Below are 94091 nucleotides of genomic sequence, written 5' to 3'. Positions count from 1 at the left end.
GGTTGATGAAGAGCACGGCGCGCTCGATGGCGCCGGTGCGGCGGAAGTCGGCCTGGAAGAACTCGGACTCCTCGAAGGTGATGCCCATGGCGGCGAAGATCACGGCGAACTTCTCGCCGCCCTTGCGCGTCTGGGCCTGGCGGGCCACCTGCGCCGCGAGGCGGGAGTGGGGCAGGCCGGAGGCGGAGAAGATGGGGAGCTTCTGGCCGCGCACGAGGGTGTTGAGCAGGTCAATGGTCGAGATGCCGGTCTGGATGAACTCGTTGGGGTAGTCGCGGGCGTAGGGGTTCATCGGGTTGCCGTTGATGTTCACCCACTTCTCGGGGATGATCTCCGGCCCCTTGTCAATGGGGCGTCCGGACCCGTCGAAGACGCGGCCGAGCATGTCCTCGGACACGCCGATCTCCTGCGGCTTGCCGAGGAACTTGACGGTCATCTCCTCGGGCGCCAGGCCGCTCGTGCCCTCGAAGACCTGGACCACGGCCTTGTCGCCGTTCACTTCAAGCACGCGGCCGCGGCGCAGTTCCCCGTTGTCCAGTTTGATGTCCGTGAGCTCGCCGTAGGTGATGCCCTCGACGCCGTCCACCATGGCCAGCGGCCCGATGATCTGTCTTGCTGTGCGGTATTCTCTGGTGACCATGCTTCTTGCTCTCTGCGGTTGGGTTGCGTCCAGTGTCCAGCGTTTCTAGTAGCGGGGAAGGGCCGCGACGGCCTCCGAAACCTGCGCATTCAGCGCGTCAAACTCCTCCAGCCTTTCCTCGGCGATGAGCCGCGCCTTGGAGATGTCCTCCAGCACGGGCAGGGTAAGCAGCGTGTTCAACTCCGCGCCCTGCTCCAGGGCGGCCCGGGCCTCGTCCTCGTAGTGCTGGATGAGCGACAGGAGGCGGTACTGCTTGGGCAGCGACGTGTAGGTGTCGCGGTCGTCGAAGGCGTTCTGGTGGAGGAAGTCCTCGCGCACCATTTTGGCGGCCTGCATGAGCAGGCGGTCGCCGGCGGCCAGGGCGTCCATGCCCACGAGGCGGACCAGCTCCTCCAGTTCGGCCTCGCGCTGCAGCAGGCCCATGGCCCGCTTGCGGGCGGCCTCCCAGCCCGGGGCGACGTTCGCGTTCGCGTAGGCGTCCACCGTCTCCTGGTAGAGGGAGTAGGAGGTGAGCCAGTTGATGGCCGGGAAGTGGCGGGCAAAGGCCAGCTTGTCATCGAGCCCCCAAAAGACCTTCACGACACGGAGCGTGGCCTGGGTCACGGGCTCGGAGAAGTCGCCGCCGGCGGGGGACACCGCGCCGATGAGGGACAGGGTGCCCGCGCGCTTGTCGGACCCGAGGCAGGTGACGCTGCCGGAGCGCTCGTAGAAGGCGGCGATGCGGGAGCCGAGGTAGGCCGGGTAGCCCTCCTCGCCGGGCATCTCCTCGAGGCGTCCGGACATCTCGCGCATGGCCTCGGCCCAGCGGCTGGTGGAGTCGGCCATCAGGGCCACGGAGTAGCCCATGTCGCGGAAATACTCGGCGATGGTGATGCCGGTGAACACGGAGGCCTCCCGGGCGGCCACGGGCATGTTGGACGTGTTGGCCACGAGGACGGTGCGCTCCATGAGGGACTCGCCCGACTTGGGGTCCTTCAGGTGCGGGAACTCCATGAGCACGTCGGTCATCTCGTTGCCGCGCTCGCCGCAGCCCACGTAGACCACGATGTCCACGTCGGACCACTTGGCGAGCTGGTGCTGCACGACGGTCTTGCCGGAGCCGAAGGGGCCGGGCACGCAGGCCGTGCCGCCCTTGGTCAGGGGGAAGAACATGTCCACGACGCGCTGGCCCGTGACCATGGGCACGGACGGCTGCATCTTGCCCGTGACGGGGCGCGGCTTGCGCACGGGCCACCGGTGGACCATGGTGACGGGGACGGGGCCCGCCGCGGTCTCCAGCACGGCGACCTCGGTGTCCACGTTGCCGGTGACGGGGCCGATCTTGGCCACCTTCGCCTCCCCCTTCACATCGGGGGAAACCATGATCTTATGGACGACCAGGATGCTCTCCTTGACCGTGCCGAGCACGTCGCCGGCCACGACGGTGTCCCCAACCTTGGCGGCGGGCACAAAGTCCCACTGGGCCTTGCGGTCCAGCGACGGGCTCTCCGCGCCGCGCACGATGAAGTCGCCGAAGCCCCGGTAGAGCGCGTCCAGCGGCCGCTGCACGCCGTCGTAGATGGACCGGATGAGCCCCGGCCCGAGCTCGACGCTCAGGGGCACCCCCGTCCGGACCACGGGCTGGCCGGGGCCGATGCCCTCGGTCTCCTCGTAGACCTGGATCGAGTAGAGATCGTTCCGGATCTCGATGATCTCGCCGAAGAGCCTGTCGTTGCCGACGCGCACCATGTCGTACATGCGCGCGCCGCGCAGGCCGCTCGCCTGGACGAGGGGTCCGGAAACCTTCACCACCTTGCCGTGCTCATTGCTCATGTTCTTCAGTCCTTGCCTAGCATGTCAACGCCGATGGAGCGCTCGACAGCGCCCCGCATTTCCTGGAAACTAAAATGGGTGCTGCCCTGGTGCGTCGGGATGGTTGTCAGGATGGCCGCGCTCAGCGCGCGGAAATCCTTGAGGGCCTCGGGGTCCAGCGCGGCGGCCGACTCCGTCACCAGCACCAGCGCCACCTCCGGGTCGCGGGCGGCGTGCATCAGCTCCCTCTTGAACGCCTCCGCGCCCTCGATGGGGACCACGGTGACGCCGACGCCCTTGAAGCCCAGGATCAGGCCCCGCTCTCCTATCGCAACCGCCTTAGACATAGCATTCCCGCAACCGCCGCCGCAGCATATCGGGGTCTATCCCGTTGAAGCGGCCGCTGATGACCAGTTTGAGGTTGAAGACCTGGGCCTTCAGCCCGACAAAATATCCGGCAACGCGCTCGGGCCCCATCGTCTGGAGCTTCGCGCCCTTGGCGAAGTTCATGAGCGCGTTGGAGACGTGCAGCTCGAACGCCTGCACCGGGTCCTCGTCGGAGCTCTCCAGCGCCTGGCGGAGGCAGTCGCCCACGGCCCCGGGCACCAGCGCGCCCCAGCCCCGCGGGTCGCCCGCGGAGAGCAGGCCCCGGATGATGTGCGTGTGCTCGCCCAGGGGCGTCACATGGTCCTCCAGCGCCTTGAGCGGCTGGCCCGACCGGGCCGCGCGCCACAGCATGGTGACGGCGCGCGAGAGGACCAGATCGTCCACATAGGCCGTGATCATCGGAATGTCCAGCTCCGCCGCCAGGTCAAGCATGTGGCGGAGGTAGGCCCCGTCCAGCGCGGCGTCGAGCACCGCGCGGGCCGCCGGATCGTCGGAGGGGCTGCCGCCCAGGCGGGCAAGGGTCATCCGCAGATCCTGGGGCAGCCCGCCCACGTCGCCCGCGGCCGCCGCGGCCAGGCGCTCCTCGCTGAAGAGGTTTGCGGGGAAGGGGTAAGATCCGAGCCGCAACAGGGCGCGCTTGAGGTTGAGATAGTCGCCGGGAAGGAGGAACAGCGCGGCCACGGCCCCCGAGGGGCTGTTTTCGCGGACGGCCACCATCTCATGGCGGAAATGCTGGTCCACAATGTCGTTCCACTCCTCCCAGGAGGCGCCGGGGGTGACGAAGTCGCGCAGGGGGGTGTCCTGCAACCGGTGCAGCAGGTCGTCGAGTTTCTCCAACCCGGCGAGGCCCTGAAAGAAGTCCCGGGGGAGCAGGCCGGCCTCGAGGACGCTCACCTGCCCGCAGACGAAACCCCACTCTTCCTTTTCTGTGCTCAGTGTAACCACGTTACCGTTTCACCTGATTTCCGTTCGGCCTGTGGCCGCGGCCCGCCCGCGGCGCTATGATCACTCAAACAGGGCCGCCGCGATTTCGGGCGCCATGTCCCTCTCGATGTCGGCAAGCAGCGTGCCCAGGGTCTGGTCCACCTGGTAGGCCCCCGCGTCCAGCACAAACCCGCCGCGCTCGTCCAGCGGATGCGCGCGGTCGAGCGTCAGCGGCCCGGCCCCGGCGCGGGAGCGGTTGGCCTCGGTGATGAGGGTCTCGAAAACCGCCTCGTCGCTCGGATGCACGCGCACCCGGCCCCCGCCGTTTCCGGCGGCGGCGCGCAGCAGGCCAAACATCGTCCTGCCGTACTCCGCGGCGGGCATGCTCAGAACGGCCGCCTTCGCGGCGGCGAACACCTCGGCGAGACGGGCGTTGCGCGCGGCCAGCAGCTCCTTGCTGTTCGCGCCGCGCGCCCGGATCACCTGCCGGGCGCACTCGTCCTCGACGGCGCGGATGGCGGACTGGTAGCGCCGCTCGCCCTCCTGCTCCGCCGTGTCGCGGGCGGATTTCACCCGGGCCTCGGCGGCGGCGCGCGCCTTTTCAAGGATGCGGTCCGCCTCCTTCTTCGCCGATTCCAGCACTGTCCGACTGATTGCGTCCAAAGCCATGGCACGCAGTCCTTTATATGTGTTGGGTCCGGAGACCTACTTCAGGAAGTTCAGAATCAGGATGCCGGCGAGAAGGCCGACCACGGCGTAGGTTTCCACCATGGCGGGAAGCACGATGGCGCGTCCGAAGTCGGACTCGCGCCGGGACACGAGGCTGATGGCCGCCGCGGAGGCCTGGCCCTGCCAGATTGCGGAGATCATGAGCGCCAGCCCAACGCCCAGGCCGGTGAACAGCAGGGTGACGCCGGCGCTAATCCCCTGGGGGAGGTCGCTCGTCACGATGAGCATCATCATGATGAAGCCGTAGAACCCCTGCGTGCCGGGCAGGGCAAGCAGCACCAGCAGGCGGCCGAAGAGGTGGGGCTTCTCGCTGAGGACGCCCGCGGCGGCCTGGGAGGCCGTGCCGATCCCCTTTGCGGAGCCCGCGCAGCCGAGCCCGACGGCCAGTGCCGCGCCCGCATACGCCAAACCCATGCTCAACGATGTCAGATCCATGTCAACCTCCACTCAAGGTGTCCCGGAAACGCTCCGGCTGTTTCCCGCCCCCGGCACCGGCCGGCGGGCGGAGTTTCATGTGTTCCCGTCTCAGGCCTGCGGGGCCGCGGACTTTTTCAATATTGCGGCGGGCGAGTTGAACCCGAGCGGCGCGAACTCTCGCGAGCCGCCCTCGTAGAACCGTCCGAACCACTCCACAAAAAGCAGGCGCATCGCGTGCACGAAGGCGCCCAGCACATTGATCAGGAAATTGAAGATGTGCGCGAAAATCAGCACCAGCACCGTCAGCACGGGGCCCACCCACGGAATGTCCCAGAGCATCCCCGCGATCATGTTGAACGAAAGCGCCAGGATGCCCGTCGTGAGGCCCAGTGCCAGCAGGCGGCAGTAGGACATCACGTCGCCCAGGAAGGCTGTCAGGCCGTAGGAGCCCACGATCCCGTACAGGCTCATGACGCCCACGCCAGCCTTGGCGAAGATGCTCTTCTCGTCCCGCCCCTGGGTAAGCACCAGCGCCACCGCGCCGCCCCCCAGCAGCACCAGCCCCACCGTGCCCAGAACGGGCGGCATCACCGGCACGAAATTGGCGGCGATCACCAGCACAAAGCCCGTCAGGGTGATGATCCAGAAAAGCCCGTCGCAGACGGCCGATTTGATGTCGCCGTCGCGGATGGACCCGTACATCTTCAGCCCGATGCCGAAGAACTGGTTCGCGATGCCCAGCACCAGGGCGACCCCGAGGGCGGGCATGGTCTTCTGAGACGGGTCCAGCACGGTGACGGCGGCCATGAACCGCGCGAGGATGTTGTCCGGCGGCACGAAGGACGCCTTGTACAGGTCGCCGAAGAAGGACCCCATCAGGAAGCCGAAGCACATGGTGGAGATGCCCGCCCAGAACAGAAGGCGGGCGAAGTTGTTCAGCCCCTCGAAGTCCCGCGTCTTCCGCGCGAGGTATCCGGCGGAAATCGCGAGAATGATGCCGTAGGCCGCGTCGCTGAAGCAGATGCCGAAGAAAATGTAGAAATTGAACATCATGAACGGCGACGGGTCGAACGAGTTGTAGGGGGGAAGGCCGAACATGCCGGTCAGCAGCTTGAAGGGCTGGGCGCCGCCGGTCTCCGTCAGGCTCACCGGCACATCGTCGTCCGGCAGCGGATCGGTGATTTCGCTGGAGGCCCCCGGAAACTCGTCCTTAAGCATGCTGTTGAGGGACGGGATGTCGAGCTCGCGCACGTATCCGGAAAGCACCCCGACCCACTCCCCGTGCATGCTCTGCGTCTCGGCGAGCACACGGCGCTTGCGGCCCTCCCAGAAGGCCTTCAGGACGCGCAGCGCGCGGCGGTGGGCCGACAGCCGCACCGCCCCCCTGATGATCTCCGCGGCCGTCTCGTCCGTGACCGACAGGTCCCCCTCGAGATCCCGGATGCGGTCCGCCGCCTTTCCGTCCATGGCCGGCAGGGGAACCTCCTCGAAGCCCGCGGCCACCAGCAGCTCGCGCGCCGCGGCCTCGTGCTCCGCGGCGAACGCCACCACCTTGCGGAGGGGGGCGTTCTTGCCGGGGGGCGGACCGGGGATGTCCTCGCAGGCGAGCAGCGCGGCGAACTCCGCGGCGGCCGCCGCCTCGGCGAATTTGGCCGGGGAAAACAGCCCGAAAAGCACCCGCACCCGCTGAAGGGCGCGCAGCTCCTTGACAGCCGCGGAAACACCCCGGAAAAAGGCGAGCTCCTCAAGTGTCGCGCGGATTTCCCCGCGCGTGTGCTCGTTCTGGCGGTGCTTCTCGTCCAGCGCCCGCGCCTCGTTGAACACCGCCTCCAGATCGAAATCAGCCAGGGTCCGCTCCAGCTCGCCGGGCTGCACCACCAGCGGCACCGGCGCCAGCCCCTTGATGAAGGACTGCTGCTCGGGCGCGAACGTGTCCACGAGTCCGAGGGCCAGGGCAATCTTCTGGAGAGGGGGGTCACATTCCTCGGTGGAGACGTCCGCGCGCCGCAGGGGCCCGGCCGCGTCCCCGTGCATCGCCGTCACATCGGCGACTTCCATCACGCCGAGGTCGAACAGGCGCTTAAAAACCAGACCGGTGCGGTTCTTTTCGCAGACGACCGTCACTTTTTTCATACGGTCTATGGCCATCGGTCATGCTCCGGTGTTCGCGCCGGCCGCCAGCCGGGCCGCAACGGCCTTCACCTGTGCCCCTGTCTTGTCCGCCGGGATCCGGCCGAGCTTCTCGCCGGCCGCGCGAAACTCCTCCTCCTCCGCCTTCAACTCCCGGGCGATCCTGGCTTCCGCGTCGGCGCGGAAGGCGGCCACCCGCCGTTCCACCCCCGCCGCCACTTCGGCGCGGACGTCGGCGATGCGTTTTTCCGTGTCCGCCTCCAGCCGCTTTGCTTCCGCCTTGGCGGCCTCGACCACTTGGTTTGCCTGCGCTTCCAGCGACAAGACATTATCTATCAGAGACATGGCTGCCGGTTTCCCTTGTAGTGGTTGACCGCGCCCGACCGGTGCCTGCCGCACCGCAACTTGCGAATAATGCCACAACCCCTTGCCGGGGCGGCACTGGACGAGCAACCTGGAGTATATCAGGGTCCCGCGCGGCGGTGCAAAGTTTTCTTTTTGCCCGATTTGAGCGGTTGGGGCCGCCTGTTATTAGCAGAATAAGCATTTGTTTGGCAGGCGGGAGGGGGCGGCTACGCGGGGCATCCCGGCGGACACGGTGTCTGTTCCGCGCGCCGCTGGAACCGGTTGGGGGGCCGTCGCCTTAAGGGGCCGCCGGGGAATTTTTTGACAGGGGGGGCGGAGTATGGTAAACTACCCAGTCGCATCCCAGAAGGAGAGGTCTGTCTTTGTCAACAAACATCCGGTTCAGCAGACCAGAAGAGACGGGAACACGACTCCCCTGACAAGACACGACCCCCCCTCACCCCGCGTAACGAAGGAGAAGCTGCATGGCTGTCGCCCACCCGCTTGAACCGCGCAAAGTCCTTGGCAGGATCCCCGACCGGATCGACCTTCCCGACCTCATTGAAATCCAGACGAAGTCCTACGAGGAGTTTCTCCAGTGGGACCTTCCGCCGGACGAGCGGAAGCCGCAGGGGCTTCAGGAGGTCTTCCAGGAGATTTTCCCCATCAGCTCCCCGAACGGGCTGACCAAGCTGGACTTCGTGCATTACGCGTTTACCCCGCCGAAGTACACGATCCAGGAGTGCCAGGAGCGCGGCGCGACCTATGCGGCGTCGCTGAAGGCGCTGCTGCGCCTGACGCGGTACGAGGAGGTGGGGAACAACGAGTTCCGGGAGAAGCTGCTGGTGGAGCAGGAGGTGTTCTTCGGCGAGCTTCCGCTGATGACGCCCGTGGGCACGTTCATCATCAACGGCGCCGAGCGCGTGATCGTGAGCCAGCTGCACAAGTCGCCCGGCGTCTCCTTTGAGAAGCGCCTGCACACGAACGGCAAGACCATCCTGAGCGCGCGGGTCATCCCGTACCGGGGCGCGTGGCTGGAGTTCGAGTACGACCTGAACGACTACCTCTGGGTCATGATTGACCGGCGCAGCAAGCTGCCCGTGACCACGTTCCTTAAGGCCTTCGGGTTCGTGGAGCCCGAGGAGATCCTGTCGCTGTTCTACACGTTCGACGAGGTGGCCGTCTCGCGGGGCAAGTTCAAGGTGAACGGCAAGCCGGCGGCCCAGGAGGAGCTGGTGGGGCGCTGGGTGGCCGCGGACGTGTTCGACCCGGAGACGGGCGAAATCTTCGCGGACGCCGCCCAGGTGCTCACGGAGGCCGCGCTGAACCGCATCCTCAACTCCCACGTGACGGAGTTCCGCCTGCTCAACCCGGTGGAGGTCCAGAAGGACCAGGCCATCGTGCACACCCTGAGCCAGGACAACATCATGACGCAGGACGCGGCGATGCAGGCCGTCTACGCCAAGGTCCGCCCCGGCGACCCGGCGACGCCCTCCACCTACCGCACCTTCTTCCAGAAGCTCTTCTCCGACCCGGCGCGCTACGACTTCGCGGCCGTGGGCCGGTACAAGATCAACCGCAAGCTCGGCCTCAACATTGACCAGGCCACCCGGACGCTCACCACGGACGACATCGTCAAGACGCTCCAGTACCTGGTGCGGCTGCGCGGGGGCGAGGGCGTGCTGGACGACATTGACCACCTGGGCAACCGCCGGGTGCGCGCCGTGGGCGAGCTGCTCGCCAACCAGTTCCGCACGGGCCTGGCCCGCATGGAGCGCACGGTGCGCGAGCGCATGAACTACACGGACGAGGAGCAGCTGACGCCGCAGAACCTGATCAACCCGAAGCCGGTGGGCGCGGTGGTCAAGGACTTCTTCGGCCGCAGCCAGCTCTCGCACTTCATGGACCAGATCAACCCCCTGGCCGAGCTGACGCACAAGCGCCGCCTGAGCGCCCTGGGCCCGGGCGGCCTGAGCCGCGAGCGGGCGGGGTTCGAGGTGCGCGACGTGCACCCCACGCACTACGGCCGCATCTGCCCGATTGAGACGCCGGAAGGCCCGAACATCGGCCTCATGGCCTCGCTGTCCACCTACGCCCAGATCAACCGCTACGGTTTCCTGGAGACGCCCTACTACAAGGTGGAGTCGGGCAGGGTCTCCACGAAGGTGGAGATGCTCTCGGCCTACGACGAGGACAACTACACCATCGCCCAGGCCAACGCGCCGCTCAACGAGAAGCGCGTCTTCGTGAAGAGCCTCGTGTTCTGCCGGCGCCGGGCCGACTACCCGCGCGTGGGCCCGGGCGAGGTGGACTACATGGACGTGTCCACCAAGCAGCTCGTGAGCGTGGCCGCCGCGCTGATCCCCTTCCTGGAGCACGACGACGCCAACCGCGCCCTGATGGGCTCGAACATGCAGCGCCAGGCCGTGCCGCTGCTGCGGGCCGAGTCCCCGCTGGTGGGCACGGGGCTTGAGCACGTGACCGCGCGCAACTCCGGCACCGTGGTCCGGGCCGAGCGCGAGGGCGAGGTGGTCTACGCCGACAGCGAGCGCATCCGCGTGAAGGTGAGCGAGCGCGGCGACAACCCGTTCCGCCCGGACGAGGACGAGTACGTCCTGCGCAAGTACATGCGCTCCAACCAGAACACCTGCATCAACCAGCGGCCGATCGTGGAGCGCGGGGTCAAGGTGGGCAGGGGCCAGATTCTGGCCGACGGCCCCGCGGTGGACCGCGGCGAGCTGGCCCTCGGCCGCAACGTCCTCGTGGCGTTCATGCCCTGGCACGGGTACAACTTCGAGGACGCCATCATCATCAGCGAGGACGTGGTCAAGGACGACGTCTTCACGTCGGTCCACATCTCCGTCTTCGAGATGGAGGCGCGCGACACGAAGCTGGGCCCCGAGGAGATCACGCGCGACATCCCGAACGTGAGCGAGGAGGCCCTGCGCAACCTGGACGACGACGGCATTGTGAAGATCGGCGCCAAGGTGGGGCCGGGCGACATCCTCGTGGGCAAGGTGACGCCGAAGGGCGAGACCGAGCTGGCCCCCGAGGAGAAGCTGCTGCGCGCCATTTTCGGCGACAAGGCCGAGGACGTGCGCGACGCGTCGCTCACCCTGCCCCCGGGCTCCAGCGGCGTGGTGGTGGACGTCAAGGTGGCCAGCCGCAAGGACAAGGCCTCGGACGCCCAGGCGAAGAAGAGCATCACCCAGGAGGCCAGGAAGATCGAGCGCGGCTACGAGGAGCGCATCGCCGACATCCGCTCGACCTTCGAGGAGCTGGTCCACAAGGACATGGTCGGCCTCAAGATCGTCGAGGACGTCATTGACTTCCGGACGGACAAGCTGGAGCTCGAAAAGGGCAAGCGCGTCCGCCCGACGCACCTCAAGTCCCTCGACTACAGCGTCCTGTCCCGCCTGCGGGTGGAGGACCGCGACGTGCAGCAGCGCTTCACGCGCCTGATCAACATGGCCGCCATGGAGGAGGCCAAGCTCATCGCCTACCGCGACGCCCGCATCGAGCGCCTGCGCAAGGGCGACGAGCTTTCCCCCGGCGTCATCAAGGTCGTCAAGGTCTTCGTCGCCAGCAAGCGGCGCCTGTCCGTCGGCGACAAGATGGCCGGCCGCCACGGCAACAAGGGCATCCTGTCCCGCATCGTCCCCCGCGAGGACATGCCCTTCCTGCCCGACGGCACGCCCGTGCAGATCATCCTCAACCCCCTCGGTGTGCCCTCCCGCATGAACGCGGGGCAGCTGCTGGAGACGCACCTCGGCTGGGCGGCCCGCGCCCTCGGCATCAAGGTGGCGACCCCGGTGTTCAACGGCGCCTCCGAGGAGGTGATCCGCCAGCACATGCGCAAGGCCGGGCTTCCCGAGACGGGCAAGATCCAGCTTCGCGACGGCCGGACGGGCGACGCGCTGCACCAGCAGACCTGCGTGGGCCAGATCTACATGATGAAGCTGAACCACCTGGTGGACGACAAGATCCACGCCCGCGCCATCGGGCCCTACTCGCTGGTGACGCAGCAGCCGCTGGGCGGCAAGGCCCAGTTCGGCGGGCAGCGCTTCGGCGAGATGGAGGTGTGGGCCCTGCAGGCCTACGGCGCCGCCTACACCCTGCAGGAGCTGCTGACCATCAAGTCCGACGACATCCAGGGGCGCACGCGCTCCTACGAGGCCATCGTCAAGGGCGAGCGGGAGATTGACCCCGGAACCCCCGAGTCCTTCAACGTGCTGGTCCGCGAGATGCAGAGCCTCTGCCTCGACGTGGTCAAGCTCGTGAAGAAGGAAGGTTTGACGGAAACCGAAGAAGAACTCCTGGAGGACTGAGTCTTGGCCAAATACATTGCGACGACCGGCGACCGTTTTGACGCCATCCAGATGCGCCTCGCCTCCCCGGAGGAGGTGCTGAAGTGGTCGCACGGCGAGGTCAAGAAGCCGGAGACGATCAACTACCGCACCTTCAAGCCGGAGAAGGACGGCCTGTTCTGCGAGCGCATCTTCGGGCCCGTCAAGGACTGGGAGTGCGGCTGCGGAAAGTACAAGAAGATCAAGCACCGCGGCATCACCTGCGACCGCTGCGGCGTCGAGATCACGGAGTCCAAGGTGCGCCGCGAGCGCATGGGCCACATCAAGCTGGCCGTGCCCGTGGCCCACATCTGGTTCTTCAAGACCTCCCCGAGCTGCATCGGCTACCTGCTGAACCTCTCCATCCGCGTCCTCGAGCGAATCATCTACTTCGAGAACTACGTGGTCCTCGACCCGGGCACCACCCCGCTCGCGCGCATGGAGACCATGACCGAGGACCAGTACCAGGAGGCCCGCGCCCAGTACGGCCCCGAGGCCTTCACCGCCAAGATGGGCGCCGAGGCCCTCAAGGACTTCCTCGCCGAGCTGGACCTGGAGGCCCTCAGCGCCGAGCTGCACAACGAGTTCGCCTCCTCCAGCTCCGTGCAGGCGCGCCAGAAGGTCGTCAAGCGCCTCAAGATCGTGGAGGCCCTGCGCAAGTCGGGCAACAGCCCCTCCTGGATGGTGCTGGACGCGCTCCCCGTCATCCCGCCGGACCTGCGGCCGCTGGTCCCCCTGGAGGGCGGGCGCTACGCCACCAGCGACCTCAACGACCTCTACCGCCGCGTCATCAACCGGAACAACCGGCTCAAGCGCCTCATTGACCTGCGCGCCCCCGAGGTCATCCTCCGCAACGAGAAGCGCATGCTCCAGGAGGCGGTGGACGCCCTGTTCGACAACGGCCGCCACGGCCGCACCGTGCTCGGCACGGGCAACCGGCCCCTGAAGTCCCTCAGCGACATGCTCAAGGGCAAGCAGGGGCGCTTCCGCCAGAACCTGCTGGGCAAGCGCGTGGACTACTCGGGCCGCTCGGTCATCGTCGTCGGCCCGGAGCTCAGGCTGCACCAGTGCGGCCTGCCCAAGCGCATGGTCCTCGAGCTGTTCGAGCCCTTCATCATCAACCAGCTCAAGGAGCGCAACATCGCCACCACGATCAAGGCGGCGAAGCGCATGATCGCCCAGGGCAAGGACGAGGTGTGGAACGTCCTCGAGGACGTGATCCGCGACCACCCCGTCATGCTCAACCGCGCGCCGACGCTGCACCGCCTGAGCGTGCAGGCCTTCCAGCCGGTCCTCATCGAGGGCAAGGCGATCCGCCTGCACCCCCTGGTGTGCCGCGCGTTCAACGCCGACTTCGACGGCGACCAGATGGCGGTGCACGTGCCGCTGTTCCCGCAGGCGCAGCTGGAGGCGCATCTGCTGATGATGTCGTCCTCCAACATCTTCTCCCCGTCCGACGGGTCCCCCATCGTCACGCCGAGCCAGGACATCGTCCTCGGCATCGCCTGGATGTCCAAGATCCGCAAGGGGGCCCGGGGCGAGTGGCGCGAGGAGTGGACCGGCAAGAACGGCGAGATCCTGCAGCCCGGCCGCGTGTACCCCGGCCCCGGGCCGGTCGTCCTCGCCCACGAGGCGGGCCTGGTGGGCATCCACGCGCGCATCAAGGTGCTCGTGGAGGGCGAGGTCATTGACACGACGGTCGGCCGCGTGCTGCTGGCCGAGCACCTCCCCGAGGGCATCACGGTCAAGGACGTCAACACGCAGCACGACCAGGGCACCATCGGCAAGGTGATCGCCGCGTGCTACGCCAAGTACGGCCACCACAGGACCGTCGAGCTCCTCGACGCCCTCAAGGCGGTCGGCTTCAAGTACGCCACCGTCTCCGGCATCTCCATCGCCATCGTGGACATGGTGATCCCCGAGCAGAAGCAGGCGGTCGTGGCGAAGGCCGAGGAGGAGGTCGCCCGCATCGAGTCCATGTACCAGAACGGCCTGCTGACCTCCGGCGAGCGCTCCAACAAGATCATTGACGTGTGGACGGCGGCCTCCGAGGCCGTGGCCGCGGCCATGCTGAGGTCCATGGAGGACAACGAGCAGGGCTTCACGGGCATCCACCTCATGTACGAGTCGAAGGCCCGCGGCAGCAAGTCGCAGATCCGCCAGCTCGCCGCCATGCGCGGCCTCATGGCCAAGCCCTCGGGCGACATCATCGAGTCCCCCATCCTCTCCAACTTCCGCGAGGGGCTCACCGTGATCGAGTACTTCATCTCGTCCCACGGCGCGCGCAAGGGCCTCGCGGACACGGCGCTCAAGACCGCCGACGCCGGGTACCTCACCCGCCGCCTGGTGGACGTGGCGCAGGACGTGGTCATCGAGGAGGACGACTGCGGGACCCTGGAGGGCGTCTACCTGGAGGCCCTGATGGACGGCTCCGAGATCGTCGCGCCGCTCAACGAGCGCATCGTCGGGCGCCACGTGCTCGACGACGTGTTCATCCCCGGCGAGAGCGAGCCCGTGGTCGCCGCGGACGGGGAGATCACCGAGGCCAAGGCGAAGCGCATCGCCGAGTCCGGCCTGCAGGGCGTCAAGGTCCGCTCCGTGCTCACCTGCCAGTCGAAACAGGGCGTCTGCGCCAAGTGCTACGGGCGCAACCTGGCCACCGGCAAGCTTGTGGAGATGGGCGAGGCCGTCGGCATCATCGCCGCGCAGTCCATCGGCGAGCCCGGCACCCAGCTCACCATGCGCACCTTCCACATCGGCGGCGCCGCGAGCCGCCAGGTGGAGAACACCGAGATCAAGGCCAACGAGGGCGGCCGGGTCGAGTTCCGCAACATCCGCACGGCGGTCAGCCGCGACGACAAGAACGTCGTGGTGAACCGGGGCGGCGAAATCGTCATCCAGAACGCGGAGGGCAAGGAGGTGCAGCGCGCCCTCGTGCCCACGGGCTGCGAGATTTTCTGCGAGGACGGCCAGAAGGTGCGCAAGGGCCACCTGCTCTACCGGTGGGACCCCTACAACATCTACATCGTGGCCGAGGTGAACGGCACGATCCGCCTCGAGGACATGGTCAAGGGCGTGACGATCCGCCAGGAGGTCAACAAGGAGACGGGCATCGAGGAGATCATCGTCACGGAGCACAAGCACGACCGGCACCCGCAGATCGTGATCTGCAGCCCGGAGAAGTCCTCCGAGATCCTCTCCTTCAGCACCATCCCCCCGCAGACCCACGTCATGGTCAAGGACAACGACATTGTGCGCGCCGGCGACATCCTCGCGAAGACCCCGCGCCAGTTCACCAAGACCAAGGACATCACGGGCGGCCTGCCGCGCGTCGCCGAGCTTTTCGAGGCGCGCCAGCCCAAGCTGCCCGCCATCATCAGCCACATTGACGGCACCGTCGAGCTGAAGACCGCCGCCAAGGGCATGCGCCAGATCGTGATCAACCCGCCGGTCGGCAAGCCCCGCGAGTACCTCATCCCGCCCGGAAAGCACCTCAACGTGCAGTCGGGCGACCGGGTTTACGCCGGCCAGCGCCTCACCGACGGCCCCATCATCCCGCACGACATCCTCGAGGTGCAGGGCGAGGACCATCTCCGCCGCTACCTGCTCGACGAGGTGCAGCTGGTCTACCGCATGCAGGGCGTGCGCACCAACGACAAGCACATCGAGGTCATCGTCCGCCAGATGCTCCGCAAGGTCCGCATCAAGGACGACCCGGGCGACACGCCCTTCCTGGCCCACGAGGAGGTGGACAAGCTCCGCTTCGCCGAGGTGAACCAGGAGACCCGCATGCGCGACGGCCGCCCGGCCGAGGCCGACCCGGTGCTCCAGGGCATCACCAAGGCGGCCCTCAGCACCAGCAGCTTCGTCGCCGCCGCCTCGTTCCAGCAGACCACCCGGGTGCTCACGGACGCCGCCATCAGCGGCAAGCGCGACTACCTGTCCGGCCTCAAGGAGAACGTCATCATCGGCCACCTGATCCCCGCCGGGACGGGAAGCCGCCATTACCAGGCCTCTCGGCCCGTCAGCGCCGTCAAGGAGGACTTCTCCGAGGAGCTCGAGATCGCCGACCTTTCAGAGCCGTCGGCCGCGGGGGAGGCCGGCTGAGACGCCCCCCCGCGGGGGCGCCGCGACAGCGAAACGTTTGGCGCGGCGCCCGCCGGGCGGACACGTCCGACCGGCGGGGCCGCGCATGCTTGGGGGCGGGTCCACCGCCGCAGGGAGAGTTTCGGATGAAGAAAACGCGCCTTTCTCTGGTTGCCGCGGCGCTGGTTGCCGCGGCGCTGGTCGCCGGGTGGGCGGGGGCCGCGCCGGCCCAGTCCCGGCTGGTGGACGGGGTGGTCGCCGTTGTCGGGCGGGAGCCCATCCTCCAAAGCGACCTGCTGCAGGACATCGGTCCCCAGATTCAGAGCATCCGCAAGACCGCCGCCACCCAGGAGCAGTTTGCCGCCGAGGTGGACAAGGCCCTGGCGCAGGCCCTGGAGGCCGCCATTGAGTACCACATCCTCTACCGCGAGGCCGTGGCCGCGGGAATCGAGGTGAAGGACGGCGATGTGGAGAGCCGCCTGAACACCATCCGCCGCGAGTACGAGACCGGCGAGGCCTTCGCCGCCGCGCTGGCCGAGGCGGGCACCACGGTCGGCGAGTTCCGCGAGCGCGTGCGGCGGCAGATCATGGCCTCCGCCGTGGCCATGAGCAGGCGCATCCAGTTCGAGAAGGAGGTGGCGGTCACGGAGGAGGAGATTTCGAGGCATTACCAGGACCACAAGGCCGACTTCGACCATCCCGCCCGGCTGCAGGTCCGGCGCATCTTCCTCCCGGCGAACATGGAGACGGACGCCCGCGCGCAGGCGCGCGCCCGTCTGGAGACCCTGCGCGGCGAGCTTGACCTGGGCGCGGACTTCGCAGAGATCGCCCGGGCGCATTCCGAGGGCCCCGAGGCCCAGGAGGGCGGGCTTGTCGGCTGGGTGAAGGCGGGCGACATGGTGGCCGAACTCGACACCGTGCTTTCCGGCCTCAAGCCCGGCGAGGTCAGCGGGGTCGTGGAGACCGAGTTTGGGTTCCACCTGCTCAAGGTGGAGGCGCGCGAGGACGCCGGCACCACGCCCTACGACAAGGCGCGCCAGGAAATCGAGCCCCTCCTCCGCAAGCAGCGCGTGGAGGAGCGCTACAAGAAATGGATGGGCACCCTGCGCCAGCGCAGCAGCGTGCGGATCATTGCAGCCCTCTGACCATCCGGCCGCGGCGGCGCCTCCGCCGCCCGAAAGGGGCTTTCCGGCCGGGCTGTGACCGCCCGTCCGCGAAAATCTTGATTTCGGCGGCGAAAACGAGGATCATCATAACCGAGGTCTCGGGGAGTTATTCTTCCCCTGGAAAAGCCGAGAAGAAGGTTTCCACAGGTGTGTTGTGGAAACGAAGTCAGCCCGGGGGCGCCCCCCGCGGCGCCCGCAACCCGTAAACAGCAGAAGGACTAGACGCACATGACAAGGATTGCCGACATCAAAGCCCGCGAGATTCTGGATTCCCGCGGAAATCCCACCGTGGAAGTGGACGTGTATCTCGCCTCCGGAATCCGGGGCCGCGCCGCCGTTCCCTCCGGCGCCTCCACCGGCGAGAACGAGGCCGTCGAGCTCCGCGACGGCGACGCCAAGCGCTACATGGGCAAGGGCGTCACCAAGGCCGTGAAGAATGTGAACGACGTCATCGCGCAGGAGCTCATGGGCATGGACGGCCTGAACCAGCGCGAGATTGACAAGACCATGATCGCCCTGGACGGCACCCCCAACAAGGGCAAACTCGGCGCCAACGCGCTGCTCGGCGTCTCCATGGCCGTCGCCAAGGCCTCCGCCGAGGTGCTCGACGTGCCGCTCTACCGCTACCTGGGCGGCGTCAACGCCCACATGCTCCCCGTGCCGATGATGAACATCCTCAACGGCGGCAAGCACGCCGACGGCACCGTGGACTTCCAGGAGTTCATGGTGATGCCCGCGGGCGCCAAGACCTTCCGCGAGGCCCTGCGCATGGGCGCCGAGGTCTTCCACGCGCTCAAGAAGGTGCTCAAGGAGAACGGCTACAACACGTCGGTCGGCGACGAGGGCGGCTACGCCCCCTGCCTCAAGAGCAACGACGAGGCCCCCGAGCTGATCATGAAGGCCGTCAAGGCCGCCGGCTACAAGGCGGGCAAGGACATCTACCTCGCCCTCGACCCGGCCGCCAGCGAAATGGTCAACGAGGCCGAAAAGCGCAAGAAGAAGGGCTACTGCTTCTTCAAGTCCGACCCCGGCCGCTTCGCCTCCAGCGACGAGATGATCGCCCTGTGGAAGGGCTGGTGCGCCAAGTACCCCATCATCAGCATCGAGGACGGCCTCGGCGAGAACGACTGGGCCGGCTGGAAGAAGCTCACCGACGAGCTGGGCGCCTCCGTGCAGCTGGTCGGCGACGACCTCTTCGTCACCAACACCGTCTACCTGGCCAAGGGCATCAAGCAGAACACGGCCAACAGCATCCTGATCAAGGTCAACCAGATCGGCACCATCACCGAGACGCTGGACGCCTGCATGATGGCCCACCGCGCCGGCTACACCACCGTCATCTCCCACCGCAGCGGCGAGACGGAGGACGCCACCATCGCCGACATCGCCGTCGCCGTGAACGCCGGCCAGATCAAGACCGGCTCCGCCTCGCGCAGCGACCGCGTCGCCAAGTACAACCAGCTCCTCCGCATCGAGGAGGAGCTGGGCAGCCAGGCCTGCTATCCCGGCATGGCCGCCTTCAACCTCAAATAGCAACCGGAGCGCGCCGGGGCGGGGGCATCCCCCCCGCCCCGGCCTTCCTTTCAATGCTCAAGGGACTGCTCAAACTCCTGCTTGTCTGCGCCGTGGCCGCGGGCTTGGCCTACCTCTATCAGCGCCACCGCGACTTTGACGGGCGCATGGAGACCCTCGAGCAGAACCGGCAGTCCGTGGAGGACCTCCGCAGGGAGGTCCAGGACCTGCAGCAGCGGCTGAACGAGGCCACCGAGCGGGTCCGGCGTCTTGAATCGGACCCCGTTGAGCGGGCCGCCGTCGTGCGCCAGATGCGCAAGTTTGCCGGGGACGACGAAAGGGTCTACCGCATGGAGGGGGAAGGGGCCGGCCCCGACCCCGTCTCCGGGGCCCCCGCCGCCCCGGCCCAACAGGCCCCCTAGCGCTTGTCCGGGGGCAGGGAGAACACGTCCATGGATGCCTTGGAGGCCCTCCGAACCCGCCGCTCTGTCCGGCGCTATGACCCCGCGCGGGACATTTCCCGGGAAACCCTCGGGCAGATCGTGGACTGCGGCCGTCTGGCCGCCTCCGCGCGCAACACCCAGCCGTGGGAGTTTGTCGTGGTGACGGAAGCCGCCCGCCGCGCCGAAATCGCCGCCCTGGCCACCCACGGCAGGTTCATCGCCGACGCCTCCGCCTGCATCGCCGTGTTCTGCCGCGACGGCGACTACCCGCTGGAGGACGGCTGCGCCGCCACCCAGAACATCCTGGTCGCGGCCCGCGCGCTGGGTCTCGGCACCTGCTGGGTCGCCGGCGCGCGCAAGGACTACGCCCCCGCCGTGGCGGCGCTTCTGGGCGCTCCCGAAGATGTCCGGCTGGTCAGCCTGGTCGCCGTGGGACACCCCCTCGACATTCCCTCCCCCGCAAAGCGCCCCCTGGCCGAAGTTCTCCACTGGGACACGTTCTGAGCCCCTGCGGCGCGCCCGGCGGCCGCATTGAACGCTTCCTTTTTTTTCGCCGATGGTGTAGAATGCAGCGGGGTGCGCGCGGTTCCCGGCCCGATACCACCGGGACACTGTGTACTCTTCCCGGGCATGGCGGTCCGGGGCAGGAGGAGAAGTCTGATGTCGTGGGGCGACACAAAGGCTGGTCAGCTTCCGGCGGGCTCCGGAGACGGCGCGGGGGTCCGCGCCGCCATGTTTCCCCTCGGGCGTTTCGAGCGCCTGCCGGTGCTTGTGTTTGTGGGCGGACTGCTGCTTGAGCTGGTCGCCTCCTATGTCGCCACCCTCTACCTCAAGCGCCCCTACAACACCATCGACGAGCTTACAAGCCTGACGGCCACCGGTGTCATGTGCGCGGGCACGCTGATGTACCTGAGGGCCTTCCGCGCCGTCTCCTGGGACGCCGCGGCCGCGTCGGGCCTGATAATCTTCTCCAAGGCGCTGGACATGGTCCGCGAGATGCGCGTGTTCAACACGGTGCCCCTCGTCGGCATGGACGACCCCCGCAGCATATCGGTCAAGTCGGTCCTCTTCGCCGCCGGGGGCGCGCTGATCATCATCGCCCTGTTTCGCGCCGTGCGGACCATCGCCCTCGCCGGCTGGAAGCTCGAGCGCCAGAACCAGATACTGGTGCGGGAGCAGCACGAGCGGGAGCGCGCCGCCGCCGCCCTGCGCGACTCCGAGGCCATGCTCCACCTCGTGATCGAGAGCATTCCCGAGGCCGTCTGGTGGAAGGACCGCGACTCGCGCTACATGGGGGCCAACATGCAGCTCGCCGAGATTCTCGGCGCGGCGTCGCCAGAGGACCTTTTCGGCAGGCGCGACACGGACTTCCCCCACCTGGGCGGGCTGGCTGAGCGGTATCTGGCGGATGACCTTGATGTCATGCGCAAGAACGCCCCCGTGTTCAACATCGTGGAGGAGGTGCGCTATCCGGACGGGACCGCCCGCAACGTCCGGACCAACAAGGCGCCCCTTTACGACGCCGACGGGGACATCATCGGCACCCTGGGCTTCTGCCGCGACATCACGGAGGACCGGAAGCTCGAAGCGGAGCGCGCCCGCCTTGTTGCGGCGCTCAACCAGTCCGAGGAGCTGGTGCTCATCACCAACCCCGACGGGGTCATTGAGTATGCGAACCAGGCCTTTGAGAAGGTTTCCGGGTTCTCCTCCGCCGACGTCTACGGCCGCGACCTGGACGCGACCCTGAGCACGGACCATCCGCCGGAGCAGTACCGCGCCCTGGTGGGCCAGGTGATGCGCGGCGAGGTGTGGCAGGGCCATCTGACCAATCTCCGCAAGGACGGCTCCGTCTACGAGGTGCTGGCCACCATCTCCCCCGTCCGCGATGAGGAGGGGACGCTCATCAACTACGTTATCCTCGAGCGCGACGTGACCGAGGACCGCAAGGTGGAGCTGCAGATCCGCCAGGCCCAGAAGATGGAGGCCCTGGGCCAGCTCGCCGGAGGGGTGGCCCACGACTTCAACAACCTGCTCCAGGTGGTCAGCGGGCACATTGAGCTCACCCTTGCCAGGGTGGCGGGCAACATTCCCGTCTCGGAGCAGCTCCGCAACGCGTCGGACGCCGTCATGCGGGCGGCGCGCCTGGTGCGGCAGCTGCTCATTTTCAGCAGACACCAGGACTTGACACGGGAAAACCTCGACCTCAACACCTGCGTCCAGGAGCTGCTCAAGATGCTCCGGCGCTACATCGGCGAGCATGTCGGCATCCTCTTCAAGCCCGACGGCTCCGACACGCGGTTTGTGGGCAGCGCCGTGCAGATGGAGCAGCTGATCATGAACCTCTGCATCAACGCCAGGGACGCCATGCCCGAGGGCGGCGTGATCACCCTGGAGACGGGACTGCTGCGGCTCGACCAGATTCCCGTCGACTTCCCCTGGGCGGCCCCGGGGGAACACGTGTTTCTCCGCGTGCGCGACACCGGGTGCGGCATGTCCCGGGAAACGATCGAGCATGTGTTCGAGCCCTTCTTCTCCACCAAGGAGGTGGGCAAGGGCACCGGCATGGGCCTGGCCACGGTCTACGGCGTGGTCAAGCAGCACAACGGTGTCGTCACCGTTGAAAGCGCGCCCGGCGCGGGCACCGTCTTCTCCGTTTTTCTTCCGGCGGGGGGGCACGTCGCCGAGGAGGCCAGGGGTCCGGTGGAAGACCCGTTCCCCGAGGACCCGGGCGGGGTCGAGACGCTGCTGTTTGCCGAGGACGACCCGGACATACGAAAACTGGGGTATGAGTTCCTCACCGCGTCGGGCTACCGGGTGATCCCCGCCGCCGACGGGGAGGAGGCCCGCCGCCTGTTTGAGGCCCATGCCGACGAGATTGCCCTGGTGGTCTCCGATGTCATCATGCCGGGCCTGTCCGGCGGGCGGCTTCATGAGGAGATCGTCGCCATCCGCCCCGGGGTGCCCTTCCTTTTCACCAGCGGCTACAGCCGGGACGAACTGCGGGACACCGCTCTGCCGGAGGTCAAGGGCATCATCCTCCGGAAGCCCTACCTCCGCGCCCGCCTGCTGCGGGCGGTGCGCGCCGTGCTGGACCACACCGGCCCCATCCCCGGGGATCCCGAAACGCGGTTCCTGTGACCTGAAACAGGGAAAAGGCCCGGCGCGGGGTGCGTCCCCGCGCCGGGCCGGCTGTTTCGGAATGCGCCTACTTCTTCAGGGCCTTGCCCGCGTCGCCGCCGATCCGCACCTTGAACCCGAGGTTCCTGCACACGGCCACCAGCTCCTGCAGGATGTCGCCGTAGCCGATCACGATGTGGTTGGACATGTGCGTCGCCATGAGCTCGTCGCGGCCGTAGCCGGGGATGTGCACGTTGGCGATGGGCCACGTCGGCGTGGTCTTGTCCAGACGGTCCCGCAGCTCCGCCTCCGGCAGGTCCACCACCTCGCCCGTGCCGCAGTCCATGCCCAGCTCGCCGTAGGCCTCCCAGCAGCGCGCCCACGTGATCACGCCCGGCTTCGACACGCCGGAGCAGGTGCCGCCGCCCATCGGGAAGTACAGCGCCGACTGCCGGTACACATGCGTCTTCTTCCACCCGCCGAAGTGCGCGGGCGGCGCGCCGCCGGAAATCAGGAACACCCAGACAAACTTGCCCGCATGCTCCCCGCCCCACCGCACGTCGTGCAGCGTGGTCTCGGAGGGCATTCCCTTCCGCTCGTAGATCTCGTGCATCAGCAGCTGCGGCACGCCCGCGCCGATGTCGCCCTCGTTGAAGTGGGGGATCGGCTTCCCCGCGTGGACCGGCTTTCCGGACTCCGGCCCCTTCACCGCCGGACGGTCCGCGTTGTTCAGCATGCCCTCGACCAGGTCGGAAGCGGGCACGCAGCGCGCCAGCCCGAGCTGGTAGGGGATGCCCACGCTGCTCAGGCCGTAGCGCTCCACAAAGCGGCACGCCGCCACATACATCTTCATCTGCGAGAGCACCTGGTCGTACGTCAGCTCCGTGAACTTGTTCGGGCCCCAGTGGAAATGCGTACCCTTCCGCAGCAGGAAGTCCAGGCACTTCTGGGCCTCCCCGTCGCTGACCAGCGCCATCTCCGCCATCAGGTCGCTCTGGTTCAGGTACTCGACCGGCATGCCCGCCGCGCCCAGCTTCGCCGGGTCCATCACCGCGTTCAGCATTCCCATGCAGCCGGGGTCAAACTGCCCCATGATCCGCCGCTCCCGCAGGATCGTGTCCGCCAGGTCCTTCCCGAAGGCCTCCGCCGCCGCCGAAATCTTCACCTTCGCGGCGTCTGTCAGGTGCGCGGCGCTGTGCGTCACCTTCCCCTTCTCGCACCACTCCTTCAGCTTGTCCATGAAGAACGGGTCCGCGGCGAAGGACTCCGTCCACAGCCGCGAATGCCGCACGTTCAGCCGGTCCAGCGACGCCGAATGGTTAAGGAGCGCCACCAGCCCCGGCCACGTGCCGTCGAAGTTCGCCAGCAGCAGGATCGGCCCCCGGTGCGTCTGCAGCGGCCCCGCCACATGGTGGGCGAAGGCCCAGATGTTCAGCACCACGATCACCGGCGCGTCCGGCTCCATCTCCCGGAAAGTCGCCGCGCCCTCGCGCTGGCTTGTCACAAAGCCGTGCTTCCGCTTCGCGTCATGCTTCGGCAGCAGCACCGGGGAATACCCCAGCTTCTTCAGCGCCTTGGCCACCTGGTCCAGCGTCTGCTTCTGCAGCGGCCATCCCGCCACGCACGCCGGCGGGCGCGCGTCCCCGTTCGACACCAGATACACCGTATTCTTCGCCATGACAAGCCACTCCTGAGTTTTCGGTTGTGCGCCGGTGCGGCGCGGTTTCACAGATTCCCCCCATTGTATGCCCCGGCCCGGGAAAGGTCAAACCTTCCGGGCCCTGTGCTACTATATCCGGCGAGCCCCGGGGGACGTTGCCATGCCCATAAGTTGGAACGAGATTCGGCAGAACGCCATCCATTTCTCGCGCGAGTGGTGCGAGGAGCGCAGGGAAGAGGCCGAGGCCAAGACCTTCTGGGATGAGTTCTTTGGGGTTTTCGGCATCCGCCGCCGGACCGTCGCCAGTTTCGAGGAGCCCGTCCGGGGCATCAAGGGCACCTACGGGTTCATAGACCTTTTCTGGCCGAAGATGGCCCTCGCCGAGCACAAGAGCCGGGGGCATTCCCTCGACAAGGCCGAATCCCAGGCGTTCCGGTACATTCAGGATCTGGCCCGGGAGGGGCGGGCGGAGGAGTCCCCCCGTTATGTCATTCTCTCCGACTTTGGCCGTGTTGTTCTGTACGATCTGGAACCGGACGAGCAGCTGGACCTCCCGCTGTTCGACTCCATCCGCTTTACCCGGGAGGAGTTCGCCCTCGCCGATTTCCACAGGAACATCCACCTGTTCGCGTTCATCCCCGGATACAAGCAGCACAAATTCGAAGACCAGGACCCCATCAACCTGAAGGCGGTGGAAATCCTCGGGCGGCTGCACGACACGCTTTATGACGGCGGCTACCGCGGGCATGATCTGGAGCGCTTCCTGGTGCGGGTGCTTTTCTGCCTGTTCGCGGAGGACACGGGGCTTTTCGAGCGCGAAACCTTTCGCCTGTATCTGGAGAACCGGACCAAGCCCGACGGGTCCGATCTCGGGCCGCACCTGGCAAGGCTGTTCGAGGTGCTGGACACGCCCGTCGAGGGGAGGCAGGCGAACCTGGACGACACGCTGGCGGGCTTTCCGCATGTGAACGGCGCCCTCTTCGCGGAGCACCTGCGGTTTGCCGACTTCAACCGCGCCATGCGCGACGCGCTGCTCGCCTCCACGCGGTTCGACTGGTCCAAAATCTCCCCCGCCGTTTTCGGGTCCCTCTTTCAGTCCGTGATGGAGCCGGCGGACCGCCGGCAGGTGGGCGGCCACTACACCAGCGAGCGCGACATCCTGAAGATTGTGCGCTCCCTTTTCCTGGACGACCTCGCCGCCGAGTTCGAGCGCATCAAGGACAACAAGCCCCGGCTGCGGGCCTTTCTGGCCAAACTGCGCGGCCTGCGGCTGCTCGATCCGGCCTGCGGCTGCGGAAACTTCCTGGTCATCGCCTACCGCGAGCTCCGCCGCCTTGAGCTGCGCGCACTGAAGGCGCTCTGCGGCGGACAGCAGGAGATGGACATCCGCCAGATGGCGTCTGTGGACGTGGACCAGTTCTTCGGCATTGAGCTGATGGAATGGCCCGCCCGGATTGCCGAGGTGGCCATGTGGCTCATGGACCACCAGATGAACCTGGAGCTTTCGGAGGTCTTCGGGGAGTATGTGGTGCGCCTGCCGCTGCGCCGGAGCGCGCACATCGCCATCACCAACGCGCTGCGCTGCGACTGGTCGGAGGTGCTTCCCCCGGGCGAGTGCTCCTATGTGCTGGGAAATCCCCCTTTTGTCGGGGCCAAGTTTCAGACCCCGGAACAGCGCCAGGACATGGCCCTCGTGGCGAGGGACCTTCCCAACTACGGGCTGCTCGACTATGTGACCGGGTGGTATTTCAAGGCGGCGGACTACCTCCGCGAAACCCCCATCCGGGCCGCCTTCGTGTCCACCAACTCCATCTCACAGGGGGAGCAGGTGGGGGTGCTCTGGGGGGAACTGCTGCGCCGGGGCGTCCGCATCCGCTTCGCGCACCGCACCTTCCCCTGGGAAAGTGAGGCGCGCGGCAAGGCCCATGTCCATGTCGTGATCATCGGGTTCGGCCATGGCGACGCCAACGGACGCACGCTCTATTCCTACCATGGCGATGCGGTCACCGCCACCAAGGCCCGAAACATCAGCCCCTACCTCGTCGAGGGGCCGAACGCCGTGATTGTCAACCGGTCCAAACCCCTGTGCGATGTGCCGGAGATCGGCATCGGCAACAAACCCATAGACGACGGAAACTACCTGTTCACCCCGGAGGAGAAGGCCGAGTTCCTGCGGCTGGAGCCCGCCGCAAAGCCGTTCTTCCGTCCGTGGACGGGCGCCGATGAATTCATTAACGGATACACGCGCTGGTGCCTGTGGCTGGGGGACTGCCCGCCAGAACAGCTCCGGCGCATGCCCCTGGCCATGGAGCGCGTGCAGGCTGTCCGCGCCTTCCGGCTTGCAAGCAAGAGCAAGCCGACCAATCTGCTGGCTCAGACGCCGACAAGGTTCCATGTGGAGAACATGCCAAAGGGCAAGTTTCTGGTCATTCCGGGCGTTTCTTCCGAACGGCGCCGCTACATCCCCATGGGGTTTCTCACGCCCCGCTACCTGGCCAGCAACCTGCTGAACGTCGTTCCCAAGGCGACACTCTTCGACTTCGGCGTGCTCACGTCCTTTATGCACATGTCCTGGATGCGTCATGTGGCGGGGAGGCTTGAGTCTCGTTACCGCTACTCCGCGAAACTGGTCTACAATAATTTCCCCTGGCCGAAGGACATTTCCCCGAAGCAGAAGGCTGCCGTGGAGGCGGCGGCGGCGGACGTGCTGCAAGTCCGGAAGCAGTATCCGAACGCCTCGCTTGCCGACCTGTACGACCCCCACGCCATGCCGGGCGCCCTCCTCAAGGCCCACACCAAACTGGACCGCGCGGTGGACCGGTGCTACCGGTCCCAGCCGTTCTCCAACGACGTGGACCGCATGGCCTACCTGTTTGCCCTCTACGAGGCCCACACCGCGCCCCTTTCCAAGCCGTCCCCCAGGCGCGCCAAACAGGGGGAGTGACGCCCCCCTCATCCGGCCTGGGAGCCGCATATCCCGTCATCACCACGGGGCGGCGGCTAGATTTCGGCGGGGCCGGTCTCTATAATGCAGTCTGCCCCCCGGCGGGGCGGAAGATTCCTTTTTGGCGTTTTTTTCCACAAGACACAAGGAGACTGTGACATGGCAGCAGCGCAATTCCACCACTTCGGCGTGCCCACTTCCTCGAAGCATGACCACGAGAACTACCTCGAGGGGGCAAAGGTCCATGTGAGCGACCCCGACACGCACCCCTTCCATGTGGAGTATCTCCGGTTTGAGGCGGACACGCCCATGCCCCCGGAGATCGTGAACGGCTGCCACGCGGCGTTCCTGGTGGACTCGCTGGACGAGGCGCTCAAGGGCTGCGAGGTCATCCTGCCGCCCTTCGACGCGACCGACGAGCTGCGCTGCGCGTTCATCAAGGACGGTGAGGCGGTGATCGAGGTGATGGAAAAGCGGAAGTAAGGGGACACCAACCCGGCGTTGGACCGGTCTAACAGGGAAAGAGGTAGAACCAATGGCCATGAAAAAACTTGTCAATAACCCGGAAAACCTGGTGCAGGAGCTGCTGGAGGGCTTTGCCCTCGCAAATGCCGGCAAAGTCGCCCTTTCCGGAAACAATCTGGTGGTCCGCCGGACGCCGAAGCCCCTGGACAAGGTGGCGGTGGTGACCCTGGGCGGCAGCGGCCACGAGCCCGCCCTCAGCGGCTATGTGGGCGAGGGCATGCTCGACATCAGCGTGCCCGGCGAGGTTTTCGCCGCCCCCGGGCCGCCCCGGGTGGTGGAGGCCCTGCGCGCCGCGAAGCGCGACGCGGGCATTCTGCTGGTCGTGCTCAACCACGCGGGCGACGTCATGTCCGCCAAACTCGCCCTGGACATGGCCAAACGCGAGGGCATCACGGTCCGTCAGGTCCTCACGCACGAGGACATTTCCGGCGGTTCCCGCGAGAACCCGGACGACCGCCGCGGGTTGGCGGGCTGCCTGCTTGTGATCAAGATCGCCGGCGCGGCCGCCGAGCAGGGCCGCCCCCTGGAGGAGTGCGCCGCCCTCGCCGAGCGCATGGAGGCCAACATGGCCACCCTGGCCGTCGCCCTTTCCGGCGCGACCCACCCCAGCACGGGCGAGGTCATCGCGGAGATCCCCGACGGCATGATGGTCGTGGGCATGGGCCAGCACGGCGAGGCCGGCGGCGGCACCCAGCCCCTCAAGACGGCCGACGCCACGGCGGAGATCATGCTGGAGGCGCTGCTGGCCGACATCCAGGCCCAGTCCGGCGACGAGCTGTTTGTGATGCTCAACGGCACCGGGGCGACCACGCTCATGGAGCTGTACCTCGTGCTCCGGCGTGTCAACCAGGTGCTGGAGGCCAAGGGCATGACCCTGGCCCGGTCGCTGGTCGGCGAGTTCCTCACGGTGCAGGAGATGGGCGGGTTCCAGATGTGCGTCGGCCGTCTCGACGACGAGCTGAAGGCCCTCTGGGACGCCCCCTGCGACTCCCCCGTGTGGACGGCGCGGTAGGAGGCGGCCGTGGCGGGGCACATCACGGTTGAAATCATGGCGGACATGCTCCGCGGGGCGGTGTCCGAAATCCGGGAGAACCACGAGCTGCTGGGCCGTCTGGACTCCGTCGGCGGCGACGGCGACCACGGCACCACCATGGTGCGCGCCATGGGCGCGGTGGAAAAGGCCGTCGGCGCGGCGGGCGGCGGGCTGAAGGCCCTGCTGTACGACGTCGGCTGGGCGGTCCTCGGCGCGGACGGCGGGTCCACGGGGCCGCTGTTCGGCATGCTGTTCATGGGCATGTCCGACGCCCTCGGCGAGGAGGAGGGGCTCGACCCGGCGCTGCTGGCCGCGGCGTTCCGGTCCGGCCTCGCCTCCGTGCGCGCCCAGACCAAGGCGCAGCCCGGCGACAAGACGATGATTGACGCGCTGGTGCCCGCCGTCGAGGCGCTGTGCGCGGCGGCGGAGGGCGGCGCGGAGGCGGCCGAGATGCTGCGCCTCGCCGCGGAGGCCGCCCGCGCGGGCGCGGAGGCGACCTCGGCCCTGCAGGCGCGCTTCGGGCGCGCCCGCAACATCAAAGAGCAGAGCATAGGAACCCAGGACCCGGGGGCCACCTCGGTGTCCCTCATTTTTAAGGGATTTCTAAAAGGAGCGGAACAACATGCCTGATGCGGAAAAATCGGCCGGCGCGGAGCGCAAGGACTACGGGATCGGTGTCCCCATGGAGACGCCGGGCTTCTTCCTGAAGGGGTCCGCCCACCTTCTCTGGGGCGCGAAGAACCGCCTCTCCCAGATCTTCAACCCGAAGTCCGGCCGCACGGTGATGCTGGCCTTCGACCACGGGTACATCATGGGGCCGACGACGGGGCTGGAGCGCCTCGACCTGGTCGTGCCGCCCCTCATCCCCCATGTGGACTGCCTCATGTGCACGCGGGGCGGGCTGCGCACGTGCATTCCCCCGGAGGTGCGCAAGCCCGTCGTCATGCGGTGCAGCACCGGCGCCACGGTCCTGCGCGAGCTGAGCAACGAGGTCATCGGCGTGACGGTGCAGGAGGCGCTGGCGCTGAACGCGTCGGCCATCACCGCCCAGGCCTGCATCGGCGCGGAGTTTGAGCGCGAGACCCTGGCCAACCTGTCCTACCTCATCAACGAGGGCAGCCGCTACGGGCTGCCCACCCTCGGCGTCACCGCCGTGGGCAAGGAGATGGTCCGCGACGCGCGCTACCTCGGCCTGGCCTGCCGCGTCATCGCCGAGCTGGGCGTCCACTTCGTGAAGACCTACTACTGCGAGCCGGGCTTCGAGGAGGTGGTCGCCGGGTGCCCCGTGCCGGTGGTCATCGCGGGCGGCAAAAAGCTGCCCGAGCTGGACGCCCTCAAGATGGCCCACAAGGCCATAGACCAGGGCGCCATGGGCGTGGACATGGGCCGCAACATCTTCGCGGCCGACGACCCGGTTGCCATGGCGCAGGCCGTGGGCGCCGTGGTCCACGAGCTGGCGGCCCCGGAGCGGGCCTTTGAACTCTACAACGACCTGAAAGGCAAGTAACCCGCCGAAAGGCGGCAGCAACAACCAAGGAGACGCGTCATGAAGGGCACCAAGAACATCGCGCTGGCGGGCCTGCTGGCCGCGGCGGTCACGCTGGCCGTCGTCACCGTCCTCGGTTCCGCGGGCGCGGAGGAGAAAAAGGCTGTGAAGATCAAGAAGTATCCCAACGAGCATTTCTACAAGGCCGACGGCACCTTCGACCAGGAAAAGGCCAAGCAGGCCTACTACGAGATGTTCGAGGCCTACGGCTACCCCGTCTACGACCGGCTGCGCACGGCCGAATTCTGGGTGACCGATTTCGGCCTCGGCAACTTCGCCGAGACAGGCATGGGCGGCATCTTCTGGCTGAACAACGAGAAGGACAGCTACTTCGGGCATGACATCTATCTCCTGCCCGGGCAGATGATCCCCGAACACAAGCATGTGAAGACGGCGAAGGGCGGCGCGAAGATGGAGGGCTGGCAGCCCCGGCACGGCTGGATTTACACCTACGGCGAGGGCACGCCCACGCCGGGGGTGGACGAGCGGATCCCGCCGTCCCACCGCAAGGCCGCCGTCGCCCGCACCGAGCAGAAGCTGATGCCCGGCGAGACCGCTGAACTCGCCGGCGCCGAGCAGTGGCACTGGATGCAGGCCCCCGAGGGCGCCATCGTGACCGAGTACGCCACCTTCCACGACGGCGACGGCCTGCGTTTCACCCTGCCCAACGTGAAACTGTGACTTCCCGCCCCTTTCGGGGCATGGCAAGTTTTTTTCGGGCACCCGTTCCCGGCGCCGGCCGGGGGCGGGTGTCCGGGGCATAACCGGAGCAATGAGATGAGCGCGCGGTATTCTTTGCCTGTCCTGGTGTGTTTGGCCCTGGTTGCCGGATGCGCGGCCGTGTCCCCCGCACCCGCGTCCGCGGAGGACGCCTGGTGGGCGGCGCCCCAGAACCGCGCCGCCGCCCTGCGCCGCGCCGTGGAGGATCTCGCCGCCGCCTTCCCCGGGCAGTACGCCGGGGCCCCGGAGTTCCTCCAGCGGCTGGACGCGCTGGACAAGCGCATCACCGCCGCGCAGGGCGACGACCTGAAGGCCGCCGCGGACGAGCTGACGGCCCTGCAGCGCGAGGCCCTGCTGGCCAACCCGCTGCTGGACTTCGACCGCCTCCTCCTCGTGCGCCGCGCCGAGGGCAGCATGGGCCTGCCCCAGAACTGGCAGGGCAACTGCTCCCTGCCGCGCGCCGGCTATGACAACGAGATCGCCGTGCTGTCGCCCGTGCGCCCGGACGGCGCCCTGACGACCCTCCACAAGCCCGAAAAGGACATCATGGTGGGCGATGTGGACCTCCACTTCGACGGCGAAAAGATGCTCTTCTCCATGATCGGCAGCCACAACCGCTGGCAGATATGGGAGATGAACGCCGACGGTTCCGGGCTGCGCCAGGTCACCTCCGGCGAATACCCCGATGTGGACAACTACGACCCCTGCTACCTGCCCGACGACCGGATCATCTTCGGGTCCACCGGCGTGTTCCACGGGGTGCCCTGCGTCGGCGGCAGCGACACGGTGGCCAACCTCTTCCGCATGGACGCCGACGGCGGCAACATGCGCCAGCTCAGCTTTGACCAGGACCACAACTGGTGCCCCACCCCGCTTGCCAACGGGCGCGTGCTCTACTCCCGCTGGGAGTACTCCGACACCCCGCACTACTTCAGCCGCATCCTCTTCAGCATGAACCCCGACGGCACCAACCAGGCGGAGTACTACGGCAGCAACTCCTACTGGCCCAACTCCCTCTTCTACGCCCGTCCGATCCCCGGGCACCCGACAGAGGTCGTGGCCATTGTGACCGGGCACCACGGCGTCGCCCGCATGGGCGAGCTGGTGCTGTTCGACCCGGCCCAGGGGCGCAAGGAGGGCGGCGGCGTCATCCAGCGCATCCCCGGTTTCGGGAAGCCCGTGGAGCCCGCCATCGTGGACCAGCTGGTGGACAACTCGTGGCCCAAGTTCCTGCATCCCTACCCCCTCAGCGGCAAATACTTCCTGGTCTCCTGCAAGCCCTCCCCCGAGTCCCCCTGGGGCCTCTATCTCACCGACGTCTTTGACAACCTCGTGCTCATCAAGGAGCTGCCCGGCCAGGCCCTGCTGGAGCCGGTCCCCCTCCGCAAGACGCAGCGCCCCCCCGTCGTGCCCGACCGCGTGAAGCCTGACACCGACAAGGCCACCGTCTACATCGCCGACATCTACCGGGGCGAGGGCCTGCGCGGCGTGCCGCGCGGCGTGGTCAAGAGCCTGCGCGTGTTTGAAATCTACTACGGCTACCCGAAGATGGGCGGCCACATCAACATCGGCATCGAGGGGCCGTGGGACGTCCACCGCATCCTGGGCACCGTGCCCGTGCTCGAGGACGGCTCCGCCTACTTCAAGATCCCCGCCAACATTCCCGTCGCGCTCCAGCCCCTGGACGCGCAGGGGCGCGCCGTGCAGCTCATGCGCAGCTGGTTCGTCGGCATGCCCGGCGAGGCCGTCTCCTGCATCGGCTGCCACGAGAAGCAGAACGAGACCCCGCCCGCCGCGCCCACCCTGGCGGTGCAGCAGGCGCCTGTGGACATCACCCCGTGGAACGGCCCCGCCCGCGGGTTCAGCTTCAAGCGCGATGTGCAGCCCGTGCTCGACCGCCACTGCGTCGGCTGCCACGACGACGCGGCCGCTGAGAAGAACCCCGACGTGCCGAACCTGTCCCCGCAGGACAAGAACGGCTGGAACAACTTCACGAAGTCCTACATCGCCCTGCATCCCTATGTGCGCCGCCCCGGCCCCGAGAGCGACTATCATTTGCTGCCGCCGATGGACTTCGGCGCCAACACCAGCCAGCTCATCCAGATGCTCGAAAAGGGCCATTACGGGGTGAAGGTTCCCCCGGAGGACATGGACCGCCTGTGCACCTGGATAGACCTCAACGTGCCCGACCACGGCACCTGGTCCGAGCACACCGCCATCCCCGAGAACTTCCACCAGCGCCGGCTGGAGATGCGGACGAAATATGCGGGCCGCCCCGAGGACCCCGAGGTGATCCCCGAACTGGACCCGGGCTCCCGGGTGTACCAGGCCCCGCCGCAGGAGAATCAGGCCGAACAGAAGCCCGTCAAGGCCGAGGGCTGGCCCTTCAACGCAAAGGCCGCCGCCGCCCGCCAGGCCGAAGCCGGCGCGGAAGCCCGCCGCACCGTGGACCTCGGGGACGGGGTTTCCCTGGAACTCGCCCTGGTGCCCGCCGGCCGTTTCGTCATGGGCGCGCCCGAGGGGTTCCCCGATGAAACCCCGCAGGCCGAAGCCGCCGTGGACGCTTCCTTCTACATGGGCGTGACGGAAGTCACCAACGCCCAGTACGCCCGGTTTGACCCCGCCCACAACAGCGGGTTCATTGACCAGCAGAGCAAGGACCACACGACGCCCGGCTATCCGGCGCAGGCGCCGGAAAACCCCGTCATCCGCGTTTCCTGGACGCGCGCCATGGCGTTCTGCGCGTGGCTGTCCGAGCAGACGGGCCTCGAATGCACCCTGCCGACCGAGGCCGAATGGGAATGGGCCTGCCGCGCCGGGTCAAGCCAGCCCTTCTGGTACGGGAATCTCGACACGGATTTCGCGCCCTTCGCCAACCTCGCGGACGAGTCCATCCGCCTGCTGGCCGTCTCGGGTGTCAACCCCCAGCCCATCCCCAAGCCCAGCCCCTTCGAGGACTTCCTGCCGAAGGACCCGCGCTTCAACGACGGCCAGCGGATCGTGTCCCCCGTCCGGCTCTACCAGCCGAACCCCTGGGGACTCCACGACATGCACGGCAACGTGGCCGAGTGGACCCTGTCCCTCTACCAGCCCTATCCCTACGCCGCGGACGACGGCCGCAACGACCCCGCCGCCGAAGGGCGGCGCGTGGCGCGCGGCGGGTCGTGGTTTGACAGGCCCAAGCGCGCCCAGGCGGGCAGCCGCCTGGGCTACGAGTCCTGGCAGCCCGTGTACGATGTGGGCTTCCGTGTGCTCGTGCGCGCCCCGAAGGACGCGAAATTGGCCGCCAACCACTAGGACACCCGCGGGGAAATGATCCGAAGACACGCAGCAGGAAGGGGGAGGGCGGGGGGCGCGACGGCCCTCTGCTGCCTCGGCCTCCTGTGCGCGTGCGCCTCCGGCGCGGCGGACCAGGTTTCGGAGCGCGCGGCCCTGCGCGCCGCGGTCGGGGACCTCGCGGAGACCTTCGGGGATGCCTATCCGCGCGGCGGCGCCTTTTTGGCGGCGCTGGACGCGCTGGCGTCGGACGACGCGGCGGGGCTGGAGGCCCTCCGCCGCGAGGCGCTCACCGCCAACCCCCTCGTGTCGGGACAGCCGGTCCTCTATGTGTCCCGGCGCCAGTACAAGCCCGACCACCACAACACCGCGACGATGTTTCAGACCGGGGAGATCAACACGGCGAATTTCGAGGGCGGCGGCGCGCTGCGCCTGCTCGACCCCGCCACCGGCGAAGTGCGCACCCTGCTGGACCTGCCCGGGGGCATCGTCCGCGACCCCGAAGTCAGTTTCGACGGGGCGCGGATCGTGTTCTCCCTGCGCCGGGACATCGGCGATGACTACCACATCCATGAAATGAACGCCGACGGGTCGGGGCTCACCCAGCTCACCTTCGCCCCGGCGGTCTCCGACATAGACCCCCTCTACCTGCCCGACGGCGGCATCGCCTTCTCCTCCACCCGCGAGCCGAAATACTGCATGTGCAACCGGCACATCATGTGCAACCTCCACCGCATGGACGCCGACGGCGCGAACATCGTCCAGATCGGCAAGAGCACCCTCTTCGAGGGCCACGGCGCGCTCCTGCCCGACGGCCGCATCCTCTACTACCGCTGGGAGTATGTGGACCGCAACTTCGGCGACGCCCAGGGCCTTTGGACCGTTTTTCCCGACGGCACCAACCACGCCGTCTACTGGGGGAACAACACGCCGTCCCCCGGCGCGGTCCTTGACGCCCGCCCCGTGCCCGGCACCGCCCAGACGCTCTGCGTGTTCGGCTCCTGCCACGACCGGCCCTGGGGCGCGCTGGCGCTCATTGACCGGCGGCTCGGCCTTGACGGCGCGCCCGGCGGCGTGCGCAGCCCCTCCGTCCTGCGGACCTGGCCCGCCGACGCCATCGAAAGGGTCGGCGACGGCGACGAGGCGCGATTCAACTTTGACAGCTTCATCCCCGTCTCGCCGAAATACGAGGATCCGTACCCGCTCAGCGACAAGTATTTCCTCTGCTCCCGCATGACCGGCGTCGGCGAGGTCATGGGCATCTACCTTGTGGACGTCTTCGGCAACGAGATCCTCCTGCACGCCGAGGGGACCGACGAGTCGGCCCGGGGCTGTTTCGACCCCATGCCGCTCGCGCCGCGCTTCCGTCCGCCCGCAACGCCGGTCCGCAGGGATTACGAGGCCGCCGGCTGCTGCGATCCGCCGGACGCGCAGCCGGCCCCCTACGGCGCGGGCTGCGGCCAGTTCTACGTCGCCGACGTGTACGAGGGGACCCACATGGAGGGCGTGGCGCGCGGGACGGTCAAGTGGCTGCGCGTGGTGGCCTCCCCGGAAAAGCGCCACTGGACCGCCCCCCCGTGGGAGGGGCAGGGGCAGGCCGCGCCCGCCATGGCCTGGCACGACTTCAACAACAAGACCATCCTCGGCACCGTGCCCGTGGAGGAGGACGGCTCCGCCTACTTCTCCGCGCCGTCCGACACCTTCATTTACTTTCAGCTGCTTGACGGGCGGGGGATGATGGTGCAGTCCATGCGCAGCGGCACGGTCATCCAGCCCGGGGAGACCCAGGGCTGCGTGGGCTGCCACGAGCACCGGCTCGGTTCGGCGCCGTCCCTGCTGTCCGCCCAGCCGCGCGCCCTGCACCGCCCGCCGGACACCCTGACCGGGTGGCACGGCCCCGCGCGCACCTTCAGCTACACCCGCGAGGTGCAGCCGGTCTTCGACCGCCACTGTGTGCGCTGCCACGACTTCGGGAAGGACGCCGGGAGTGTCCTCACCCTGGCGGGGGACCGCGACCTGGTGTTCAACGCCTCCTACAACGAGCTGTGGCGGAAGAAATACGTCGCCGCCGTGGGCGCCGGCCCGGTGCAGACGCAGCCCGCCCTCTCCTGGGGCTCCCACGACAGCAAACTCGTCCGCGTGCTGCTCGACGGGCACGAGGGCGTGGAGCTCAGCCCGGAGGAGTTCGACCGCATCGTGACCTGGGTGGACATCAACGCGCCCTACTATCCCGAATACGCCTCAGCCTATCCGCAGAACCTGGCGGGGCGCAGTCCTCTGGACGATGCGCAGGTGGACCGGCTCTCGAAACTCACCGGGGTGCGCTTCCGGGAACTGATGAACTTTTCCCGGGACCGCGGCCCCCAGATCGCCTTCGAGCGGCCCCGGCTCAGCCCCTGCGTGCAGGGCTTGAAAAAGAAGGACCGCGCGGCGTACAAGGAGGCGGTGGAGATCATCAAGGCGGGCCGCGACCAGCTCCGCGCGCGGCCCCGGGCGGACATGGACGGGTTCGTCGCCTGCCCGCTCGACCAGGAGCGGGAACAACGGTATGAACGGCGGCGCGCGGTGGAAATCCGCAACCGCGAGTCTGTATACAGGGAGACAAAGGTCTACGACCGGAACTGAATCCGGCAAGGGAAGGATTGGTCATGATCAAGACGCGGCGTTTTCGGGGAACTTGGGCCGTTTCGGCGGCGTGTTTGGGCATCGGGGTCCTCTCGCTGTGCGGTGCCGCGGCGGCCGCCGACGGCGGCTTCCGCTCGCCCGAGTTCATCGCGGCGGCCGCGGCCGCCAAGACCCTCTACGTCACCGAGGCGACGGCCAACGCCGTGGCCGTGGTGGACGCGGAGAAGGGAACGGTCGTCCGCCGGATTGACCTGCCCGACGCGCCCGGCGGCGTCGCCCTGTCGCCCGACGGCAAGACCCTGTACGTGACCGGCGCGGTCCCCGCGGGCGTCGTGCGCGCCGTGGACGCCGCCTCCGGCAAGGTGCAGGCCGAGATCGCCGTGGGCCACACCCCCGTCGCGCCGGTGGTCAGCCCCGACGGCGCCCTGCTCTACGTCTGCTGCCGGTTCAACAACGATGTGGCCGTTGTGGACCTGGCGGCCAAGTCCGTCGCCGCGAGGATTCCCGTGACGCGCGATCCCGTTGCCGCCGCCGTCACGCCCGACGGCGCGCGCCTGATCGTGGCCAATCTCATGCCCGCCGGGCCGTCCAACGGCGACTACGCCGGGTCCGCGGTGTCCGTGATTGACACCGCCACCCGCGCCGTCACCGCGACGCTGGCCCTGCCCAACGGCAGCAACGGCCTCCGGGGCGTCTGCATCTCCCCCGACGGCGCCTTTGCCTATGTCACCCACATCCTCGCGCGCTACCAGATGCCGACCACCCAGCTTGAGCGCGGCTGGATGAACACCAACGCCCTCACGGTCATTGACACCGCGGCGGGCGCGCTGGTGAACACGGTCCTGCTGGACGACGTGGACATGGGCGCGGCGAACCCGCGGGGCGTCGTCTGCACGCCCGACGGCGCCTCGATTCTCGTGGCCCATGCGGGCACCCACGAGATCAGCGTGATTGACCGCGCCAAACTCCACGAGCGCCTCGCCAAGGTGGCCGCGGGCGAGCGGGTCACCGAGGTCTCCGCGAAGCCGGAGGACGTGCCCAACGACCTGTCCTTCCTCGTCACCCTGCGCCGACGGATCAAGCTGGCGGGCAACGGCCCGCGCGGCCTGTGGACCGACGGCGCGAAGGTGTGGGCCGCCCAGTATTTCACCGACGACCTGGCCGTGGTGGAGCTGGCCTCCGCCAACCCGGCCCGGACCGCCGGCCGCATCGAGCTGGGCAGCGCCCCCCTCACCCCCGAGCGCACCGGCGAGCGCAACTTCCACGACGCCGCCCTGTGCTTCCAGCACTGGCAGAGCTGCGTCAGCTGCCACCCGGGCGCGCGCGCGGACGGGCTGAACTGGGATCTGCTCAACGACGGCATCGGCAACCCCAAGAACACGAAGAGCATGCTGCTTTCCCACCAGACGCCCCCGGCCATGGGCCTGGGCGTGCGCGACACCGCCGAGACCGCCGTGCGCGCGGGCATCCGCCACATCCAGTTCGCCGTGCGCCCCGAGGAGGACTCCGTGGCCATTGACACCTACCTGAAGGCGTTGAAGCCCGTGCCCAGCCCCCTGCTGGAGAACGGCAAACTCGGCGCCGCCGCCGAGCGCGGCAAGGCCGTGTTCGAGCGCGCCCACTGCGCCGCCTGCCACCCGGCCCCGCTCTATTCGGACCTCAAAATCCATGACCTGGGCACCACGCTGGGGCTGGACGCGGGCAAGCCCGTGGACACGCCCACCCTGGTGGAGGTCTGGCGCACGGCCCCCTACATGCACGACGGCCGCGCCGCCACCCTCATGGAGGTGTTCACGGTCCACAACAAGGACAACCGGCACGGGGACACGGCGGGCCTGTCGGAGGAGGAGCTGAAGGACCTGGCGGCCTACGTGGGATCCCTGTGAACTTGACGGCCCGTCCGGTGTTTCACCGGAGGGCGGGCTTGCCGGGCCGCCGGAGCGCGGCCCCCGGGGGCGCGCTGCGGACGGCGGCGGCGCCCGAAACAGGAAGCCGGAAAGACCGGCGGGAGCAGTGATGAAGGATAGCAGTAAACCGGCGTCCGAAACCGCGTCGGAGCAGGATGGAAAATCGCTGACCGTGCGCCGCGGCGCGGTGGAAGGCGAGTGGTTCGTGACCGCAAACCCGGCCCCGGGCACGACACCCGCCGCGCTGGGCCGCGAGGTGGCTGCCTGCCTCGGGAAACTCGGTGCCCATGTGGTCTCCATGGAGATTTTCGGCGTGCCCGGCGTGGCGCTGGCGGACATCAAGAAGGCTTTCGGGACCATCGCCTGGCCCGTCACCTGGGTGACCGAGGGCTGCTCCGCCGCAGTGCCCCTGCGCGGAATGCAGGTTTGGGCCGTGAGCGGCGTCCGCCCCGCCCCCGTGACGGTGGACGGCGCCGTGGTCGGCACTGTGTTCACCCGGGGCGGCGTACGCTGGTGCCGTCTGGGAGGGCTGGTCCCCCGCGACCTTTCCCTGTCCCGCCGCGACCAGACCCGCGCCGTGTTCACCCTCATGGAGCGCGGGCTGGAGGCCGCCGGGCTGGGCTTCGAGGATGTCGCCCGCACCTGGTTCTACAACCATGCCATGCTGGAGTGGTACCGCGAGTTCAACGAGGTCCGCACCGCCTTCTTCTGGGACCATGGCGTCTTTGACCGGCTGGTTCCCGCGAGCACGGGCATCGGCGGGGCCAACGCCGCCGGCGCCGCGCTCACCGCCGGGGTGCTTGCCGTCCGCGGGGCGAAGGTGGCCCTGGTGCCGTCGCCCCTCCAGTGCCCCGCGCCGAACTACGGCAGCTCCTTCAGCCGGGCTGTCGAGATTGCCGCGGGGGGCGGGCGCCTCCTTACCGTCTCCGGCACGGCAAGCATAGACCCCGCGGGCAACAGCGTCTTCATCGGGGACATGGACCGGCAGGTGGGGCTCACCCTCGACGTGGTCCACGCCATCCTCGCCTCCCGCGGGATGGACTGGAAGGACGTCTGCCGCGGCATCGGCTATTTCAAGCGCCTGGAGGACGCCCCCGCCCTGGACCGCGTCCTCGCGGCGCGCGGCATCGCCCCGCTGCCCCTCATTTCCGCCAACACCGACATTTGCCGCGACGAGCTGCTCTTTGAGATGGAGGTGGACGCGGTCCCGGCCGTCTGACCCGGCGCGCCCCTGCTCTGCATGGGCGGGACCGTCGGGTCCATGCGCCCCTTTCCTCCCGGCCCGCCGCCGGACCGCTTCCATTGGAACACCGGCGGACAGTATCCTTACAGCCAGAATTACGAACTGGGACAGATGGGCTGGTTCGGGCCGAACCAGGAGGCCCGCGTGACGGGACTCTTCCGGCGGCTGTTCGCCGGGATGACGCCCGTTCCCCCCGCCGCGGGCTGAAAGGCCCGTGTCCCGTCCGTCCGCCGGTTCCGTGGATGCCGCGCATGTTTCGATGGGCCAGAATGTTCGCCGCCCTGTTCTACCTCGGAGCGCTCTTCTCCGGGGCGGCGTGGCTTGCCAACCGGCATCTCGCGTTTGACGGGCTGGTGGCTGTCGCCGTCGGCGGCCGCGAAAGCCTCGCCGTGCGCCCCGCCGGGGAGGGCGCGGGGTTCACCCCGTCCCCCCACCGCGGCCTGTCGCCCGACCTCCTTCCCTTCGACAACCCCGCCGCCGCCCGCCGTCTCTTTCCCTCCTCCGGCCGCTTCGACGCCGAGGGGCTGGGTTTCGCGCTGGAGCTTCGGCGCGCCGAGGTGATGGAGCGCCTCCCGGACCTGGAGGTGATCGAGGCGCGCGCGGCCGGGACGGAGCCCGTCGAAGTTCCCGCGAAGTCGGGACAGTCCGTGCCCGTGCCCGGAGGGGAGGGCACCGTGGTCGAAGTGGGCCCCTGGGCGGGGATCATCCCCGAACCCGGCGGCAGGCCGCTGGCCGCGCTCTCCTGGCGCCCCGCGCCGGACGCCCCCTGGACCCAGGGCGTTTTCCTGGAGGAGGGCCGGTGGACCTTTCTGACGCCGGAGGCGGCGTTTCATCTTCAGTGGGCAAGGGACGAGGCCGCCGCCGAAGCCGTGCTTCCCGAAGCGCCGCCGGGGCTCGACGCCGCGCGCTGGGGCGTGCGCGACGTCCGCCGCGTCCACTGGTTCCAGTCCTTCGAGCCCGGAACTGCCTGCACCGTCTCCGACGGCGCGGAGTATGTGCTGCTTCAACGGCCCGAAGACGGTGCCCAGACTTCCGTGCTGCGTGTCGGGGTCCGAAAGGGGGAGGAGAAGCGGGTGTTGGAGATTCCCGCCAACACCGCCGGGGCCGATGACCCCGTGCTCTTCGAGTATCCCGGCGCGCTTCCCGTGCGCGTGCTGGTCCGGCCCTGGCGCGAGGGGGCGGCCCGGGTGGCCGCCTGGCGCGGTGCTGACCGCCTGCCCTCCGCGCGCATGAAGGAGGGCGACGTGCTCGACTTGGGCGGCGGCGCGGCCCTGCGGCTCGACGGCGCCGCCCCCGCCGCCGTGCCCGTCGGCACCTCAGGCAGCCCCGTGCAGGCGGCCCTCGTGCGGACACATACCGGCGCGCTCCTGCGCCTGCGCGAGGGGCTTCTTCTGCGCGACGAGGGCGTCTCCTGGCGCTACCGCCGCCTGCCGCAGCCCCCCCGCATGCGCTACACCCTTGCGCGCGGGGGCACGGAGCATGTCCTGGAGCCCGGCGGAACCGTCACCCTCGGCCCCTGGACCTTCGCCCAAACAGAGGACAATCTTGCCGCCGAAAAAACGGCCCTCCTGCGTGCCCGCCGCTCCTGGGGCGGCCCCCTCGGCCAGGTCGCCGTGGCCCTCCTCGTCATCGGCGCCCTCGGCTGGGCGGTTCTCAGCGCCCGCCGTCCCCGGAGACCTGAGTTTCCTCCGCCGCCCCTTGCGTGCGGGGACGCCCCCGGGCCTCCCGATGAGGAGGGGGAAACGGACGGGGAAGGGGAGTAGCCCCGAATCCTGCCCCTGTTTTTCGCGGTGTCCTCCGTTTCTCTGCGGGGACATTCTCCCTGCGTTGACTGGGACGACCCATTATGAGAGGATAGACCCGGACGGGGCGGCAGGACGGCCAACCGGAGACCGGCGGTTATGACGCGATGGATGCTGGCGCTGTGCGTGATGCAGGCTGCGGCCCTGGGCGCGGCGGCGGACGGGTTCCGCGCGCAGGTCGAGGCCGACTGGCAGGTCCAGCTTGCCAACCGGTTTGAGGGGCCGAAGATTCCGGCCACCCGCGAGACGGACGCCCTGGGCGGCTGCGACGGCGTGAAGGACGGCAAGTGGGGCTTCCACACGGGCGGCGAGGCCGACCCGTGGTGGCAGGTGGACTTGGGCGCGGAGACGCCCCTGGACCGCGTGCTGCTCTGGAACCGGTGCGACGCGCCCGACCGCTGCAACAGCGTCATCATCCAAACCTCCAGCGACGGCCAGACCTGGTCGGACGTCTACACACACACCGGAACCGTGTTCTACGGGTTCACGGACGGCAAGCCGCTGGCCGCGTCCCTGGGCGGCGCTCCCGCGCGCTTTGTGCGCGTGGCCCTGCGCGGCGAGACCTTCCTCCATCTCGACGAGGTCGAGGTGTTTGCCCAGGCGGACCCGTCGGCGAACATCGCCCTCCGCCGCCCGGCGACGCAGAGCGGCGTGTCGCAGTGGTCCGTGGACCACACGCAGACGGAGCCCCCCGCCCCGGACTTCACAGAGCATCTGGACCGCGCCGTCCGGCGCTGCCATGAACTCATCCTGATGCGTGCGGGGGAGGGGCTGGACGCGGGGCGCCTCTCCAAAATGCTGTCGCGCGCGGAGCGGAAGATCGAAAAGCTCGCCGGGGCCGCCCCCGACGCCGCGCTGTTCAACGAGGTGCGGTGGATCCAGCGGGGCCTGCTGCTCATGGACCCCCTGCTGAACTTCGACGAGATCCTCTTCGCCAAGCGCGTGCCCGGCTCCTTCAACCACATGTCCGACCAGCACTACGGGTGGTTCTCCCGGCCCGGCGGCGGGCTTTACCGCATGCGCGGGTTCCGCGACGGCGCGCCCGAGCTCGTGTGCCTGTCGGACGCCTTCACCGAGCCCGGCAGCTTCATGCGCCCCTCCCTCTCCTTCGACGGGACCAAGGTGCTCTTCGCGTGGTGCAAGCATTATCCCGGCCTGTCGGACCATCCGGACAAGCTGAACAAGGCAAACGTTCCCGAGGACGCCTTCTACCATGTCTACGAGATGAACCTCGACGGCACGGGGCTGCGGCAGCTTACGCGCGGAAAATACGACGACTTCGACGCGCGCTACCTGCCCGACGGCCGGATCATCTTTCTCTCCACGCGCCGCGGCCAGTTTGTGCAGGCCGGCGCCGACACGGCGGCCCGCACGCTGGAGGAGCCGGCCCTGCCGGACTGCTATGTGCGCTGCGGCGGCGGCCCGGAGCGGCCCGTGGCGGTGTACACCCTGCACACCATGGAAACCGACGGCACGGGGCTCAACGCCATCTCCCCCTTTGAGATGTTCGAGTGGACGCCCAGCGTGGCGCACGACGGCTCCATCCTCTACTCCCGCTGGGACTATGTGGACCGGTGGAACATGCCCTTCATGAGCCTGTGGTCCATCCACCCCGACGGCACAAACACCCGCATCGTGTACAAGAACTACACCCATTCGCCCCACTGCACCTTCGAGCCCCAGTGCGTGCCGGGGTCCAACAAAATCGTTTTCACCGGGTCCGCCCACCACGCGCAGACCATGGGCAGCCTCGCGCTGCTCGACCCGACCGTCGGCACCGAGGGGACCGACCCCATCAAACGCCTCACGCCCGAGGTGGTCTTCCCCGAGATCGAGGGCTGGCCCGCCACCTACTACGGCAGCCCGTGGCCCCTCTCCGAGCGGCTGTACCTCGTGGCGTGGGGGCTGGTGCCCACCCCCACCTACCCGCAGCAGCGCCCCGACAACGACATGGGCCTCTACCTCTACGACGCGGACAGCGGCCAGCTGGAGCTGCTCCACCGCGATCCGAAGTTTGCCTGCGAGTGGCCCCTGCCCGTGGCCGCGCGCCCCATGCCCCCCGCGCTGGCCGGCACCGTGCGCGCCGACGCGCCGAAGGAGGGGAGCTTCCTCGTGGCGAACGTCTGCGAGGGGCTGACCACCGTTAAGCCGGGGGACATCAAGGCCCTGCGCATCGTCGCCGTGCCCGCGAAGACCCACCCCACCATGAACTTTCCCCCCATGGGCATCATGGCCGACGACCCGGGCAAGTGCGTCCTCGGCACCGTGCCCGTGGAGCCCGACGGCTCCGCGCATTTCCGCGTGCCCGCCGGGGTGACCATGTTCTTCCAGGCGCTGGACGACCGGGGCGTGGCCGTGCAGACCATGCGCGGCGCCGTCCACGTGCAGCCCGGCCAGACCCTGAGCTGCGTCGGCTGCCACGAGCACCGCATGACCGCGCCCCCCGCGCAGGCCTTCGCCGCCGCGCGCCGCGAACCGTCCCGCGTCACGCCGGGGCCCGACGGCACCTGGCCCTTCCGCTACGACCGGCTGGTGCAGCCCGTGCTCGACACACACTGCGTGTCCTGCCACAGCCCCAAGGGGGAGGACAAGCGCGCGGCGCGCTTCCGGCTCACCCCGGAAAAGTCCTACGAGGCCCTCTGCGGCTACGGCAAGCCGAGCCTCGTGGACAACGTGCGCGAGGGATACCTGCGCGGCTACTCCATCGAGGGCACCGGCCCCGCCTCCACCAGCCCGATTCTCGCGCTGCTGGACGCCCCCAAAGGCCATTACAATGTCTCCCTCTCCGCAGAGGAGCGGGAGCGTCTGGTCATCTGGCTCGACGCCTACGGCCAGCGGCTCGGCTCCTTCTCGGACGAGCAGGAGCGGCAGCTGGAGGAGTTGAAGGCCGGGAGCGCCGGCCTGCTGGCGGCAAGAAACTAGGCGCCCCCACGCGGGCGCGAAAGGAGAACGGCATGAACGACATGGACCGGCGCGGCTTTCTGAAGGGGACGGCGGGGGCGCTGGCGGCGGCGGCGATGATGCCCGGCGCGCGCGGCGAGGCGGCGGCCCTCCCCAGGCCGACCGACATGCGGACCCTGGGAAAGACCGGCATCTCCTGCACCTATCTCGGCGTGGGCACCGGCGTGCGCGGCAGCGCGCCCGGCATCACGTCGCAGAGCATGGCCATGAGCGGCTCGGAGTATGTGGGCATGCTGGAGCACGCCTACCGGCAGGGCATCCGCTACTTTGACATGGCCGACCGCTACGGGTCGCACCACTACATGAGCGAGGCCATGCGGCGGTCCATCCCGCGCGACGAGGTCATGCTCCTGAGCAAGGTGTGGTCCCGCGAGCCGGAGGCCGTCCGCCGCGACCTCGAGCGCATGCGCGGCGAGCTGTCCACCGACCGCATTGACGTCGTGCTCATGCACTGTGTCCGCAACGGCGAGGAGAACTGGCCGGAGACCCTGCGCGGCGCGATGGACGTGCTGGCGGAGGCCAAGGCGAAGGGCCACATCCGCGCCCACGGCCTGTCCTGCCACAGCCTCCAGGCCCTCGAGCGCGTGCCCGACGAGCCGTGGGTGGACGTGGTTCTCGCCCGGATCAACCCCTTCGGTGTCAACATGGACGGCCCCCCGGAGGCCGTGGCGGGCATCCTGAGGCGCGTGCGCGCGGCGGGCAAGGGCCTCCTCGGCATGAAGATCCTCGGCGAGGGCAAGCCCGAGGTCGTCGCGAAGATGGAGGAGTCCTTCCGCTTCGCGGCGGAGATCGGCGTGGACGCCATGACCATCGGCTTCATCGGCACGGCGCAGATGGACGAGGTGATGGGGCGCATGGCGCCGTCCGCCTGACGCCCCGCCCCGCTCAGGAGTGGCGCAGGCTCCAGTCGAGGAAGGGCATGAGCTTCTGCGCCCGCGTGTGGTGGCGCAGTTTGCGGATGGCCTTCGCCTCGATCTGGCGGACGCGCTCGCGGGTCACGTTGAACACGCTGCCGACCTCCTCCAGCGTGCGGGGGTACCCGTCGCCGATGCCGAAGCGCAGGATGATCACCATGCGCTCGCGCTCCGTGAGCGTGTGCAGCACCTCGGTCAGGCGCTCCTTGAACACCTCGAAGGCCGTGTTGTTCGCCGGGTTCTCCGCCGTCACGTCGGGGATGAAGTCGCCGAAGCTGGAGTCGCCCTCGTCGCCGATGGGCGTCTCGATGCTGATGGCCTCCTGCGCGATCTTGAGGATGCCGCGCACCTTGTCCGTCGTCATCTCCATGGCGTGCGCGATCTCGTCCGCCGTGGGCTCGCGGCCGTAGGTCTGCACCAGCTTGCGCTGGGTCCGCATCAGCTTGTTGATGGACTCGATCATGTGGACCGGGATGCGGATCGTGCGCGCCTGGTCCGCGATGGACCGCGTGATCGCCTGCCGGATCCACCACGTCGCGTAGGTGCTGAACTTGTAGCCCCGCTGGTACTCGAACTTGTCCACCGCCTTCATCAGGCCGATGTTCCCCTCCTGGATCAGGTCGAGGAAGGACATGCCGCGGTTCGTGTACTTCTTGCCGATGCTCACGACCAGCCGGAGGTTGGCCTCCACCAGCTCCATCTTCGCCTGGTAGATCTTGTCCTCCTTCTTCGCGATGACGTCAATCAGCTCGTTGATCTGCGCCGGGTCCAGGTGCGAGTCCTTCCCGATCTGGTCTATCTTGCGCTGGGCCACGTTCAGGCGGCGCTCCGCCTCGGCCAGGTCGCCCTTGTCAATGCCCATCTCCGGCAGGATGCGGGGGCGCCTGCGCGCCTGCGCGCTGATTTTGTGGATATCCTCGGCGCTCAGGCCGATCTTGCGCGTGATCGTGTCAATCTCCAGCGTAGCGTTCAGGATGCGGCGCTTGAGCCCCTTGATCCGCCGCCCGATCTTCATGATCTCGCGCGGCTTCAGCCGGAACTCGCGGATGATGCCGCCCTGCTTGTCGCGGAACTCCCGGATGCGCTCCTCGATGTTCTCCATGCTTTTCGCTGACAGGTTGGACCGGCGCAGCCGCTTCTCCTGCGACTCGATGTCCGCCTCCAGGTCGCCGATCTGCTCCATGAACACCGGCAGGTCCTTCACGAAGCGGTGGTGGAACCGGGGCTCCTCCTCGTCCGTGATGTTCACAAAGTTCAGGCGGCCCGCCAGGATGCGCGCCGCGAGCATCTGCACCTCCTTCACCGTGTACGGCGTGCCCAGGATCACCTCGATCAGCTCCGTCTCCGCCGCCTCGATCCGCTTCGCGATCGCGACCTCCTGGTCCTTTGTCAGCAGGGGCACCCGGCCCATTTCGCGCAGGTACATGCGCACCGGGTCGTCCGCCCGCTCCAGCGTTTTCTGCAGGGCCAGGTCCTTCTTCGGCGCCTCTTTTGCCGCCGCCTTGCCGTTGCCGCCGGCGGGCGCGGGCGCCGGCGCGGGCGCCGCCGCCTCTTCCAGGTCCAGGTCCGCGTTGCACAGCGAGATCATGACCCGGTCAATCTCCTCCGCCCCCGCGTCTTCCGGCAGAATCTTGTCCATCTCGTCCAGGGACAGCTTTCCCCGGGACTTGGCGGCCGCCAGGGTTTGCTGCGCCTGCTTCGGGTCGAATTTCTTGCCGGGGGTCTTGCTCTTTGCCGTCATGTTCACCTCAGAAGCGTGGTTGATGTCCGCTGGGGCGGGCCGGGCGTTTCGCGCCAAACCGCGCCATGTCCCTCTTAGGCCGCGGGAAGTCCGTCCCGCCGCCGGTCAAGCTCTATTTTCCGCTGCTGCAGCCGCCGCAGCGCCGACCAGTCCTTGTCCCGGTCCGCCCGGGCGATTTCCGCCAGAAGCCCCTCGGACTCCCGCCGGATCGCGTCGCGGACCAGTGATGTGACCCGCTGCGTCACCACCTCCTCCGCCCGGTCCGCGGCCGGCGGCTCGTCCACCATCGCCCCGGACCACAGCGCCTTCGCCGTGTCCGATTCCAGCCCGTCGGCGGCCGCCGGGGTCGCCCCGCCCGCCGCAAACAGCGCCCGCAGCGCCTCCGTGAAGGGCGATTCCGGCAGGGTCAGGCCCGCGCAGGCCTCCGCCGCCCGGCGCAGCAGCGCCGGGTGGGCCAGCACCGCCGCCAGAAACTCCACATCGTCCCGGTGTAGTGCGGGGCGTTCCGCCGGGGCCGCCGCCGTGCGCCCGCCCGAAGCCGCGGCCGCCGGGCCGCGCTCCCGCTCCGCCGCCACCCGCTCAAACTCGCGCCGCGACGACCAGGGCTGGAGGCCCAGCGCCCGCTCGATCTCGTTGAGGTAGCCGTCCACCTTCATCCGGTCCGTCACATGCCGGATCATCTCGAAAAGTTCCCGGGCCACCTCCGTGCGCCCCTCCACCGTCACCGCGCGGTCCCGGTTCATGCGCGCGTAGAACGCCACGAAATCCGGCGCATTCTTCACCATCTCCCGGAACCGGTCCGCCCCGTCGGCCCGGATGAAGTCGTCCGGGTCCTTGTTGTCCGGGAGCGCCAGCGCCGTCACCTCCAGCCCCGCCGCCGTCAGCACCCCGCTGCCCCGCAGCGCCGCCTTCACCCCCGCCGCGTCCCCGTCATACACCAGCACCACCTTTGGCGCGTAGCGCCGGATCAGGGCGGCCTGCTGCTCCGTCAGCGCCGTGCCGCAGGTGGCCACCACGTTCGTGATCCCCGCGTCAAAGCAGCGCAGCAGGTCGAAATAGCCCTCCACCAGCACCGCGCACTTCTCCGCCCGGATGCCCTCCCGCGCCTCATGCAACCCGTAGAGCACCTTGCTCTTCTTATAGACCGCCGTCTCCGGTGAGTTGATGTACTTCGCCGGGCTCTGGCCCAGGTCCCGCCCGCCGAAGGCGACCACGTTCCCCGAAATGTCCCGGATCGGGAAAATCACCCGGTTTCGGAAGAAGTCATACAGGCCGCGCCCGCCCGACTCCCCCCGGCGGAACAGCCCCGACGCCTCCAGCACATAATTCTTAAACTGGCGTTTCAGCGCCGCCGAGACCAGCGTGTCCCACTGGTCCGGCGCGTAGCCCAGGCCGAACTTGGCCACGGTTTCGGGCTTCAACGCGCGCTTCGCCAGATAGTCCCTGCCCGGCGCGCCCGCCAGCGGCTCCGCGAGCAGCCGCTTGTAGAAATCCGCCGCAAAGCGGCCCAGCTCCAGCAGCTGCGTCCGCAGGTATTCCTCCCGGTCGTCCTGCTCCGATGCCGGGGCCAGCGGGATGCCCGCCTGGTCCGCCAGTTTGCGCAGGGCCTCCGCAAAGCTCAGCCCCTCAAACTCCATCAGGAAGCTGATCACGTCCCCGCCCCGCCCGCTGCTGAAACAGTGAAACATCTGGCGGTCGCGGCTCACGATGAAGGACGGCGTCTTCTCGTTGGTGAACGGGGAAAGGGCCTTGTAGCGCTCCCCGCCCGACGGGTTCAGCGAAATGCGCGCGCCGATAACCTCCACAATGTCCACCGCTGCGCGCACTTGGTTGATTGTTTCCCGCGAAACCTTCACTGGCAGGACGCATCCTTCCTGGACTTCACAGACAAAAAAAGGCGCAAGTCCCAGTCATATCAGGAGCTTACGCGCCGACCGTGCGGCCGGGGTAGTGCAAGAAACGCAAAAAAAAGCATTCCTCTACCGCTTGCACTTTGTCAAGTCACCCAATGGTACCACCTTTCCCCCCGGGGTGTCAAGAGGGCGGCCGATACGGCGCGAACCACCGGACGACAGGCCCGCCAATTGGCATAACGGCGGCGGAGGGGGTTGACATTCCAGCGGAAACCCCCCTAGACTCCGTTGGGAACGGAGGATTTCATGCCCGCCGATGTGACCATCATCCTGATGCCGAAATGGGACTCGCGGGAGCCGTCCTGCGCCACGGCCTATGTCTGCCAGACCGCGCGCTCCCTCGGCTGCCGCGTCCAGTATCTGGACTACAACATCCGCCTCTTCGACCTGTGCCGCCGCCTTGGCCTGGGCGAGTTCTGGACCGAGTCGCGCTACCACCAGGCCTGGCTCCAGGGGGACATGCGCTTCCTGTCGGCCTTCCTGGACGTGGAGGAGATCGAGGGGGACGTGGTCGGCTTCTCGCTGACCGCCACAAACCGGGAACTCACCCTGATGATGGCGCGGCGCGTACGCGAGCGCTTCCCCCGCAAGAAGATTCTCTTCGGCGGCTATGCCGTGTACTACGAGAGCGACCTGCACGGCATTGACCCGTCCCTCGCCGACGCCATCTGCAAGGGGGAGGGGGAGCACACGCTGCGGGACGTCCTGGCCCGGGGATGCCAGAACCTGGAGGAGGTGCCCGGGCTCTACCTGCCCCACGGCGACGGCTGGCGGCTCACGTCCCCCCGGCCCCTCGCCGACAATCTGGACGAGATTCCCTGGCCGACCTTTGAGGAGACGGACCTGCCGCTCTACGAGGTGCCCGACCTGCCCCTCATGGGCAGCCGCGGGTGCATCGGCCGCTGCGTCTTCTGCAATGACCGCCACCGCACGCCCGGGTTCCGCACCCGGTCCGCCGCCCACCAGGTGGACGAGCTTGCCTGGCTCAAGGAGCGCTATGACACCGACTTCTTCATCTACAACGACCCCCTGATGAACGGGAGCGTCCAGGCGCTGGAGGCGAAGGCCGACGAGATTCTGCGCCGCGGGATTGACGTCAAGTACGGCGGCAACCTCATGGCGCACCGCGGCATGAGGCCCGAGCTCTTCCGGAAACTGCGCCGGTCCGGGCTCACCGTGGCCATTGTGGGCCTCGAAAGCGGCTGCACCCACACCCTGCGCCGCATGAACAAGTACCACACGGCGGAGAGCGGCGCCGCCTTCATCCGCGCGTGCCACGACGCCGGCATCCGCACCGAGCTCAACATCATCCTCGGCTTCCCCCCGGAGACGGAGGAGCATTTCCAGGAGACCCTGCGCTTCATGCGCGACAACCGGGACTGGATTGACTGCGTTGTCAGCGCCACCACCTTCCAGGTGGGGAACTCCGACATGTGGTGGCGCAGGAACGAGTTCGACATCGAGATGGCCGACGGCGCCCCCACCTTCGACTGGCGCACCCGGGACGGGCGCAACACCTTCGAGATGCGCGTGGACCGGCTCCGCCGGTTCACCGATGAGATGACGGAGCTGGGACTGGTCCCCGGCCGCACCGACATGGAGCTTGAGCAGAAGAGCCCCGAGACGGGCCGGCGCTTCCTGAAGGCCTACGCCGCCGCCCTGGGGGAAGACAGCCCCCTCACCGACGGAGAGCGCCGCGACGCCTCCGGAAAACGCCGCCGCGCCCGGGCCGAAATCCGCCGCGTCGAACTGCTCAAAGCCTGCAGGAATCTCGGGGTATTGGACCAGTTGCTGTGGATCAAGGGGGCGATTCGCGGCGGGGGCGCGCGCTGAGCCCCGCCGGACGGCGGCGGTGCGCGAAGGCTACGCCTCTCCGGCGCGGTGACGTCGGATGAGCGCGCGGAGTTCCTCGGCGGCGGCGCGGGGGTCGGGGGCGGCGGTGACTGCGGTGACGACGGCGCAATGGCGCGCGCCGCGCGCGAGGATCCGGCCGATGTTGCCGGCCTTGATGCCGCCCATGCAGGTGAAGGGGACGCGCAGGTGCGGGCGGATGGCGTCAATCATCTCCGGCCCCACCACGCCCGTGGGCACGGACTTGGTCTGCGTGGCGAAAACGGGGCCGATGTTGACGTAGCTGGCCCCCGCCTCCTGGGCGGCCAGCGCCTCCTCCACGTTGTGGCTCGAAGCGCCCAAGATGAGCTCCGGGGCGACGCGCCGCGCGTCGGCGAGGGGCAGGTCGTCCTGGCCGAGGTGGACGCCGTCGGCGTCCACGGCCAGCGCGACATCCACCCGGTCGTCCACGATGAGCAGGGCGCCCGCGGCGCGGGTGCGCGCGCGGAACTCCCGGCCGAGCGCCGTCAGCTCCTTTCCGGAGCGGTCCTTCTCGCGCATCTGCACCAGCGTGACCCCGGCTTCGAGGCAGGCGTCCAGCACCTCCAGGGCCGTGCGTCCGGCGCAGTGCGCCTCCGTGATGACGACATAGAGGTCGGCGGCATCGAAGCGCCGCATGCGTTCCGCGTGGGTCATCACCCGCCCCCCACAAAGCGGATCACCTCGAGGGCGTCGTCCTCCGCGAGGGGGGTGGCGGAGAAATCCTCCCGCCGCAGGATTTCCCCGTTGCGCTCGACGACCACATGGGCCGGGTCCAGCGCCAGGGACTCCAGAAGCGAGAGCACGGTCGCGCCCGCAGGCGCCTCCCGGCGCTCCCCGTTCACCGTGACGGCGAGGGTCTGCATGTCCGGCCTCCGGTTGGGGGCGGGTCATCCGCCCGTGTACTGGTCCACCGCCCCGCGCAGGGTCCGGAAAATCCACGCGCGCTTCTCGTCGTCGCTCTCCAGGAGGGTGACGCGGAAGCCGTTGTGGACGCACTGGAACCCGCTGAGGGGGACGACCACGATGCCCGTGGCGCCCATGAGGTAATAGACGAAGCGCTTGTCCACCGAGACGTTCTTCACCAGCTCGCCGATGCGCTCCCGCACGGCGGGGTTCTCAATGGGCAGCGTCTGCCGCCCGTTGAGGACGCCGTCCTTGAACATGACGGTCAGGTAGAACGCGCCGCCCGGCTTGTTGACGATGACGGCGTCGCAGCCGTCGAAGGCGCGGACGGCCTCCTCGGCGCGCGCGGCGAAGATGCCCGCGCGGCGGGCGAGGTGGTCCTTGTAGCGCGGGTCGCCGAACACGCGGGGGATGGACATCTGCGGCAGGGTGGTTGAGCAGACCTCCAGGCGCTTGGCCGCCAGCAGGCTCTCCGCGTAGGTGGCGAAGTTGGCGTCGCGCCGGCGGTTGACGATCTCGATCCAGCCGCAGCGCGCGCCGGGCCAGGGGTACTCCTTGCTGATGCCGCGCATGGCGATGCCGGGCACGTCCTGCACCCACTGGCTCAGGTGCAGGTGCGGCTGGCCGGGGTAGGTGATGTGCGCGTAAATCTCGTCCGCGATGATGAACAGGTCGTGCTCCCGCGCGATCTTCACGATCTCGTCCAGCACCCCGCGCGGATAGACCGCCCCCGTCGGGTTGTCCGGCGACAGCAGCAGGATGCCCGCGATGGCGTCGTTGTACTTCACCTTGTTCCGGATGTCGTCCACGTTCGGCATCCAGCCGTTGTGCGGGTCCAGGTCGTAGGTGACGTGGCTGTAGCCCGAGTGCGCGCCCTCGGCGGACGAGTGCGTGCTGTAGGCCGGCGACGGCCCCAGGATGCGCGCCTCGCGCTTGAGGAACCCGTACACCCGCGCCACGGCGTCGCCCACGCCGTTGAAGAACAGCAGGTCCTCCGGCGTGATCTGCGCGCCGCCCTCCCGCTGGTTCACCAGGTCCGCCAGGAAGGCCCGCGTGTCGGGCACCCCCGCCGTGTCGCAGTAGCCGAAAGACTTCGGCTGGTCCAGCAGCTCGTGCAGGATGTCCCGGATCCACGGGGCGAGCACCTCGCCCTTCTCGATCGGGTCGCCGATGTTCTCCCAGGTGACCGGCTGGCCGAGGCCCCGGACCTCCCGGGCCACGCCGACGATCTCCCGGATCTCGTACTTCAGGTTTGTCGCGCCCTCGTGGACGATGTCTCTTCTCATGTCACGCGTTTCCTGCCCGCCGCGGGGCGCCGCCCGCGGGTAATACCGCCCCCCTGCCGGAATGGTGGTGCGGGAGTCCGCCGGGAAACTGCGCGGTTCGCGCGGCTCCAACACCCCGGCGGAGAGGGGGGCTTTGGGCCGTTATGATAGGCCCTCCGCCGCGCGGAATGCAATTCGCGCGGCGCACCGGAAAAGCCCGAATCCGCGCATTCACAGGAGAATGGCCCCGCATCTTCCCGAAGGCCCAAGGTCTGGGCGGGTAGGGGCGCTGCTTGCCGCGCCCTTTTGGTGTGCGGCACGGCCCCCAGTTCCCGCAGGCGCCCAAAGCCTGGGCGGGTAGGGGCGCTGCTTGCCGCGCCCTCTTCGGTTACGGCATGGCCGTCTCGCACGGTGGCCAGAAAGTAGACAGGGCAGGCGTGACGCCCGCGCCACGGCGGCGGGCAGACGGGGCTGTTCCGTAGCGCCGCCGTCCCGGCGGCCTTGTCTTCGGGCTTGTCCACACCGACGTCCGGAAAGAATCGACATGGATAAACAGGATGCACAGGATTCGTCTTCTTATCCTGTCCATCCTGTTCATCCATGTGAACTTCCTCGCCGGCACGCTGCCGCCATGGCACGGAGTCCTGTCAACCCTGATGGCCGGATAAAGATGGGTGCGAGCCAAACCGGTGGCGAGGCTGAAGACAAGGCCAGCGAGACGCTGGCGGTACGGGGGGGGGCAGACGGGGCTGTTCCGTACCGCCGCCGTCCCGGCGGCCTTGTCTTCGCACTTGTCCACACCGACGTCCGGAAAGAATTGACATGGATAAACAGGATGGACAGGATTATCTTTCTTATCCTGCCCATCCTGTCCATCCATGTGAACTCCCTCCCCATCACCCTGCCGCCATGGCACGGAGTCCTGTCAACCCTGATGGCGGGATAAAGATGGGTGCGAGCCAAACCGGTGGCGAGGCTGAAGACAGGGCCAGCGAGACGCTGGCGGTACGGGGGCGGGCTGACGGGGCTGTTCCGTAGCGCCGCCGTCCCGGCGGCCTTGTCTTCGGGCTTGTCCACACCGACGTCCGGAAAGAATTGACATGGATGGACAGGATGGACAGGATTATCTTTCTTATCCTGCCCATCCTGTCCATCCATGTGAACTTCCTCGCCGGCACGCTGCCGCCATGGCACGGAGTCCTGTCAACCCTGATGGCCGGATAAAGATGGGTGCGAGCCAAACTGGTGGCGGGCTGAAGACAAGGCCAGCGAGACGCTGGCGGTACGGGGGCGGGCTGACGGGGGCTGTTCCGTAGCGCCGCTGTCCCGGCGGCCTTGGGCCGCGGGAGTCTCCGCCGGAGCCGCTACTCGTCGTCGCGGCGGAGCAGGGCCTCCAGGACGGCGGTTTCGCGCGTGTGCAGGAGGTCGCCCGCCCGCACGAGGCACCAGCGGTAGGCGAGGCCCGCCGCCGCCGCCAGAGCCGCCGAAACCGCCAGCACCGGCGCGAACCCCAGCCCCCGGGCGTACCCGTTCAGCACGAGCCCTGTCGGCGTGAACAGCGCCGAGATCACCGCCAGCGACACAAGCCCCGTCAGGGAGAAGGCCGTGCGGTTGCCTTTGGCGCGCATGAGGTTGCGCCCCATGCGGAAGGGGAGGAGCACCGAGGTCCAGCAGCTCACGGCGCAGAAGCCGCAGTAGAGGTAGGCGACGTTCACCATGGACAGGGCGGCCGTGGCCGGGCCGCCGCCGGGCAGCAGCATCCCCGCCAGGCAGAAGACCCCGGACAGCCCCGCCATGAAGGGCAGGAAGGCCAGGTGCTTCGCCAGCAGAAAGGCGCGCCGCGGCGCGGGCAGGAGCATCAGGCCGCGGAACCCGCTGCCGTCGGCCCCGAAGACGTTGAGCAGGGGCACGGCGAAATTGAGGAACGGCCACACGATCAGGGCCGTGGGCATCCATACCCGCTCGTTGCCGCCCAGGTCGCCGTAGGCCCCGGTGTGGTACATGGCGAACAGCAGCGCGCCCACGCACAGCGGCATGATGAGCTGGATGCGGATGGAGGGGTGGCGAAGGTTGGAGTGGAAGAAGGCGCGCGCCAGCGCGGCGGTTTCGCCGCTCAAGAGGGGCAGGGGACGCAGCGTGACGGGGAGTGCGTCCGGGGTCGCCGGCGTTGCCGCCGTTTTCCGGGCCGCCTTTCCGTTCGACGCCTCGCCGGCGTAGTAGGCCAGCGTGGACCGCAGCCCCAGCGCCAGCCCGAGCGCCGTCACAAGCCCCTCAAGCGCCAGCACCGACAGCACGCCCGCCGCGTTGCCGTCCGCCGCGGCCCGCAGGCCCAGGGCCGCCCAACCCAGGGGCATCACCGTGTGCCCCTCCTCGAACCACCTCCCGGCCTCCCCTTGCAGGAGCATCGCCGTGTCCTGCGGGTCCATGCCCTCGCGCAGCAGGTGCGAGAGCAGGCTGGGCAGCTGCGCGAGCAGCACAAAGGTCAGCGGAAGCACGGCGAACACGAGCTGGCGCTTCCGCTTGTCCTCCATCACCAGGGCCATCCACCCCCGGAAGTAGTGCGCCCACGCCTCCAGCATCACGATGAACCCGGCGGCCACCGCCGCCCCCGGCAGCACGGCCCCCCAGCCGTACCGCTGTCCCAGCCCCGCGAGGAGCCCCAGCAGCGGGGGGATGGACCCCAGCACCAGCGGCCCCGCCAGCGAGGCCGTGAAGTTAATTCCATGGATCATGCCGGGGGACACGGGCAGGTGCATGAACTTCTTCAGGTCGAGCAGGTCCGACCGCTGCAGCTCCAGCAGCAGCCCCCACATCCACAGCAGGGAGAAGAGGCCCGCCGGAATGTCCATCAGGGCCAGCCATCCGGCGACGGAGTCCGCCTTGCCCAGCCCATGGGCCGCCAGGGCGTAGAACCCCACCGTGGCCAGCCCCGACAGGAAGATCACCAGGGTGGCGTAGAAGGTGACCACGATGATGGAGCTGACGGTCTTCTTGAGGGTCCACGCCCGCAGGAAAAGCCGCCACCGCAGGGCGACCAGCGCGGCGGCCTGACGTGCGACCATCACGAACCCAGCCAGGACAGGCTGGCCTGTCCGTTGGCCGGACTCTCCGCCGCCGCCAGGAAGGCCTCCTCCAGCGACCGGTCCCGCGTCAGCTCCTCCAGCGTGCCCTGGCTCACGAGGCGGCCCGACTGGATGATCCCCACATGCGTGCAGAGCCGCTCCACAATCTCCAGAATGTGCGACGTCAGGAAGATCGAGGCCCCCCGCCGGCGGATCTGGTCCAGCACCTGCCGGATCGTCCGCGAGGAGATCGCGTCAATCCCCTCAAAGGGCTCGTCCAGGAACAGCAGCTCCGGGTCGTGCAGGATCGCCGCGGCAAAGGCCAGCTTCTTCCGCATCCCGTGCGAGTACTCCAGCGTCAGCGTCTTCTCCGCCTCCGCCAGCCCCAGCAGGTCCAGCAGCTCCCCCGAACGCCGCAGGACCACCTCCTTCGGCAGCCCGTGCATCCGGCCGACGAACCCCAGATACTCCCGCGCCGTCAGGTGGTCGAACAGCCCCAAATCCTCCGGAACCACGCCGATCCGCCGCTTGATCTCCAGCCCCCGCCGCGCCAGGTCCAGCCCCAGCAGCCGCGCCGACCCCGAACTCGGCAGCGTGATCCCCGTCAGCATCTTGATCGTCGTGGACTTCCCCGCCCCGTTCGGCCCCAGAAACCCGTAGAAACACCCCTTCTCCACGCGCAGGCACAACCCGTCCACCGCGCGGAACTCCCCGTACAGCTTCGTCAGGGCCTCCGTTTCGATGCAGTATTCCATGCCGAAATCATACTCCGCCGCCCAAGCCCCGGACAAACGGGACGGAACCACCGATGAACGGCGATGAACACCGATGAGGGAAGAGCCCTGATCGCCGGATAAGACGTTGTGAGAACCGAAGCCGGGGCGGGAACGAGATTGCCACAGCCGCTCCGCTCCTTGGCAATGAAGTAAGCCAGCGAGAGCGCCCACAAAGTAGACACGGCATCTTGCCGCGTTCTTTGGGCCAACGAAAACCCCAAGAACGCGGCAAGATGCCGCGTCTACATTTCCAGCCCTCCCGCAACCCTCATTTCATAGGCAGAATTCCCGCCTCCGGGCGGTGACCCGCTGAAGCCCATCGCTTCCCAGCCTCCCCTACTTCCCATACTTCCCATAACTCCCATCCCCGCCTGACCCGCCACAGAGGCGGCACTTTACGCGAGGGGACGCGCTTGTGCTAAATTAGAGGCGTTCTCATTAGGTTGCGGCGGGAAACTCCGCGAATGGCCGGGGTTTCAGGCGCATCGAGGCAGACGCGCCGCCGCTGAATGCGCGCATAAGGAGTACTCATGCAGTCTTCCGACCGTCGTCAGTTTTTGGGAAATCTGGGCATTCACACGGGCGTCTTGGGGGCGGCGGGGCTGGGCGGTCTGGTGGTCGGCAGGGCCTCGGCGGAGGCTCCCCCTGCGCCGGCATCCGAACCGGCGATGCCGCCCCTGCCCTGGTCCTATGCTGCCCTGGATCCGGAGGACATCCGGAAGCGGGCGCACCGCCACTATTCCAAAGGCCATTGCTGCGAGGGGGCCTTCTCGGCGATTGTCGGTGCGCTGGCCGACGCGGCCGGCCATCCCTTTGACAAGGTGCCCTGCGGCATGATGGGGTACGGCGGCGGCGGCGTGGCCGGGTTCGGCTCCCTGTGCGGCGCGCTGAACGGCTGCGGCGCGGCCGTCAACCTGGTGTGCGACAAGAAGACCACCGAGGAGGTCATGAGCGAGCTGTTGAGCTGGTATGCCGTCACCGTGCTCCCCACGGACACCAGCAACGGCTACGCCGCAGACGGGGGGTACTTTGAGGACGACCCGTACACCATCCGGACCGCGCTGCCGCAGAGCGTCGCCGGGGACAACCTGTGCCACCTGTCGGTGACCCGCTGGTGCAAGGCGGCCGACCTGGGCAGCGGCTCGCCGGAGCGTTCCGAGCGCTGCGCGCGCCTCACGGGCGACGTGGCGGCGAAGGCTGCGGAGCTGCTCAACGCGGTGCACGCAAAAACCTTCGAGCGCGCGCACCCCGTCCCCGCGCAGGCCGCCGGATGCCTGAAATGCCATGATGTCGGCGAGAAATCCCACACCCGCGGCAAGATGGACTGCCTGCTCTGCCATCCCCCGGAGCACAATGGAGAACACTGCAACCCCTTCACCCAGGCCATCCTGCAAGGCCCCAAAAAGCTGTAGCGCCCGCCGCGAAGGACGGGAGACTGCGCGCTTGATGCGGGCGGGCGCGCCGGCCCACAACCCGCGACGGGGGGCATGGCCCATGGCGAAGGGCTTCTATTGGAGACCCGGCAACCCGTAAGGCCGGTTGCCCTATTGCATCGAAGGGGCGGTTGGGGCACATTGCAGGCATTCTTGTTGCATCGAAGCAGAACTCAATGCAACAAGGCGGGTTGTTATTGCACCGATGAGATCAGGACCGCGCTTCGCGCGTGGGTGGAGGGGCTGGCCGCCGTGTGGGCGGTTTTCCGTGGCTGAGACGGCTTTTGCCTGTTTGGGGTGATCCAGAAAATGGACAGGTTCCCGGGCTCTGTGCTACAATTCCGGTCCAACTGCGAGGCGTTCAGTACTACAGGCGGTCGCGCCGTTCTGGCGCGGGCTGTCTGCCCACCGAATCCAACCCACAGGAGGATCCCCCCCGATGACCACCCCGAATCTCGAAAAGCATGGTATCGTGCCCGGAAAGGTCTTCTACAACCTTTCCTACGATGAACTGTTCAAGCACGAGACCAATCCGGAGCTGGAGGGGCTGGAGAAGGGCACCGTCACCAGTTTCGGCGCCGTGTCCGTGGACACGGGCCGTTTCACCGGCCGCTCCCCGCAGGACAAGTACTTCGTGGACGAGGAGACCTCGCGCGGCAACCTGTGGTGGGAAGGCCCGGAGAACAAGGGCTCGAACAACAAGCGCCTGAGCCCGGAGGCGTGGGAGCACCTGAAGGGCCTCGTCAAGAGGCAGCTCGACGGCAAGGACCTGTACGTTGTTGACGGGTTTGTCGGCACCAACCCCGACACGCGCATCCGCGTGCGGGTGGTCGCCGAGGTCGCCTGGCTCGCCCACTTCAGCAAGAACATGTTCATCCGCCCGACGGCGGAGGAACTGGCGGGCTTCGAGCCCGACTGGACGATCCTGAACGCCTGCAAGACCACGAACCCCGACTTCGCGAAGTTTGGGATGCGGTCCGAGGTCTTCGCCGCGTCCAACATCCAGGAGCGCATGTCCCTCATCGGGGGCTCGTGGTACGGCGGCGAGATCAAGAAGGGCGTGTTCACCATCATGAACTACTTCCTGCCCCTGAAGGGCGTGGGCGCCTTCCACTGCTCCGCCAACATGGGCAAGGGCGGCGACACGGCGCTCTTCTTCGGCCTTTCGGGCACGGGGAAGACGACGCTGTCGGCGGACCCGAAGCGCGCGCTCATCGGCGACGACGAGCACGGCTGGGACAACGAGGGTGTCTTCAACTTCGAGGGCGGCTGCTACGCCAAGGTGATCAACCTGTCGGAGGAGAAGGAGCCGGACATCTACCACGCCATCCGCCGCGACGCGCTGCTGGAGAACGTGGTGATCCGGGAAGACGGGTCGGTGGACTTCCAGGACGGCAGCAAGACCGAGAACACCCGCGTCTCCTATCCGATCCAGCACATTGACAACATCGTGAAGCCCGTCTCCAAGGGGGGCCACCCGTCGGTGGTCATCTTCCTTGCCTGCGACGCCTTCGGCATCCTGCCGCCCGTCGCCCGCCTCTCGCAGGAGCAGGCGATGTACCAGTACCTCAGCGGCTACACCGCCAAGGTCGCGGGCACCGAGCTCGGCGTCACGGAGCCCAAGGCCACCTTCTCCAGCTGCTACGGCGCGGCCTTCCTCGCCGTCCACCCCACCATGTACGCCGACATCCTCGGCGAAAAGATGGAGCGCCACGGCACCCGCGCCTACCTCGTGAACACCGGCTGGGTCGGCGGCCCCTACGGCGTCGGCTCCCGCATGGACATCACGGCCACCCGCACCATCATTGACGCCATCCTGGACGGGTCGGTGGAGAAGGCCGAGTTCCGCACGATGCCCGTCTTCAATTTCGACGTGCCGGTGTCCCTGAACGGCGTGGACAGCAAGGTTCTCGACCCGCGCGAGACCTGGCCGGACAAGGCGGCCTACGACGCGGGCCTGCGCAAGCTGGGCCAGATGTTCGTGGACAACTTCAAGAAGTTCACGGGCACCCCGAGCGGGAAGGCGGTCGAGGCTTTCGGCCCGAAACTCTGATCCGCCCGGCCCGGCAAGAAAACAGTTGACAAACTCTGCGGTTCATGGTATAAAAGTGCCGTACACCGGGGCGGGTTGTGTCCCGGAAACGGACCAGGAGGATTGTTAGATGAAGCACATGCGGCCTGTGACGCGCAAGCCTGCCCTGTCACAGATCTCCAATTTCGAGGTGTTCAAGGAGTTCCTGATCAATCTGACGGATCAGCTCATTGAATACGTGTTCATCAAGACGTCCTGAGCGGAGGAACCGATGCCATGAAGCGCAAGAGCCATTTGAAGACCGTCAGCCGGACCCCGGAAAAGGCCCAGATCAGCAATTTCCAGATCAAAATGGAAAGCACCACCGAGATCATTGACCGGTTGCTGCTGGCCAACCGCCAGGCCCCGTGGAAGGCCACCGGCCCCAGCGGAACGGTGGATGACACCACGGACACCGGCACCGACACCGGCACCGACACCACGGGCATCGAGCTCTAGGACGTCCGCCGGCCCCCTTTCGCATTCGCCCGCCTGCGCCGCCGCGCACAGGCGGGCTTCTTCATGCCCATCCCGCGAAACTGGGCCGCGCCGTGCCGGGTCAACAAGGCATCCCGTTTTTACTCTGGAGACCTTCCCCATGCCCCGCGCCGCACTGCTGTTCGTGCTGTTTGCCTCCCTGCTGGCCCCGGGCGCCCCGGCCATCGGAACGCGAACCCACGCGGAGATCGGCCGCCGCTGCGCGGAGCAGTACCTCGCCGGGGCCGACGCCATGCTGCCCGGCCTGGGAAGCCTTGTCGCAAAGCGGGCGAACCTTAAAATCCTCTACACCGCCTGCGCCTTTCCCGACTGGGGCTACGGCAACATCAACCCCGACGCGGGCGAAGCGTCACACTGGCACCCCTTCATGCGCGCCTGGGCCGGTGAACTCCGGGGGCGGGGCGCGGGCTTCGATCCGTCCGCCGGCATGCAGCGGGAAATGGCCTTCTTTCTGGGGGCGGTCTGCCACAACATCGCGGACATTCCCTGGCATTTCAGCAGCGGCGGCGATCTGAGTTTCCTGGAAAAGAGCGCCCAAATGGAGGGCGGCACCCATCAGGTCACGGAGATCGGCGGCGACCTCATCCGGTACCAGAAGGACCGCCTGCGCCACTGGGGCATGCTGAACGACTACTTCCCCCTCGACACGGTCCACACGGCCCTCACCGTGTCGGGCGTCTCCGTCACCCGCGAGCAGCTGCGCACGGGATACGTGCGCGAGCAGATGATTATGTGGGGCGCCCCTCTGGTCACCGCGCCCTTCGCCGCGGACTATGAGAGGCGGCTTCCGTGGACGGTCACCCATTTGGAGGATTACTACTTCGGCGGCATGGAGCACAACGCCGCCGCCTGCGCCATGTGGTGCCGGTACTGGTACGCCGAGGCGGCGGGCGGCCACTGTCTCCAGCAGATGCCCGCCTATGGCGCCCCCGGAGGCGCGGAAGGCTGCGGGTACTGCCCCTACCTCGGCGTCAGCGACGCCACCCTCGCGGAGGACCTGCCCGGTCACAACACGGGCGGCGAGGCGTTCCTGAGCGTCTCTGCCGCCGCAGGACGCCGCCGCGACACCCTGGTTCGGTTTGACCTCTCCCGCATCCCGCCCACCGCGCCGCTTTCAAAGGCCGTCCTGTGGATGCACTGCGACCGTATCGGGGGGACACCGCCCGCAGTGGGCGTGTCCGCCGCCGCCGGGCCGTGGACCGAAGGGGGCGGCGTCAGCGACCTCTTCAACGGCGAAAACGGGCGTCCCGCCGAAGGGGGAGAGGTGACTTGGTCCCAAAGGCCGCCGGGAGAGACGGCGTCCACGCCCGCCGGCGCGGTGGTTCCGGCCGCCGGGCAATGGGCCTCCTGGGACGTCACCGCGCAGGTGCGGGACTGGTTGGCAGACCCCGCCTCGAACCACGGGCTGCGGGTGATGGCGGCGGGCACGGGGGAGGGGGCGGCGCGCTTCTTTTCCTCCCAGGCGTTTCGCGCGTCCGAAGACGGCTACTGCGGCGGCACCCGGGTGGCCTTCCGGCCCATGCTCATCCTGCTGCCCTGAGGATCAGGGGAGGGGCGCCGCCGGCGTTTCCGCGGGGTAGCGGTCCGGTCCCGGGGGCAGGCTTCCGGGCGGCGCGCCCAAGGCCGCGAGGTCGCGGAAATTGGGCAGGGCGGGCCGCGTCTCCACGATGCGCCACACATCCCCGCGCTTCGCCCAGGTGACCCAGGTTTCCGCCGTGGCGTCGCGCGGGAAAAGGACCGGCCTTCCCGCGCGCATGCCGCTCTCGTCCGAGACGGCCCCGGCAGTAAAGAGGGCGTAGAGCTGCACGCTCACCCGGCCCTCCAGCGCATGGGCGGAAAAATCCCACAGGCGGATCTGCCGGTGCATCCGCTGGCCGGTGAACCGCTCGAAGAAGAACTGCCACGCGCGGGCGGCGTACTCCGCCCCCCAGCCGGACCCGTCCCGGTAGTCCTCCGCGTACAGGTCGGCCACCGCGTCCAGCGACGCCGCCGCGACGGCGCCGTCCCACGCCTCGATCCGCGCCACAATCTCCCCGGCCACGGCGCGCTGGGCGTCGTCCAGCCCGCCGTAATAGGGCCACCACGGAATGGCGTCGGCGGACCCCTCCAGCGGGGGGATCGGCGGCTGAATCCGGGCCGTCTCATCACCGAACCCCGGCAGGGCGGCGCTGTCGGCCACCACCGTCAGCGGCGTGAGCAGCGCCTCCTCGGCGATGCGGCTTTCCACGGTGCTGAACACCAGGAACTCGCCGTAGCCCACCTGCCCCTCCAGGGGCTCCTTCTCCCCCGTGAGCGCCGTCACCGCATAGGCCACAGCCTGCTCCGGCGCCGGGGGCTGCGGGTCCGTGAACTGCCGCTGGTCCGTGCCTTTGGAAATGAGGGCGAAATGCGTGTCCGGCGGCGTCCGCCGGTACACGTTGTAGGCCACGTCCCCCTCGCGGAACCCCCACGACAGCGTGATGACGCCCCCGTCCCGGCGCGCGTTGAATCCGCGGATCGGCGCGGGCAGGTCGGGCACGGAGAACGCCTGCCGCTCCACCGCGTTCTCCCGCGTGTTCATGACAAAGATGCCCCGCCCCGAGCGCGTCACGGCGGCCTGCCCGGTGGACTCCAGGGGATGGTAGCGCCCCAGCGCCTCGGACCACTGCTCCGCCGAGGCGATGGACTCCGGCCGGGCGACAAACGCGAAATTCCCCGCAGCCCCCGGCGGCGCGTGCGCCGGAAGCACGGGCACCCAGAACCGGTCCCCCCGGTTGAGGATCAGCTCCGGAATCTGCCCGGCGCGCTCCACGCCGTAGACCCCGCGCACCAGCAGGCCGTCATGGAAAGCCGCGTCCAGATGGCGGGCGTTGGTCTCAAACTCCGCCGGCGTGGCCGCCGGGGAAAGCTGCATGGCCGCGGGCGCGCGTTTGGCGACGAAATCCCGCCGGGCGATGAATCCGCCCTCCACCACCTGCTGAAGGGTCGGCAGAATGGCCTGGGTCCACGCCTGCGGCGTGCCGCCGTACCACAGGCCGCGCTCCCACGGAAACAGGTAGACCGCCGCGCCCGTCATGGCGCCGTTCAGAATCATGGCGCGGTACAGCGACGCGGGCATCCGGTCGGGGGAGGTTTCCGGCCCGAAAATGCCCGGCTCCCGGAACCGCGCGTCGGCGTACCAACGGGCGTCAGGGGCGACCCCCCAGTTCGCGGCCGCGCCTGCGAGCCACAGGCCCATGAGCGCGCCCATCGCCGGCACCGTGTTCGGGCCGCGCTGGAGGCACACCGGCAGCACATGGTCCCGGTGTTCCATGATCGTCGCGTACAGCGCCGCCGTGTTCGCGTTGGCGAGCATCCGGGGTGCGGCCATCCCCTCCAGCGAGACCATCACAAAACGGCCGTACCCCGCGGCAAGCCGGATCATCGCCGCCAGCCGCGCCGCGTCCGGCTGAACCCCCGCGTCGTCCGCCAGGGCGGGGTCGTACCCGTCAAAGGCCAGGCCCCGGGCCTCCACGCCGCGCACGATGGGAAAGGCGTCCAGCATTTCCCGCACCGCCGTGAGGGGGACCAGCGGGGTGCCGCCGTCGTCCGTGACCCGCAGGCACACGGGCGCCCCGGCCTGCTGGAACGGGGCGAGCAGCTCCCGGAAGTCCGCGATGCCCGCCGGGGAGACCAGCATCATGCTGTACGGGCGCACGCTTTCCGGAATCTGCGCCCAGTGCCCCACCACGGCGGCCGCGTAGCCCGCCGGGGGCAGCAGCGTCGTGTTGCCGTCCTGAAAGACAAACAGGGGGTGCTCCGCGCTGATCTCCACCGCCAGCGGCGGCAGCGGCGTCTGCGCCTGCACGGCGGCGTCCGCGATGAGGGATGTTAATAGAAGGAGGACCATGCACATGCGACCCCGGATTTTGCCGGGCCATTGTAGGGCGGCCGGGCCCGCGCACACAAACCGGGCGGCTCTTTGGAAACGCGCCGCCTCTGGATGGATGCCCCGGAGGCCGGGAATGGTTCCTGGACCCCGCCCGCCGCGTGGTATCATGGAGACCGCAAAAACCCTTGGGGATGACGATGACATGGCTGCTTTCCTGCTGACGCTGTCCGCCGCTCTTCTGGTTTCCGGCCAGGTTCCCGGCCAGTTCCCCGACATGGAGGGGGTGTCCGTCGCCTGGGTGGACGCCACAAAGTACGAGTACTTTCGGGTAAAGCTGCCGGAGGACGCCTCCCCCGCGCTGTCCGGGGCCGCTGACGTTTTCGCAGACTACTGGAACCGGGTCACGGGGCGGCCGCTCTCCGGCAAGGCAGAGGAGGGCAATCTGATCTACGTGCGGTTCGGCGCGGCCCTCGCCTCGGAGGACCTGCTCGACCCCGGCCTCCTGTCCGGGCTGCCGGAAAACGGCTTCATCGTGCGCACCCACACCCCCGCCGGCAAGTATGCCAGCAAGGGGGCCACCCGCCAGCTGCTCTTCGCCGCCCCGTCGGACGGGGCGGTGCTGGAGGGGGTTGTCACCTTTTTTCAACAGGTCTTCGGCACACGCTGGGTGGAGCCCGGGTTCACGGTGGCCCGGCCCGCGGCCATGCGCATGCCGCAGGTGAACATTGTCCGCCGCCCCGCCTTCGCTTTCCGCGAGGTGGGCCTGTGCGCCCTTTGGAAGGACGGGGTGGGCGAGTACCGGCAGGGTGCCCACCTGACCGGCCCCGTCTCCGCGCCGCCGCCCGGCGTGGGATACTTTGACGCCTGGAACGCCCCGGAGGAAACGCCGCCCGCAGCGGACACCGAGCCCGTGGTCTATGGGTCCGGTGCCGCCGTGGAGCGCATCGCCGGGGAGCTGGCGGCCCTCATCGCCGCGCCGACGGACGGCGCGGATACGGCCCTGGCCGCCCGCCGCGCCGCCGCCGAGTGGCCGCCCGCCTCCAACCAGTGGTCGCTCAATGCCCTGGCGTGGCTGCGTCCCGAGCTGGATGACGCGGCCCGGGAACTCAACACACGCGAGGGGAGCTCCGCCGCCTGCGTGCTGCAGACGGCCAACGGGGTGGCCGCCGCGCTCCGGGCGCGGTTTCCCGACCGTCCGCCCCGGGTGCATGTGCTGCTGCCGCTCTTCCTGCGGAAGCCCCCGGCCACGCTGAAGGCGGGGGAGGGGGTGGTCGTGCAGCTGAGCAACGCGGACGCCGACTTTTCGCTGCCCGCAGGCAGCCCGCAGGACGGGGCCAACAAGGCTCTCGGCGACGATGTGCGGGGGTGGGTGCGGACCGGGGCCGGGGTGTGGGTGCTGGACCACCTGTGCAACGGGCGCGATCCGGCCCTGCCGTTTCCCTGTCTGGAGTCGCTTGCGGACAGCGTCTTCTTCTACCTGCAAAACGGGGTGCGCGGCGTCTGCTACGCGGGCGCGGCGGCGGCGGACCCCGCAGGGGTGGACCTGGCGGCCCTGCGCATGTATCTCGCCGCGGGCATCCTATGGGACCCGGACGCCATCGTGGAGAACATGACCGCCGAGTTTCTGCGGCTGTACTACGGCGGGGCGGCGGACGCCGTCCAGGAATACCTCGACCTGACGGCCGGCCAGCGGCGGGCCGGGGGGCGGCGTCTCGCCCTTGACGACGACGGGGCCTGGCTGGACCGCGCCGCCCTGGGGCCGGTGGCGGACCGGCTGGCACAGGACGCGGCGGCGGTGCCCGACCCGGCCGCCCGCGCCCGCGCGGAGGCCTTGGGGCATGCTGTCCGCCGTCTGGCGGAGGGGAACACCGCGCCGGCCGCGCCGTGAAATGCCCGGCGCAATCTGGTACCCTGTCCTTTTGGCAACCGGCATTGTCGCACCCTTGGGAGACCATCTCATGAAGCAGTCCGCACCCTGTTCCATTCTCCGGCTTCGCGCCCTCGCGCTTCTTCTGGCCCTTTTCATGGGTGCCCTGCCGTCGGTGGCCGAGGTGCCCGCCGTGGCCGGGGTCATGGACGCCCTGGTGGCGCGCTGCCTGGAGGGTGACGCGGCGTTCCGGGACGGGCTCCAGCCGGACGCCGTGCTGGGCCTGCTTACCCCCGGGCAGCGGGAAACCCTCTCCACCGCCTACTGGACCTTTGAGGTCAGCGCCCCGGCCCTCGTGTCCGTGGTCCGCGACGCCTCCCAGCAGGAGCTTCCCTTCTGGCTTGAGGAGCGCGGCTTTGCGAAGACGGACCTGGTCGTCAAGAACGAGAATTACACCTACGAGGTGTGGCAAAAGGCGTTCCCCGCAGGACGGGTCGGCCTGGGCATCAACGGGTTTGCCCTGCACCGGTCCCATTATTTCGTGGGCGTCGGCCCGGCGGAGAAGGGGGGGAGTGTCACCGTGACCGGCGCCGTGCCGGTGTATGGCGCGCCCATGCCCTTCGCCAGGGGCGCGTACACCTATCTCGACTGGACCGATCTGCTGCTGGAGGAGGTGCCGGAGGGGGCCTTTGAGGGGCACACCCTGCTGCCCACCATCCGCGGGCGCGCCCGCGAGACCCATCTGGTCGGCGCCTTCCGCGAGGCCGCCGCGCCGTCCACCCCCGCCCCCGACCTGGTCACCCTCACCTGGAGCGGCGACGCGCGCACCACCATGACCGTCCAGTGGCGCACGAGCCCCGCCACGGAGCAGGGAACGGTGCTGTACCGCGAGGCCGGGCGCGCCGAGGCCCCCTTCGCCGAGGCCGCCGCCACCCGCGCCGTCCTGGAGGACCGCAACCTGATCAACGACCGGAAGGCGCACTGGTTCACCGCGGAACTCGCGGGGCTCGCCCCCGGCACGCGGTATGAGTACACCGTGGGCGCGGGGCCCGACGGCCCCCGCAGCGCGCCCGCCGTTTTTGAGACCGCCCCCGACGGGGACGCGCCCTTCACCTTCCTCTGGATGAGCGACGTGCACAACAAGAAGGACAGCGTGCCGCTGCTGGAGACGGCAACGCGCCTGCACCCGGACGCGGCGTTCCTGGCCATCTCCGGCGACCTTGTGGGCATGGGCCAGTACCGCGACGACTGGGACGCGCTGCTCGGCAACTACGCGGACTTCGTCCGCCGCCGGCCCCTTGTCCCCTCCATCGGCAACCACGACGCCATAGACGGGCTCGGGTCGGAGCTGTACAGCGCCCTTTTCCGCCTTCCCGACAACGGCCCCGAGGGCATGGCCCCCGGCAAGACCTACGCCCTGAACTACGGCAGCCTGCTCCTCCTGTCCCTCGACGTGACGGCGGACATCGCCCCCCAGAGCGCCTGGGTGGACCGCACCCTCGCCGCCTCGGACGCCCGGTGGAAGGTCGCCATGCTCCACTTCCCCCCCTACTCCCACGAGGAGGACTACCCCGAAATCCGGCGGGAGTGGGGCACCCTTTTCGACAGGCACGGCGTGGACATCGTGCTCAGCGGCCACGTCCACTACTACCAGCGCACCTTCCCCCTGCGCGGCGGGGAGAAGGCCGGCGGCGGCCCGGTGTACCTCATCTCCGTGGGGGTTAATGGAAGTCCCCATCCAGCGCCCGTCCCGCCCTACGCCGAGGTGCTGAATCTCGGCGGCGCGGCGACCTGCCAGGCCTTCACCGTGGACGGGGACACCCTCACCATGAACGCCTACGAGGCCGACGGGGACGTGCAGGACACCTTCACGCTGCGCAAGTAGGGGAGGGGGGCTTGTGGAGTTCCCGGAGGGGGTTCACCACGGGGACACGGAGCGCACGGAGAAAGCAGGGAGAGCGGCGGCCCGGTTTTTCTGGGAACACCAATCCCCTGACCGGCAGGAGGGATGCTTTCTGGCGGAACAAGGGTGCCCCGCCCATGTTTCCTGACCTGCTGTTTACGCCTCGTCCTCGGAGGCCCAGTGGAGGATGTCGAGGATTTCGCCGACGGCGGCTTCGAGGCCGATGAAGAGGGCGCGGGCCATGATGTCGTGGCCGATGTTGACCTCGCAGAGTTCGGGGAGGAGGGCGACGGGCCGCAGGTTGCGGATGGTGAGGCCGTGGCCGGCGTTGCAGCGCATGTGCGTGTCGAGGATCAGCTCCGCCGCCTCGTGCAGGCGGTCGAGCTCGCGCTCGACGTCGGCGCCGCCGGCGTTCGCGTAGGTGCCCGTGTGCAGTTCCACGAAGTCGGCGCCGCAGGCGGCGCTCGCCTCGACCTGCGCCGCGTCGGGGTCAATGAACATGCTGACGAGGACGCCGTGGTCGTGCATGTCGGCGGTGACGGCCGTGAGCCGCTCCACCTGCCCGGCGACGTTGAGGCCGCCCTCGGTGGTGACCTCCCGCCGGTTCTCGGGCACGAGGCAGACGGTGTGGGGGCGTAGCCGGCGCGCGATGGCGAGGATTTCCTCGCTCACGCCCATTTCCAGGTTCATGCGCACCTGGAGCACCTGGGACAGCAGCTCCACGTCGCGGTCCTGGATGTGGCGGCGGTCCTCGCGCAGGTGCACGGTGATCTGGTGGGCCCCGGCGAGCTCGCAGACCTTGGCGGCGGCGATGACGTCGGGGTTGCGGCCCTTGCGCGCCTCGCGCAGCGTGGCGACGTGGTCAATGTTGACGCCCAACTCAATCATGGCTGTTTTCTCCCCGGGGCTCAGGCCCCGTGCGCCGCGGCGGCGACGCGCCCGGCGAGTTCCTGGGCGATCTGCTCGGCCCTGCGAAGCTCCTCGTGCTGCACCATGACCCGGATGATCTTTTCGGTGCCCGACCGGCGCAGGATGGCCCGCCCCTTTCCGGCGATCTCCGCCTCGGCCTCCGCGGCCAGCGCGGCGAGGAGTTCCTCCGCCACGCGCGCGCCGTTGTCCAGGGGTACCCGCCGGTGGCACTCGGGCATTTCCTGGTAGGCCGCCGCCAGCGCCGAGAGGGGCTGGTCCTTTCGGATCATGGTGGCCAGCGCCTGAAGGGCGGCGATCATGGCGTCGCCCGTGGTGTTGTACTCGAGCAGGACGATGTGGCCGGACGGCTCGCCGCCGAGGGTGTAGCCGCTGCCGCGCATGGCCTCGACCACATGGCGGTCGCCGACGTTCGCCCGGAGCACCGTGCCGCCCGCCGCGGCGAGGGTGCGCTCCAGGCCGCCGTTGGCCATGATGGTCGCCACGAGCGTGTTTCCGGGCAGGGCCCCGCGCTCCAGCAGGTCCAGCCCCAGCATCGCGAGGATTGCGTTGCCGTCGAGGGGGCGCCCCTTTTCGTCCGCCATGGTGATCCGGTCGCCGTCGCCGTCGAAGGCGATGCCCACGTCCGCCTTCTCGCGGATGACCGTGGCGCGCATCTCCTCGGGGTGGACCGACCCGATGTTGTCGTTGATGTTCAGGCCGTTGGGCTGGTTGCCGATGGCGATGACCTCGGCCCCCAGCTCGGCCAGGGTGTTCGGCCCCACCTTGTAGGCCGCGCCGTGGGCGCAGTCCACCACGATGCGCAGGCCGTCGAGGCGCATGCCCTTGGGGAAGGACGCCTTGGCGAACTCGATGTAGCGGCCCACGGCGTCGTCAATGCGCCTTGCCGTGCCGATCTTCTCGCCCGTCGGGCGGACGGCGTCCATCTCGCCCGAGGCGATGCACCCGGCGATCCGGTCCTCCATCGCGTCGGGGATCTTGTAGCCGTCGGCGCCGAAAATCTTGATGCCGTTGTCCGCGAAGCCGTTGTGGGACGCGGAGATCATGACGGCGCCGTCGCAGCGCAGGCTGCGCATGATGTAGGAGACCCCCGGTGTGGGCAGGGGGCCCGTCAGGAGCACCCGCGCTCCCATGGAGCACAGGCCCGCCGTCAGGGCGTTTTCCAGCATGTAGCACGAGCGGCGCGTGTCCTTGCCGATGAGGAAGGTGTGCTGCCGCTCGCCGTTCTTAAAGAGATATCCGGCGGCCCGGCCCACCTGCAGGGCCATTTCCGCCGTCATGGGGTGGACATTTGCCAGACCCCGCACGCCGTCCGTGCCGAATAGGCGCTCAGTCATTGGTTTCCGCACTCCCTCGCCGGATGGCGTCGCTCATGCGCGCCACCCGCGCCATTGTCCTCACATCATGCACCCGCACACAGTGTACCCCCTGTGCCACGGCGAATGCCACCGTGGCCGCCGTGCCCTCGGTCCGCTCCTCCGGGGGCAGGCCCAGCACCGCGCCGATGGCGGACTTGTTGGACGTGCCCACCAGCAGGGGGCGGCCGAAGCGGTGAAACGCGTCCAGCCGCCGGAGAATCTCCAGATTCTGGCCCACCGTCTTGCCGAAGCCGAACCCGGGGTCCAGCCAGACATTCTCCTCGCGGATGCCCGCCCCCACGGCGAAGGCCAGCCGCTCCTCGAAGAAGGCGCACAGGTCGTCCACCACGTCCGCATAGCGCGGGGCGGCCTGCATCGTCTTCGGGGTGCCCTGCATGTGCATCAGCACCACGCGGCAGCCCGCCGCCGCCGCGGTTTCGGCCATGGCCGGATCGCCGCGCAGGGCCGTGATGTCGTTCACCATGTCCGCCCCCGCCTCCAGGCAGCGCCGGGCGGTCTCCGCGCGGAAGGTGTCCACGGACAGGGGCACGCCGTCGCCCGCCAGGCGCTCCACCACGGGAAGCACGCGGGCCCGTTCCACCTCCGGCGGGACCGGGTCCGCGCCGGGGCGCGACGACTCACCGCCGACGTCCAGAATGTCCGCGCCGTCCAGCACCAATTGCCGCGCATGGGCGACGGCGGCCTCCGGCGCGTCCCAGCGGCCCCCGTCAAAGAAGGAGTCGGGGGTCACGTTCACGATGCCCATGATGCGCGTTTTGCCGGAGGGGTTCACGATGCGGCTCCAGAGGGGGCTTCCTGCGGGGCGATTTTACCGCCGGGAACACGCCGGGGGCGACTTTGCCGCGAACGGGGCGTGTGCCGGGGTCCGGACTCAGGCGGTCTCGGGCACCGCGCCGTCGGGGACCGGATCGGGTTTTGCCTGGGTGGAGGATCCGGCGGGCGCCCCGTCTTCGACGGGCGCCGGGTCCATCGGCGCGGGCGGCGGGGGCGTCTGGTCGGGGGCCGGGGGCGGCAGCAGGTCCCCGCCGCCGTTCTCCCGGATGAGGGCGTCAATTTCGTGGGCGTCCAGCGTCTCGCGCTCCACGAGCGCCTCCGCCATGGACTTCAGAATGTCCTGATGCTTCTCCAGAATCTCGCGCGCCTCGTCATAGGCCCGCTTGCAGATGGAGTGAACTTCCCGGTCCACCTCGGTGGCCGTCTGCTCGCTGAAATCACGGCGCCGGGCGAAATCCCGTCCGAGGAAGACCTCCGTGTCGTCGCCGAAACTCAGGGGGCCGAGGGCGCTCATGCCCCAGTCGCAGACCATCTTGTGCGCCAGCTGCGTGGCCCGCTGGAGGTCGTTCGCCGCGCCGCTGTTGTACTGGTTGAACACCACCTCCTCGGCGGCGCGTCCGGCCATCAGCACCCGCAGGGTGGCGAGACAGTAGTCCTTGGAGATGCTGTAGCGGTCCTCCGAGGGGAGGGAGGAGGTGACACCCAGGGCCATGCCCCGGGGGATGATGGTGACCTTGTGGACCGGGTCGGCGTTGGTGGAGAGCCGCGCCACGAGCGTGTGCCCCGCCTCGTGGTAGGCCGTGGACAGCTTCTCTTTGGCGTTCATCACCAGACTGCGGCGCGCCGGACCCATGAGCACCCGGTCCTTCGCGTCCTCGAAGTCAATCATGTTCACCTTGTCCTGGCCGCGCCGCGCGGCGAGCAGGGCCGCCTCGTTGACCATGTTGGCCAGGTCCGCCCCCGAGAAGCCCGGCGTTCCCCGCGCCAGCACCGCCAGGTCCACATCGGGGTCCATGGGAACCTTCTGGTTGCGCGTGTGGATGCCCAGGATCGCCGTGCGGCCCCGGATGTCCGGGTTGGGCACGACCACCTGGCGGTCAAAACGCCCCGGCCGCAGCAGCGCCCGGTCGAGCACGTCGGGGCGGTTGGTCGCCGCCATGAGGATAACGCCGTCGTTCGTGTTGAACCCGTCCATCTCCACCAGCAGCTGGTTCAGGGTCTGCTCCCGCTCGTCGTGGCCGCCGCCCATGCCCGCGCCGCGCTGGCGGCCCACCGCGTCTATCTCGTCAATAAAGATGATGCACGGGGCGTGCTTGTGCCCCTGCTGGAACAGGTCGCGCACCCGGCTCGCGCCCACGCCCACGAACATCTCCACGAAGTCCGAGCCGCTGATGCTGAAGAAGGGCACGTTGGCCTCGCCGGCCACGGCGCGGGCAAGCAGGGTCTTGCCCGAACCCGGCGCGCCCACCAGCAGCACGCCCCGGGGAATCTTTCCGCCGAGGTGGGTGAACTTCTTGGGGTCCCGCAGGAACTCGATGATTTCCTGCAACTCCTCCTTCGCCTCATCCACGCCGGCCACGTCATTAAAGGTGACCGTCTTGTCCCCCCGGTTCACAATGCGGGCGCGGCTCTTGCCAAAGGAGAGGGCCTTGTTGCTTCCGCCCTGCATCTGCCGGAACATGAAAAACCAGAAAAGCCCTAAAATCAGAACGATGGGCAGCACGCTGAAGAGCAGGTCCGTCAGGATGGTGTTGTCCACGTCGAAGCGGTAGTCCACATTGAAGGTGTCCAGCGCGGTCTTCCACTCGTCCTTAAACTCATTGCTCTTAAATGAGATGGTTTCCTGGTTCTCCACCTTCTTCTTGAGGGTGGCGCTGATCTGGACCAGGTTCTTGCCCGCCTCCTTGATCACCACGGCCTTGACGTTGCCGTTGTCCATCTCGCGGACGAAGTCGCGCTCGCCGAGGGGGCGCGCCCCGTTCTGCATCTGGGTGAACTGGGTCATGGCGAGGATCACAATGAGGATCACCACGATCCAAAGGGTGTACTGTTTGATAAGGTTGTTCATGTCCGCTTCATTGTGGTTGTGGTTGCGCGGTTGCCGTCACCCGGCGCGGCCCGCTCCTGCCATCATAACATAGCCTCCGGGGTGGTACAATCCCGGGCCGGCGGCTGCGGCATGTTTTCTTGACATTTTTGCGCAACCTGCCCCGGAGCGGGCGGCGGAGAGAAAGGCGCCATGGGAGGCGCTGCGGCGCGATGTGCGGCCGGGATGTCAAGGGTTCACCATCTGCGGGACAATCTGCTACAATGCGCGTCTGCCGTCGGCGGGGCGTGCGCGCCGGCCAGGCGGCGACGCGGGATTTACACGGAAAGGGCGCTGTTGTTTGCAGAAGACAGGGCGTGTGTGGCGGGCCTTTTGGAGGCCATTCCCGCCCCGGGCAGGGAGAAAGACTGCCGGGAAGCCCGCTGGGGGCGCCGGACCCATCCGGAAAATTCTCGAAAAAAGAGGCAAGAATAGTCTTGACAACCGAACTGAGGTTTACTACAATACGTGTCAAGAGTTTACCGCCGGGGTAAGGCGGCGCGTGTCCAGAGAAACGGAGTTTGAGAGAAACCGGAGCGGAAGCGCGGGATGCGGGCGTCCCGTTGACACCGCCGAGGGACACCAGAGACAGGTATGGCCATAGCCGTGACAGGCCGAAAGAAACGGTTGGTGCTTGACATCGGTGCGAGCGCGGTGCGCTTGTGCGAGATGACCAAGACCAAAACCGGATACCAGCTCGTGCGCTACGTGCAGCGCGAGTACGACTCCGACCCTTCGCTGACCGAAGAGCAGCGCAGGGATCTCCGCATCAAGGCCACGGCGGAGGTGCTCAAGCAGAGCAAGTCGCGCGCCGCCAAAACGGTGTTCAGCGTGCCGGGCCAGTCGGTCTTCACGCGCACGCGGACCATCCCCCCCGTGCCCGAGTTCAAGGTCAACCAGATCGTCAAGTACGAGATCCAGCAGCAGATCCCGTTTGGCCTTGACCAGATCGCCATGGATTACCAGATTCTCGACCGCAGCGCCCAGGGGGGCTACGAGGTGCTGATGGCGGCGATCAAGGTGGAGGTGGTGGAGAAGCACCTGGACGTGCTCACGGCGGTGAAGCGGACGCCGGCCCTGGTGGACGTGTGCCCCCTGGCGGCGTACAACTGGGTGAGGCACGCGGGCGGGCTTGCCGTTGAAAACGAGTGTGTCGCCCTGATCAACATCGGCGCGGCCACCACGGACATCGTCATCGAGCGCGCGGGCCAGTTCCGGTTCACGCGGCCCCTCAATGTGGGCGGCAACGACATCACCCGCGCGCTGGCGGAAGAGTTTAGCCTGGACTTCTCCGCGGCCGAGAAGCTGAAGCGCGAGCGCGCCTTCGCCCCGACGGGAGACGCGGCCCGCGACGGCAAGGGCGGCGAGGTGATCGGCCGGGTGCTCCAGCGGCTGTGCGGCGAGATCATGCGCTCCTTCGCGTATTTCCGGTCCCTTCCGGGGGGCGGCCAGGTGAACCGCATTGTGGTCACCGGCGGCGGCGCCCGCCTGAAAAACATCGTGCCCTTCCTGAAGAACCAGCTGGGCATGGATGTGCGGGTTCCCGATTTGCTCAAGGGGCTGACTGTCGGCCCGGGCGCCGAAGACATCAAGAAGGCCCCCGAGCAGGCCTGCGCCGTGCTGGGCATGGCGCTCCGGTGTGTGGAGCGCGCCCCCCTGGAGATCAACCTCATCCCCCCCCGGATCCTGGCCGCGGCGCGCCAGAAGGAGCAGGTGGTCTACTGGGCCTTCTCCATCCTCGCGCTGGTCCTCTCCTTCCTCTCGGTGATTCCCGCCGCGGCCAACGAGAACAAGCTCGTCAAGCAGCGCATTGACTCCCTGAAGCAGATCATCCGGGCCTACGACCCCGAACTGGTGCAGCGCATCCGGGTGGGGAGTCCGCCGCCGCAGTCCTCGCTGGTGGACCAGCTCAACCGGCGCAAGGGGCAGCTGCAGAGTCTGGAGAACCAGGTGAACACCCTGGACCGCGCGCGCCGGCAGCGCCGGTTCTGGCTCGAGGAGCTCAGTTTTCTGAATGACACGCGGCCGGCGACCGGCGGAATATGGTTCAGCTCCGTGGAGACCATGGTGAGCGAGGACCAGAAGGCCGCCGACGGCGCCCCGCCCCCTCCGGGGGGGCGGCCCCTGGCCGGCGCGGGCGGCGGCGGTCCCTCCCAGGACGGGGGATTCCCCGGCATAGAGTCCAAGCTCGGCGCCACCGCTTCCGGTCCTTCCGGCGGCGGGCTGGTGGGCGGAGGTGGTGACCGCGGCGGCGCCGGCGGCCCGGGCCAGGCGGCGGGTCCCCCGCCTTCCGTTGAGATGGCCCGCCCGAACGGCATGATCGTCCAGGGATACGCGGAGTCGGCGGAAATCATCACCCAGTACCTTGACGAGTTGAAGCGCGCGGCGCGCCAGCTTCCCAACGGCTGGTTTCTGAGCGCGGACAAAGTGATGTTCCGCGAGGCGACCGTGCAGCGCGTTGGATGGGACGTGCTCTACAACGCGCCGGCCGATGTGACCTCCGGCGGGGGCGGCGGCAACCGCCAGGGCGGGGCCGCCCAGGCCGCCGAAGGGCTGTATTCTTTCCGGGTGCGGGTGGTGTTCAAGTGGACCAAGGACCGGCCTGAGGCGCCGACACCGGGTGAAGCGCCCGCGGAGGCGCCCGCATCATGAACAACAAGAACGCCATCATCGGGGTGCTTGTGCTGACGGCGGTCTTCGGGGCGCTGGGCGCGGGCGCGTACTTCTTTGCCAAGCCCATGTTTGACCAGTACAAGGAGGACGAGCGCCTGCGGCAGTCGCTGGAGCAGACGCTGACCAGCCTGCGCGACAACTTCCAGGGCTATGTCCCCGACCTGCTCATCAACGGGTGGCAGGAGAAGATGCAGCCGTGGCGCGACGCCCGCACCGAGCGGTCCGCCTACTTCAGCTTCGGGGACTGGTTTGACACCGAGAAGCCGCCCGTCGAGGCGCGGCTGCGCAAGTTTTGGTATGTTGAGGTCACCAACAAGGCGATACAGGACTTCTGGACCGAGGTGTACGCCAAGACCAGGAGTTACGAGACCTTTCCCCAGGATGTGCGCAAGCTGTTCGGGGTGGCCGCGGAGCAGGACTGGCAGGGGCGCGATGTGACAGACGCGGAGATCGAGCGGAACATGTTCCAGCTTTCCTTCGGACTGTCGGCGTGCCGCTTCTTCCTGAAGAACAACGTGACACAGATGAGCAACATGAGCATCTGGCCCCGGCGCACCGCCAAGGAGTACGGGGACATGCTCGCCATGCAGACCCTCGGCGCCCAGCTCACCATCCCGGCGCGCGACCTGGTCAAGATGTTTGAAGAGCTGCGGATGGCGGACCGGTATTTCTCGGTGGACGGCATGAAGATCACCTATCCGTACATCGCGTATAATGTCGAGCCCCAGCTTCAGGTGCAGATGCTGCTGACGCAGGCGAACTACCGCAAGCAGTTCGTCGAGGGGTCGGACAAGGCCGACGCCGCCGCTCCGGGCGCCCCGGGTGCCCCGGGCGCGGCTCCTGCGGGGTTTGCGGCCCTTCAGCGGCCCACGGATGTGCAGCGGGAGCCCGTGGCGGAGCCCGGGGCTATTGGCAAGGCGTGGAAGTGGTTCAAACGAACTGTGCTGGTGATGCACTGACGGACAACGCCGCGGCCGCGAGGCCGGCGGGAGTGTGAAACTTGGTTGACAAACTGCAAAAAGCGGGAGCCTGGCTCTGGTACAACAAGGAGCGCATGGTGCTGGTCATCATGGTTGCCATTCTTGGGTACCGGGTCTACTTCAAGGTGATCAGCCCGCCGCCGACCCCGGACTGGCCGGTGCTGCAGCCGCCCCAAAGCGAGCTGCCCACGGACCCCGAGGAGCAGCAGCAGCTGGGCCTTCCGGGCAATCCGGCCCCCCGTCCCCCGATGGACGTCCCCGGAACCTATGCGTCGCTGTACGGGCGCAACCCGTTCTGGTATCATTCCGGCCAGCAGTCGGAGAAGTCAGGTGAGCAGGAGGTTTCGGTGGAAAGCCTGAACATCCAGCTCTTGGACATCCAGGAGGCCGCGGGCGGCAAGTTGCGGGCCCGCCTGCGCACCACGAGCCTCACGTCGTGGTACTCGGAGAACGCGCAGTTCGAGGAGTTCGAACTGCAACGCATAAACAAGGAAGACCAGACAGTCGAGGTCTACTCGGAGCGTTATGGCCGCACATTTGTCATCGAAAAAAAGTAGTGAACAATCGTTCTACAACGCGAGGCACGCCCACCGGGCATGGTGTCCGGAAACGCGGGAGGATGAGACGCTAATGGTTACAAGAAGCTCACGGAAAATCATGCTGGGTTGGGTCGCGGCGCTGTTGCTGCTCGCCGCCGCGCCGGTGACGGCCCAGGAGGCGTCCGACGCGGGGCTTCAGGCGTCCAGCCCTCCCGTGGAGGAGGCCCAGGCGGTTCCGGCCGACCCTGCGGCGCCCCCCGCCGAAGCGGGGGTGTCCGAGGCGGAGCAGTACTACCGCCGGGGCGTTGAGCTCTACAAGCAGGACCTTTACCGCGAGGCCCTGACCGAGTTCAACCGGGCGCTGGCCCTGGATCCGGGGCATGCGGAGGCCAAGAAGTTCCAGGAAAAGGCCAACGCGCGGCTTCAGCAGACCCTGGTCGGCGAGACCGAGACCGGGGCCGCGGCCGCCCCCGCGTTCGAGTCCATTGACCCCGAGACGATCCGCCAACAGGGCGAGACGGTCCAGCTTTCCTCCGACGAGGTTCGCCGCCAGCGCGTGGACAAGCTTCTGTCCGACGCCATCCTGTACATGGAGGCGGGCCGCTACGCGACGGCCGTGGAGATCTACAGCAACGCCCTTTTGATCGACCCGAACAATCCGGCGGCGAAGGAGGGGCTGCACAAGGCGACGATCGCGGCCCACGGGGCCGAGGGCGACCTTTCCAAGAAGCAGGTGGACGAGGACCGCGCGATGATCCACAACTTCATCGAGCGGTCGAAGCGCCTGCCCGAGGGCGCGGACGCGCGCGGCATCAAGCCCTACCGCTTCTCCGTGCCTGAAATCGCCGAGGAAAGCTCCCAGGAGAAGGAGCTGGGCGTCATTGAAAAGATTCTGGAATCCCCTGTGAGCCTGGAGTTCGAGGACATCCACGTCAGTGAGATTGCCTCCTTCATCTCCGACAGCTGGGAGGTCAACATCGTCATTGACAGCCGGGCCGTGGAGCCGCCCAAGCAGGCCCAGCCGCAGCAGGCGGCCGCCGCGCCCGGAGGGCCTCCCGGAATGCCCGGCGCGTTCCCGCCGCCCCCCGGCGGCGGCGCGCCGTTCCCCGGCGGGGGCGCCCCCCAGGCGGCCCCCCAGTTTGGCGGATTGCAGAACGCGGCCAACCGTCCGGGCCAGCCCGCCGGCCCCGGCGGCATGCAGGGCGGCATGCCCGGCAGCACGGACGCCGTCTACGGTGTCAAGTCCAGCGGTGTGGTCCCCTATGTGAACCTTAAGAACGTGAGCCTGGCCGAGGGCCTGCAGGCGCTGCTTCGCCCGCTCGGGCTCGACTACGCGGTGCAGCCCGGCTTCATCTGGATCAGCAAGCCGGAGATCATCCGCCGCGAGTCCTTCGAGAAGATCGAAACGCGCTACTACGAGCTGCGCAACGCCGGTTCCGAGACGCTGTACAAGCTCGTCCTCCGCAACACCTTCGGCGGGGTCGGCGGCCGCATGGGCGGCATGGGCGGCGGGATGATGGGCGGCATGGGCGGCGGCTACGGCGGCGGCATGGGCGGCGGGATGATGGGCGGCGGCATGGGCGGCTACGGCGGCGGCATGGGCGGCGGGATGATGGGCGGCATGGGCGGCGGCTACGGCGGCGGCGGCATGGGCATGGATGTCACCGCCATCAGCAACATCTCCGACCTGTTCTCCTCCATCAGCGACCTGATGGTCGGTGAGACGCCCTCGCAAATCATGACCATGGGCCTCCAGAGCACCGGCACGGGCGCGACGGCCAACCGCAACCAGGCCATGGGCGGCGGCGGCTACGGCGCGGCCCAGGGCGGCGCGGGCCTCGGCGGCACTTCGGGCACGGGCTCCTTTGGCATCGGCACCGACATCCTGAGCATTCTGGAGCGGCTGGTGCCCCAGGTGTTCGAGCCGTACACCGAAGAGCTGCTGTCGGACATGATCTACAACCCGGCCAACAACCTGCTCATCGTGAAGAACACCCCCGCCAACCTCGACGTCTTCGAGAAGCAGCTGGCGGAGATTGACGTCACGCCGAAGCAGGTGAGCATTGAGGCGAAGTTCCTCACGATCCGTCTTGAGGACCTTAAGAAGATCGGGTTCCAGTGGGACGCGACGCTGTCCGATCAGAACGACCGGACCCGGGAGGCGACGGAGCTCGGCCAGCAGCCGTACTACTACGACGTCAACGGCGACGGCGTGGACGAGACGGTGCCCTTCTACATGCGGCCCGACGGCAGCCGGGTGATCCGGAACACGGTGACCGACGCGGCGATCAGCTCGCTGACCAACCCCGCATCCTCCGTGACGCCGTCCTTCTCCATCCTGGGGAACATCATTGACAACTCGGACGGCGACAAGCTCGCCCTGACCTTCGACTATCTGGACAGCCTGGAGGAGTCGGAGCTGCTGAGCGCCCCGCGCGTCACCACGATGAACCGCAAGCCGGCCGTTGTGGCGGACTTCTCCACGGAGTACTTCATCTCCGCGGTGAACACGCAGATCCTCACCCTGGGCAGCGGGTTTTCCGGCAACACCAGCAGCAACTTCGTGCAGAACGTGGTGCCCACGTCCTACAACTTCGGCATCGCGCTCTCGGTCACGCCGCAGATCCGCGACAACGACCAGGTCCGCCTGTGGCTCAACCCCGAAGTGCGCACGAAGACCGGGCAGAAGTCCTTCGAGCAGAAGCAGGTGATCAGCGGGCAGGAGATCTCCAACGAGATCGTGCTGCCGACCACCAGCTGGCAGGCCGTGTGGACCAACGTGATCGTGCATGACGGCGACACTCTGGTGCTGGGCGGCCTGGTGCAGGACCAGACCAGCAAGGGCACCCAGAAGATGCCCTACCTGGCGGACATCCCGGTCATCGGGTTCTTCTTCAAGGGTGACAAGCGGGAGAGCAAGCAGTCCAGCCTCCTGATCTTCGTGACCCCGGACATCATTGACTCGACGGGCGCGCGCTTCTTCGACATCGCCGGGGACAAGCCGGCCTACTGAGAGAACAACGGAAACGGAGCACACGGCGGGTGAACCCAGCGGTTTTCCCGCCGTTTCCTTTGCATGAGTTACTTCATCTACAACGTGGCCCTCGCGGCAGCGGAACCCCTTGCCCGCATCTGGCTGGCGCGGCACCCCGGGCACGCCGCCCTGCGGGAGCGGTTTGATCCCCCCGTGCCCCCTCTCGCGGGGCGCCCTGTGTGGGTGCACGCGTGCAGCGTCGGCGAGATCAACACGGCCCGGCCTCTGATCCGCGCCCTGCAGGCCCGTTTCCCCGGGGTGCCGGTTCTCCTCACCACCAGCACGGCGGCGGGCCGGGCGCTTGCGGACAAGGGCGTGGAGGGCGCGGTGGCGGCCTGGCTGCCTTTCGACCGCGTCCGGGCGGTGCGCCGGTTCATCGGGGAGGCCCGTCCCCGGGCGCTGGTGATCCTGGAGACGGAACTTTGGCCCAACCTGTTGCGCGAGGCCCGGCGCGCCGGGGTTCCCGTCATCATCGCCAACGGGCGCATCAGCCCGAAGCGGCTTCCCCGATACCGGCGCTGGCGCCGGGTGCTGGCCCCGGTCTTCCGCCAGGTGAGCGCCGTGGGCGCCCAGAACGCGGCCTACGCCGCCCTCTTCACGGAGCTGGGCGTGGCGCCGGAGGCGGTCCACGTCACGGGAAACCTGAAATTCGACGCCGTGCGCGCCGAGGTGGACCCGAGGACCCTTCTGGAGCTGCGCCTCGCGTGCGGCTTCGGGCCCGACACGCCCATCCTGCTTTTCGGCAGCACGCGGCCCGGCGACGAGACGCTGGCGGCGGACTGCTGGCGCGCCCTGGCGCAGGAGTTCCCCCAGTGGCGGCTGGTGGTCGCGCCGCGCCATCTCCAGCGCGTGGACGAGGCCGTGGAGGCCTTCGGCCGGGAAGCCTGCGTGTTGAGGACGGAGACCCTCAAGCCGGGGCGGCGCGCCGAAACGCGGGTGCTGGTGCTGGACACCCTGGGGGAGCTGGGCGTTTTCTACGGACTGGCCGAAGTGGCCGTCATCGGCGGCAGCTTCTATCCCGGCGTGGACGGGCACAACCCCCTGGAGTCCGCAGCCTTGGGTGTGGCCACGGTCTACGGGCCGTACATGGGGAATTTTCCAGAGGCCTCCGAGGCCCTGCTGGAAAGCGGCGGCGCGGTGCAGGTGGCCGGTCCCGGCGGCCTGGAGGGGACAGTGAGGCGGCTCATGACCGACGCCCACGAGCGGCGCGCCCTCGGCACCCGCGGGCGGCGCGCCGTCGTCAGCCGGCAGGGGGCCTCCGAGGCCAGCGTCGCGCTGGTCTGCGCCCTCCTCGGCGGCGGGGGCGGGACATGACCGCGCCGGGACGCCGCGGAAGGCGGATGCCCTCCGACGGACCCGTGGCTGTCGTGCTGCTCGCGCCCGCGCTGATCCTCCTGTCTGTCTTTGTCGTCTACCCCATGTTCTCCTCCGTCCACATGAGCCTTTACGGCGGGCGGCGGGCGGCGGGGGCCTTCGTGGGGCTGGGAAACTACGCCGGCCTGGCGCGCGACCCCGAATTTTGGCGCGCCCTCGCCGTCACGGGCTACTACGTTGCGGGCACGGTTCCCCTGATGCTGGGGCTGAGCCTGCTCATTGCCCTGGCGTTGCGGCGGGCGGGCCGGGCGCGGGGCTTCTTCCGCACGGTGTTCTTCCTCCCCTACGTCACCTCCGTGGTCGCGGCGGCCATGGTGTGGCGCGCCCTGTTCAACCCGCAGTCCGGCCCCGTTTCCCTGCTGGTGCGGTCCCTCGCCGGGGCCTCGCCCAACTGGCTGCTGGAGCCCCGGGGCGTGCTGCACCTGGTCACCGGGGGGTGGGCGCCGCCGGACGCCGGGCCCAGCCTCGCCCTGTGCTGCGTCATGCTTTTCGACATCTGGCACGGCTGCGGCTTCATGGTGGTGGTGTTCCTTGCCGGGCTGTGCGCCATTCCCCCGGAACTGGAAGACGCCGCCCGTCTGGACGGTGCGGGCCCCGTGCGGGGGTTCTTCGCGGTCACCCTGCCGATGCTCTCGCCGACGGTGTTCTTCCTGTTTACCGTGGGCTGCGTGAGGGCGTTCCAGGCCTTCAACAGCTTCTATGCCCTCACGCAAAGCGACGGCAACGGCGGGCTGGACACGCGGAACATGGTCCTGTTCATCTACACCCAGTTCTACAGCTACGGGTACTGGGGCCGGGCGGCCGCCGCCGCGACGCTCCTGACGCTGGTCATCATGGGGTTCACCCTCCTGCAGTGGCGCTACCTGGGCAGAAAGGTGTTCTACCAGTGAGGCGGGCCGCGCTCCATATCGGATTAACCGCCGCGGCCCTCGTCACCGCGTGGCCCTTCCTGTGGATGGTGTCCACGGCGTTCAAGGGGCCGCTCGAGGCCGCCTCCCCCAGTCTGGGGCTCTGGCCCGGCGCCTGGCACTGGGGAAACGTGGCCGAGACCTTCCGCGCGGCCCCCTTCGGGCGCTACCTGTTCAACTCCTTCGTGGTTTCGGGCGCCGTCTGCCTTCTCGTGACCTTCACCTCCCTCTGCGCCGGCTACGCCTTTGCCCGGCTGCGGTTTCCCGGCCGGAACTGGCTTTTCGCGGCGACCCTGTGCTGCATGATGGTCCCCTTTGAGGCGGTCTTCATCCCGAATTTCGTCCTGGTGTCGAAATTCGGCTGGTATGACACCCACGCCGCCCTGATTGTCCCCTGGTGCGCCAACGCCTTCTCCCTGTTCCTGATGCGCCAGGCCTTCCTCTCCCTGCCCGGGGAGTACTACGACGCGGCCCGCGTGGACGGGTGCGGCCATTTCCGCTTTCTTTTTCTTGTGGGCCTGCCCCTGGTGCGCCCCTCGGTGGTGACCGTGGCGCTTTTCGCGTTTCTGGGGAGTTACAACGCCCTGCTCTGGCCGCTGCTGGTGACGGCCGACGACTCCATGCGGGTGGCCCAGGTGGGGCTCACCTTCTTCGTCACCGACGCCGGCATCCGCGTCAACCTGCTCATGTGCGCGTCGGCCATTGTCATCCTGCCGACTGTTGTCCTATACTTCGTCGCGCAGCGTCAATTTGTGGAAAGCGCGCTGGGCGCGGGAATCAAGGCATGACAGGCTGGCATCCGGGTGTGGCGGCAGGGGGCCTTCTGGCGGTGTGCGCCGCGCTGTGCGCCTGCTCCCCCGGGGGCGGTGGCGCGGGCGACGGGTTCCGCCCCGTGGACCCCGAACGCGCCGTGCTCTGGGACCGCCAGATCAACGAGAGCGCGGCCCTGTTCCGCGAGCTGGCGGCGGAGTTCAACGCGGGGCGCGCCGGGGTGCCTGTGGAGGTGCAGCACGCCGGCAGCTACGCGGACATCTTCCGGAAGGTCTCCGCGAGCATCCAGGCCGGGGTGCTTCCCGCCATGGCCGTGTCCTACGAAAGCATGACCACCGACTACGCCGCAGCGGGGGCCGCAGTGCCCCTGGACCCGCTCCTCAACGCTCCGGAAACGGGGATTTCCCCGGAGGAGCTGGCGGACTACTACCCGGCCATGCTGGAGTCCAACCGGTACGCGGAGCACGGCGGCGGCTACTACTCCTTCCCCCTCTGCAAGAGCCTGCTTGTCCTGTTTTACAACACGGACCTGGTCGCCCGCGCCGGATTTGCCGGTCCCCCGGCCACCTGGGACGCCTTTCTGGAACAGTGCCGCGCCGTGCGCAGACTGACCGGGAAACCGGCCCACGCCGTCAATGTGGACTGCTCCACAGTGGACGGCCTCATCTTCAGCATGGGCGGGGAGGTATGCCGGAACGGCGAGACGCTCTACGATTCCCCGGAGGCGCTGGCGGTCTTTGAACTCTACGAGACGCTGGTGCGCGAAGAGCTGGCCTATGTGATCACCGCGGGATCCTTCGACGACAACGCGGCGCTGGTCAAGGGGGAGGTGGCGTTCACCCTCCGGCAGAGCTCCGCGCGCAACGACCTGGTCACCATTCTGGGCGACCGCCGGAACCTCCTGGGCATCGCCCCCATTCCGCAGAAGGATCCGGCCCGTCCCGCCACGGTGGTGTACGGGCCGAACGTGACCCTGTTTCCGGTGGGGGAGGGCCAGACGGCGGCCGCGTGGGCCTTTGTCAAATGGTTCACGCGTCCCGACATCTCGGCGCGGTGGTCCGCCGGAACGGGCTACCTCCCGGTGCGGCGGAGCGCGCTGGAGGAGCCGACGCTGAAGCGGCTGTGGGAGGAGTGGCCCCCCGGAAAGGTGCCCTATGACTGTCTGGCCTTCGCCAAGTCCGAGCCCAACGTGGCCGGGTGGCAGGAGGTGAGGGACATCGTCGGCCGGGCGCTGCTGGACGTGCTGACGGGAACCAAAACGGCCGCCGACGCCATAAAGCAAATGAAACCGCAGGCGGACGCCGCCCTGCGGCGCGCGGCGGGGAACCGCTGAGATGGCCGCGCGCTCGCCCCGCATCCCGGCGGCCACCGCCCCTCCGGTGAGACGGAAACCAAACGTGATGAACCCCATCAGCGCGGCGCGGCGCGGGGACCGCCCGTGAACGCGCTGCCCGCCGTCCGGCGCTATGCCGTGGTGCCCCTGTTTCTTGCCGGGGTGTTCTTCATGGTGTCCGCGCCCCTTTTCTGGATACAGGTCGAGGCGCCTGTGGGCAAGACGGTGGAGCGGGCCGCGGAAAACGCCGAACTCTTCCACCGCGCCGCCCCGGCCATGGCCTACGGGTTTGGCCGTCTGCGGGAGGGCGCCCTGCCCCTGTGGTGCGACACGCAGCTGTGCGGGACCCCCTGGCTTGCCGACCCGCTCAACGGCACCTTCCAGCCGCTCAACGCGGTGTTTTTGCTGCTGCCTCCCGGCCCGGGGCTTGCGGTGCACGCGTTTCTCAGCCTCTTCCTCGCGGGGTGGCTGTTCACCCTCTTCTGCCGTTCCCTGGGGGCGCGCCATGTGCCCGCCGTGGCGGGGGGCATCGTCTACGCCTTTGGCGGCGCCTCGGCCGCCTTTATGTCGCGGCCCGAGACGGCCGCCGCCGCAGCCTGGGCGCCCCTGGTTTTCTGGGCGCTGACGGAGCATGCGCGCCGGCCGCGCCCGGCCACGCTGGCCGCCGGGGGAGTCGCGTATGCGTTGCTGCTCCTGTCCGGGTCCGCGCCGCTGGTTCTTCTTTTCACGGGGCTGCTTGCGCTCTACGCTGCGGTCGGGGTGGGGCCGCAGGGGAGGGGGGGGCGCCCATCCCGGGGGGACGCCCTGAAGATGGCGGCGCTGGGAATCCTGCTTGCCTCCGCGCAGCTCGTGCCCGCCGCCTTCTGGCTGGCCGGGCTCGACCGGCCGCTGGAGGCGCTTCTGCGGATGGATGCGGCCGGGCTGGTTCCATCCTCGGGGGGGGAGTTCCTCGGCCAGTTGCTCGCGCCCAGTCCGGGGCTGCTTCCCCGCATGGCCTATTCCGGGGCGGCGGTTCCCGCGTTTCTCTTCTCCGCCTTCTTTCAGCGGGGCATGCGCCGCACGCTGGTGTTCTTTCTGGCCGTCGGAGCGGCCTGCCTCCTACCGGTGGTCATGGGCGGCGGCCTGCTCGGGGAGATGCTCCCCCCGGCGTGCTGGATGGCGGGCGTGGCCTTCTGCCTGGCGGGCCTGACCGCCCTCGGCGTGGACCGGCTGCTGGCGCCGCGGCGGGACCCCCGGTCGCCCCGGCTGTGGGCGCCGCTCCTCCTCGTGTTTGCCGCAGGCGCCGTGCTGTTCCTGGCGACGCCCGCCGAGAGCAAGGGGCGCATCGTGCCGGTGCTGGCGGCGCTGGGGTTCTTCGCCCTGTTTCGCGCGTCCTGGGCCAGCCTGCTGAGCGGGGCGGCCATCGCGTTCATCCTGTTCGCCGACCTTTTCGCGGCCAGCGCCAACGTCTACCAGCACCCCCTGCACGGCGGCGAGTCCGTGCTTGCCCCGGGCAAGCGGCTGGCCCGCGTGGTGCAGGGGCAGGCGCTTGACGGGCGCGCCGTGGTCCGTGTGGACCCGCTGGGCGCCGCGCTCTCGCCGAACGCGGGCCTTTCCGGACCGTTTCGCCTGGAGGGGGGCGCCTTCTTCGCCCTCACGCCCGAACAGGCCGCCTGGTGGGCGGTGCTCGCCCCGGTGGAAGAGGGCGCCGTAAACCCCGCGGCGGCCCGTCCCTTTTTGCGCGCGGGCGGGGAGGCCCCCGCGGCGCGGCTGCTGGATCTGGCGGCGGTCCGGGTGGTGGTGACGGACGACCCCCGCGCCTTCGGGAGCGGGGACGGGGCCGCCCTGCGGCGGGTGGACACGGAGTCCGGCGTCACCGTGCTGGCCAACGAGGCGGCGCTGCCGCGCGCGCGCCTTGTGGGGAAGTGGCGCATGGCCCCCGATGCGGCCGCAGCCCTCGCGCTGCTGACGTCCGACGGGTTCGACAGCGGGCGCGAGTGCGTGGTCTCATCGTTTCTGCATGCGGGCGGTCTGCGCGACACCCGGGAGACCGAAGAGGACCCGGGCTCCGCGCGGGTCGAGGAGGAGACGCCGGAGCGCGTGGTGCTTGCCTGCGACGCCTCCGTGCCCGCCATGCTGGTGCTCGCCGACACCCACGCCCCCGGCTGGTCGGCCACGGTGAACGGGGACCCGGCGCACGTCTATCAGGTGAACGCGCGTTTCCGGGGTGTGCTGGTTCCGGCCGGCGCCTCCACGGTGACCATGACCTACCGGCCCCTGCCGGTGCTCGCCGGTTTGGCGGTGTCTTTTCTGACGCTGGGCGCGCTGCTTCTTGCCGCGCTGGCCGGGATGGCCCGCGCCGCGGGGGTGGGCCGGGCCGCGCAGGGGTGACAGCCGTGCGCCCGGCCGTGCGCATCGGGTATGCTCTCCCCATTGTCCCCGAAAGTGGAGCAGGTGTATGCGCTTTTTCGTCTTTCTGGCGGTGTCATGTCTTGCGGCTCTTCCGGCTTTGGCCGAAACATCCCCTCCGGGCGCGGCCCTCTTCCTCCAGGGGGATGAGGCGGAGCGGGCGGGGCGGCTGGGGGACGCGCTCAAGGCCTACACGGCCTGCGCCGCTGCGGACGAGCGGCTGATGCCCTTCGCCGCCAACCGGGCCGCCCGGGTGCGCGCGCGTTCGGGGGACGTGGAGGGGGCCGCCACCCAGTGGCGCGCCGTTCTGGAGGGGTTCCCCGAAGGGCCGTGGACCCGTCTGGCCCAGTGCCGGTATGCGGAGTTTCTGGCGGGGCGCGGCCGCCGCGCCGAGGCGGCGGCGCTGTTTGACCGGGCGCTGAAGGTGTCCCCCCGGCCGTGGTTTCTGGACGAATGGGCGTGGGCGGCGGCGGAGAATCTGCTGGCGGACACTGCGACCCGCGCCGGCGCGCTTCCCTTCCTGCGGGAGACCGTGGAGACGATCATTCTGCTCGAGCCCAGGAAGAAGGCGGCCCGTCTGCTGCTCCAATTCTCCGACCCCGCAGACCGCGCGCTGGGCGTGTGGGGGCTGCTGCGCTCGGGCGCCATGGACGAGGCCCGGCCGGTGCTCGAGGCGGAGCCCGTCATGTTTGGCGATGAGTCGGGCGGCGAGATCACCCTGCAAGTGTTGACCGCGCTCGCTGTGCCGGCCGCCACCGCCCCGGACCAGGTCCCCGCGCAAGTGCGGGTGCTGGCGCGGCAGAACACAGGGAATCCCTGGATGCGGGTGTGGCTGCTGTACGCCCTGCGGCTTTCCGCGGCGCGGAAGGCCTGGGCGGCGGCCGACCTGTTCGCCGACACCCTCTCCTCGGAGTACGGGGACCGGCGCGACGGGGGCGACGCGCTCTACTGGTACGCCGGGCATGCCCAGTCGGCCAAGCGCTCTGCGGAGGCGGTGGCGCTGTACAGGAAACTCGCGGAGCGGCACCCCGGCCACGCGCGCGCCTCCGACGCCCTGTTTGCCGCGGGCCGGATCCGCATGGGCGAAAAGTCCTGGCAGGACGCGCTCCTTCTTCTCACGGAGGCGGCCGGCCTTTTCAAGTCGGCCGCGCTGCGGGCGGAGGCGTGGCATCTCTGCGCGGAAATCGCGGGACACTGCGGGGATGTCGCAGGCCGGAAACGGTATCTCACCCGTGCGGTGGCCGCAGGCCCCGGCAGCTATTATGCCCACCGGTCCCTGGCGCGCCTGGGGAAGGAGGGCGGGGGGCTGTCCCTCCCCGGCGGAGACCCGGGCTCGCTGCTTGTGGCGGTGCTGCCCGGCACCGCGCTGGCGGCACCCGCGGCGCTGCCCCCGGCCCGGGGTCGGGAGCTGGATCGCCTGCGTTTCTTCGGCAGCCACGGACTGGAGGAGGGGGAGTGGGAGGCCCTCGCGCTGATCCTGTCGCCCCCTTCGGAGGCGGGCCAGGAGGCGGCCTGGTACGATGCCGTGGCGCGGGCGGGGTTCATGTACACGGTGCAGCAGACGGCGGGCGGGGGAAAGTGGGAGACGGGCGACGAGGCCCCCTCGCCCCTGCGGCGGCGGGTGGAGTATCCGCTGGCCTACTGGGACATCGCGGAGCGCGCCGCGCGCGAGGCGGGGGTGGATCCGCTGCTGTTGCTCGCCATCAGCCGCCAGGAGAGCACCTTCCGCTCCGCCATCGTGTCCCGGTCGGGCGCGGTCGGCGTGATGCAGCTGATGCCGTCCACGGCGAAATGGCTCGCGGGCAAGGAGCCCCGGCTGGCCAAAGAGACAGGAGAGCACCTCAGCGCGCCGGAGAATTCGCTGCGCCTGGGGGCGCACTATCTGCGGAGGATGCTGGACCGGTCGGGCGGCAACCTGGTCTACGCGCTGGCCTCATACAACGGCGGCCCCGGCAACTGCGACAAGTGGCGCGCGCGGTTTCCGGGGGGCGACATGGACGGATTCATCGAGAGCATGGACTTCGCCGAGACGCGGGACTATGTGAGGAGGGTGCTGGCAAACTACGCGGCCTACCGGGGGTTTTACCCGGACGCCGCGCGGGGCGGCTGACCGCGCCGTTTCCGCCCCTGCGGGCACTTTGCAGAATGCGCACTTTCTGTGTATCATGTCTGCCAATATGAGGTTCGTGCCCCCGGCGCCCGCCGCCGGAGGAAAGAGAGGTTGCCATGTCGGAACATGTCCTGGGAACCGGGCAGAAGCAGACCCTGCGCAACATCCTGCGCCTGACCGAGGCGCTGGTGGTGCGCACGGAGGGCCCCCCCCGCGAGATGCGCCTGTGGACGGAGGACGTCCGGGTCACCGCGCGCCGCCCGGATTACACGGGAGACTATGAGGATTTCCGCTTTGTCTTCCGCCTGGGGGGCTTTGAGGAGGCCGAGGCGGTGGAGAAGATCGCGGAGGAGTATCCCGACCTTTGCACGGTGGAGAAGGACGGCGAGGAGCTGGTGTTTGAGTGCCCCCGCGAGGGGGCGCCCTTCTCGCCGAAGGTGTTCGAGCTGCTGAACAAGCTCAGCCTGGCCGTGAAACTGCCGGAAGTCTGGCATATCGAGGGGGCGGATTTCCGCGTCGAGCCGATCAGTGTTGAGATGCTCTTCCACGCCATGGTGCAGTACAAGGCGAGCGACCTGCACCTGACTTCGGGCCTGCGCCCCGTCTTCCGCATTGACAACGACGCGCGCCACTCGGAGATCATGTCGCCCCTTTCGGGCGTGCAGATCAGGCACCTGATCCGGCAGATCGCGCCCCCGGGCTTCTACGAGGAGTTTGAGCAGTACAAGCAGACCAGTTTCAGCTACCATCAGGCGGGGGTGGGCTACGCGCGCGTCTCGGCCTTCATCAAGAACGGATCCCCCCACTGCACCTTCCGCTTTCTTCCCGAGAAGATCCCGTCGTTTGAGGAGCTGAACATTCCGGCCGAGCAGATGCGCAGCCTTGCGGCCACGCACCGGGGCCTGATCCTGGTGACGGGCATGACGGGCAGCGGCAAGACCACCACGGTGGCAGCGCTGCTGGACTGGATCAACACCAACCGTGCCATCCACATCCTCACCATCGAGAACCCCGTGGAGTATGTGCACAGCAACAAGAAGGCGATCGTCTCCCAGCGGAGCCTCGGGCTGGACATCGGGTCTTTCGGCGAGGCGATCACGGGCGCGCTGCGCCACGACCCCGACGTGATCCTCATCGGCGAGATGCGCGACCCGGACACGATCCGGGCCGCCATCAACGCGGCGGCCACGGGGCACCTGGTCATCAGCACGCTCCACGCGAACACGGCCTACGAGGTGGTCAACCGCGTGGTGAGCTTCTTTGACCCCGTCGAGCGCGACCTGGTGCGCCTGCAGCTGCGCGACTGCATGAAGTGCGTCATGTGCCAGCGGCTTGTGGCCAAGCCCGGCGGCGGCCGCATCCCCGCCCTTGAGTTCATGTTCAACGACATCAAACCCGTGGGCGACGGCATCCTCAAGGGGGACAGCGACCTCATCCGCATTGGGATGCAGCAGACCGTGTCCCATTCGATCCTTTTCGAGCAGTACCTCCACCGGCTGTACAAGGACAGCCGCGTCGAGCTGGAGCGCGCCCGGGAGTTCTGCACGGACGCGAGCATTTTCGACCAGCTGGTCATGGGCACCTACTCCGTGCCCCGGCTGGACTCCATCAAGGGCGGCTGAGGGCCGCGCAGGGCGCGCTCCCGGCGGACGGGGCGCGCGTGGTGTAAAATGGTGTGTGGCGGCAGGGGCCGTCCGGCGGCGCGCGGGCGCCTTCGGGGGGCCAAACCGGCGCCGGAACCCGGGGGAAGGCCCCGGCGGGGGCGCCTTAGAGAAGAGCGGGCTTATGGCTAACGACAGCATCGTGGTCCTCACGGGGTCCCGCAAGGGGGAAGTCCATCCGCTTGACCGGGAGATTTCCTTCGGGCGCAGCCCCGACAACACGATCCAGGTGGACGACATGCAGATATCCCGCCGGCACGCCGTGGTGGTGCCCTCGGGCGACGGGGTTCTCCTGCGCGACCTGGGCAGCGGCAACGGCACCTTTGTGAACGGGCAGCGCGTGCTGGAGCACCTGCTCCAGGACGGCGAAATTTTCATGATGGGCCGCCAGCAGTTCCAGTTCCGCGAGGGCAGCGAGACGACGCAGTCGGCGAAGAACAACGCCTCGAAGATCATCCACACCGACCGGGAGGAGTCTTTCGAGTCCGCCGACGCGCGCAACATCTACCAGACCTTCTTCAGCGCCCCCCAGGGCGCGGCCTCGGAGCATGACCTGCGCGAGATGCAGCGGCGCCTGGCCGCGGTGTACGCCGCCAACCAGGCCATCGCCAGCGAGCAGCACCTCTCCCGGGTCTTCGACCGCGTCATGGACCAGGTCTTCGCGCTGGTCCCCGCGCACAACGGGGTCATCCTCCTCGCCTCCGGGGCCGACGGCGCGCTGGAGGCCGCCTACTCCCGCTCCGGCATGCCCGGTGCCGACCTGCACATCAGCAACACCATCGTCCGCCAGGCTTATGAGAAGGGGGTGGCCGTCATCACCTGCAACGCCATGGACGACTCGCGGTTCAAGGCGGGCGCGAGCATCATCGCCGAGAACATCGCGTCGGCCATGTGCGCCCCCCTCATCTACCAGGACGAGCGCCTGGGCGTCATCTACGTGGACAACCACGGCGTCTTCGACGCCTTCACCAACGGCGACCTGGAACTGCTGGTCGCCCTGGCCGGCGCCTCCGCCTCCGCCATACGAAACGCCCAGTACGTCCGGCAGCTGGAGCAGTCCTACCAGGACACCCTGGTCGTTCTGGCGAACGCCATCGAATTGCGGGACCACTACACCGTGGGCCACACCTGGCGGGTGACCAACTTCGCCGAGGCCATCGCCCGGGAGCTGGGCTGGGACGAGGAGAAGCTCCGGGAGGTCCACATGGGCGGCGTGCTCCACGACGTGGGCAAGATCGCCGTGGACAACGCCATCCTCGGAAAACCCTCCGCCCTCACGGAGGAGGAGTTTGCGAAGATGAAGGTCCATCCCGAGCGGGGCGCAGACCTCCTGCGCGACGTGAAGTTCCTCCAGCCCCTCATCCCCTACTGCCTCTACCACCACGAACGCTGGGACGGCTCGGGGTATCCCTTCGGCCTCAGGGGCGAGCAGATTCCCGTCGAGGGAAGGCTCATCGCCGCGGCCGACGCCTTTGACGCCATGACCAGCAACCGCCCCTACCGGAAGGGCATGGCCAAGGAGGAGGCCCTCAGGCGCATCCGTGAGGCCGTCAACGTGCAGTTTGACACCGCCATGGTGGACGCCCTCGTGTCCGCCGTTGAAAACGGCAGGATTGACGAGATTCTCCAAGATTACTTCAAGAATGAGGCCCACAGCATCGCCTGCCCCTTCTGCAGCACCTTTGTCCGCCTGCCCGAGGGGCAGGGGGCCGGTTCCGAGGTGGACTGCAAGGTCTGCCACCGCAAAATAGTCATCCGGGAAAACGACGGGCTTTTCTTTGGCGAGCTTCTTTCCGCCGCCCCCGGCGCATAGCCTCCCCGCCGTCCGTTTTTGCTACAATGGCACCGGTGGACAAGCGGAGGTGTCGCAATGCGGAGCGTCGCGCCCGTAGAGGGGCCCCGGGTGTTGCTGGCCTGCGCCGATGTCGCGCTCGGCCGCACGCTGGAGTCCTTCCTTCAACAGCCCAACATCCGGATGGAGCGCTGCCATGAGGCGGCCGGCCTCCTGCGTCTGGTTTCCCGCCGCCCCTTCGATGTGGTGGTGCTGGATCTGGGCCTGGAGAACCCGGGCACGGTGGACTTGGTGTCCTTTGTGCGGGCCAAGAGTCCCGGCACCCGCCAGATTCTCCTCTTTGGCCCGGACCAGGTGGAGCGGGCGCTGGAGGGCATCCGGCAGGGCGCGTTTTTCTACCTTCCCCTGAGCTGTCCCCCGTCCGATGTGGCGCGGCTGGTGGAGAAGGCGCTCCAGGACCTTTCGGTCTCGGGGACGATGGACGAATACGAGCAGAACCTGTTCGAGGAGCTGGCCGGGCGTTCGGGGGGCATGCAGCGGGTGCTGGAGCTGATCCGCAAGGTGGCCCCCACGGACAGCACGGTCCTGCTGCTGGGGGAGAGCGGCACGGGCAAGGAGGTGGTGGCCCACACCCTGCACCGCCTGAGCGCGCGGCGCGACCGGGTTTTTGTGGCGGTGAACTGCGCGGCCCTGCCCGAGGCCCTGCTCGAGAGCGAGCTCTTCGGCCATGTCCGGGGGGCCTTCACCGGCGCTGACCGCGACAAGCAGGGGCTCTTCGCCGAGGCCGACGGGGGCACGCTCTTCCTCGACGAGATCGGCGACATGGCGCTCATCACGCAGGCCAAGCTGCTGCGGGTGCTGCAGAACGGCGAGCTCCGCCCCGTCGGCTCCAACACATCGCGGCGCGTGAACGTGCGGGTGATCGCCGCCACGAACCGCGACCTGCATGAGGCCGTGCGCGCGCGGGCCTTCCGCGAGGACCTGTACTTCCGGCTCAACGTGGTGCAGATACGCATTCC

62 protein-coding genes (1 of these 62 only partly in view) are annotated in these 94091 nt (G+C 68.5%); 41 read left to right on the top strand and 21 right to left on the bottom strand.

What is annotated here, in order from left to right; translation table 11 throughout:
* The 8 genes from GXY15_03280 to GXY15_03245 form a co-directional block, all read right to left on the bottom strand.
* A partial coding sequence (locus tag GXY15_03280; GenBank protein ID NLV40237.1) for a V-type ATP synthase subunit B occupies positions 1-640 on the bottom strand: 640 nt, incomplete at its 3' end.
* A 45-nt stretch (positions 641-685) separates the two neighbouring features.
* Positions 686-2452, bottom strand: coding sequence for a V-type ATP synthase subunit A (locus GXY15_03275; GenBank protein NLV40236.1), 1767 nt, complete (start codon positions 2450-2452; stop codon positions 686-688).
* Positions 2453-2457: 5 nt separating this feature from the next.
* Positions 2458-2778, bottom strand: coding sequence for a hypothetical protein (locus GXY15_03270; GenBank protein NLV40235.1), 321 nt, complete (start codon positions 2776-2778; stop codon positions 2458-2460).
* The gene (locus tag GXY15_03265) at positions 2771-3763 is read right to left on the bottom strand and encodes a V-type ATPase subunit (GenBank protein ID NLV40234.1); all 993 of its coding nucleotides are present in this window, start codon (positions 3761-3763) and stop codon (positions 2771-2773) included. Before GXY15_03265 ends, GXY15_03270 begins: the two co-directional genes overlap by 8 nt.
* Positions 3764-3823: 60 nt before the next feature.
* Complete coding sequence (locus GXY15_03260) at positions 3824-4411, bottom strand: hypothetical protein (protein ID NLV40233.1); 588 nt, start codon at positions 4409-4411, stop codon at positions 3824-3826.
* 36 nt (positions 4412-4447) lie between these two features.
* Complete coding sequence (locus GXY15_03255; protein NLV40232.1) at positions 4448-4906, bottom strand: V-type ATP synthase subunit K; 459 nt, start codon at positions 4904-4906, stop codon at positions 4448-4450.
* Positions 4907-4996: 90 nt separating this feature from the next.
* Complete coding sequence (locus tag GXY15_03250; protein ID NLV40231.1) at positions 4997-7036, bottom strand: hypothetical protein; 2040 nt, start codon at positions 7034-7036, stop codon at positions 4997-4999.
* Positions 7037-7039: 3 nt separating this feature from the next.
* On the bottom strand, positions 7040-7363 hold the full coding sequence (locus GXY15_03245) for a hypothetical protein (GenBank protein NLV40230.1): 324 nt from the start codon (positions 7361-7363) through the stop codon (positions 7040-7042).
* Between the two features lie 485 nt (positions 7364-7848).
* Between GXY15_03245 and rpoB the strand changes: the two genes are divergently transcribed.
* The 7 genes from rpoB to GXY15_03210 all read left to right on the top strand — a co-directional run bounded on the left by rpoB (position 7849) and on the right by GXY15_03210 (position 22054).
* On the top strand, positions 7849-11691 hold the full coding sequence (rpoB, locus tag GXY15_03240; GenBank protein NLV40229.1) for a DNA-directed RNA polymerase subunit beta: 3843 nt from the start codon (positions 7849-7851) through the stop codon (positions 11689-11691).
* A gap of 3 nt (positions 11692-11694) precedes the next feature.
* Positions 11695-15816: a DNA-directed RNA polymerase subunit beta' gene (gene rpoC / locus GXY15_03235; GenBank protein ID NLV40228.1), complete on the top strand. Its 4122-nt coding sequence runs from the start codon at positions 11695-11697 to the stop codon at positions 15814-15816.
* A gap of 125 nt (positions 15817-15941) precedes the next feature.
* Entirely contained in the window at positions 15942-16940 is a 999-nt protein-coding gene (locus tag GXY15_03230) for a hypothetical protein (GenBank protein NLV40227.1), read from the top strand.
* A 249-nt stretch (positions 16941-17189) separates the two neighbouring features.
* Positions 17190-18494 carry a phosphopyruvate hydratase gene (eno, locus tag GXY15_03225; GenBank protein NLV40226.1) on the top strand — a complete coding sequence of 435 codons (1305 nt, stop codon included), beginning with the start codon at positions 17190-17192 and terminating at the stop codon, positions 18492-18494.
* A gap of 53 nt (positions 18495-18547) precedes the next feature.
* A complete protein-coding gene (locus tag GXY15_03220; protein NLV40225.1) occupies positions 18548-18895 on the top strand; it encodes a hypothetical protein in 348 nt (115 codons plus the stop codon).
* Between the two features lie 30 nt (positions 18896-18925).
* The gene (locus tag GXY15_03215) at positions 18926-19420 is read left to right on the top strand and encodes a nitroreductase family protein (protein ID NLV40224.1); all 495 of its coding nucleotides are present in this window, start codon (positions 18926-18928) and stop codon (positions 19418-19420) included.
* A 156-nt stretch (positions 19421-19576) separates the two neighbouring features.
* Positions 19577-22054 carry a PAS domain-containing protein gene (locus tag GXY15_03210; GenBank protein ID NLV40223.1) on the top strand — a complete coding sequence of 826 codons (2478 nt, stop codon included), beginning with the start codon at positions 19577-19579 and terminating at the stop codon, positions 22052-22054.
* Positions 22055-22121: 67 nt separating this feature from the next.
* Here the strand turns inward: GXY15_03210 and GXY15_03205 are convergent, their stop codons facing one another.
* A complete protein-coding gene (locus GXY15_03205; protein NLV40222.1) occupies positions 22122-23711 on the bottom strand; it encodes a fucose isomerase in 1590 nt (529 codons plus the stop codon).
* 142 nt (positions 23712-23853) lie between these two features.
* Between GXY15_03205 and GXY15_03200 the strand changes: the two genes are divergently transcribed.
* The 14 genes from GXY15_03200 to GXY15_03135 all read left to right on the top strand — a co-directional run bounded on the left by GXY15_03200 (position 23854) and on the right by GXY15_03135 (position 45147).
* Positions 23854-26637, top strand: coding sequence for a class I SAM-dependent DNA methyltransferase (locus tag GXY15_03200; protein NLV40221.1), 2784 nt, complete (start codon positions 23854-23856; stop codon positions 26635-26637).
* 159 nt (positions 26638-26796) lie between these two features.
* Positions 26797-27120, top strand: coding sequence for a hypothetical protein (locus GXY15_03195; protein NLV40220.1), 324 nt, complete (start codon positions 26797-26799; stop codon positions 27118-27120).
* Positions 27121-27172: 52 nt separating this feature from the next.
* Positions 27173-28174 carry a dihydroxyacetone kinase subunit DhaK gene (locus GXY15_03190; protein NLV40219.1) on the top strand — a complete coding sequence of 334 codons (1002 nt, stop codon included), beginning with the start codon at positions 27173-27175 and terminating at the stop codon, positions 28172-28174.
* Positions 28175-28183: 9 nt separating this feature from the next.
* Positions 28184-28825, top strand: a complete 642-nt coding sequence (gene dhaL, locus GXY15_03185) for a dihydroxyacetone kinase subunit L (GenBank protein ID NLV40218.1) — start codon at positions 28184-28186, stop codon at positions 28823-28825.
* Positions 28818-29702, top strand: a complete 885-nt coding sequence (gene lsrF, locus GXY15_03180) for a 3-hydroxy-5-phosphonooxypentane-2,4-dione thiolase (GenBank protein NLV40217.1) — start codon at positions 28818-28820, stop codon at positions 29700-29702. Before dhaL ends, lsrF begins: the two co-directional genes overlap by 8 nt.
* A gap of 144 nt (positions 29703-29846) precedes the next feature.
* On the top strand, positions 29847-30422 hold the full coding sequence (locus GXY15_03175; GenBank protein ID NLV40216.1) for a hypothetical protein: 576 nt from the start codon (positions 29847-29849) through the stop codon (positions 30420-30422).
* Positions 30423-30581: 159 nt separating this feature from the next.
* Positions 30582-33758, top strand: coding sequence for an SUMF1/EgtB/PvdO family nonheme iron enzyme (locus GXY15_03170; GenBank protein ID NLV40215.1), 3177 nt, complete (start codon positions 30582-30584; stop codon positions 33756-33758).
* Between the two features lie 15 nt (positions 33759-33773).
* Positions 33774-36362 (top strand): hypothetical protein, encoded by a 2589-nt coding sequence (locus GXY15_03165; GenBank protein ID NLV40214.1) that lies wholly within the window; start codon positions 33774-33776, stop codon positions 36360-36362.
* A 23-nt stretch (positions 36363-36385) separates the two neighbouring features.
* A complete protein-coding gene (locus tag GXY15_03160; protein ID NLV40213.1) occupies positions 36386-38248 on the top strand; it encodes a c-type cytochrome in 1863 nt (620 codons plus the stop codon).
* A gap of 130 nt (positions 38249-38378) precedes the next feature.
* Entirely contained in the window at positions 38379-39488 is a 1110-nt protein-coding gene (locus GXY15_03155) for a translation initiation inhibitor (protein ID NLV40212.1), read from the top strand.
* A 42-nt stretch (positions 39489-39530) separates the two neighbouring features.
* On the top strand, positions 39531-39719 hold the full coding sequence (locus tag GXY15_03150; GenBank protein ID NLV40211.1) for a hypothetical protein: 189 nt from the start codon (positions 39531-39533) through the stop codon (positions 39717-39719).
* A gap of 44 nt (positions 39720-39763) precedes the next feature.
* Entirely contained in the window at positions 39764-41275 is a 1512-nt protein-coding gene (locus GXY15_03145) for a hypothetical protein (protein ID NLV40210.1), read from the top strand.
* Between the two features lie 138 nt (positions 41276-41413).
* On the top strand, positions 41414-44236 hold the full coding sequence (locus tag GXY15_03140; protein ID NLV40209.1) for a hypothetical protein: 2823 nt from the start codon (positions 41414-41416) through the stop codon (positions 44234-44236).
* A gap of 32 nt (positions 44237-44268) precedes the next feature.
* Positions 44269-45147 carry an aldo/keto reductase gene (locus GXY15_03135; GenBank protein NLV40208.1) on the top strand — a complete coding sequence of 293 codons (879 nt, stop codon included), beginning with the start codon at positions 44269-44271 and terminating at the stop codon, positions 45145-45147.
* Positions 45148-45160: 13 nt separating this feature from the next.
* On the opposite strand, the gene rpoD is transcribed toward GXY15_03135, so the two are convergent.
* Entirely contained in the window at positions 45161-46615 is a 1455-nt protein-coding gene (rpoD, locus tag GXY15_03130) for an RNA polymerase sigma factor RpoD (protein NLV40207.1), read from the bottom strand.
* A 389-nt stretch (positions 46616-47004) separates the two neighbouring features.
* The gene (dnaG, locus tag GXY15_03125) at positions 47005-48756 is read right to left on the bottom strand and encodes a DNA primase (protein ID NLV40206.1); all 1752 of its coding nucleotides are present in this window, start codon (positions 48754-48756) and stop codon (positions 47005-47007) included.
* Positions 48757-49089: 333 nt separating this feature from the next.
* Here dnaG and GXY15_03120 point away from each other — a divergent pair, with 333 nt between their 5' ends.
* Positions 49090-50676, top strand: a complete 1587-nt coding sequence (locus tag GXY15_03120; GenBank protein NLV40205.1) for a radical SAM protein — start codon at positions 49090-49092, stop codon at positions 50674-50676.
* 30 nt (positions 50677-50706) lie between these two features.
* On the opposite strand, the gene thiE is transcribed toward GXY15_03120, so the two are convergent.
* The 5 genes from thiE to GXY15_03095 form a co-directional block, all read right to left on the bottom strand.
* Positions 50707-51369, bottom strand: a complete 663-nt coding sequence (gene thiE / locus GXY15_03115; protein ID NLV40204.1) for a thiamine phosphate synthase — start codon at positions 51367-51369, stop codon at positions 50707-50709.
* Positions 51369-51578 (bottom strand): sulfur carrier protein ThiS, encoded by a 210-nt coding sequence (thiS, locus tag GXY15_03110; protein NLV40203.1) that lies wholly within the window; start codon positions 51576-51578, stop codon positions 51369-51371. Before thiS ends, thiE begins: the two co-directional genes overlap by 1 nt.
* Before the next feature lie 24 nt (positions 51579-51602).
* A complete protein-coding gene (locus tag GXY15_03105; protein NLV40202.1) occupies positions 51603-52904 on the bottom strand; it encodes a pyridoxal phosphate-dependent aminotransferase in 1302 nt (433 codons plus the stop codon).
* 1343 nt (positions 52905-54247) lie between these two features.
* Positions 54248-55948 carry a hypothetical protein gene (locus GXY15_03100; protein ID NLV40201.1) on the bottom strand — a complete coding sequence of 567 codons (1701 nt, stop codon included), beginning with the start codon at positions 55946-55948 and terminating at the stop codon, positions 54248-54250.
* On the bottom strand, positions 55945-56700 hold the full coding sequence (locus tag GXY15_03095) for an ABC transporter ATP-binding protein (GenBank protein NLV40200.1): 756 nt from the start codon (positions 56698-56700) through the stop codon (positions 55945-55947). The genes GXY15_03100 and GXY15_03095 overlap by 4 nt, the downstream gene beginning before the upstream one ends.
* Before the next feature lie 551 nt (positions 56701-57251).
* On the opposite strand from GXY15_03095, the gene GXY15_03090 reads away from it, so the two are divergent.
* The 4 genes from GXY15_03090 (at position 57252) to GXY15_03075 (ending at position 62263) form a co-directional block, all read left to right on the top strand.
* A complete protein-coding gene (locus GXY15_03090) occupies positions 57252-58133 on the top strand; it encodes a hypothetical protein (protein ID NLV40199.1) in 882 nt (293 codons plus the stop codon).
* Between the two features lie 460 nt (positions 58134-58593).
* Entirely contained in the window at positions 58594-60207 is a 1614-nt protein-coding gene (gene pckA, locus GXY15_03085) for a phosphoenolpyruvate carboxykinase (ATP) (protein ID NLV40198.1), read from the top strand.
* Positions 60208-60462: 255 nt separating this feature from the next.
* Positions 60463-60684, top strand: a complete 222-nt coding sequence (locus tag GXY15_03080) for a hypothetical protein (protein ID NLV40197.1) — start codon at positions 60463-60465, stop codon at positions 60682-60684.
* Positions 60685-60823: 139 nt separating this feature from the next.
* Positions 60824-62263 (top strand): DNRLRE domain-containing protein, encoded by a 1440-nt coding sequence (locus GXY15_03075; protein ID NLV40196.1) that lies wholly within the window; start codon positions 60824-60826, stop codon positions 62261-62263.
* Between the two features lie 3 nt (positions 62264-62266).
* Here GXY15_03075 and GXY15_03070 read toward each other — a convergent pair whose 3' ends face one another.
* The gene (locus GXY15_03070; GenBank protein NLV40195.1) at positions 62267-64597 is read right to left on the bottom strand and encodes a nuclear transport factor 2 family protein; all 2331 of its coding nucleotides are present in this window, start codon (positions 64595-64597) and stop codon (positions 62267-62269) included.
* A 178-nt stretch (positions 64598-64775) separates the two neighbouring features.
* Here GXY15_03070 and GXY15_03065 point away from each other — a divergent pair, with 178 nt between their 5' ends.
* Positions 64776-66461, top strand: a complete 1686-nt coding sequence (locus GXY15_03065; protein NLV40194.1) for a DUF4838 domain-containing protein — start codon at positions 64776-64778, stop codon at positions 66459-66461.
* 70 nt (positions 66462-66531) lie between these two features.
* Positions 66532-68325 carry a metallophosphoesterase family protein gene (locus tag GXY15_03060; GenBank protein NLV40193.1) on the top strand — a complete coding sequence of 598 codons (1794 nt, stop codon included), beginning with the start codon at positions 66532-66534 and terminating at the stop codon, positions 68323-68325.
* A 174-nt stretch (positions 68326-68499) separates the two neighbouring features.
* On the opposite strand, the gene GXY15_03055 is transcribed toward GXY15_03060, so the two are convergent.
* The 4 genes from GXY15_03055 to GXY15_03040 all read right to left on the bottom strand — a co-directional run bounded on the left by GXY15_03055 (position 68500) and on the right by GXY15_03040 (position 73491).
* Positions 68500-69231 (bottom strand): pyridoxine 5'-phosphate synthase, encoded by a 732-nt coding sequence (locus GXY15_03055; protein ID NLV40192.1) that lies wholly within the window; start codon positions 69229-69231, stop codon positions 68500-68502.
* Between the two features lie 20 nt (positions 69232-69251).
* Positions 69252-70607: a phosphoglucosamine mutase gene (glmM, locus tag GXY15_03050; GenBank protein ID NLV40191.1), complete on the bottom strand. Its 1356-nt coding sequence runs from the start codon at positions 70605-70607 to the stop codon at positions 69252-69254.
* The gene (gene folP, locus GXY15_03045) at positions 70600-71394 is read right to left on the bottom strand and encodes a dihydropteroate synthase (GenBank protein ID NLV40190.1); all 795 of its coding nucleotides are present in this window, start codon (positions 71392-71394) and stop codon (positions 70600-70602) included. The genes glmM and folP overlap by 8 nt, the downstream gene beginning before the upstream one ends.
* A gap of 126 nt (positions 71395-71520) precedes the next feature.
* Complete coding sequence (locus GXY15_03040; GenBank protein ID NLV40189.1) at positions 71521-73491, bottom strand: ATP-dependent metallopeptidase FtsH/Yme1/Tma family protein; 1971 nt, start codon at positions 73489-73491, stop codon at positions 71521-71523.
* Between the two features lie 648 nt (positions 73492-74139).
* Here GXY15_03040 and pilM point away from each other — a divergent pair.
* From pilM to GXY15_02975, 13 genes are all read left to right on the top strand, one after another.
* Positions 74140-76161 carry a type IV pilus assembly protein PilM gene (pilM, locus tag GXY15_03035; protein ID NLV40188.1) on the top strand — a complete coding sequence of 674 codons (2022 nt, stop codon included), beginning with the start codon at positions 74140-74142 and terminating at the stop codon, positions 76159-76161.
* Positions 76158-77141, top strand: a complete 984-nt coding sequence (locus GXY15_03030; protein NLV40187.1) for a hypothetical protein — start codon at positions 76158-76160, stop codon at positions 77139-77141. Before pilM ends, GXY15_03030 begins: the two co-directional genes overlap by 4 nt.
* A gap of 41 nt (positions 77142-77182) precedes the next feature.
* A complete protein-coding gene (locus GXY15_03025) occupies positions 77183-77719 on the top strand; it encodes a hypothetical protein (protein ID NLV40186.1) in 537 nt (178 codons plus the stop codon).
* 100 nt (positions 77720-77819) lie between these two features.
* Positions 77820-80714 carry a tetratricopeptide repeat protein gene (locus GXY15_03020; GenBank protein ID NLV40185.1) on the top strand — a complete coding sequence of 965 codons (2895 nt, stop codon included), beginning with the start codon at positions 77820-77822 and terminating at the stop codon, positions 80712-80714.
* 63 nt (positions 80715-80777) lie between these two features.
* Entirely contained in the window at positions 80778-82049 is a 1272-nt protein-coding gene (locus GXY15_03015; GenBank protein NLV40184.1) for a 3-deoxy-D-manno-octulosonic acid transferase, read from the top strand.
* A 26-nt stretch (positions 82050-82075) separates the two neighbouring features.
* Positions 82076-82999 carry a sugar ABC transporter permease gene (locus GXY15_03010; protein NLV40183.1) on the top strand — a complete coding sequence of 308 codons (924 nt, stop codon included), beginning with the start codon at positions 82076-82078 and terminating at the stop codon, positions 82997-82999.
* Positions 82996-83805 (top strand): carbohydrate ABC transporter permease, encoded by an 810-nt coding sequence (locus GXY15_03005; protein ID NLV40182.1) that lies wholly within the window; start codon positions 82996-82998, stop codon positions 83803-83805. The genes GXY15_03010 and GXY15_03005 overlap by 4 nt, the downstream gene beginning before the upstream one ends.
* On the top strand, positions 83802-85121 hold the full coding sequence (locus tag GXY15_03000; protein NLV40181.1) for an ABC transporter substrate-binding protein: 1320 nt from the start codon (positions 83802-83804) through the stop codon (positions 85119-85121). Before GXY15_03005 ends, GXY15_03000 begins: the two co-directional genes overlap by 4 nt.
* 105 nt (positions 85122-85226) lie before the next feature.
* Entirely contained in the window at positions 85227-87491 is a 2265-nt protein-coding gene (locus GXY15_02995) for a YfhO family protein (GenBank protein NLV40180.1), read from the top strand.
* Between the two features lie 67 nt (positions 87492-87558).
* Entirely contained in the window at positions 87559-89619 is a 2061-nt protein-coding gene (locus GXY15_02990) for a lytic transglycosylase domain-containing protein (protein ID NLV40179.1), read from the top strand.
* A 116-nt stretch (positions 89620-89735) separates the two neighbouring features.
* The gene (locus GXY15_02985; protein NLV40178.1) at positions 89736-91241 is read left to right on the top strand and encodes a PilT/PilU family type 4a pilus ATPase; all 1506 of its coding nucleotides are present in this window, start codon (positions 89736-89738) and stop codon (positions 91239-91241) included.
* A 163-nt stretch (positions 91242-91404) separates the two neighbouring features.
* The gene (locus GXY15_02980) at positions 91405-93093 is read left to right on the top strand and encodes an HD domain-containing protein (GenBank protein NLV40177.1); all 1689 of its coding nucleotides are present in this window, start codon (positions 91405-91407) and stop codon (positions 93091-93093) included.
* 57 nt (positions 93094-93150) lie between these two features.
* A protein-coding gene (locus tag GXY15_02975) for a sigma-54-dependent Fis family transcriptional regulator (GenBank protein NLV40176.1) crosses the window boundary here: on the top strand, positions 93151-94091 show its 5' portion. The gene runs 445 nt beyond the window's last position; the window shows 941 of its 1386 coding nt (coding positions 1-941); its start codon is at positions 93151-93153; the stop codon falls past the right edge of the window.

This window comes from Candidatus Hydrogenedentota bacterium (assembly GCA_012730045.1).
Taxonomy (GTDB): Bacteria; Hydrogenedentota; Hydrogenedentia; order Hydrogenedentales; family CAITNO01; genus JAAYBR01.
Note: the sequence above shows the minus strand (reverse complement) of the source record. Positions and strands in the feature narration are given on the sequence as shown.

Coding starts and splice junctions, on each gene's coding strand:
- GXY15_03080 (NLV40197.1), top strand. CDS start 60,463: ATGAAGCGCAAGAGCCATTTGAAGACCGTCAGCCGGACCCCGGAAAAG.
- rpoD (NLV40207.1), bottom strand. CDS start 46,615: ATGTACCTGCGCGAAATGGGCCGGGTGCCCCTGCTGACAAAGGACCAG.
- GXY15_03155 (NLV40212.1), top strand. CDS start 38,379: ATGAAGGATAGCAGTAAACCGGCGTCCGAAACCGCGTCGGAGCAGGAT.
- GXY15_03040 (NLV40189.1), bottom strand. CDS start 73,491: ATGAACAACCTTATCAAACAGTACACCCTTTGGATCGTGGTGATCCTC.
- GXY15_03135 (NLV40208.1), top strand. CDS start 44,269: ATGAACGACATGGACCGGCGCGGCTTTCTGAAGGGGACGGCGGGGGCG.
- GXY15_03200 (NLV40221.1), top strand. CDS start 23,854: ATGCCCATAAGTTGGAACGAGATTCGGCAGAACGCCATCCATTTCTCG.
- thiE (NLV40204.1), bottom strand. CDS start 51,369: ATGACCCACGCGGAACGCATGCGGCGCTTCGATGCCGCCGACCTCTAT.
- GXY15_03165 (NLV40214.1), top strand. CDS start 33,774: ATGATCCGAAGACACGCAGCAGGAAGGGGGAGGGCGGGGGGCGCGACG.
- GXY15_03070 (NLV40195.1), bottom strand. CDS start 64,597: ATGTGCATGGTCCTCCTTCTATTAACATCCCTCATCGCGGACGCCGCC.
- GXY15_03030 (NLV40187.1), top strand. CDS start 76,158: ATGAACAACAAGAACGCCATCATCGGGGTGCTTGTGCTGACGGCGGTC.
- GXY15_03000 (NLV40181.1), top strand. CDS start 83,802: ATGACAGGCTGGCATCCGGGTGTGGCGGCAGGGGGCCTTCTGGCGGTG.
- GXY15_03245 (NLV40230.1), bottom strand. CDS start 7,363: ATGTCTCTGATAGATAATGTCTTGTCGCTGGAAGCGCAGGCAAACCAA.
- GXY15_03205 (NLV40222.1), bottom strand. CDS start 23,711: ATGGCGAAGAATACGGTGTATCTGGTGTCGAACGGGGACGCGCGCCCG.
- GXY15_03190 (NLV40219.1), top strand. CDS start 27,173: ATGGCCATGAAAAAACTTGTCAATAACCCGGAAAACCTGGTGCAGGAG.
- GXY15_03195 (NLV40220.1), top strand. CDS start 26,797: ATGGCAGCAGCGCAATTCCACCACTTCGGCGTGCCCACTTCCTCGAAG.
- GXY15_03015 (NLV40184.1), top strand. CDS start 80,778: ATGAGTTACTTCATCTACAACGTGGCCCTCGCGGCAGCGGAACCCCTT.
- GXY15_03075 (NLV40196.1), top strand. CDS start 60,824: ATGCCCCGCGCCGCACTGCTGTTCGTGCTGTTTGCCTCCCTGCTGGCC.
- GXY15_03120 (NLV40205.1), top strand. CDS start 49,090: ATGCCCGCCGATGTGACCATCATCCTGATGCCGAAATGGGACTCGCGG.
- GXY15_03055 (NLV40192.1), bottom strand. CDS start 69,231: ATGATTGAGTTGGGCGTCAACATTGACCACGTCGCCACGCTGCGCGAG.
- GXY15_03065 (NLV40194.1), top strand. CDS start 64,776: ATGGCTGCTTTCCTGCTGACGCTGTCCGCCGCTCTTCTGGTTTCCGGC.
- GXY15_03145 (NLV40210.1), top strand. CDS start 39,764: ATGTTTCGATGGGCCAGAATGTTCGCCGCCCTGTTCTACCTCGGAGCG.
- GXY15_03230 (NLV40227.1), top strand. CDS start 15,942: ATGAAGAAAACGCGCCTTTCTCTGGTTGCCGCGGCGCTGGTTGCCGCG.
- rpoB (NLV40229.1), top strand. CDS start 7,849: ATGGCTGTCGCCCACCCGCTTGAACCGCGCAAAGTCCTTGGCAGGATC.
- pckA (NLV40198.1), top strand. CDS start 58,594: ATGACCACCCCGAATCTCGAAAAGCATGGTATCGTGCCCGGAAAGGTC.
- GXY15_03270 (NLV40235.1), bottom strand. CDS start 2,778: ATGTCTAAGGCGGTTGCGATAGGAGAGCGGGGCCTGATCCTGGGCTTC.
- GXY15_03150 (NLV40211.1), top strand. CDS start 39,531: ATGCGCCCCTTTCCTCCCGGCCCGCCGCCGGACCGCTTCCATTGGAAC.
- GXY15_03260 (NLV40233.1), bottom strand. CDS start 4,411: ATGGCTTTGGACGCAATCAGTCGGACAGTGCTGGAATCGGCGAAGAAG.
- thiS (NLV40203.1), bottom strand. CDS start 51,578: ATGCAGACCCTCGCCGTCACGGTGAACGGGGAGCGCCGGGAGGCGCCT.
- eno (NLV40226.1), top strand. CDS start 17,190: ATGACAAGGATTGCCGACATCAAAGCCCGCGAGATTCTGGATTCCCGC.
- GXY15_03275 (NLV40236.1), bottom strand. CDS start 2,452: ATGAGCAATGAGCACGGCAAGGTGGTGAAGGTTTCCGGACCCCTCGTC.
- GXY15_03210 (NLV40223.1), top strand. CDS start 19,577: ATGTCGTGGGGCGACACAAAGGCTGGTCAGCTTCCGGCGGGCTCCGGA.
- GXY15_02980 (NLV40177.1), top strand. CDS start 91,405: ATGGCTAACGACAGCATCGTGGTCCTCACGGGGTCCCGCAAGGGGGAA.
- GXY15_03160 (NLV40213.1), top strand. CDS start 36,386: ATGATCAAGACGCGGCGTTTTCGGGGAACTTGGGCCGTTTCGGCGGCG.
- GXY15_03220 (NLV40225.1), top strand. CDS start 18,548: ATGCTCAAGGGACTGCTCAAACTCCTGCTTGTCTGCGCCGTGGCCGCG.
- GXY15_03255 (NLV40232.1), bottom strand. CDS start 4,906: ATGGATCTGACATCGTTGAGCATGGGTTTGGCGTATGCGGGCGCGGCA.
- GXY15_03250 (NLV40231.1), bottom strand. CDS start 7,036: ATGGCCATAGACCGTATGAAAAAAGTGACGGTCGTCTGCGAAAAGAAC.
- glmM (NLV40191.1), bottom strand. CDS start 70,607: ATGACTGAGCGCCTATTCGGCACGGACGGCGTGCGGGGTCTGGCAAAT.
- GXY15_03090 (NLV40199.1), top strand. CDS start 57,252: ATGCAGTCTTCCGACCGTCGTCAGTTTTTGGGAAATCTGGGCATTCAC.
- GXY15_03060 (NLV40193.1), top strand. CDS start 66,532: ATGAAGCAGTCCGCACCCTGTTCCATTCTCCGGCTTCGCGCCCTCGCG.
- lsrF (NLV40217.1), top strand. CDS start 28,818: ATGCCTGATGCGGAAAAATCGGCCGGCGCGGAGCGCAAGGACTACGGG.
- GXY15_03215 (NLV40224.1), top strand. CDS start 18,926: ATGGATGCCTTGGAGGCCCTCCGAACCCGCCGCTCTGTCCGGCGCTAT.
- GXY15_03020 (NLV40185.1), top strand. CDS start 77,820: ATGCTGGGTTGGGTCGCGGCGCTGTTGCTGCTCGCCGCCGCGCCGGTG.
- GXY15_03140 (NLV40209.1), top strand. CDS start 41,414: ATGACGCGATGGATGCTGGCGCTGTGCGTGATGCAGGCTGCGGCCCTG.
- GXY15_03095 (NLV40200.1), bottom strand. CDS start 56,700: ATGGAATACTGCATCGAAACGGAGGCCCTGACGAAGCTGTACGGGGAG.
- GXY15_03105 (NLV40202.1), bottom strand. CDS start 52,904: ATGAGAAGAGACATCGTCCACGAGGGCGCGACAAACCTGAAGTACGAG.
- GXY15_03010 (NLV40183.1), top strand. CDS start 82,076: ATGCCCTCCGACGGACCCGTGGCTGTCGTGCTGCTCGCGCCCGCGCTG.
- GXY15_02990 (NLV40179.1), top strand. CDS start 87,559: ATGCGCTTTTTCGTCTTTCTGGCGGTGTCATGTCTTGCGGCTCTTCCG.
- GXY15_02985 (NLV40178.1), top strand. CDS start 89,736: ATGTCGGAACATGTCCTGGGAACCGGGCAGAAGCAGACCCTGCGCAAC.
- folP (NLV40190.1), bottom strand. CDS start 71,394: ATGGGCATCGTGAACGTGACCCCCGACTCCTTCTTTGACGGGGGCCGC.